Origin of the sequence: Tractidigestivibacter montrealensis (genome assembly GCF_024741235.1) — a bacterium.
GTDB classification, from domain to species: domain Bacteria; phylum Actinomycetota; class Coriobacteriia; order Coriobacteriales; family Atopobiaceae; genus Tractidigestivibacter; species Tractidigestivibacter montrealensis.
Genome location: NZ_JANSKA010000002.1, coordinates 57,672 through 173,014, shown reverse-complemented (window position 1 = coordinate 173,014; position 115,343 = coordinate 57,672). Strand labels below are relative to the sequence as shown.

The window sequence follows — 115,343 nt, the reverse complement described above, 5'->3', positions numbered from 1 at the left end:
GTTTGGCGACGTGGGCAAGGCCATCTGCGTGTTCCTGCTGGTGATCCAGGTTGCGGGCTCCGGCGGCACCTTCCCGGTGGAGATGCTGCCCAAGGCATTCCAGACCTTCTACCCCACGCTCCCCTTTGTGCACGGGATTGCCGCCCTGCACGAGTGCATCGGTGGGTTCTATGGCTTCACCTGGGCAATCGAGATGTCGATCCTGGGCATCTACGTGGTGCTCTCTCTTATCCTGGGACTGCTGCTGCGCAAGCCGGTCGTGCGTCTCAACAACTGGATCAACGAGAAGCTCGAGTCCACAAAGATCATGTAGGCAACGGCCGCGGCCGCGTGGCACGCGACGGACGGCTGCGTCTATACTGGGACGCTGAATGCACGGCAGCAAGAGACTAACGAGAGGCACCACCTTGGCAGAAGACAGACACGTGCGCGTGCGCTTTGCGCCCTCCCCCACCGGCAAGCTCCACGTGGGCGGCGCTCGCACCGCAATCTACAACTGGGCATTTGCCCGCGCGAACCACGGCACCTTCATCCTGCGCATCGATGACACTGACCCAACCCGCTCGACCGAGGAGAACACTCAGATCATCCTGCGCGCCATGCGCTGGCTGGGACTCGACTGGGACGAGGGCCCCGAGGTGGGCGGCGACTACGGCCCCTACCGCCAGACCGACCGCATGCAGCTCTACCGCGACGCCGCACAGCGCCTGTGGGACGAGGGCAAGGCGTATCCGTGCTTCTGCACGCCCGAGAAGCTCGCGGCCGACAAGGCCGCCGCAGAGGCGCGCCACGACCCCTTCCAGGGCTACCAGCGCACCTGCCGCGACCTTGACCCCGCCGAGGCCAAGCGCCGCATCGACGCGGGCGAGCCCTACACCCTGCGCATCAAGGTCCCTCTCGACCGCGGCGACGTGGTAGTGCACGACGCGGTCCACGGTGACGTGACCTTCAACGCCCGCGAGCTGGACGACTTCATCATCTTCCGCTCCGATGGCACCCCCACCTACAACTTTGCCACCGTGGTGGACGACGCCATGATGGGCATCACGCACGTCATCCGTGGCGACGACCACCTCTCCAACACGCCGCGCCAGATCATGGTCTACGAGGCCCTGGGTGCACCCGTGCCCACCTTCGCGCACATCTCGATGATTCTGGGGCCAGACGGCAAGAAGCTCTCCAAGCGCCACGGCGCGACCTCGGTCGAGGAGTACCGCGACGCCGGCTACCTCTCCGACGCTTTCGTGAACTACCTGGCGCTTCTCGGCTGGTCGCTCGACGGCGAGACCACCATCGTGCCGCGCGACGTGCTGGCACGCGAGTTCTCGCTCGACCACGTCTCGAAGAACCCCTCGACGTTTGACCCCAAGAAGCTCGATGCCATCAACCAGGCCTACTACCTGGCCATGAGCGACCACGAGTTCTCCGAGCGCGTGCTTGTGCCGGAGCTTCGCGCCGCGGGTCTCGAGGCTGCCGAGGGCGACCTGGCGCACGATGACGCCTGGTACGACCTGCTCTCCTCCATCTTGAAGCCCCGCACCGTGGTGGCGCCAGACGTGGTAGAGAAGGCTCGCTTCCTCTACCAGGGCAACGAGGTCGAGCTGGACGAGAAGTCCGTCGAGAAGAACCTGGCCAAGGCCGGCGCTCGCGGCTTTGTGACCGCTGCGACCGAGGCGCTCGAGGCGCTTGACAGTGCCGCGTGGCACGCCGACGCCATCAACGCCGCGCTCGAGGCACTGCCGGAGAAGCTTGGTGCCTCCAAGCGCAAGTTCTTTGGGGCCGTACGCGTAGCCGCCTGTGGCAACCAGGTCTCGCCTCCGCTAGGCGAGTCGCTCGAGCTTCTCGGGCGTGACTGCACGCTCGCGCGACTCAGGCGCGCGGAGGGTATCGCAGCAGAGTAGGACCGGTGCGCCCGGAGCGGTCACTCGCCCCGGGCGCGCTCTTATCGGCGCCGCTGCCGGCGGCAATGCGTGGACAAGAATGGGTTCGAGGCGAGAGGAGCGACGATGGTCACGATGTCAGCGTTCGAGGTGCTTGGCCCCATCATGGTGGGTCCGTCCTCCTCACACACCGCAGGCGCGCTGAGAATTGCACTGGTAGCGCGCTCGCTTGCGCCCGCACCCATCTGCCACGTGGACTTTGTCCTGTACAACTCGTTCTCGCGCACGCACCTGGGCCACGGGACAGACCGCGCGCTTGTCGCTGGCATTCTGGGGCTTGGACCGGCAGACATCCGCGTGAGGCGCTCCTTCGAGCTGGCTCGGGAGGCCGGCCTCGGCTTTACCATCACCGAAGGGGGCCGTGACGAGGGGCTTCACCCCAACACTGTCGAGATTCGCATGGAGTGCGAGGGCGGGTCTTCCATCTCGGTCACCGGCGAGTCGCTTGGCGGCGGGCGCGTACGCGTAAGCAGCATCGATGGCGTTCGCGTGAGCATCGCCGGCGACATGCCCACCATCTTCGTTGAGCACCGCGACCTGCCCGGCGTGCTTGCGGCGCTCACGCGGACGCTCTCGACGGCCAACGTGAACATAGCCACCATGAGCACCTTCCGGGAGGAGCGCGGCGGCAAGGCGTACACGGTCTTCGAGGTAGATGAGCCCGTGGGGGCACGCCTCCTCGAGCTTCTCGGCGCAACCGACCATGTTGAGTTTGCTACGCAGGTAAACGTTCCCGGCGCGGCCGGCGCAAGCGCACCCGTGGAGTCAGGTCTTTCGTTTGCAAGCGGGTCGCAGCTGCTTGCCGCCTGCGGCGCACGACAGCTCTCGATTGGCGAGCTCATGCGCGCACGCGAGGCGGAGCTTGCTGGTGACTCGACCGGTCCCCACTCCCCCGACGCCGCCATGGCCCGCGTGCTCGAGGTCATGCGCAGCGAGACGACCGAGGCCATCGCGCGGCCCAAGGCATCGCTGGGCGGGCTCCTCGGCGGGCAGGCAGCAAGTGTTGCTGCCTGCGCAGGCGGGGACGGACTTGCTGGGGCACTTTTGGGAACCGCGCTCACGCGAGCGACGGCGTTTGCCATGGCAACGCTCGAGCGCTCGGCCACGATGGGCGTCATTGTGGCCGCTCCCACGGCCGGAAGCGCGGGCGTGGTGCCCGGAGCGCTTCTCGCCTGCGCAGAGGCCACGGGCGCGGAGGATGCCGCCATCAGGCGCGCGCTGTGGAACGCCGCCGCCGTGGGGGCGCTTGTCTCGACCAACGCGACGGTCGCGGGCGCCGAGGGCGGCTGCCAGGCCGAGGTTGGCACAGCTTCTGCCATGGCCGCAAGCGCCTTGGTGGAGATTCTCGGCGGCACGCCCGCGCAGTGCCTGGATGCTGCGTCGCTTGCGATTGCGAACACGCTGGGGCTGGTCTGTGACCCCGTGGGCGGCATGGTGGAGTTCCCCTGCCAGGCGAGAAACGCGATGGGCGTGGCGTGCGCGATGAGCTCGGCACAGCTGGCGCTCTCGGGCGTGGGATGCCCCATTCCGTTTGACGAGGTCGTGGATGCGATGGCATCAGTTGGGGCAGCGCTTCCGCCAACGCTGCGCGAGACAGCAGAGGGCGGGCTTGCTGCCACACCCACGGCGCGTGGAGGATGCGGCGCCTGCGGCGCATGCGCATAGGGGCCAGAGCCGACGTGGGGCACTTGGGTGCTGTGACGGCACCAGAGACTGTGCGCCGGGGAGGGCATTTCTTCATAGAGCGCGCCGAGAGACAGGCCTTGGGACCCCAAGCAAAGATTCATTGGGCGCCAAGTGTACGAGCCCTGTTCCTTTTGACACGAAAACAGGCCACCGGCATAGCCGATGACCTGCGGTTTCTTGGTAGCCCGTAGCAGATTCGAACTGCTGATCTCCGCCTTGAGAGGGCGGCGTCCTAGGCCGCTAGACGAACGGGCCATATTCAGTTGTGAGGACAGTGGCTGGGATGGAGAGAATCGAACTCCCGTTGACGGAACCAGAATCCGCTGTCCTACCGCTAGACGACATCCCAATTAATGTCTGTCCTGTCTCAACGCGAGAAGATACTTTACGGCATACCCAACGTCTTTGCAAGCCTCAATTTGAACTTTTTTCTCGTCTCGCAAGATTAATGCGCACAACCAGCCCTTACCTGCAAAAATGTCTGCGCTAGCGCTTCTCATATAGCCAAGCGAGAAGGGCTTCCCGGCTGTTCTCGACACGTCCGTAGATCACATCGTCAAGGAGCGCCGAGAGTGCCTGGCCCACCTCGGGCCCAGGGGCAACGCCCAGCGCGCGCATCACGTCTCCCCCGCCAACCGCCAGGTCGCGCACACGAAACGCCGTCCCGCGCGAAAGTTCCCCAGAGAGGGCTCGTTCAAACACGTCCAGTTCAACCGCACGCTGAGCACAGGGCCACGCCTTTGCGATGGCATCGGCGCGCTGCAGGTCGAGCAGCTGGTAGGCAAGCGCAGGCGCCTCGCCGGGCCGCGCCTGGTCAAGCCGCCGCAGGAGCCTACGCACGCCAGCCGGAGAAGCCGAGAGATGTCGGTCGTGATACCTAACGAGAGCTGCCGCTCGGTCAGCAACCTCGTGCGGTAGAGCAAGCCCGAGGAGCGCATCCTTGCAGAGGATTGCGCCCGCGCGCTGGTGATCGCGAAAGTGCCCACGGCCATTCTCGTCGACGGACGCGCACATGGGCTTGCCCGCATCGTGGAGAAGCGCCGCCCACCTGAGCGCCTGCATGGGGGCGCCGCCGGAAAACGCCTCGACGCCGGCGCACACGCGAGCGGTGTGCTCCAGTAGATCGTAGGCGTGGTAGGGACTACGCTGGTCCATGCCCCGCATGGGAATGAGCGCGGGCACGGCTCGGGCAAGCACGTCGAACTCGTTATTCAGCGCCCACGAGACGTGCCCGGAGGCAACGATGCCGTCCATCTCCTGACCCACGCGCTCGCGCGCAATTCCGTCAAGCTCTGGGGCACACGCCACAAGCGCTGCCTGCGTGCGTGGCTCGACCTCAAACCCCAGACGACAGGCAAAGCGCACAGCACGAAGAACGCGCAGCGCGTCCTCCTCAAAACGCCGGTACGGATCCCCCACCGCGCGCACCACCCCGCGCGAAAGGTCTTCTCGCCCGCCAAAGAGGTCGAGAAGCCCGCGATCCGGGTGGTAGGCCATGGCATTCACCGTAAAGTCGCGCCGCGCAAGGTCTTCTCGCACGTCCCGGACAAAGCGCACCTCGTCGGGGTGGCGGCGATCCGAGTAGGTGCCCTCGACGCGATAGGTTGTCACCTCGACGGGCTGTCCGTCTATCACGGCGGTCACGGTGCCGTGGGCAGTGCCCGTCTCGTGCACCTCGATGCCTGCAGCGCGAAGCACGCGCTCGGTCTCCTGCCAGGGTGCGGAGGTCGTCACGTCTACGTCATGCATCGGCGCGCCGAGAAGCGCGTCGCGCACCCAGCCGCCAACGACCCACGTCTCGAAGCCAGCGTCCTCGAGTGCGCGCAGGACACGCAGGCCATAGTCCGGCACGGGGTATGCGGGTACGACTCGCACGGTCCGCATGCGCATCCTCCCTGCTCTGGGCGTTGGGTTTCTTTCTCGCCGAGTATAGCGCGTCGGCGAAATGGCCGTTTGCCGTTTGGCCAAAGAACCTCACACGTGTTGTTTCTTGTTTTATCAATGGCAAGAAAATCCCAGTTGTACACCAGAAATAATAAAATAAGAAACAACACGTGTGAGGTTATGGAGCAGAGCGACGCACGCACGCCCACCCTCTATGCCTTCTCGAGCAGCCGGGCAACCGTGAGCATTGCCTGGTCGAGCTCCCTGCGTTCCGTATCGCTTAGATGCGAATACAACTCGCGCGCCCGCTTGGAGCCTTCCGCGATGTGCCGACCGACATACGCGTGGCCGGCATCGGTCAACACAACAACGTGGCCTCGCGCGTCAGCGTCATCCACGCTCCTCGCGACATAGCCCATCTGCTCCAGCCGTGAGGTCATTTTCGAAACGTGCTGCTTAGAGGTGCGCAGCTCGTTTACCAGCTCATACTGGTGCATAGTGCCGCGCATGTACAGCAGTTCCAGCAGCTCCACCTGCGCCTGACCGAGCTCCCCACGATACGTATCTCGGTACGGCGCCACAATCTTACCCTCGAAGGCAACGCGCATGCGGTACGTAGGCGAGAGGCCGGCGTTCGCCACGCCGGCCTCACCAGGTTCACTCTTAGGCATCTACCAGGTCCTCGATCCGGCCGAGCGGAACTGAGCCACAGTGGGGGCGTGCGAGTTCAAGCCACCATCCACATTGATAACCTGTCCGGTAACGTAGCCACTCTCGTCGGAGGCAAAGTACGTGCACGCATGCGCGATGTCCGCGGGGCTTCCGTAGCGATTGACCTCGATGTTGCTCAGGAAGACGTCCTTGAGCTGCTGCGGAACGTGCGCCTCGTTCTGCGGGGTCACGATAAGCCCCGGTCGAACGCAGTTGCAGCGAATGTTCTCCTTGCCATACTGCAGGGCCACGGAGGAGGTGAGCATGTCCACGCCCGCCTTGCTGCAGGCATAGGCAGTGGAGCCCAGGTCACCCGAGATGGACGCCATGGACCCAATGTTCACAATCGAGCCGCCGCCCGCGGCGCGCATGTACGGCAGGACCGCCTTGATCGCATAGAAAGTGCCACGGACGCCGGAGGCAAACATCGCGTCCCAGTCCTCAAGCGAAATCTCGTCCACGCGACCATCCTTGAGGCCGACGCCGGCGGCGTTGTTCACGAGAACGTCGATGCTGCCATGGTCTCGCGCCGTGTCCGTCAGGTACGCACGCGTGATATGCTTCGATGCGGAATATGTTGCGCAAACCATGAAACATCAGGAGGAAAGATGGACGACCTGACCAGCATCACCGCTGACGACCTCGCTGCCTCGCACGAGAACTTTTCGTCCGAGCGCGTGAACGCCGTCGCAAAGAACGCCGTCACCGCCAGCGGCATCCGCGCCGCCGCGCGCCGCCCCGAGGGCGTCGCCACAAACGCGCTGGGGTTCGATATCGAGGTCACGCAGGGCGAGAGGTGCAACCAGGAGCGCTCCGGCCGTTGCTGGATGTTCGCAAGCCTCAACACCATGCGCTACCGCGTCATCAAGAAGTACAACCTCAAGACCTTCGAGCTCTCGCAGGCCTATCCCCTTTTCTGGGACAAGCTCGAGAAGAGCAACTGGTTCCTCGAGAACATCCTCGACACACTTGACGAGCCTCTCGACGGCCGCCTGGTGTCGTTCCTGCTCACCGACCCCATCGGCGACGGCGGGCAGTGGGATATGTTCCGCAGCCTCGTGAAGAAGTACGGCGTGGTGCCCAAGGAGGCCATGCCCGAGACCGCCTGCTCGAGAAACACCAGCGACATGGACCGCTACCTCACGCGCTACCTGCGCGGTGCTGCCAAGCGCCTGCGCCAGAGCCACGAGGCCGGCGTCGAGATGGCCGACCTGCGCTCCATGAAGAAGGAGATGATGGACGAGGTCTACCACCTGCTGGCCGTCTGTCTGGGAGAGCCGCCCGCAAGCTTCCCCGTGCGCCTGCGCGACAAGGACGACAAGCTCGTGCTCACCGGCACCTTCACGCCCAAGGAGTTCTTCTCGACCGCAGTTGACATGGACGTGGACGCCTATGTGTCGCTCATCAGCGCGCCCACGGCCGACAAGCCCTTTGGCCACACCTACACCGTGAGCAGGCTGGGCAACGTCTTCGAGGACCACGGCGTGCGTTACCTCAACCTCCCGCCCACAGAGCTCAAGCGCGTGGCGATCGCGCAGCTCAGGGACAACCTGCCCGTGTGGTTTGGCTGCGACGTTATCCAGAGCTACCTGCGCGACGAGGGCATCATGGACACCGCGGCGCTCGACGTGGACGCACTCTTTGGCTTCCCCGTGGAGGGCAACATGGACAAGGCCGAGCGCCTGGACTACGGCGAGAGCCTCATGACCCACGCCATGGTGCTCGAGGGCGTGCGCCTGGACGAGAAGGGCGAGCCCACGCTTTGGAAGGTGGAGAACTCCTGGGGCAAGGACCACGGGCGCGACGGCTTTGACACGCTGTCCGACGCATGGTTTGACGAGTACGTCTACCAGGTCGTTGTTGACAAGAAGTACCTCACCGAGGAGGAGCGCCATACCTACGAGACCGAGGAGCCCACTGTGCTTGCGCCATGGGACCCCATGGGCTCGTTGGCGTAACAACAAGAATGAATGAGACAAAGGGACTGTCCCTTTGTCTCATCGGGAAGGAACCACATGGGAAGTATTGATACGAGTTGGGCGCGCGAGCAGGGGGCGGCCTTTGGGGCCGAGCGCGCCAACCGCGTTGCGAGAAACGCCGTGACCTCCATGAACGTGATGGCCGCCGCGCGCGACTACACACGCATGCGGACCTACCACGACACCTACGGCGTCTCCATCAAGCGCACCGGCGAGGTCACCAACCAGCGCCAGAGCGGCCGCTGCTGGATGTTCTCGGCCTTCAACGTAGCTCGCGCTGCCACGATGAACCTGCTCGACGTGGACTCCTTTGAGTTCTCGCAGGCATTTGGCATGTTCTACGACAAGCTCGAGAAGGCCAACGCCATGCTCGACCACGTGATTGCGCTGGTCGACCGCCCTGACAACGACCGAGAGCTTGACCACGTGCTCGAGTGGGGCATGAGCGACGGCGGCTACTACTTCGAGGCCATGGACCTCATTGCCAAGTGGGGCCTTGTCCCCAAGGACGTGATGCCCGAGACGGCCTGCACCAAGAGCTCCGCCGAGATGGACGCCCAGCTCGATCGACTGCTGCGCCGTGCCGCCGCGGACATTCGCCGTGCTCATCGCGCGGGCGCCAGCGCCGACGAGCTTGCTGCCAAGAAGGACGCCTGCATGGCCGACGTCTACCGCATGCTCTCCGTGTGCCTGGGCGAGCCGCCCGCGACCTTTGACCTTGAGGTCAAGGTTGGCAAGAAGGCCAAGGTAGACGCCTCAAAGCTCACGCCAATCCTCCCCAAGGACGACCCCGAGAAGGAAGCCGCCGCAGACGCCAAGGATGCCGAGAAGGACACCCGTATGCTGCTTCGCGACGCCGGCATCACCCCGCGCGAGTTCGCCGAGCGCTATGTTCCCTTCGACCCCAATGACTATGTGCAGCTGGTCTGCATGCCAGGTGGCTCTCGCCCCTGGAAGACGGCGTGGCACGTCCTGCTCGAGGAGCCCATGGTTGGCGGCACCCCCAACCGCTTCCTCAACATGTCGCAGGAAGTGCTGGAGCAGGCCGCCATCGCCAGTCTCAAGGCGGGCGTGCCCGTGGGCATGGACGCCGACGTCATGCAGGAGTTCCCGCGCCACATCGAGGACTTCCCCGGCGTACTGGCAACCGACGGCCTCGACCTCGAGGGCCTCTTTGGCGTTGGCCTCAAGATGAGCCGCGAGGACATGCTCGACGTGCGCGAGACCTCCCTCACCCACGCCATGACCTTCCAGGGCGTGGAGCTGGACGACGCGGGCAAGCCCGTTGCCTGGCGCGTCGAGAACAGCTGGGGCAAGGACTCCTGCAAGGACGGCTACCTCTACATGAGCGCCGACTGGTTCCGCACCTATGGCGGCGCCGTGACGGTCATGCGCAAGTTCGTCCCCGCAGACGTCCTCGAGCTGTGGGACAAGACGGAGGCAGTCGACGTCGAGCCATGGGACGGCGTTGCGGCCGGTCTCGGCGTGAGGTCGTAGGGCTGCGAGGTTTCTCGCACGCAATGCGGACAGTGCGGACCATTGGAGGAGATATGGCTACATCACAGGACACCCCCGTTCGAAACATCGTCTTTGACATGGGCGGCGTGCTTCTCGACTTCAATGGTCCGCTGTTCTCGCACGTCTTCACTGCCAACGAGGAGGACGCCGCGGCACTCAACGCGGCGCTCTTCGCGAGCCCCGCGTGGCCGCTGCTCGACGCAGGTGCCATAAGCGAGGACACCATCGAGCGCATGGCCCAGGCAAGGCTTCCCCAGCGGCTCTGGCCCAACCTGCACGAGTGCATGGTGCACTGGCACGAGCACCAACCCGTCTTCGTGGAGACAAACGCCGTTGTCGAGCGGCTGCACGCCGCGGGGTATGGCTGCTACGTGCTCTCCAACGCGGGCACGCGCTTTTGGAGACAGAAAGACCGCATTCCCTCCTTCCCTCATATGGACGGCTGGGTAGTCTCGGCGTTCGAGCGCATCATGAAACCAGATCCAGCAATCTACCTGGTGCTCTGCGAGCGCTATGGCCTTGATCCAGCAAGTTGCCTCTTTGTGGACGACAACGCGGACAACGTGGCGGGTGCCAGGGTCGCCGGCATGCAGGCACACCAGTTCACAAGCGCACAGGAGCTAGAGGGCTACCTCGACGGGCTTGGCCTTAGGTTCTGAGCCAATTTCGCAGCCTGCCACACCCAATCGATTCAACTGCGCCCCTCGGCCGCATGGCCAAGGGGCGCTTCTGTGCATACTAGAACTCGGCGAAGCCCGGCTCTCCCACGTGGCAGATGTCATCGCCGTTGGCAAAGTCGGTCACCGCGGCGACAAAGGCCTCCTCGTCCCCCGTATGGAAAGCGCAGGTAAGCTGCACGTCCTCGGCAAATACGGAGTCTCGCACGCGTCCGCCGGCATCTGCCACCATGCGCGTGAGACGATCGTAGGCTGAGTATGGAATCTGCACCACTACGCGCGTCACCAGCGTCATCTCGACGATGACGCCTGTCGCATGGGCCTCCTCAACCGCCGCCTGCGTGGCCGCCGTATAGGCTCGAACAAGGCCGCCAGGCCCAAGGAGCGTCCCACCAAAGTAGCGGGTCACCACACAGCACACATCCCTAAGGCCGGCACCGTGGAGCACCTCGAGAGTAGGCATGCCTGCCGTGCGACTTGGCTCGCCATCGTCCGAGCAGCGCTCCCGACCGTCCGCAAGAACCCAAGCCGGCACGTTGTGTCGGGCGTCATGATGGCGCGAGCGCACCTTCTCGATGAAGGCGTTTGCCTCGGCCTCGCTCGACACATGCACAAGCTGCGCGATAAAGCGGCTGCGACGGTCCTCGAACTCGCCCGTGACCTCGGCGCCATTCGTAAGAGTGAGATAGCCGGACCGTAACGTCTCCCCCACCGTTATGCCCTACCTTCCAGGCTAAAGAGGGGCTCCCCTGCGCGAACCCGCACGCCCGCGGCCACGGCAGGCATAGCCTTGCCAGATGCGTTCATCACAGAGACCATCACCATATCATCATGCCCGGCGGCACGAATCTTCTCGACGTCAAACGTGATGAGTGGCGCACCAGCCTCAACGTGGTCACCCTTCTCGACCAGCACGTTAAAGCCATCACCGCGCATCTCGACGGTGTCGACACCAATGTGGATGAGCACCTCCATGCCGTCGCCAGAGGTGAGCCCCAGGGCGTGCCCGGTATCCACGGCAGACGTGACTGTGCCCGCGACCGGCGCATATATGACGTTTCCGGAGGGCTTGACGGCCATACCCGGACCCAGCATCCCCTGTGCGAAGACTGGATCAGACACTTGGGAGAGCGGCGTTGCAACGCCATCAACCGGAGCGAGAACACCGCCAGGCTCCGCAGAGGCGGAAATGGCACGGGGTACCTCCGTCGCCGTGCGCCTCCCGCGCGAGAGCCTGTCAAAGATCCCCATGCAAACGACCTCCCCCCGGGCGCTGCGCCCCTCGTGCATACATACCTTGTGCAGGATACCCCGTCATTGTAATTGCGCTGCACGACGACAGGCGCCATCGTGCTAGAATCTCCCCTGCGAAGTGGGTCAGACGATCGCGGGGCCGGCGGCTTGCCGCAGGCCATGAGGAAAGTCCGGGCTCCACAGGGCAGGAAGCTGGCTAACGGCCAGGCGGGGTGACCCGACGGAAAGCGCCGCAGAAAAGAAGACTCCCGCTGCCCGCCTCGGCGGGTGAGAGAAAAGCTGAAACGGTGGTGTAAGAGACCACCAGCGTCGTGGCAACACGGCGGCTTGGCAAGCCCCTTCCGGAGCAAACGCAAATAGGAGCGCTATGGTGTGGCCCGCACCGCGCTCGGGTTGCGCGCTAGAGGGCGCCGGCAACGGCGTTCGTAGATAAATGATCGTCCACGACAGAACCCGGCTCATAGGCCCACTTCGCACTATTTGCTCAGGATGAGCAACCGGCAGCCCTTCGATGCATCCAAGCAAGTCTATTGACAGGCACTTCCCGAATCTCAAGGATTGCCTAGCCTCCGGAGTGAGGCACTGCGCAAAAATCGACTTTGACGGCCCAAATTCGGGACTTCGCTTAGTATCACCCCGTGAGTGCCATTTTTCTACCTGCTGTTCCTCAAAAAGTTAGTACATTCGTACTCGATGGTTCGCCGGAAATGGGCCGTCAATGTCGATTTTCATGCAGAGGGCCCCTCTTCCAGCACCCGAACGGCTGGCATCAAAAGAGCTGAAACTGCGGGTTTGTAAGCATGCAATATAGTGCCTCTTGAGCTAACAGCTGCTTTTTATTAAATGTTTTATGTCTAATCCCAAAATTGTTCTCAACGAGCCACCAAAAGTCTTGGTACAGCCCGAACGTCTTTATCTGCCCCCACGTCGCAGAAACCACTTTTATCCCCGCTGCTTCGATTACGTTCCGACGCGTGCTCGTATGATCGAGGCGATATCTGCCTGTATGGAAGTCGTAGCTGTCGTATTCGATGTCTCCCTTCACCGACGCATAGTACAGGTCACCAAACAGCTCATCAGTCGCCATCAGATTCTGCAGCCTTTCCGGTACAACAATTCGCTGGTTCGCAGCCACTTGAGGCATCGTCCTCCCGCCCAGCATTGGAGGGAGCGAGCTCGTTAGCGCAAGCAGGGTTTCTATTGGTGATGCCGTGTTTGGAACAACATATCGCAGAGCACGGCGTGCCTTGTTGAGCCCATATGCCCCAGGCATGAGATCCAGGAATGCCGATAAGTTCTCTGGAGTAGCAAGGGGATCTCGAGGCCCAGTGTAGCCCCTCCCCTCATCCGAGATAGAGAATCCCCCACAGAGATAGCACCCAATGACGGCAAGCTCCTGAATGCCCCGGCTCTGAGCCATCAATAGATAGGTGAGCTCGGGAGACGCCACCCTAACCGTACCCGCCAACGATTGAAAGGAACCCCTGGGCAATACGGACGAGAGTTGATGCTCCCGCACCCCAGGATTTGACCTTCGCCCACCCTTGCCTGGCAGGAGCAGGTGGAGCGGACGTTCTTCAGAACATCCAAACGGCAGTGGGCTCGAGATGATCTCGCCTTTATTTGCCGTCGCATGAGCGAGGCTCGTATCGGGCGAACAATCGGGGAGACACTCGTCTCCCCTTTTTGTAAGCCAATATCGCAATGCCGACTCATGTCCCAAGTACAGCCCCATGCCAGCCCCTTTCCTCGGTTGTCGGAGAGGGTAGCAGGACGTGCTTGCACTTCTCTGCCATTCTTCGGATCACTCACAGGCAGACAGCTGTCACAGATTTAAGAAAAGCCAGTTAGATAGGGGCATTGATTCATGGCAGTGACGACGAAACCGTGAAGTCGAAGCGGAACGTAATTCAAGGCTGCACGTCGCTATGACATCATCTTAGAACACTTGTGCTAGTCATGGGGGTGATGTAGACTGTCATGGAACATTCGTTCTGTTATCGAGTCATCCGGGAGGTGCCATGGACAAGCTCACCAAGCTGGGGATTCTCGCCGAGGCGGCGCGCTTTGACGCTGCGTGCACCTCGTCCGGCGTCACGCGCGGACCGCGCGAGGGCATGGTGGGCGATGTCTGCGCAAGCGGGCTCTGCCATTCCTTCTCGGCAGACGGGCGCTGCATCACGCTGCTCAAGGTGCTCATGTCAAACGCCTGCAGCTATGACTGCGCATATTGCGTCAACCGTCGCGGAGCCAGCTGTCCCAGGGCAACGTTCGAGCCGCGGGAGCTGGCCGAGCTCACGGTGGACTTCTACAAGCGCAACTACATCGAGGGCTTGTTCCTCTCGTCAGCCGTTCTGGGAAACCCGCATAACACCACAGAGCGCATGATTGCCTGCCTTAAGGCGCTGCGCGGGGAGTTTCGCTTTAACGGCTACGTGCACGCAAAGGTGATTCCCGGCACTTCTCCGGAGCTTGTGGACCGCCTGGGGCGCCTTGCAGACAGGCTCTCCGTGAACCTGGAGCTTCCCAGCAGGGCGTCTCTCGCCTCGCTCTGCCCGGACAAGGATGCCCGTTCCGTCATGGCCCCCATGGCGCAGATTGCCACCACACGCCACGCGGAGGAGCAGGCGCTCCTAGACTCCCCCGCCGGCAAGAAGGCGCTGGCGAGAAGTCGCAGGGGAAAGAGCAGCCACGTATCCGAGGGAATGCAGGTCACCTCGGTTGGGGCGCGCTATACGCTTGGACGGCCCACGAGCGCTGTTCCCAACGCGCTGCGCAAGTTTGTGCCGGCAGGTCAGTCCACGCAGATCATTGTGGGTGCCACCCCCGAGGACGACAACCACATCCTGCAGCTCTCGAAGTCGCTGTACGACCACTACGGGCTCAAGCGCATCTTCTTCTCGGCATACATGCCCATGGTCGAGGACAGTCGCCTGCCAGATCGCGAGACGCCCGTGCCCTTGCGCCGCGAGCACCGCCTTTACCAGGCAGACTGGCTCATGCGCTACTACGCCTTCACGCCAGACGAGCTGGCAACGCCCAGCCGCCCCTGGCTCGACCTCGATGTGGACCCAAAGCTTGCCTGGGCGCTCGCGCACATGGACGCATTTCCCGTCGAGGTCATGGACGCATCGCTCGAGACGCTGCTGCGCGTTCCCGGCATTGGGCCAGTTGGGGCAAGGCGCATCCTCGCAGCCAGGCGAACCAGACGCCTCTGTGTGGATGACCTGCAGGGGCTTGGCGTTGCATTCAAGCGGGCGCGCTATTTCGTGACGTGCGGCGGCAAGCGAGACCTTGCTGCGCCGCTCGATCCGGAACTCATAAGGCAGAGGGTGGTGAGCGATGCCGCGGGGAGCAAGTACAACGCAACCAGACGCCAGGCAGAGGGGCAGCTTAGCTTGTTCTAGCACGCGCGAGGCCGCTGCGGCAGGCAGTGCCGTCGAGCAAGCGAAGACAGAGGTGTTCTCCGCACTCGCAGGCGGCGAGGCCGTTGCCGTGTGCTGCGAGCGCACCACGGAATCTGTGCTTGCGGCCGTGGGCGTAACATACCTCGCACACGCCGAGCCACATCGCGTGCGGCTGGTTGCCACGGATGAAGCTCAGGTACGCCTAGGCGAGAAGATCGTGACGCTTGAAGACGAGGATGATGACTCCGTTGTGGCACTAGCCAAGCGGGTGTTCTCAGGCTTCGAGAAGCGCTGCGGTACCACCTGCGCACGGCGCGTCGTTCTCGCCTGTGCGTCTGACGAGAGCGACATGCCCGAGGTGGTCCATCGCTACCTGCGTTTGGGCTTCTCGGAGGGAAAGCGTCTCTACGAGGACGTTGCGGCACCAGAGGCGCTGGCGTTTGCCAAGCTGGTGCAGCGTGTCTCCTCGGAGTGCGAGCACACACGCCAGTTTGTGCGTTTTGCTCGCCTCCCCGATGGGACCTTTGTCTCGGTCTTCGAGCCCAACGAGAACACGCTACCGCTGGTGGGCACGCACTTTGCGCGTCGGATGCGGGAGGACCGCTTTGTGGTGGTTGATCCTGGGCACCTGGTTGCCATCTTCCACGAGCCAGGCGATGCCGCCTGCGCCGTCGTGGGTCTCGATGAGGACACCGCCGCCACGCTTGTCGCGCGCGTGGACGAGACAGACGAGAGAGAACGGCTTGTCCAGGCGCTGTGGCAGCGATTCTATCGCGCTATGGAGCTGCCGGGGAGAGGAGCCGCCAGCCGCGGGTATGACCTGCGTGCCTCCTGGATGCCCAAGCGATTCTGGCGCGGACTGCCGGAGCTAGGTGGTTGGTTGTGAGATTAATGCTGTCAGAGCATGGTCACGGTTGCACAGACCAATTTCGCACTCATTGCTTGTAAAGAAAACGGATATCGAAGTCTTTCTTATGCCACCTACAGATCGAACGCCAGGAGGAGACTACTTGCGACCTTGTAGGTCGTGTGACTGTAATCAGCCGTCAGGGCATCAGCCTAATCTTTGCATCGGGCAACCCAACGGCGAGCATAGCTACCACAGCGGGTCTTCATCGACGCTAGTTGCGAAGTTTCCCTGATGGCCATCTTTAGATTCTAGGCATCTGGCTTTGGCATTTCTCTAACCTCGTCGAGACTGTAGGTCTCAAGCCGCCCAGCGCGAAAGTCCTCTACCTGCTTGAGAATCCCATACTCGTACTCAAGCTGGTCTATAGAGTCCGACAGGGCAGCAGTCATGTAGTAAGACGTGGTCCTTCCCGTCTCCTTCGCTAGGCGGTCATACCTCTTCGCAAGGTCATCTGGAAGCCTTAACGTGATTGGTATTGTCATGTCTCACCTCTAGGATAGAAGTTGCATGTAGGGCATACTGGCGCATTGTATGGAACCAAGGCTGCTGCCGTCATGCTCCTGTTCTGATTACCAGTCAGATTGGCACTGCTCCAAAACCACGGGTAGTTACTGGTTCTGGTAATCGGCGTTTGATTACCAGTCAGATTGGCACTGCTCCAAAACGAGAAGGCGTCGGCGGCGGACTCGTCCACGGTTTGATTACCAGTCAGATTGGCACTGCTCCAAAACGACATAGGACACCACGAAGGCCCGAATGAATGACGGCTAGCCGGTACGAACCCCGGACGTGGAGAGGCTAGAGCAGCAAGTACCTACCGAGAAGGCCACGCAGCAGCGCGGGTTTCTCGGTAGGCACACGCCTACCAGCGAGAGAAAGGAGGGTCCATTGCACGTCTCAAGCGTGACATACCGACTGCAAGGCAAGGCGAGAGACGGAACGCGAACAAGCGTGTCAATCACGCTACGCCCGCCAAAGCCAAGCACGGGGCAATCGCCTGAAAAAGCGCCCAGGCCGAGGCAACGACCCAAGCGCTAGGCGATGCCGGACGGGACGGCCAGCAACCAGCAATGCCGCCCCGTCCGGCGTGTCACGCACATTGTACCAGATAGAAGTCATGAGAGGAGAACGCAATGAAGGAGACTGCCTACACCATCGACGGCCAGGAAATCGCATTCATGGCCCCAAGCATCAAGAAGGATTTCTACTTCCCCGAGGACGCGAGGACCACCGAGAAGTGGAACGCGGTGCAGAGCCACGTAGACGAGTGCAGCAAGTCGGTGGAGTACTTCAAGGCCGAGAACCTGAAGCCCTGCAACTGCAGGGCGGCGCGGCTGCTCGACGCGCTGCAGGACTCCCGCTACGAGCTGTACACCGTGGCTGGCAAGGACTTCGTAGACGTCGAACGCAAGTACGAGTTTGATTACCAGTCAGATTGGCACTGCGAGTCAAAATACGGCTTTGCCAAAAATGTCTACCGTTAGGTGGACGCCCCGTAGGGGGCAGCTTGACTTCGCCAAGAGCCTCCTATTGGAGGCTCTATTGTTTTCAGATACTCATTGTGACCCTGACCCTCCTCCCTCGATACCGTCTATCCTGCAAACGGTCTTCGACCAAAGTTGACAGGTCTGAATATTAATACGTGGCATACGACGCTATATCGCGACCATTGTTGATGTCTGCATCCACTAGACGTGTCTATCCGAGCATTGAGCCGCTACACATTCGTCACCCGAATGTGTGGCGACCTGTACGGGATACAGATTCGGATGCGAATGTGTAGCGCCAAACCATCGAATGTGTTGCGGCGACCATCGAATGTGTTGCGGCGACCCTCAAGCTTGTTGCGAGCTGCCGCCGGCGCGGGCGAGAAGAACGCGCGCCGAGAAAGACGCCGCCACGCGCCCCACAAAAAAGAGGAGGCCCCTGCGCTGGGGCCTCCTCATCGCATCAAAGCTGTTTCTCGCGCCGTTAGTCCAGGTCGCCGAAGTCCGTCTGGAACGAGGTGTTGCCCGCGGCGATAGAGCCAGCGGAAGCACCGGGCACGGCAGGCGCGCTCACGGCAGGACGGGCGGCAGGGGTCGCCGCAGGCGCCGCACCAGAGCCGTTGGGAGCCGTTGAGAGCGGCTGCTGCGGGAACACGGAGTCCGCGTCGTCCATAAAGTGCTGCAGGAGCTTCTTGTACTCGTTGCGGAAGTCCTCGCGGGACTGCTTGAGACGGTCAATCTCGTCCAGCTCGTTCTGCTTCTCGGCAAGTGCCTGGCGAATGACCTCGCGAGCCTTCTGGTCGGCCTCGTTGCGGATGCGCTCCGCGTTGTCGCGAGCGTCGGCAACAAGCTTGTCGGCGCTCTGCTGAGCAACGATAAGCACGCGAGAGATCTGGCTCTCGGACGCGGCAAGGTCGTCCTGCACCGCGGGGGTGGGGGCGACCGTCGTAACCTCCATGCGCTCGGGGGCGGCGTTGAGCTGCTCCTCGAGGCTGGCAACCTGCGCCTGGGAGGCAGAGAGCTGCTGCTCGGCGGTGTTCAGGCGACCCTTGAGGTCCGCGATCTTCTGCAGCATCGCGTCAACCTCGCTGGAAATCTGCTCGAGGAAGGCGTCGACCTCCTCGGGGTCATAGCCGTGCTTCGAGGGAGAGAAGGTCTGCTGCTCGATATCTGCTGGTGTGATTGCCATCTTTGTCCCTTTCACTTCGACTCGTCGCCCCGGGCAGCGCCCGCCAAGCGGCAATGACGTTACAAAAGTATAGCCAGAAGCAGGCGCTCTATGGCCTCAAGAGCGAATATCGCCACAATGGGCGAAAAGTCTATACCGCCGAGCGGCGGAATGAAGCGCCTGAAGATGTTAAGCCACGGCTCCACGAGCATACCGATTGCACCGCGGAAGTCCTCGATCACGCCAGAGCCGCGCGGAATCCACGAGAGGACGCACCAGATGATGATCAGGATGTTGTAGATGCGGAAGAGCTGGGCAATTACGTTGGCTATCGTGTAGTTCAAGTGGTCCTCGCTGTCAGTCGTCGGTAGTCTTGTCGCCTGCCGCCTCCGAGAGCTCGCGGGTACGACGCAATGCCGCGTCGACCCCCGCACAGGCAACCTCAAACATACCCGACTCCATCGCCCGCAAACCCGCGGCCGTCGTGCCGCCGGGAGACGTCACTTTCTCCATATACGCACGAGGATGCTCGCCCGACGCCAGGAGCTGCTCCGCCACGCCGCGCATGGTGGAGAGCACGAGCTCGCGACAGGCCACAGCGGGAAGGCCGCGCTCCACGCCGGCACGGGTGAGGTCGTCAACGAGCAGGGCCACGTACGCGGGCCCACAGCCAACCACGGCGCCTTCGGCGTCAAGCTGGTCCTCTCGCAGCACCACGGCGCTTCCCAGGGCCGAGAAGATCGCCAATGAGAGGTCCAGGTCCTCCTTGGTGGCACGGGAGCCCGGGCAGACGGCAGTCGCGCCAGAGAGTACCTGCACGGGCAGGTTGGGCATGGCGCGCACCACGTGGGAGTGCTCAAGCGCTCGCTCAAGCGATGCCACCGAGACACCCGCCGCAATTGAGATCACAAGGCGGCCTGCAAGGCCCTCCGTATGCTCCGCGAGGACCCCAGGCAGCACCTGCGGCTTCACCGCCAGCACAACCGCATCAGGATCCTGGGCGAGAAGCTCATCGTTGCTGGTGAAGGTCTTGATGCCAAGCTCTGCAAGGGGCGCAAGTTTGCCCGCGGAGGGGTTGGCGACAAGAACGTGCGCCGGCGCCGCGGCACCAGAGGCCACGAGCCCGCGCGCGATGGCGGCACCCATGGAGCCTGCGCCAATGACGCCTATGACCTGCTCGATCTTCTCGGCCATGGCGCTTACGCCTCGAGGTCGCCGTCGGCGACAAGCTTGTCGATGTCGCCCTGGGTAAGCTCGATGCCCGCCGGCAGCACCGCAAAGACGCGGTCGCCCAGCGCCTCGACCGAGCCGGCAACGCCGTAGCTCAGGCCGTAGCAGAAGTCGAGGATGCGCTTGGCGGTCTCGATATTGGTGCCCTTGAAGATGAGAATGACGGGCTGGTTGGTGCGCACGCGCCTCACCACGGACTGGACGTCGTCGTACGAGACGGGACGCAGCACGTAGGGAGGAAGCTGACCGGAGGTCACGCGCGCGGAGGAGCCGCCGCGGTTTATCTCCGTGGTAGCAGCAGGGCTGCTTGGCGCGGAAGGCTCATAGGTGGGCCTATAGGTGGGCTCGGGCGGCTCGACGTAGCTGGGGCGCAGACGCGTGTCGCGCTGGTCGGCATAGCCGGCTGCGGGGTTCTGCGTCACCGGGCGGCCAGAGCGCGTGTAGACCGAGACGCTCTCTGCCTCGGGACGCGAGGTGTTGCCCAGAAGCTTGGTCGCGCTGCCCGTGGGGCGGCGGTCGCCGTAGCCGCGCTCGCGGTCGCGCTCGCGCTGCTCGTCGTCGCCGTCGTAGTAGTCGTCCTCGTAGTCGTCGTAGTCGTCGTCCCTACGGAAACGATCCCTGATGTTGTCGAGGAAGCCCATGATTCCCCCATCCATTTTGCGAGGTCCAACACCCCGCACCATTGCCAGATTAACCCAGAACGTACCTGGGGTCGAACACTGTTCTGCCAAGTCGAACGATCGTGGAGCCCTCCTCGACCGCAATCGGGAAGTCATCGCTCATGCCGCAGGAAAGGACCGGCAGCTCAAGCCCGCTGCGACGGGCAAGCTCGTCACGCAGTTCGCGTAGGCCGGAGAAGGTCCTTCTCGCCGCGTCCATGTCGTGCGCCGGCGCCATGGTCATGAGGCCGTGCACGCGCAGGGCGGGAAGCGCCAGGATGACGTCGAGCGCCGCGCGGACCTCGTCGGGCGAGAAGCCTGACTTGGACTCCTCCCCCGAGACGTTCACCTCGAGAAGTGCGTCGCTCGTCACGTTGTGGCCCACGCCGCGCTTGGAGATGGCCTCGGCCAGGTGGAGCGACGACACCGAGTGGATGAGCGTCACATTGCCCACGACCTCGCGCACCTTGTTGGTTTGCAGGTGGCCGATCATGTCAAAGCGGGCGCCATCCATCTGGGGGTACGCGGCAATTCCCTTGAGCTTGCGGACCAGTTCCCGGGGACGGTTCTCGCCAAAGGCTCGATATCCCACCTTCCAGGCAAGGTTGACCTGCGGCACGTCGACGGTCTTTGAGACGGCGAGAAGCTCCACCTCCGCCGGGTCACGCCCAGCGCGGGCGGCAGCCTCCGCGATGCGCTGGAGGATCTCCTCCCTGCGCTCGGCGAGAAACGCCGCATAGCCCTCGTCTTCTGTCTCATCCATCTAGACCAGCTCCCATTACCTTGATGAAACCCCACGCCCCACGCAGGCGCTTCCGCGCTACTCGCCCCACATCACGGCAAGGGCGCCGTGCCGTCCGCAGGACCCGTGCTCGGCGCGGTACGAGAAGAACCTCTCGGTGGCCGAGGCGGTCGAGACGTCGCAGCAGGCGATGGAGCTCCTTGGCACCCCGGCATCCACCAGCGCCGCCGTGACGGCAGCCCCCAGGTCGAGGTTGCGCTCACCCCAGATTACGCCAGGCCCAAACTCCGCCGAGAAGCGCGCGGCGAGCTCGGGAGAGACCTCATAGTCCTCGCGCCCGATGTGCGGGCCCACGTAGGCACGAACTTGCGAGACGGGCGAGCCGGTCTTCTCCGCAAGGGCATGTGCCGCCTTGGCGCTTATCCGCGCGATGGTTCCCCGCCAGCCGGAGTGCGCCACGGCAAAGCCGCCAGGGGCCACGAGAATCACGGGCACGCAGTCCGCAAAGCAGAGCAGCACGGGCACGTTGGTGGCGGTGCAGACAATCGCATCCGCGCCGGATGCGGCGTCAGCCTGTGCAGCATGGACAGCATCCGCGTCCGAGGAGCGCACGGTGACGATCCTGTCGCCGTGCACCTGGTGCGGGCTCACGAGCATGTCCGCGCAGCACTCCGCTCCCAGGGCGCAAAGCGCGCGGCGGCGGTTCTCGGCCACGTGGGACGGGTCGTCTCCGCAGGCACTCCCCAGGTTGAGCGAGGAGCAGCCTCCCGTAGAGACACCCCCCGTGCGCTCCGTGAACGCAAGCGCGACCCCCTGGGGGACGGAAGCATCTCCCAGAAGGGTCACGCCGTGCGACTGGTACCTTGTGAGCGTGGGCTCGGACATGGCGCTAGATGCGGCTACGCTTCAGGAAGTCGGGGATGTCGAACTCCTTGTTGTCACCGCTCGCAGCGGGGGCCGCAGGACGGCTCGCGGGAGCCGGCGCCGCAGTGTAGGGGCGCTGCTTGGACTTTGACGCCTGGGACTGCGGACGCGCCACCGGCATGGTGGGCAGCGTGGGCTGGATGTTGGCGTCATTGAAACCGGTGGCAATGACGGTGACGCGCACCTGGTCGCCCAGGGACTCGTCGACGACGGTACCAAAGATGATGTTGGCCTCGGGGTCGACATTCTTGGCAACGAGGTCGGCGGCGTCGTTGATCTCCTGGATGCCAAGGTCCTTGTTGCCGGCAATGGAGAGCAGCACGCGCGTGGCGCCATCGGTGGACGTCTCAAGCAGCGGGCTGGAGATGGCCTCGGCAGCGGCGTCGGTTGCGCGGGAGTCGCCAGAAGCGGTGCCAATGCCCATCATGGCCGTGCCTGCGCCCTTCATGATGGTGCAGACGTCTGCGAAGTCGAGGTTGATGAGGCCAGGGACGGTGATGAGGTCCGTGATGCCCTGGGTGCCCTGGCACAGCACGTCATCGGCCATGCGGAAGGCCTCGAGCATGGTGGTCTTCTTCTCGGAGAGGTCGAGCAGACGGTCGTTGGGAATCACGATGAGCGTGTCAACGTTCTCGGAGAGGTTCTTGATGCCCTCGGCGGCGGAGTTGTAGCGCTTGCGGCCCTCGAACGAGAAGGGCTTGGTTACGACGCCCACGGTAAGGGCGCCAACGTCGTTCTTGGCGATGTCGGCAACGATAGGTGCCGCACCGGTACCGGTGCCACCACCCTCGCCTGCGGTGATGAAGACCATGTCGGAGCCGGCGAGCGCCTGCTTGATCTCGTCCCTGCTCTCCTCGGCAGCCTCCTGGCCAACCTCGGGGTTGGCGCCAGCGCCCAGGCCCTTGGTGATGTCGGTGCCAATGTGGACCTTGATGTCCGCGTCAGAGATGGCGAGCGCCTGCGCGTCGGTGTTGATGGCGACAAACTCGACGCCGCGGATGCCCTCCTCGATCATGCGGTTCACGGCGTTGGTGCCGCCGCCGCCCACGCCAACAACCTTAATCACGGCGAGATAGTTGCTGGGGACCTCAGTGTCCTTCATCGTTTCCTCCTCGTTGGCGGCGGCCCTGTGCCAGCGCCCTTGCTGGTGCGTTCGTGCTTCGCTCATGTGACGTTTTTCGTCCAGCCCCTGAAAAGCGCTGGTAGAAACCCTAAACCTCAGGTTAAGCCAGATGCTCCCCACGAAGCGACGTATATTTGCACATTGGGTGTGCCCTCGTCAAACACTTTGTGCAAACGGTGAAAACCGCAGGTAAACGGTACCACTTTGTGGGCCAGAAACCCTCCAGTAAAGCTTGAGACTAAGGCTATTTGCCTAGTTCGAGCTCTTTGTCGACGTTCCGGTAGAGGTTGTGGTACCGGTGGTGGAGGTGCCGCTTGAAGACGTTGAGCCAGTGGTCGACGTACCCGAGGGCGACGTGGTGCCACTCGTCGAAGAGCCCGTCGACGCCGTAGTGTCACTCGTCGTGGTGCTCGTGGTCGTCGAGTCCGTCGTCGTGGAGCCACCGGTGGCGCCCGTTCCCGCTGTCACGTTGGTTGAGTCAATCCTTCTGTATGAGGGGCTCGAGGGTACGCGCACGTTGATGTAGGTGAGCTCGTCTGGGTACTCGGCAAGCAGGCTCTTCACGACCTCCTCCTTGGACGAGATGTCCGTAGGCGAACCCAGGGAGACCTCGACCCCGCTCGAAAGGACACACGAGATGCTTGCCTCGCTCGGCGCCGTGAAACTCACGATCTGGGATGCAAAGTCGGACGAGAAGCCGTCCAGATAGCTACGAACCGCGGCAATCACTTCATCGGTGGCCTTGGAGCCTGCCACCGGATCGACGGTCGCGGGGACCCCTGTGATGAGGATGGCGCCCACGGACGTGGCCTTCTCAAGGGCTACATCATCTGCGGACTGCTCGTCCGAGACGTCGAGGTTCACAGGCTCGAGCCAGACCTCCCCCTCGCCCAGGTACCACGCGACGCTTCTCGAGCTCATCACCACGACGGCCTCGACCGTGCGCTCGGTAACAGAGATCTTGAGCTTATCGGGAAACTCGCGCTCCACGCTCACCGACTCCACCCAGGGGTTCTTCATGAGGTTTTGGGTGATGGCGTTGGTATCAACGTTGAGAAGAGTCGTGCCCTCCTCGACCTTGGCGAGCTTCTGGATGTCATCGGCACTCACATGGTCGCTAGCCACGGCGTCGATGGAGGTGATCTGGAAGGTCGAGGTATTGCTCAGCACGAGAAACGCCACGCCGAGAACCGCAGCGACGATGGCCACAGCCACCACGACGCGCATCACGATGCCCATGGCGTCTGCGGTGCGTACCTGCCGGGCACGCGCCTCTCTGGCCTCCCTGCCGCTCTGGGGACGGGATGCTCGCTGTGGGTGCAGCACCGACGGGCGTGCCTGCGCTGTCCTTGGGGCCGCTGCGGGCCTGGGCGTGCGAGACGCGCGCGGCATCCTCGGCGCGGAAGGCTGCCGGGAGGAGCGGGACGCACGGGTACGCGGTGCGGAGGTAGGGCGAGAAGGCCGCGTGGAGCGCGATGAGCGCCCCTGCGTCGACCTCTGCGTCGCCTTGCGCGAGGTTGGCCTTCTTCTGTCGTTTGACGCCATGCCGTGCTCTCCCTATGCCCCAAACCCGAGCAGCTTGACCTCGGGCTGGAGGTCGATCTCATACTTGTCGCGAACGGCGTCGTGGACATGGCGCATGACCTCGACCACGTCGTGGGCGTGCGCGCCACCGTCGTTAACGATGAAGTTGGCGTGGACGTCAGAGACCACGGCCCCACCCACGCGGTAGCCCTTGAGGCCGCAGGCCTCGATCATGACAGCCGCAGAGCGCGAGCCGGGATTCCTGAAGACCGAGCCGCAGCAGGGCCTTCCCATGGGCTGGGACTGGCTGCGACGGCGCAGCCGCTCCTCCACATCGCGCGCGATGGCGTCGTGGTCTCCCGGCTGGAGGCAGAAGGTTGCCTCAAGGATGATCTCGGTGGTGGGCAGCGAGGTCACGCGGTAGCCCCACTCGACCTCGGAGGCCGCATGGCGCACCAGCCCCTTGCCCGGCCGCAGGCTCACCACGTCCTCGATGACGGCGCCAACCCACTCATGCCGGGTCCCCGCGTCCATGGAGACGGCACCGCCAACGGTGCCGGGGATGCCCGCGCAGAACTCGAGGCCGGTGAGCGAACGCTTCATGGACTCGGAGACGAGCTTGGAGAGCTGTAGCGCGGCGCCAGCCGTCACGCGCCCGTCATCGGCAAAGCTCATGCGCGAGAACTCGCGGCCGAGCGTGATGACGCAGCCGTCGTAGCCGGTGTCAGCGGCGAGGATGTTGGAGCCCTTGCCCATGACCACCCAGGGCACGCGCTCCTCGCGCAGGACCTCGACGGTCTTGAGCAGGGCCTCGTAGGTGTTCGCGCACACGAAGAGCGCGGCTGGGCCGCCAATGCGGTACGTCGTGCGGTGCGAGAGCCGCTCGCCGCGGATTACGTCCGCGTCGATGGCTCCCGACAGGCTCATGTATGCGTTGAAGACGCTCACGCCTACCGCTCGTCTCTCTTCTCGTCACGCTCGTGCATGGCGGCGATGAACGCGGGGCCAATCTGGGTGACGTCGCCCGCGCCCTGCGTGATGAGCAGGTCGCCCGGGCGGCAGGTGTCGCAGAGGTTCTGGATGAGCTCGTGGCGGTTGGGGATGTAGGCCACGTCGGCCACCGTGCCCGCGGCTTCGACCTGGGACGAGACGGTCTTGCCGGAGATGCCAGGGATGGGCATCTCGCCCGCTGAAAAGACGTCCATCACGCGCAGGACGTCCACCTTGTCGAAGGCGTGCGCAAAGAGCGGTTCAAGAGCCTTGGTGCGGCTGTAGCGGTGCGGCTGGAACACACAGACAATGCGGTCAAAGCCAAGCTGCGAGGCAGCGTCCAGCGTGGCGGCAATCTCGGTGGGATGGTGGCCGTAGTCGTCCACCACGGTGACGCCGTCAATGTCGCCAACGTGGGTAAAGCGCCTGCGCGCTCCCTTGAACTCCGAGAGCTTCTCGGCGGCCTGGGAGACGTCTGCCCCCAGAACGTCTGCCACGGCGATAGCGGCCGTCGCGTTCGCCATGTTGTGGCGGCCGGGGTTCGACTTGATGGTCACGTCGACAGAGGCGCCGGAGGGAGTCTTCACCGAGAAGCGCATGGCCAGGCGGTGCGGTGCCAGGCCCTCCTCGGGCGTGCAGACGTAGTCGTTGCCCTTATCAAAGCCATAAGTCACCACATGACGACCGGTCGAGCGGGCAAGCTCCACGTAGTGGGGGTTGTCACCGTTAACCACAACGGTACCCTTCTCACCCACCAGGCCCATGAAGGTGCAGAAGGTCTTCTCGATGTTCTCGAGCGTGCCGTAGTGGTCGAGGTGGTCGGCCTCGATGTTGGTGACCACCACCACGTCGGGGTTGAGGTAGAGGAAGGAGCCGTCGGACTCGTCCGCCTCGCACACAAAGTAGCCGCCCTCGCCGTTCCTGCCGTTGGTGTCGTAGCCCTCGACCACGCCGCCAATGAGGAACGAGGGGTCCCAGCCCAGGCGGTCGAGCATCGTCGCGATCATGGACGACGTGGTGGTCTTGCCGTGCGTACCGGCAACGGCCACGGTAATGGCGTTGTTGGAGAGGTACGACAGCATCTTGGCACGGGGCCAGATGGGAATGCCCAGCTCGCGGGCATGAACGACCTCGGGGTTGGTCTCGGGGATGGCGCTCGAGGTGACAACGACCTCGGGCGAGACGCGGTCGATGGTCGCAGCGTCGTGGCCAATGGTCACGTCGATGCCCGCATCCTCGAGCTCGCGCACGTAGTGGGAGCTCTTGAGGTCAGAACCGGTGACCTTGCAGCCGCGCTTGTTGAGCACGAGGGCGATGCCGCTCATGCCCGCACCGCCAATACCCACAAAGTGCGCGCTCGCGATGCTCTTGCCCTTCTCGGCGGCATCTGCGCCGGGCTTCTCCACGATGTCTGCCATGGCTACCCCTTCCAAAGGTGCGCGGCGAGAAGACCCGCCGCGGAAACTGGTTCGCCTAACCCATTTACTCTAGCCGATGGACGACCCGTCGCGGCCCACGACGGCAAGCCACCACGGACTCCGCAGGCGCGTCTATCGCCCTGCGGCGCGCTCCACGACGTCTGCCAACTTGGCTGCCGCCTGGTCCTGGCCCAGGCCGCGCGCGCTCGCGCGCATGCGCTCGCGCCTCTCGCCATTGTTCACCAGGTCGAGAAGATCGCGGGCAAACTCGTCACCATCGATGGTGTCATCGGCAAAGAGATCCGCTGCGCCAGCGTCCACCAGGTAGTGCGCGTTGGTGGTCTGGTGGTCGCCCGTTGCAAGCGGGTAGGGCACGAGCACGCTCGGCACGGCAAGCGCGGCGATCTCGGCGATGGAGGAGGCACCGGCGCGCGAGACCACGAGGTCTGCCGCCGCGAGAGCCTCTCCCATGTTGGAGATGTAGGGTACGACCTGCCAGCGCTCGCGCTCGCCATCCGCAAGGTGGAGCGAGGACACAACGTCGTCGTAGAGCTCCTTGCCCGTGGAGTGCACCACGTAGAGCCCGGGATTGGCAAGCAGGCGCTCCTTGAGGCGCACGATTGCCTCGTTCACGTGGCTCGCGCCAAGGCTGCCGCCAAAGACCAGAAGCATCGTGGCGTCCTCGGGGATGGAGAACGCCGCGCGGCCGGCCTCGCGAGAGGCACCAAGGACGCTCCGGCGCACGGGGTTGCCCGTGAGCACAATGGCGTCATCGCCGTGGACGTGACTCTCGAAGGCGGCACGCGCCTGGGGCAGCGACACGCACACGTAGCGCGCGTGGGGCGCAAGCGTCTTGTTGGCAAGGCCGGGCACCGAGTTCTGCTCGTGGAGCACGTAGGGGATGTGCTGCTTGCGGCAGCGATCCATGAGGGCAAGCTCGACGTAGGCACCAAACCCCACGGCGACGTCCGGCGCGCCCTTCTCGGCAAAGACCTCGCCCACGCGCGAGGAGGCCTTGCCCTCGCGCACAAGGGCCGAGACGAGCGTCCAAGGGCGAGAGCGGTCGAAGCCGGTCACGTGGATGGGCTCCAGCTCGAAGCCCGCCTGCGGGACGAGCGTGCCCTCGAGCTTGGCGCTCTGGCCAAAGAAGCGCACGTGATGGCCGTGGGACGAGAGCTCCTCGGCCAGCGCGAGCGCCGGGTTGATGTGACCCGCAGTACCTCCGGCGGCGATTGCCACCTCAAGACTAGTTCCTGCCACGCCTGCCATCCCCTCTTCCGGACCCACGCCCGCGGAGCCTCTCCGCGGCGCTGGGGCCAAGGTCTATCCGTCCGCCTTCGTACCTGCCCTGCCTGGCGCTCCGGCCGTTTGAGCCGCCCCGTTGCCGTTGCTGCGGCCGTCCCTGCCCGCCGCCGTCGACCATGCGCAGGCCAGAGCCGGAGCCCCCACGCTCGCCACGCTGCCGCGAGGAGCGCGGCGTGGGACTGCCCACAAGCGAGATGCCCGGGCCGGCTGCGGGCGCGGCGCCCCGTGTCCCATCGTCGCCATCCGCAAACTGCCAGGACTGGCGGCTGCGGTCGTGGACGGTCTCGGGCAGCGTCGAGCGCTTGGACACCGAGACGATCATGCCCACGAGCATGAGGCAGCTCATGATCGTGGAGCCGCCATACGACACAAACGGGACGGGCTTTCCCGAGAGCGGGATGAGTCCCAGCACGCCGCAGACGTTCACGAGCAGCTGGATGATGATGAGCGAGGTGCAGCCGGCGGCGATGAGCCTGCCGCACATGTCCGGCGCATAGCGCGCGATGCGGAAGCCCGCCCAGGCAAGGACGCCAAAGGCGGCGAGAAGGCCGAGCGTACCCACAAGGCCAAGCTCCTCGCCCACCACGGCAAAGATGAAGTCGTTGTAGGCCATGGGCAGGTAGGAGTACTTCTGCTTGCTCATGCCAATGCCCACGCCAAAGAGCCCGCCCGATCCAAAGGCATAGAAGCCCTGGATGAGCTGGTAGCCGGAACCCGTTGGGTCACTCCAGGGGTTGAGGACGGCAACAATGCGGGCACGCGAGTAGTCATCCTTGAGCGAGATCGCGAGCACCCCCACGATGCCGACTCCAAGCACAAGCAGAATCCAGCGACGATCCATGCCGGCGAGGTAGCCCATCACGATGAGCGTGGCGCCAATGATGAGCGTGGAGCCCTTGTCGGGCTGCAGCAGGATGAGCGCGAGCGGCACGCCCACAAACACCGCAAGGTTCTTCACGAACTCCGTGAGGCCCATGACCTGCTCGTCGTAGTAGCGCTCGGCGAGGTCGGCCGCCACGAGGATGATCGTGATCTTGGCGAACTCGGACGGCTGGAGCGTGAAGGGCCCAATGGCGATCCAGCGCGTGGCGCCATAGGCGTCCGCGCCCGCTATGGGCAGAAAGATGGCCAGCAGCAGGAGGATGGTCAAGATCCAGATGATCCTGACCAGCGTCTTTCCCCAGAGGTGATAGTCGCTCTTGGCAATGAACACGGCAAGGCCCGTGCCAAGCGCAGCAAAGATGAGCTGGCGCTTGAGGTAGTAGGCGGGGTCGTTGCCCAGAGCCTCGGACGCGAGCGACGTGATGGACGAGGCCGAGTAGACCATGAGGAAGCCAAAGCAGGTGAGGATTACCACCGCAGCAATGAGGATGAGCCGCGGCTTCATGAACCTCTCGGGCACGCCAAGGATGGTCTTCTCGACCGAGGAGCGCCCGGCACCCCTCCCCTGGCCGCCACGCCTGGTGGAGGTGCGAGACCGTCCTGCGGCAGAGCTTCGGTATGTGGACGCCTGGGCCACTAGCACAGCCTCCCCGCGGCCACGCGCTCGGCAGCAAGGTGCTTGAAGAGCTCGCCGCGCTCCTCCATGTTGTGGAACTCGTCGAAGGACGAGCACGCGGGCGAGAGAAGCACCACATCGCCGGCCTGGGCGCGCCCGCAGGCGGCCGAGAAGGCCTCGCGCAAGTGCGGCTCTCGCACGACCTCAAGCCCAGAGCCCGAGGCGGCGACCTCGTCCTCCAGCGCGCGGGCAATTCTCTCTCCGGCGGCGCCGTAGCACACGGCAACGCGGCAGCGAGCGGCAACCGCGTGCGCCAGTGAGGTAAGGTCGGTGCCCTTGTCGTGGCCGCCCAGAAGCACCACGATGTTCCCCGGCCTGAAGGCCGTGAGGGCCTTCTCGACCGAGTCCGTGTTGGTAGCCTTGGAGTCGTTCACAAAGCGCACGCCGGAAACCTCGCCGCAGGGCTCGATGCGGTGCTCGAGCGGCGAGAAGGCGAGAAGCCCGCGGCACACGTCCTTATCGGCAACACCCAGCTCGAGCGCCACGGCCGAGGCCACGAGGGCGTTCTCCTCGTTGTGCTCGCCCTTGATGAGAAGGTCGTCGGTGGGGACAAGGACGTGCTCGGCGCCGTCGAGGCGCACCACGAGGCGGCCGTCGCGCACGAAGGCGGCGCACGGCGTACCGGGGTCCTGGCGCACGTCCACGCGGCACACGCGCAAGCCCCGCGCGTCGAGGCGGCCAATCACGGCGCGGCACCAGTCGTCGCCGTCAGAGACCACGGCAAGGTCCCCCGCCTGGAGGTTGGCAAAGATCTTCTCCTTTGCCTGGGCATACGCCTCCATGCTGCCGTGCCACTCCACGTGGTCCGGCGTGACGTTCATGAGGCAGGCGACGTGCGGGTGCAGAAGGCGCGTGGTTGCCAGCTGGAAGCTCGAGAGCTCGGCTACGAACCACGATCCGGGCTGGCGCTCAGCAAGGCGGCTCGTGATGATGGTGCCGATGTTGCCCACGGCCTCGGCGACGCGTCCGCCCTCGCGCAGGAGCGCCGTGGTGAGCGTGGTCGTGGTGGTCTTCCCGTTGGTGCCGGTGATGCCCACCCAGTTGGCGGGGCTCTCGCGCCAGGCAAACTCCGGCTCGCCAATGATCTCCGCCGAATGCGCGGCCGCCGCCTGGAAGAAGACGGACCCCACGGGGATGCCCGGTGAGGCTATGGTCAGGTCAAAGGTGCCCTCGACCTCCTCGGTGCCCAGGACACAGCGAACGCCCAGGCCCTCAAGCTCATGCGTAACCTCGCCCTCGTGCGAGGAGGCGCCACCAAAGAGCGTGATGGAGGAGACCCTCTCGCCAAGCCCCACCAGGTAGCGGCAGACGGCCTCGCCCGTGTGCCCTATGCCAAGAACGGCGACGTTGCCAAGACGCGCCGAGGAGTTGCTGTCCTGCATGAGATGCCCCCTAGCCAAGCTGGAAGTACAGCGCAAAACCAAGGACCGCGAAGGCGGCCGAGACAATCCAGAAGCGGATGACGACCTTCGTCTCACTCCAGCCCTTCTTCTCGAAGTGGTGGTGGAGAGGAGCCATGAGGAAGACGCGCTTGCCCGTGGTCTTGAAGCTCACAACCTGGATGATCACCGAGAGCGCCTCGACGATGAAGAGCCCGCCCATGACAAGCGAGCAGATCTCGGTCTTGGTGAGCACGGCAAGCGCGGCGAAGGCGCCACCCAGGGCCAGTGAGCCCGTGTCGCCCATGAAAATCGAGGCGGGGTAGCAGTTGTACCAGAGGAAGCCCACGCAGGCACCCACGATGGTGGCAGCAAACACCGAGAGGCCAAGCTGATCCTCGTTGTAGGCGACCATGGCCATCACGACCATGACCACCAGCACCGTGCCTCCGGCGAGGCCGTCCAGGCCGTCGGTGAGGTTGACGGCGTTAGAGAGGCCGGCCAAAAGCAGGAAGACGAAGATCATGTAGAGCCAGGGCACGCGCACGCCGCCGATGGTGGTGGAGAGCACACCCAGGTCAAGCGTTGCGCCACCGGGGAACTCGATGGTGGGAGCGATTCCGCAGTAGTTCACCGCAACCAGGCAGAAGATCACGCAGACTATGGTGAGCCCCACCATCTTCTGCGAGGGTGTGAGGCCCAGTGAGCGCTTGTGCGCCACGGACTCGATGTCGTCGAGAAGGCCCAGCGCACCCGTCGCGAGCATGGCGAAGAGCGCAAGGAAGAGCATGGGCGACCAAGGCGCCATGAGAAGCGTGGTCACCACCACGCCGAGAAGGATCACGATGCCGCCCATGGTGGGCGTACCCTGCTTCACGAGGTGTCGCTTGGGACCGTCGGCCCTCACCTGCTGGCCAAGCCCCTCGTGGCGCATGAGCTTGATGAAAAAGGGCATCACCACAGCGGTGATGACGGCGGCAACGCCTGCCGCAAGAAGCACCTGATAGCTAGGGTATGCGGGATTTCCCACAATGAACATCAGCGAAGCACTCCCCTCGCGAACGCATCCAGACCGCAAGAACGAGACGCCTTGACCAGCACGAGGTCGCCCCGCGAGAAGACGGGGGCGAGCGTCTCCACGGCAGCGTCAACCGTGGGGAAGAGCTGCAGGCGATCCTCGGAGGCGCCCATAGTGCGCGCCGCCTCGGCCATCTCGCCAGCAAGGTCCCCGCCAACGAACACAAGCATATCAAGACCCTTGGCCGCGGCATAGGCGCCCACGTAGCCATGGAGACGGCGCTCCTCGCTGCCAAGCTCGCCCATCTCGCCCAGCACTGCCACGCGCATGCCTGTGGCATCCATCTCGGAGAGGACGTCGAGGGCGGCAGCCATGGAGGCGGGGCTCGCGTTGTAGGAGTCATCGATCACGCGCACGCCGCGCGGGGACTCCGAGACTGCAAGGCGCATGCTCGCGGCAGGCATCGCGGCCATGGCGTCTGCGGCAACGTCGCGGTCAAGGCCCAAGGCCTCAACCACGGCCATGGCGAGAAGGAAGTCGGGCACCACCTGGCGGCCGGGAACCGAGGGCGTGACCCGCCTGGACCAGCCGTCCCTGCAGGTGACGGTGAACGACGCATCACCCGTGCCGGTGAGCTCGACGTTGGTGGCGCGCACGTCGTCGCCCTCGCGCTCGCCCACGTAGGCAACGGCAATGCCCGCGGGGCGTGCGAAGCTCTCGGCAATGAAGGGCGTGTAGTCGTTGGCGCTCGTAAGCACCAGCAGCGGCTCCACGCCGCCTGAAGCCACCATGCCCGAGACCACCTCGGCCTTGGCGCGGGCGATGTTCTCGCGAGAGCCGAGAAGCCCAATGTGGCTCGTCCCCACGTTGGTGATCACGGCAAGCGTGGGCGCGCAGCAGGCAGCCATGCGACGGATCTCGTTGGGATGGTTCATGCCCATCTCGCAGACGAGGACCTCGGCGTCGTCGGGCGCCGAGAGCACCGTGAGCGGCAAGCCGATGAGGTTGTTGAGGTTGCCCTGGGTAGCGTGGACGCGCCGCGCGCTCGCGATGCCCGCGCGAAGGAGGTCCTTGGTCGTGGTCTTGCCCACCGAGCCAGTGACGCCCACCACGAGCCAGTTGGGGTGACGGGCGCGCCACTCGTGGGCAAGGCGGAGCAGGAACTCCTCGGCGTCGTCGTCCTGGGGGCGCACGACGGCGCAGCCGCGCTCGTGCGCAAGGGCGAGCAGTGCCGCATCTGGCTCGCGCGTCACCACGACGCAGGACGCGCCCGCCTCGACGGCGGCAGGCGCAAAGTCGTTGCCGTCGACCTTCTCGCCGAGGAACGCCACAAAGACGGAGCCCGCGCCAACCTTGCGAGAGTCGATCTCGACCGTACCTTCGACGCGCGCAGAGGGCGCGCCCTCAAGCAACTGCGACCCCGTGGCGAGCACGAGGTCTGCGATGTCCATGGAAAGCATAGGTTCCCCCTGACCTAGTTGGATGTCGACGCGGTGGTCGTGGAGGCATCCGGAGAGATGCCGAGGTCCGTGACAGCCGCCTCCATTATCTGCTTGAAGGTGGGCGCCGCCGAGGAGAGAGCCAGATGCGGCGTTCCGTTGAGGCCAACGTAGACCAGGACGTCGGGGTCGTCGGCGTTGGCAAAGCCGCAGAGCGATGCCACGTACTTGCCCGCCTGGTAGCCGCCGGACTCGCTTGCCTGCTCGCCCGTGCCCGTCTTGCCCGCGATGGTATAACCGTCGACCTGGCCGCGCTTGCCGGTGCCGTCAGTCATGACCGAGGTCATCATGTCGGTGAGCTCGTCGGCAGTGGTCTTGGAGATAACCTGCTCGCCCGTGGGCCAGCTGACCTCCTCACCGCCATGCGAGACAAGGAAGTGGGGCGTGGTGGGGATGCCGTCGTTTGCAACAACGCCAAACGCGCGCACGATCTGCACCATGGGCACGGCAAGGGCCTGGCCAAACGCCATGGCGCCAAGCGTTGCTCCCGTGTAGTTCTCGTAGCTGGTCACGATGCCCGTCGCCTCGCCCGGGTAGTCGATGCCCGTGGTGTGGCCGATACCAAACTTGTCCACGCCCTCGGCAAAGCGCTGCGCGCCAATGACCTCCTGGGCGAGAAGCGACACGCCTACGTTCGAGGAGCGCACGAGCATGGTGCGCACCGTCATGTCCTCGGATCCGCTGCGCGGCTCGTCGTCGGTCACCCAGTCGTCGCCGGCGAGAATCTGCACGGGGACGCTGTAGACGCTATCGGCGTTGAAGAGGCCATCCTCGACGCCAATGGCAACGGTCAGGATCTTGAACATCGAACCCGGCTCGTACGACGCGGTCACAGGTTTGAGCGTTAGGGCGGCGGAGCTGGTGTTGGCAAGGTCGGAGAGCTTGGCCAAGGGGGTCGAGCATGCCGCGTATATCTCGCCAGTCTTTGGGTTGGTCACCATGACCGAGCCGGAGTCGGAGTCGTAGTCCTCGACGGCCTGGGAGATGACCTCCTCGGCCTTCTCCTGGATGTCGATGTCAATGGAGAGGACCAGGTCCTCACCGTTCTTTGCCTCGGTAATCTGCGAGGTGCCGCCGGCAATGGGCGTGCCCGTGAGGCCGGTCTCAACGATCATCTGGCCATCGGTGCCCGAGAGGACGTCGTTGTAGTAGTACTCAAGGCCGGTCAGGCCGTCGCCATCGGAGCCCACCACGCCCAGCACCTGGCTTGCCACGTCACCATAGGGGTAGACGCGCTTGGTGTCGTCGAGGTAGTAGACGCCCTTGAGCTTGGCGTCCGAGAGCTGCTGCTTGATGGTGTTTGCGACGTCGGTGTCCACCTGGCGCTGCACGTAGGCGAAGGTTGAGTCGGTCGTAAGCGCGCCGGTGTAGTCGCTTGCGGAGCCGCCCAGGTTTGCCACAAGAATCCTTGCCACGCCCGAGGGGTCGGTGACCTCCTTGGGGTTGCAGTAGATGGTCTTGCAGTCCACGCTCATGGCAAGAACATTGCCATTGCGGTCGTAGATGGTGCCGCGCTTGGCATGGAGCGTAATCACGTTTGTGCGGTGCTGCTCGGCCTCCTCCGAGAGGTTCGAGGCGTCAATCACCTGGAGCCACACGAGGCGCCCCACCACAACGGCAAAGACAATCATGAGGACAAGGAAGATCGTGCGGGTGCCGTTGTCGAAGCCACCAGGACCCGACCCGCCCGGCCTTGACGCGCGGGCACGGTAACGGGCACGAGAGGCCTCGTCATACGAGGCCTCCGGCATTCCACGCCGCCCTTGGCGGCTCTGTCTCATGCTCTCTCTCACGAGGGAGTAGTCTACGCCTCGGGCGAGGCCGTATCGGTGTTCGTCACGGACTGCGCAGCATCCCCATCCGCCGAGGAGGCGGAGGCGCTGGCAGACGTGGCGTCAGTCGACGCGGTGGCCGCGGAGTCGCTGGCAGACGAGAGGTCAACCACCTCTCGGTTGGTGGAGAGGGTCATGCCGTAGTTCTGCGTGGCAATGCGGCTGATGCGGCTGGACGAGGAGAGCACGGACTTCTCGACCTGAAGGTCCTCGTTGAGCGTCTGCGCCTCCTTGATCTGGGAACGCAGGGCCGAGTTGGCCTGGAGCGTCGAGACGGTTGCCGTGGAGAGCGCCACGCGGCAGGCGCCAAGTGCGAGAAACACGAGGGCGCAGACGACGACCGTGCGGACGCGGTGGAGGAACTGGGGGCTCACGCCTGCGCGGGCGCGGGCGTCGAGTCCGCCACCAGTGACGACCGAGAACGACGGGCGCTGCTCGACGCGTTCGTCGCGGCGCTCGCGGCTCCTCTCGGCTACGTCCATCCTGACGGCCTCTGACCCCTGATACCTCATTGCTGTCCCTTGTCTCCCGGCTATGCCGGACGTTGTGCGTACTAGTGCGTTGGTGCTTCGTTGGTAGTGCGTTTAAGCTGCGTTTGTGGTGCGTGCTGCTTCGTTTGTGGTGCTATGCAGACGACCTTGCGGTCGGGTGCGACTAGTTCGCGCTCTCGTGCGTGACGTCGAGCTTGACGGCCACGCGCATGAGCGCGCTTCTCGACCGTGGGTTTGAGGAGACCTCCTCCTCGCCCGCGACGAGCGGCTTTCTGGTCTTGACGTCGACTATCGGCACGTGGCCGCATACGCACACCGGAAGGTCCGGCGGGCAGATGCAACCCTGCGAGAGCTCGGAGAAGACGTGCTTCACGATGCGGTCCTCGAGCGAGTGGTAGGAGATGACGCAGATCCTGCCACCGGTGTTTGCCCATCGAACGGCAGCGCGAAGGCCTTGGTCGAGGGCATCGAGCTCGTGGTTCACCTCGATGCGCAGGGCCTGGAAGGTCTTGCGTGCGGGATGACCACCGTGACGGCGGGCCGCGGCGGGTATCGCTCGCTTAATCACGTCGACAAGCTGGAAGGTCGTCTCGATGGGCGCCTTCCCGCGCGTCTCCACGATGGCGCGGGCGATGCGTGCCGCGTACTTCTCGTCGCCATACACGCGAAGGATTCGGGTGAGGTCGGCTTCGTTGTAGGTGTTTATGACCTCTTGTGCGGTTGGGGTGTCTTTCCCCGAATCCATGCGCATGTCTAGGGGAGCGTCCTCGTTGTACGAGAAGCCCCGTTCCGGAATGTCGAGCTGAGGGGAAGAGACCCCCAGGTCGAAGAGGAAGCAATCCACACCGGGGACCCTGGCGCCAACAAGCAGCTGGTCAAGGTCGCCGAAGTTGCCCTTGAGCGGAAGGAACTCCGCCTGGGGCGCCTCCCGCGAGAAGCGCTCGGTCGCCGCCTTCAAGGCCATGTCGTCTTGGTCGATGCCAATGGAGAGGCCGTCCGGGGCGATCCTTTGCGCAAGCGCGATGGAGTGTCCGGCCCCGCCGAGGGTGCAGTCGCAAACGACCTCTCCCGGCTTGGGGTCGAGCTCGGCGAGGACCTCGTCGAGCATCACAGGTACATGCCGATATTCGGATGTCAAGGCGCTCACCCTCCCCTTGCCTACTCGCCAAAGAGAAGAGACTCGAGACGGTCCACCGCGTCGTCGGAGGCGAACTTCTCGTTCCAACGATCGGCGTTCCAGATCTCGAAGTGGTCGCCCGCGCCGACGATCATGAGGTCGCCGTCGAGGCCCAGGCGCTGGCGCTGACCGCGGGTCGTCTCGTCGATCTTGCCAAGGGCAACGCGTCCGGCGGAGTCAATCTCCACCGTGGTGGCCATGGCGTTAAGACGAAGCAGGGTCTCTGCGTCGTTGCGGCTCCTGGGATCGAGGTTCAGGCTGTTGACCCATGCCTCGAACGCCTCGGGGGTGTAGCCGTAGAGTGCATCCTTGCGCGGGATGAGCTGCACGAGCTCGCCAAACTGCTTGCGCAGGATGGCGGGAAGGGTGACACGGGACTTGGAGTCGAGGCTGCGCTGGTACTGACCAGTCAGCATGTCGCCCTCCTCTCGTTGCCGCTCGCGCCCACGTTTGAACGTGAACAAACTATAGACCAAATCCGACACCTAGCCACACCTAAAAACACTTTGCGACACACAAGGGTGAATTTTTGGGCTAGACGGTTCGAGGGGGCTTTCGGAGGAGGGCGCAAGGGGGCTGCAATGGCCCCAGATGTTGTGGTTGGCTGCCGCACGAACACAACTCTGTCGGCGAGAGGAACGAACACCGGGAAACGAATTGTGTCGGTGGGGTGAAGGTGGCGGTGGGGCAAAGTGTGGGGGTGGGTGTGGGGCGATGGGCCCCGCGGCCGTGGTCCGGCGGGTCCATGGCGGCAAGCACCTCTCGGCCTTCGTCTCAGTTCTTTATCGGTTTCTGAGGTTCGCCTCCGCATTACCGCAGGTAATTATCGGCGCTGTTCTCAGATACCGATAAAGAGCGCCAAGGAGCCAAGCCTCTCCCCCGGGTGGCCGGGGCGCTCTCGTCGCTCGGGCAGCCGGGCCCCACGCGGCACCGTATTGCCGGGAAGCTCCCCATTATTGAACGATTTTCTTGGCGAGAAAATCATCTGCCCAGTTGGTGGCAATGACTCTGCGAAAAAACGCGCAATAATATCTGCCCAAGGTCATTGCACCTAGAAACCTGTGACTTTGTAGAAGCCCGCAGAGAGCATCATCGAGAACATCCGCAGGTAGATGAGTTGTTTTCCTCTCGCCAAATGCTACTAAGTCGCAGGTTTGCCGGGAGACCCCACCGAGGACGGATGTGGCGAGAGGTCCGGCAGCGAGAAGCCCGGCGCCCCACCGCTCGAGGCGCCCTACCGCCTGGGGTGGCCCGCCCTACTCGCGCACGTGAGCGCGGGGATGCGCCGCCAAGTACACGCCGCGCACGTGCGTGCGGTCGACGTGCGTGTAGAGCTGGGTGGTCGAGATGTCGGCGTGGCCCAGGAGCTCCTGGACAACGCGCAGGTCGGCGCCACCTTCAAGCAGGTGCGTCGCAAAGCTGTGTCGCAGCGTGTGCGGATGCAGCCCCTGCACCCCCACCATGCGGCCCGCGCGCTCCACGATCGCGTGCACGGACTGCCGAGAGATGCGCCCGCCACGCTGGTTGAGAAAGACCGCCTGGGTGGGCGTGCGCCCCACGAGCCCCGGGCGCCACTGCGTGAGGTACTCCCCCATCACGCGCGCAGCCGAGCCCATGATGGGCACCACGCGCTCCTTTGACCCCTTGCCAAAGACGCGCACGACCTCCTCGTCCAGCCGCACGTCACGCAGGTCGAGCCCGCAGAGCTCGGAGACGCGCAGGCCGCATCCGTAGAGCGTCTCCAGGATGGTGCGGTCGCGCTGGCCTGCCGCCGTCTTGGGGAACGGCTGGTCGAGAAGGGCCTCGGCCTGCTCCACGCTCAGGACGTCGGGCAGGCGCGCTGGCTTGGCGGGCAGCGGCAGGTCGGCCGTGGGAAAGTTCTCGCATATCTCGTCCGCCACCATGAAGCGGTGGAAGCCCTTGATGGCAGACACCGCGCGCTCGACAGAAGCGGGCGCAAGCCCCACATCCACCAGAGCCGCGACATGCGCCTCTATCGCCTGGCGCGTCACGGCGTCGGGGCTGGTGATGCCCTCTCCCTCTAGCGCCGAGAGGTAACGAGAAAGGTCGCGGCCATAGGCCGCGACCGTATTGGGTGATGCGTTCCTCTCGATGGAGAGGTAGTTGAGGTACTCGCGCAGTGCGCGCGAGAGGTCCATCGTGGCCATGAGCCGGCAGGGCGACAGCCGCTACCTGGGGTTCACGTCGTGACGGTCGACGCCCTCGTGGTGAGCGATGGCCGCGCGGACAAACTCGCGGAACAGCGGCGCCGGCTTGGTGGGACGGCTCTTGAACTCGGGGTGGGCCTGGGACGCAACAAACCAGGGGTGCATGGACTCGGGAAGCTCGATCATCTCAACCAGGCGGTTGTCAGGCGAGAGACCCGAGATGACCATGCCCGCATCGGTGAGCTGCTTGCGGTAGGCGTTGTTGACCTCGTAGCGGTGGCGGTGACGCTCGTAGATGAGCTCCTCGCCGTAGGCCTCGGATGCGAGCGTGCCGGGAACGACCTTGCAGGGGTAGGCGCCCAGACGCATGGTGCCGCCCTTCTCGGTAACGTCCTCTTGGTCGGGCATGAGGTCGATCACGGGATAGGTGCACTCGGGCTCAAACTCGCTGGACATGGCGCCGGGAAGCCCTGCCACGTTGCGAGCAAACTCGCACACCGCCATCTGCAGGCCCAGGCACACACCCAGGTACGGCACCTTGTTCACGCGAGCGCGGTTCGCCGAGAGGATCTTGCCCTCGGTGCCGCGCAGACCAAAGCCGCCGGGGACGAGAATGCCGTCGTAGCCGGCGAGCTCCTCGTCCACGTTCTCCTCGGTGAGCTCCTCTCCGTCGACGAGCTTGATCTCGACGTGGCGGTCGTAGTAGACGCCGGAGTGGTGCAGGGCCTCGATGACAGAAAGGTAGGCATCGGGCAGCTGGGTGTACTTGCCAACCACGGCGATGCGGGTCTTCTCGGGCAGGGAGTTGGCCACGTGCATGGCGTCGGTGAAGTCGTTCCAGTCGCTCATGTTGCGCTCGCGCGGCTCGAGGCCCAGCTTCTGGCAGACCTTCTCGTCAAAGCCCTGCTTGGCGAGGTGCATGGGCACGTCGTAGATGGAGGGGCAGTCGGAGTTCCCGAAGACGCAATCCTCGTCCACGTCGCAGAAGTGCGCGATCTTGGCACGGATGGAGGTGTCGACCTCGTGGTCCGAGCGGCACACGATGAAGTCGGGCTGGATGCCCATGGAACGCAGCTCCTTGACGGAGTGCTGCGTGGGCTTGGTCTTGACCTCGTGCGCAGCGGCGATGTAGGGAACCAGGCTCACGTGGATGACCAGGGTGTTGCCGGCGCCCTTCTCCTTGCGGAACTGACGCATGGCCTCGACGAAGGGCTGACCCTCGATGTCGCCGATGGTGCCACCGAGCTCGGTGATCACAACGTCTGCCTGGGTCTGCTCCTCGATGCGCAGGAAGCGAGACTTAATCTCGTTGGTGACGTGGGGAATCACCTGCACGGTGCCGCCGAGGAAGTCTCCTGCACGCTCGCGCTGAATGAGCGACTGGTAGATGAGGCCAGTGGTGAAGTTGGACTCGCGGGTGAGGTTCTCATCGATGAAACGCTCGTAGTGGCCGAGGTCAAGGTCGGTCTCCTTGCCGTCCTCGGTCACAAAGACCTCACCGTGCTGGAAGGGGCTCATGGTGCCAGGGTCAACGTTGAGGTACGGGTCGGCCTTCTGCATCATGACCTTGTAGCCGCGGGCCTTGAGCAAGCGTCCGAGAGATGCCGCCGTGATGCCCTTGCCGAGGGAGGATACGACGCCGCCGGTCACGAAGATGTGCTTTGTCATGTGGGTTTGCCTTCCCGTAGTGAAGCTGCTGTTTCTACGGGTCTTTATTCTAGCGCGAGAACGTCGTGGACGTGACGCCGCTCACCGACTGCACACGGTTGTTCAAGTGGTTTTCGGAATTGCAGACCACATGGGCGACAGACACCCGGTCGCCGCTACGGCGCGCATGACTCCTGACGCCTCCCCGTGGGGTTGCGGGGTTCCTCGGGTGATCCGCGGGAGTCCCGTGCTCAAAATTTGCGGTTGACGGCCCATTTTGGGCGAATCGTCGAGTACGAAGACGCTAACTTTTTGCGGAGCCGCAGGTAGGGAAATGGCACCAACGAGGTGATACTAAGCGGGATCCCGAATTTGTACCGTCAATCGCGTTTTTTGTGCAGGGCACCTTCGTCGAATGGGAAGAGGGACCCTTAGTACGCCCAAACAGCTGCCGGGCCTCGGATGCGTGCATCCGGGGCCCGGTGGAAAGTCGAATTTCGCTGGGAGCGAACATCCTAGAGATACTTGCGCCAGTCATCCTCGTCTTTGGCATCCTCCGCCTCGGAGGCACGCTGGGACACGCGCTTCGCCGCAAGCTCGGCGCGGCTCTGGTACGGCGCGTCGTTCTTCTCGGGGAATGTGGCAAGCGCGTGCTGGAAGACCTCGAGGTTCTCGTCGGCGCGTCCGCGCGGCACGGGAAACGTGACCTTGGAGGCCACATGCGTGCCAGAGGCAAGCTCGGCACGGAAGAGCTCCGCCACGGTTGGCGCGTCCCACCCAAAGGCGCCACAGCCAAATGCCCCCAGCACCAGCTTTTCGTAGCCAAGCTGGTCAGCGATGGCCATCACGAAGGCAATGCGCTCGCGCATGGCCGTGAGCAGGGCGTCGTCCGCAACGTGGTAGTTAGCCCGGGCGCGCACGGCATTGGGCGCCGCGCACACGATGACATCAGAGTACGAGTGGTACTTGTCGCGCTCGAAGCGCACGGCAGGCACGACAAGGGCACGGTTGCGATAGAGCTCGCAGTTGATGTTGCGGCGGCGGTTCTCACCATACCAATCGCGCTTCTGCGATAGCACGTTATAGAGGAACGACTCCGAGCAGAGCGCCTCCTCCTGTGCCCATGCGCCGCGCTCGTAGCCACCGCCGGGGTTCACAAACGAGGCAAAGTCGAGCATCGCCATGTCGCAGCGGCTCGCGATGCCACGACCGAGCCGCAGGACCGCCGAGGTGCTGTCCTCCTCGACAACCTCGACCTGGGGTACCACGCCCTCACGGGCAGGCGCGGCGGGCATGCCGCTTACCTCGCGCGTCCCGGCAAGCGACGCCGCGATCTCTGCCGAGAAAAGCTGGCCCATCTGGGCGATGTGCCTTGTGGCAAGCTGCGCACGACTTGGTCCGCGCCGTTCGCCACCCGCGTTCCTGCCGTTGCGCTGATGCTGACGTTCCCTATCTTGTGCCATCGGAATCCCCTCCGTAGCCGTTACCTGCGTGTTCTAGCATCTCGCGTGCATGGGCAAGCGACGCTTCGCCCGTATCGCCCGAGAGCATGCGAGCGACCTCGGCGACACGTGCATCTCCTGTGACCTCGTCGATCTTTGTCTCGGGCGCCTCACCCTCGGCAAGCGTCACCTTATGCACCAGGTAGTGCCGATCAGCCATGACGGCGACCTGCGCCAGGTGCGTGACCACAATGACCTGGTGCGTGCGGGAAAGGTCGCGCAGCACCTGCGCGAGCGCCACTGCCGTGGCTCCGCCCACGCCGGCATCCACCTCGTCAAAGACAAGCGTGTCGCAGCCGTCGGCGTCTCCCAGGGCAACCTTGCAGGCGAGCATCACGCGGCTCACCTCGCCGCCCGAGGCGATGCGCCTGAGCGGGCGCGCAGTGAGGCCGGCGACTGGCCGGTAGAGAAACTCCACGCGGCTTGGTCCCATGCTCCCCCATTGGTCGCGCGGCAAGCGTGTCTGCGAGACCGCAAGCGACGCCGAGCCCATCTCGAGGCGTGACATCTGTGCGCTGACCTCGGCCGAGAGGCGCGGAGCGCCCTTCTCGCGCACGTCATCCAGCGTGTCGGCGGCATGGGCGAGCTTCTTCTCGGCGGCATCGAGAGCCTTCATGGCGCGCTTCTCGGCCTCGTCTCCGCCCTCGCTCGCGGCCACCACGGCAGCGGCCTGCTCACGGCGGGCAAAGACGTCCTCCATGCGCGGGCCAAAACTGCGGCGCAGGCCCTCGAGGCGAGAGAGGCGCTGCTGCATCTGCTCGAGCGACTCAGGGTCCCACTCCACGCCGTCCGCGTAGTCGCGCAGGCTCGACGCCACGTCCTCGATGTCGATGAGCGAGGACTCGAGAGCATCTGCCCAGCTACCAAGCTTGGAATCGTAATTCGATGCATCTCTCAGCGCGCGAACTGCCGACGAGAGCGCATCCGAGGCGCCGTCGTCGCCCGCAACCAGGTTGTGCGCACCGGACGCAGCAGCCACGAGCGCCTCGGCGTGCTCGGCGCGCGGGAGTGCCTCCTCGAGCTCCTCGTACTCGCCCTCCTTGGGGGCGACCTCGTCGATCTTCCTGAGCGTGAACTCGGCTTCCTCGAGCTTCTCGGCACCGGTACGCGAGAGCTCGCGCACGCGATCGAGCTCGTCTGCTGCCGCGTGCGCCGCGGCGAGCGCGGCCTGATAGGCGTCAAGGGCCTCCGCGGCCTCCTCGCCAAGCCACGCGTCGAGAATCTCCACATGCGAGGAAACCGAGAGCAGCCGCTGGTGCTCATGCTGCCCGCAGAGGTCGACCGTCCGGCCAACGCCGGACGCCAGCTCGCGCACGGAACCCATACGACCGTCAATCTCCACGCGGCCACGACCGTCGGCCGAGACGCGCCGGCGCACCACGCAGCCGTCGGGGTCTCCCCCGCGCTCGAAGAAGCGGCCCTCGACCTCGAGGGAGTCCGCTCCCTCGCGCACCGAGCCGGCATCAGCGCGCTCCCCCACCAAGAGCTTGATTGCCGAGAGAAGCGCCGTCTTGCCGGCACCCGTCTCGCCCGTAAGCACCGTGAGGCCGCCAGAGGGCTGGATGGTGGCATCCCGAATGAGCGCGACGTCACGCGCGTGCAGCTCGTCGAGCATCAGCGACCAGCCCTGCCGTAGAAGACGCGCGAGACCGAGTTGTAGAAGCTCTGCGCGCTGTGGTCGAGAAGGAGGATGTCTCCCGGGCCACGGCGCACCGTGGCGTGCACGGGCACGCCCTCCTGGCACTTGCGTACGTTCTGGCCGTCGGCAAAGAAGTGGCGGGCTACCGGACGCTCGGGGCTCATCTCGATCTCCACGACGTCCGTGGGAGCCGTGAGGAAGGCGCGCGCCATGATGGTGTGCGGTGCGATGGGCACGCAGACCATGCCCGAGAACTCTGGCGTCACAATGGGGCCGCCCGCGGCAAGCGCGTAGCCCGTCGAGCCAGTTGCCGTGGAGACAACAAAGCCGTCGCCCCGCAGCGTGTCGATGTGGTTGTCCGAGACCGAGACCTCGAACTGAACCATGTCACCCTGGCCGCCGCGCGAGACGGAAAAGTCATTTAGTGCAAAGCTGTTCACCTGGTAGGTGCTGCCATCCTCGCACGCAAAGGTGCTCTCGATGGCAAGCGTTGCCCTGTGCGAGACATGCAGCTTGCCGGCAAGGGCGCTCCTGACGGTCTCGATGAGCTTATCCGGGCCTGCCGTGGTGAGAAACCCAAGGTGACCATAGGAGATGCCCAGCATGGGAATCTGCGAGTAGCCCACTATGCGTGCGGCGCGAAGCAGCGTGCCGTCTCCGCCGAGGGAGACAACAAGCTGGCAGGCGGAGGGGTCCTCGATGTAGTCCGGATAGCGCTTCTTGTCATGCGCCCACACGGCCTCGACGCCCTGGCCAGAAAGCCAATGCTCGAGGGCATGCGCGCCTTCCACGGCATCTGGACGCGCGTAGTTGGGGACGATAAAGACTTTCACGCAAACCTCCAGCCAAACAGGTGTACGGAGTACAACCTAAAGTGTACCCCCACTTGCTAGGCCAGGGCCACCGCTCCCCCGCTAACGACCGCCTTGAGGTCGAGGGCGGCGGGCGCCAAACCGCAGCGGCCGTAGAGGAGGTACTCGACGTTGCCCTTGTGGCCGCGCACCGGGCTCTCGCAGCAGCCCGCAGGTCCAAGGCCGGCGTCCGCAAAGGCCGCCGCGATGCGCTCCAGTGCATGCAGCCGAACCGCCGGGTCGCGGACCACGCCGCCCTCACCAACCTGGTTTCGGGCTGCCTCGAACTGGGGCTTCACCAAGGTGAGAAAAGCCCCATCGGTCGAGAGAAGCGAGAGAACGGCAGACAGCACGGTTGTAACCGAGGTGAAAGAGACGTCGCACACGGCAAGCTGGATGGTGCCCGCGCGCTCCGGCGTGGGAACGTCGACGATGTTCGTGCGCTCGAGGAGGGTCACGCGGGGGTCGCTTCTCAGCGACCAGTCGAACTGCGCGTAGCCCACGTCCACCGAGAGGACCGAGGCGGCACCGTGCTTGAGGAGGCAGTCAGTGAACCCGCCGGTAGAGCATCCCACGTCCAGACACGCTAGGCCGGTGGGATCAACGCCAAAGGCCTGAAGGCCGCGTTCGAGCTTGAGGCCACCGCGGCTCACAAAGGGGATGTGGCCACGCACGTGAAGGGGGATGCCCGGCTCAACCTGCTCGCCCGCACGCTCGAGGCGGCGGTCCTGCGTCGAAACCTCACCCGCCATCACGGCGCGCATCGCGTCCTCGCGGTTGGAGAAGAAGCCCTGCTCGACCAGCTCGTCATCGAGCCTGCGCCGGCGTGTCACGAGGCGTTGCCGCCCTCAGCGGCGTCCTTTGCGTTGGCAGGCGCGTCCTCCTTGGGTGCGGACGCGGTCTCGGGCGCAGCGGCGCCCTTCTCGCCGGGCGTACCGTCATCGGCGAGCATGGCCTTCTCCTCGGGCGAGAAGTCCGTGGCGTCAACGAGCTCGACGGCCTTCGAGCCCAGTGCAATGGCCTCGTCGAAGAGGTCGAGCGAACGCTCGAGCGAGACGTCGCGGTCGCGCACGGCGCCCACGATGTCGTCAAGCCGTCGCGTGATCTGGTCGAAGCTCTGGTACTGGGAAACGTCGGGCTTGGCCATGGCTACTCCGCGGTGTCGTCCGCAACGGGGGCAACGTCCGCAGCGTCCACAGAGTCAGGTCCCTCGGCGGCGGGGGCCGCGTCCGTCTCGGCTTCCGGCGCGTCTGCCTGCGGCTTTGCGGCCGCATGGAGCACCTGGCGGGCCTTCTCGTACACGTCGACCCCTGCGTTCACGTCGGCGGCGATGCTGCCCAGCACACCGTTGATGAAACGCGGGGACTCGTCGGTGCCAAAGGCCTTGGCAAGCTCCACGGCCTCATCGATAGCCACGGCCACCGTGATGTCGTCCTCCTCGACCATCTCGTAGAGGGCAAGGCGCAGGATGTTGCGGTCCACGATGGGCATGCGAGAGAGGCTCCAGCTAGCAGAGCTGGCACGAATGACGGCGTCGATGGCATAGCGGCGCGAGTCAACCCCCAGGGCAAGCTCCTGACCGTACGGATCGAGCGGACCATCGCTTATCGCGTAGTCTCCAGAGAGCACCTCCTCCACCGTGCGATTGTTGACATCGGCCTGGAAGAGGAGCTGTAGGGCTTGGGCGCGAGCAAGGGTGCGCCCTCCAAAGCGACCGGACACGTTACTCCTTGGGGAAGACGAGGCTGTCAATGCAGACGTCCACGGCGGTCACGCCGACGCCCACCTGCTCGGTGATGGCGTTCGCGACCTCGCTGCGAACATCGGCCGCAAGCTTGGTGAACGGATAGCCGTAGAAGACGGCAAGATGCACGCAAAGGCGCAGGCCGCCATCCTCGACGGAGGACTCGACCGCGGACTCGGGCGCAACAGAGTTGCTAGTGAAGACATTGATGAGGCTCGAGGTGATGTCGTTGCCACCCACGGAGGCAACGCCCTCGACGCGCTTGGCGGCGAGAGAGACGACGGTGGAGATGACTCGCTTGGAAATGCCGATGCCAGAAACGTAAAGCTCGCTTTCGGCCATAGGTGGCCCTCCTTGTGCTCGGTTCGTTGCCGCCACGCGACGGACGTGCTTGTCCGCCGCAGACCCCAAACACTGCCAGTATAGACGTTGCCGGCCCTTGGGACGCAGACGCCCGCGCGGCAGTGGCCACGCGGGCGCGTGTGCGGTTACGATGGCGCCGGCAGCGCCTGCGCTAGATGCTAGACGCGCGCGACGAACTTGCCGTCGCGGGTGTCGACCTTGATCTTCTCGCCCTGGTTGAGGTACATGGGGACCTGAATGGTTGCGCCGGTCTCGATGACGGCAGGCTTGGTGCCGCCCTGGACGGTGTCGCCCTTGAAGCCGGGATCGGTCTGGGTGATCTCGACCTCGATGAAGGTGGGCGGCTGCACCGCATAGAGAACGTCGTTGGCATACTGGAGAAGGCAGATGTCATTCTCCTTGAGGAACTTGTCGTTGTCGCCGATGAGCGCCCTGTCGACAGGAATCTGCTCATAGGTCTCGGTGTCCATGAACCAGAAGGAGGTACCGTCATCGTAGAGGTACTGCATCTCGCGGGTGCGCATGTCAACGCTCTCGAACTTGGCGGACTGCTGGAAGTTCTCCTCGTTCACGCGGCCAGTGCGGATGTCGCGGTACTTGGTGCGAACGTAGGTGTTGCCCTTGCCCGGCTTGACGTGCTGAGCCTCGAGAATGACGCAGTCCTTGCCCTTAATGTTGACGCCAAGGCCTGCCTTGAGATCGGTGATGGAAAGTGTAGCCACGAAAAGGTCTCCTTCTCCCTTGCCCGGGCACACCGGGCATTTTCGTACGGCGGTACAGTATAGACGCCTTGAGACGGTGGTGCGACCCGCTCAAGGCGTCTTCCAAAAACGTGCAAAAAGGAAGACGAGAAGGACGCCGGGACGGGCGGTCGGCATGCACCCGACGAACCGGGGACAATGCCGCGCACTCCCGCCAGTTAGGAATTTTCCGAACGTTTAGCCCCACTTAAACGGCGAAATCACGCGGCCTAAAGATTGCCGTCTCCCCAGCGCAGCGCCATGCCCAACGCGACTACCCTCCGGCGTTCACGTCGACGAGACGATCGCGTCCCACGTGTGCCGCAATCGTCCGCAGGACACCGAGGGAATCAGCCGCAATCATCACTACGCGCTCCCCCGTCACAGTCTCGACGGTAAGGCTGCGCACGTGCTCACGCACGATGTCGCAGCGCACTTCGTCGACGTCTTCCCACCTCACCTGGTTTCTGCCGCGTGCGGGGTCCTCTGGGACAAAGTCGATGCCCGTCTCGCCCAGATCCCACGTCCCGGGCCTGGGAAGCGGCCCCTGCAGCAGGTTGCCACGGGTCGTGAGCTCTGTCTGCGCGTTAAGCGCACGAGAGGTGCGAGGCGCGACCATGCTAGTGCCCCAGTCGACCGACGGTGTTGTTCCACAGGCCCTTGGCACCGGCGCCAACCACCTGGAAGAACGAGGGTGAGCGCAGGAGACGCTCGGCGGGAACGTGCTCGCGGATGGCACGCAGACACGCCTTGTTGTCGCCGGTCGAGAAGGTAAAGTGACGGCCGTCCTTCACGAAGATGGCAAAGCGGGGAATCGTCTTCTTCGCAATAACCGACGCCGAGACGTAATCGACCTCGTCCCAGGGAATCTGGATGTAGTCCTCGACGTTCTTCTCGTTGTAGTACTCGAAGGCCACGTCGCCCAGCATCACGTTTCCGCCGGAAGTGAGCCCGTCGAGGTTAGTCGCACGGTCCGTGTAGTCGACCTTCGTGTTCTGAGACTGCGCCATGTGGTGGCACCCTCCTCGATTCCGTACTACAGGCAACGGCGATAACAGCCGCCGCAACCCTCCCCCAACAAAATAACGGGGCCGCACCCCACCAGCGTAGCAGGGTGCGGCCCACAGTATGCGCCATTCTCGTCGACGCGACGTCCGGATGCCCGGAGCAGAAGCCTAGAGCAGGCCGATGAGGCGGCCGACGATGCCCACGCCAAAGAGGGCGAGGATGATGACGATCGGCGAGACGTTCTTCTTCAGCAGCTTGCACACGAACAGCGTGAGGGCCACGGCTGCGAGGCCGGGAATCAGGGAGTCGAGGTTCTGCTGGAGGGTGGTGACCTTCATCTGGTCAAGGCCGTTCGCACCGAGCGAGGCGTACTGCGTGAGCGCGCTCTTGATGCCCTCGGCATCGCCGGTGATGGTCGACCAGTCAATATAGGCACCAGCCTGCTGCTGAATCGTGGAGACAACCGGCTTGAAGCTGATGGTGACCCAGCGCTCGACCAGAGCACCAATGACGAACATACCAAGGATGGAAGCGCCCTCGGTGATCTTGCCAAGCTTGCCGCCCGAGAGGTCCTTCGAGATGTCGGCACCGGCCCTGTAGCCAGCCTCCTGGGTGTACCAGAGGAATGCAAGGCGGATGACGTTCCAGAGCACGAAGAACAGGATGGGGCCAAGCGGAGAGCCGCCCAGTGCCAGGGAGGCACCAAGAGCACCCAGCAGCGGGCGCACCGTATACCAGAAGACAGGGTCGCCGACGCCGGCGAGAGGACCCATCATACCAACCTTGACGCCCTGGATGGTGACGTCGTCGATGGGCTCGCCGTTGGCGCGGCCCTCCTCGAGGGCGAGGGTGACGCCGATGACGGGGGCGGAGACGTACGGGTGCGTGTTGTAGAACTCGAGGTGACGCTTCAGGGCCGCGATCTGGTCGTCCCTGTTGGGATAGAGCTTCTTGATCGCAGGGATCATGGCGTAGCACCAGCCGCCGTTCTGCATACGCTCGTAGTTCCACGAGCCCTGCAGATACTGGTGACGGTTGAAGACCGCAAGGCGATCCTGCTTGGTAAGGTGGATGCCCTTCTCCTGAATCTCTTCTGCCATTGCTAATCACACTCCCTTGCTAGCCTAGTAGTTGTCGATGATGTCGCCCAGCGGGTCGCCGGAGCCCACGGCACCGGAGCCGCCGTTCTGCTTGGCGTACTCCTTGAGGCCAAGGTAGATGAAGGCCAGGGAGAGACCAATAACGCCAAGGGCGATAAGGGTGAGCTGGGAAATGGCAGCGAGAACGAAGCCGAGCGCGAAGAAGGGCCAGACCTCCTTGGTAGCCATCATGTTGATGACCATGGCGTAGCCCACGCAGCAGACCATGCCGCCGCCAACTGCCATGCCGCCAGAGAGCCAAGTGGGCATAGCGTTGAGGGCCGCGGTCACGGCGTCGCCGGGGATGAAGCAGAGGGCTGCGGCCGGGATGGCGATACGGGCACCCTGCATGCAAATTGCGACGATCTGCCAACGCTCGATGCCGGCCATGTCGTCATTCTCGGCGCACTTGTCCATGCCGTGGACCATAGCCGTTGCGATGGTGCGGCAGACCATGGTGAGGAAGAGGCCAGCGACGGACAGAGGCACGGCGACGGCGATGGAGGTGGTCATGGCCTCGGTGGGGTCGGAGCCGCCGTTGATGGCGATAACCATCAGGATGGCGGAGGCGACGGAGGCGAGAGCCGCATCAGGAGCGACGGCAGCGCCGATGTTGGCCCAACCAAGGGCAATCATCTGAAGCGAGCCGCCCAGGAGGATTCCCTCCGTGGGGTGACCGGTCACAAGACCAATAAGCGTGCATGCGACCAGAGGCTGGTGGAATTCCCACTCGTCGAGGATGCCCTCCATGCCTGCCAGGAAGGCAACAATAATTACGAGCAAGACTGATATTGGTGACATAACCCCTCCTTATCCCTACTTGTTGGCTGCCTGCGCGGCAAGCTCGTCCTTAGCCTTCTTAATGACGGCGTCGTAGGACTCCGCCTTGTCGGCCGGGACCTTGCGGATGTCGAACTCGACGCCCTTGGACTTGATCTTCTCGAAGGTGTCAACGTCGTCCTGGTCCATGGCGAGGGCGTTGGTCACAACGACCTTGCCCACGGAGTGAGCCATCGAGCCAAGGTTGAGCTTCTTGACGGGCACGCCGCCCTCGATAGCTCGGAGGGCATCCTGCGGGGTCTCGAAGAGGAGCATGGCATGCGTGTTGCCAAAGCGGGGGTCCTTCGCGATCTCGCAGATCTTCTTGATGGGAACCACGTGCACGTGGACTCCCGGAGGAGCCGCCTGGATAATCATGGTCTTGCGGAGCTGGTCCGAGGCAACGCCGTCGGAGCAGACAATGATGCGGTCGGGGTTGGCCGCCTTGGTCCAGGTGGTTGCAACCTGGCCGTGGAGCAGACGGGTGTCGATGCGCGCGAACACGATCTTGATGTGCCCGTCGCCGATGACCGTTCCCTCCGGAATGGCGCCTGCGGGCGCCGCAGCAGCAGCCGCTGCGGCGGCTGCGGGAGCAGCCTCCTTGGGCTCGAGCTCCTCGGGCTTGATGCGAATGCCGTTCTTTGCCTCGGTGAAGACATCCTTGGCGATGGCAGCCGCGGTTTCCTCACTCATGCGATCGCCATAGGCCTGGATGAGCATGGGCAGGTTGAGACCCGTCACCATGACCCAGTCCTCGTGGCCCTCGCTCGCAAGCAGGCCGTTGACCTGGTTGAATGGAGTGGCGCCCCAAAGGTCGACGAAAAAGAGCACGTGCTCCTGCTCATCGAACGATGCGACGGCATCCTTCAGCTTCGCCTTGAGGTCATCGGGACCCATGTCAGGGGTCAGGGTCACAGCTGCGACATCCTTCTGCGGCCCAAAGATCATCTGGCCGGATTCCATGATCCCCTCGGCGAACTTGCCGTGGCTGGCTAGAACGATACTGACCATTCTTCCTCCTTACGCATATCTCGTACCGCCAACAGATAACGCGTCAAATGTGAAGAGGCGTTCATGCTTTCTTCTCCCATCCTTCATGCCTCGTTCACACCGGCTCCACATTATAGGACTTAGAAGGCTTTCGTATGTGAGAAATATCGTTGTTTGGAAAAATTGACTTGGTCGAGCAACTCCGTGTGTCATGCCACTTACCAGCCAGAATACTAAGACCTGAAGGCAAAAGTCGTTCATACAAGTTGGTGAACGGTATCCGTCACTTGGTCTCTTGAAAGGAAACTAACGAGAATCCCAAGGTCAGCGTAGAAATATCTCCTAACGCCGTTCACCGATTTGCGTGCCGCGAACGGAGAATGGTGAGAAACGCAAGCGATGCGAAAGGCTATTACCCGGACATCATTTTGGCGCCAGGGAGGCATATGGCGTTCCCTGTTTGCATAAAAATCGCCCTTCCGGCGACTATTTGTCTCCGGAAGGGCGCCTGAGTTGCAAATGGCGACAAAAACGGCCCTCCGGCGACAGCACGCCACCGCCGGAGGGCCAAATGGTGCAGGCGAGCGCGAATGCTCCCCTGCTAGCAGGGGATGCACACCAGCTCGTGCGGCGTCTGGGTAAAGACCTCGTAGCCGTTCTTGGTCACAATGCCAAAGTCCTCCACGCGCACGCCAAACTGCCCGGGCAGGTACGTTCCCGGCTCCACGGTAATCACCGAGCCGGCGGGGATGGGCTTGTCGTTCCTCATGTTGAACATGGGCTGCTCGTGAATCTCCAGGCCCACGCCGTGGCCAAGGCCGTGCACGAAGCAGTACTCGGGGAAGCCAGCCTCGCAGATGACCTTATGCGCAAGCTCGTGAATCTCGCGACCAATGACGCCCGCATGGATGGCGGCCTCGCAGGCCTCGTTCGCCGCACGCGTGGCCTCGTAGACCTTGCGCTGGAGGTCGCTGGGCTCGCCCACGCAGACGGTGCGCGTCATGTCGGAGTGGTAGTCGTGGTAGCCGGCGCCGTAGTCCATTACGATCATGTCACCGCGCTGGATTACGCGCTCGCCGGGCTGTGCGTGGGGGTTTGCGCCGTTGGGGCCGGACGCGATGATCGAGTCGAAGGAGAGCGAGTCGGCACCGTTGGAGAGCATCCAGCCCTCAAGCTCGGCGCGCACCTGCTGCTCGGTGAGGCCGGGCTTGATGTAGCCGCAGATGTGCTCGAACGCCGCGTCGGTGATCGACTGCGCGTGGCGCATGAGCTCGACCTCCTCGGCGTCCTTCACGATGCGCAGGTTGGCGATGTCGCCATGGAGGCGCGGCGTGAGGACAGCAACGGACACCTTGGCGCACTCCTCGCCCAGCGCATCAAAGAAGGCCAGGTCGCAGGTGTCCTCGACAGCAACCACGCGCGAGCGCGTCTCGCGGATGCGCTGTGCCGCCCACCAGGCGGGGGTCACGATGTCCATGTCGAGCTTCCAGGGGGTGTCTGCCCCAAGGCAGCTCTGGAAGGTGCCAAAGTAGCGAGAGTCGGTGTGGAGCCAAAGCCCGTCGGCGGTCACAAAGGCGGTATGGGCCACCTCGTCGTCAAAGGTGCGCTCGGCACCGGTAAGCCAGCGCAGGTCGGGGTTGTTGCGAAGGATCACCGCGTCGTAGCCCCTCTCGGCCATGAGCGCGCGGAACCTCTCGACGCGTGCGGCGCAGGCGTGTGCATCTGCCATGTTTCTCTCTTCTCCCTTGCAGTGCGGACGGTAGTGACGGGTTACGCCGCCCATAGACTGGCGACGCATGTGGAACCGATCTAACGCGAGGAGCACCACGCGGCGGTGTGCTCGGCAAGCTGGTCATCCTCGATGGCAGCGAGACGCACGCGACCGAGCGAGCGTGGGAGCTCCAGCATGAACTTGTTCGAACGGCGGAAGCGCTCGGCCTTGAGCGCGGAAGCCATGGCCGTGGGGTCGACCGCGCACTCCACGTAGCCCAGGCCCAGGCGGTCGAGAAGCTCGTCCTGCGTGAGCATGTCGTCGACCGAGAGACCACCCTGCGCCACAGAAAGGCGCGCCGAGAAGCGCATGGCCTCGGCAAGCAGGGTCGAGGAGGGCACGCCCTCCCCCACCAGGGGACGAAGCGCACGCACGAACGTGGTGCCGTAGCCAATGGACTGGCGCACGGCAACCGAAGTAGACGAGATGACCTTGCCGCGGCTCTTCATGCAATCGACCATCTGGTCGCAGATGGCGGCGCGGCCGAGCGCCGCGATATCGTTGGCGCGGTCGAAGAGCCGGCCAAAGGACTTGTCGGAGTCTGCCATGGCGCTGGTCACAAAGAGCGCGCGGGCGAGAAGGGCCGCCTCGTCGGTGCGCGTGACATCAACAACGTCGAGGTCGCAGTAGACATAGCGCGCGCTCCCGTCCTGCGTGACCATCTGGTCTGCCCCGGGAAGGTCGAGCGCGAGCGGGGTCACGCCGGCAAGAAGCGCGGTGGTGGGGTCGAGGGGAACCTGCGCGAGCGTCAGACCGCCGCACCAGGTTCGGCAGGCAAACGACGCGGTGGAGAGCGACCGCACGCCGCCCACGGCAACAGCCACGTCATCGCCGGTCACGCCAGTCTTCGCAAGCCCCTCGTACACGGCCTCGAGGGCCGCAGTCGAAGATGCCTCGGAGCCGGACGGAAGGCCGAGCTGGTGAACGCGGAAGCCAACGTCCACAAGGTCACGGCGTATTGCCTCGACGACGTCTGCGGGCGCCTCGGGAACGGAGGCAAGCACGGCTGCGCGTGGCTTTCCCACGTAGGCACGCAGGTCGTTGCCCATGGTGCCCACAAGATCGTCACCAACGCGGGCGTCGAGGGAGTTGCCGCGGAGGTTGACCCACTGGCGCTTCGCACGGATGCGCAGTGGAGCGTCATCCTCGGGCTCGGCCGTTGCGGATTCGGCCTTGGCCACGACCTCGGTCTCGGCCGCGAGCTCCTCTGCGTCCTTCTCGGCGCCAGCCGCCTGCCCGGCCTGGGTGTTCTCGCTCACAAAAGCCCCCTCTCCCAGAGCAACTGGCCAGACTCGCTGGCCACCTGCTCGAAGGTCCTGTTTCGAATGTCGATGGTGATGTCGGCCGTCTGCTGGTAGAGCGGGCGGCGATGCCGAAAGAGCGCACGCGCATGCGAGACGTCGCCCAGGTCTGGGCGACGCTCCGGGCAGCGCATCTGACGCAGCGAATCCGAGAGGTCGCCGTCGAGGTAGACAACCACGCCCATGCGATGCATGAGCTCGCAGTTCTCGGGCCTCTCGACCACTCCCCCACCACAGCTCACGAGCAGCGACTTGCGAGACGCAAGGCCCTCCAGGACCTTGGTCTCCTCGTCACGAAAGCCCTCCTCGCCGCGGGAGGCAAACACGTCGCACACGCTCATGCCCAGAGCGCGCTCGACCAGCTGGTCTGTATCTACGTAGGGCCGGCAGAAGAGCTTGCCCAGGTTGCGTGCGAGGGTGGACTTTCCTGCGCCAAGAAACCCCACGAAAAAGATGTGGTCGCAGCCCTCGTGGATGACGTAACCCTCGCCCAAAACTCGCTCTTCCTTGCTCCCGTGCATATCCGACGGGCTAGATTCTATCACCCGTCGCTGCGGCCAGTCGGACCGCTGGCCTCGCCCTCAAACTCGACACCGCGCAGCACGAGCGCCTCCCCCAGCCGGAATACCTGCGTGTACCAGAGGTCGCGGCGCGACTGCGGCCGCACCAGGACGGTACGCGCGCCCGCAAGGTTGCCAGCCAAGATGTCGGTGAAGACCTGGTCGCCCACAATGACCGTCTGCTCGGGACCCACGCCCATGCGTGCCATGGCAACCCATGCCGAGAAGGGCGCAGGCTTCATTGCGTGATCCACCACGGGGCACCCCAGCTCGCACGCTGAGGCGGCGACCTCCGTCGAGTGGAAGTTGTTCGAGAGCAGGCACGAGGCTATGCCCGCGCCACGCAGGCGATCGAGCCACGCCTTCACGGCTGGGGGCGCCACGTGAGTGTCCCTGGGAATGCAGGTGTTGTCACGGTCGAGAAGGACCAGGCGCACCCCGGCCGCCACCAACGCATCGACGTCGATGAGGTCGACCGAGGAAACGTAGCGTGTGGCGCGGAAGGGCGAGAAGGACCCAAGCGGCATGGCACTCACGCCCCGGAGTTCTGGGCTATGACCTGCTGGTGCTGCTCGTAGGTCTCAGAGAAGGCGTGCACCGAGCTCGTGATGTAGAAGTAGTAGTAACCGGTGTCCTGCGGGTTGGCGGCCGCAGTGAGCGAGGCCAGGCCGGGGTTGCAGATGGGCGTGGGCGTGAGCCCCATGTTGGTGTAGGTGTTGTAGGGGTCGTCCTGCGTGAGGTCGTCCGCGGTGACCTCTCGGCCAAGCGTGTATGCAAGTGTCGCGTCACTCTGGAGCGGCATGCTGGTTGCAATGCGGTTGTAGAACACCGACGAGATGAGCGAGCGGTCGTCATCCGTCAGGGCCTCCTTCTCGATGATGGAGGCCATGGTGAGGATGTCGTAGTTGGTGAACGACACGCCATAGCGCGACTGGAGCGTCTGGCGCGCGGCGTCGAGACCGAGGGTGGAAACCTCGGCCTGGTACTGGCTGAGCATCGCGCGGATGATCGAGTCTGCAGTGACGGTCTGACCCGCAAAGTCATAGGTCTTGGGGAAGAGGAAGCCCTCAAGCGAGTCGTTTGCCGCCTCGGAGAGGAAGGGGTAGTCCGCCACGTAGTTGGATGCCTTGGCCTGGGCGATAAAGTCACTGGAAGAGATGCCAAACTTCTCCTCCACAAGCGAGGCCACCTGCGCCACCGTGTAGCCTTCGGGCACCTGCAGGGTAGAAGCCGTGGAGTTGGGGCCTGCCACGAGCTGGTCGATCACGTTGGTTGTGGTCGAGCCCGTGAGCAGCGAGTACGTACCGCTCTTGAGCTTCTGCTCGGCGTTTTGCTTCTGAACCTCCTGGACAAAGCCCGAGGTATCAGAGATGACGCCCGCCTGCTGGAGGATAGAGGCGATGCTCGCGGTGCTCGAGCCATCGGGGATGGTGACCTCGACCTCCTGTCCGGCAGCAACCTGCGGCTCGTTGGAGCTGGAGCCCTGGGTGAGCCGGGGAAGGACGAGCACGAAGAACAGCGCGACAAACACAGCGACGCCAGCGAGAACGGCCACAACCACGGCGATGCCCTTGGGGCCATTACCGCGGCCGCCGCTGGAGCCCCGTCGCTGGGGGCTCTGGTTCCGGGCGCGCCTAGTCGCCGCGGCGGTACGCGCAGAGAGATGGCTCGTCGTGCCCCCAATGGCACCGGTAGACCCCGGCGTAGGAGAGCCCATGCGATGCCCAGCCGCAGGACCGGCATGGCGCGCCGAGGCCAAGTGCGACGAAGCACCCGCATGACCCGTGGGACGTCCCTGAACCGAGGCGGCCTGCGCCTGGGTGCGCGGGGCACCGTCCGTTCCCTGCTGAGTCGCATCGGGCGTGCGGAAGTGTGCCGCGCGACGATGGGGCCTCTCGTTGTTCTGGTTGTTCGTGGGCATGTCGTTTGCCTCTCAGACCGTGAGTCACGCCTGCCGTGCATCAAGCCAGGCCTGCAGGAAGAGCGATGCGGCAACCATGTCTACCTTGCCGCGCATGGACTTCTCGGAGAGCCCCTGCTCGCGCAGGATGCGCTTGGCTTCCACCGAGGAGAGCCTCTCGTCCTCAAACTCGAGGGGAAGGCCCGTGGCCGCGGCAATGCGCTCGGCCACCGCGCGGACGCGCTCGGCCTGAGGGCCCTCCTCCCCCGCCATGGTAAGTGGGCGTCCGCAGACGAGGACCTCGGGCTCCCAGTCCTCAAGCACCCTGCGGAAGCTGCACGCGACCGAGGAGACCTCGGCCGCCGGAAGTACGCACACCGGCGTGGCGATGCGGCCCTGCGGGTCGCTCACCGCCACGCCGACGCGTGTCTCGCCAATATCGAGCGCGAGGGCCCGCACCTATGCCCCCAGGGCAGCCTTGGCCGCATCCAGGGCAGCGGTGATGCCCGAGGCGTCAGAGCCGCCTGCCTGTGCCATGTTGGGCCTGCCGCCGCCGCGGCCGCCAACGAAGCCGGCAATCTGCTTGATGATGTCGCCAGCCGAGAAGCCCGCAGCCACCGCGGACTCGGTGCCGGCGGCGAGAAGCGCCACCTTGCCATCAGACGTGGTGGAGGCCACGACGCAGGCGACGGGCTCGCCCTTGGCGCCGTCGCGGATGGAGTCCCAGACGGAGCGCAGGTCCTTGCCCGAGATGCCGTTGAGCTTGGTGAAGACGCAGCGGTATGCGCCCAGGTCCTTGGCGTTGCGCAGCTCGGCAGCCACGACGTCGCCCGAGGCAGATCCCTTGGCCACGCCAATGTTGCGCTTGGCCTCACGAAGCTCGTCGCGCATCTGGGAGACGCGCTCGGGGAGGTCGGCGGGGCGGCACTTGAGCGTTGCCGCCGCCTGGTCCATGAGGGCGAGCCTCTCGTCCACGTACTCGATGGCGCCCATCGAGGTCACGGCCTCGATGCGACGGGCGTTGGAGCCCACGGAGCTCTCGGAGACGATCTTGAAGAGGCCCAGGTCCGCGGTGTTGCGGGCGTGGGTGCCGCCGCAGAGCTCGCGGGAGAAGGGCTTGTCGGAGCTGCCCGTGGAGACCACGCGCACGCGCTCGCCGTACTTCTCGCCAAAGAGCGCCACGGCACCCGATGCCTTTGCCTCGTCGATGCCCATGACCTCGGTCACGATGGGCTCGGCCGCGAAGATCTCGGCGTTGACCATGCCCTCGACACGGTCGAGCTCGTCCTTTGTCATGGCCTCGAAGTGCGTGAAGTCAAAGCGCAGGCGATCTGGGGCAACGAGCGAGCCCGCCTGGCTCACGTGGTCACCGAGGACCTTCTTGAGGGCGGCGTCAAGCAGGTGCGTCGCGGTGTGGTTGCGACGGATGAGCTCGCGGCGCCCGTGATCGACCACAGCGGTCACGCGGTCGCCAACAGAGATGGCGCCATCGGTGACCTCGGCCACGTGGCCCACGAGGCCGCCCTCGTGGTGCAGTGTGTTGGTGACGCGTGCGGGGCCCACGATGCCGGTGTCGCCCACCTGGCCGCCCATCTCGCCGTAGAACGGCGTGCGGTCAAGCACAAGCTCAACCTGGTCGCCCGTCGCTGCCTCCTTGACGGACTCGCCGTCGCGCACAATGGCCACCACCTCGCAGCCAGAGAGCTCGTCGTGGTCATAGCCGTCGAACTCGGTCGCGGGGAGGCTGTCGGAGAGAGCAACCCAGACGTTGTTGGCCTTGCCCCAGGCGTCGCGGTTGGCCGTGGCGCGGGCACGCTCGCGCTGGGCCTCCATGGCGGCGTCGAAGGCGTCCATGTCGACAGAGTGGCCAGCGGCACCGGCAATCTCACGGGTGAGGTCGATGGGGAAGCCGTAGGTGTCGTGCAGGGTGAAGGCGACGTCGCCCGAGAGGGGCTCGCCCTCGCCCAGGCGCGAGAGCTCAGCCTTGAGCTGCTCCTCGCCGTTGTCGAGGGTTGCGCCAAAGCGCTCCTCCTCGGCGTTGATGATGCCGTCGATCAGTGCCTGCTGCTCGACGAGCTCAGGGTAGGTGTCACCAAGAAGGCGCGTGACCTCGTGGGCGTAGGTGGTGAGGAACTGGCCCTTGATGCCCATGAGGCGACCGTGGTAGACGGCACGGCGAAGCAGGCGGCGCAGCACGTAGCCGCGGCCCTCGTTGGAGGGCAGGATGCCGTCGCCGATCATGAACGTGACGGCACGGGAGTGATCGGCCACGATGCGCAGGCTCTTGTCGGTAGTGGCAGAGTCGTGGTAGCGCACGCCCGCGAGGCCCTCGCCCACGCCGATGAGGGTGCGCAGGATGTCGCCCTCGTAGTTGGAGCCCTCGTGTTGCATGATGGCCGCGATGCGCTCGAGCCCCATGCCAGTGTCGATGTTGCGGTGAGGCAGCTCCGGCATGGAGCCGTCCTCCTGGCGATCGTACTGCGTGAAGACGAGGTTCCAGAACTCGAGGTAGCGGTCACCGTCATCGCCGGGCTTCTCGCCCTCGAACTCGGGACCCTGGTCAAAGTAGATCTCGGAGCAGGGACCGCAAGGACCGGTGGGGCCGGCGGCCCAGAAGTTGTCCTCCTCGCCCAGGCGCGAGATGTGGTCGTAGGGAACACCCTGCTCGTGCCAAAGCTCGATGGCCTCCTCGTCGTCCTTGAAGACGGTCATATAGAGGCGGTCCTTGGGCAGGCCCAGGTGCTCGGGAGAGGTAATGAACTCATAGGCCCACTCGATGGCGTTGGCCTTGGTGTAGCCGCCAAACGAGAAGTTGCCGAGCATCTCGAAGAACGAGAGGTGGCGAGCGTCGCCGATGTTGTCGATGTCGTTGGTACGCAGGCACTTCTGGCAGGAGCAGGCGCCAATCTCCTTCATGGTCTTGGTGCCCTGGTAGTACTCCTTGAACTGGTTCATGCCGGCGTTGGCAAGAAGCAGCGACGGGTCATCCGGCACGAGCGAGGAGGACGGGTAGAGCTTGCAGCCCTTGCCCTCGAAGAACTTGAGGAAGTCCTCACGAATCTCTGCCGTGGTCATGGTCTTGTAGTCAGACGCGCTCATGTCTCTCCTCGTCTGTGGACGACGCCGAAGCCTTGGCCGCCGGGCTAGTGTCGTCGCCGTCCTGCTTGTTGGTTGCAACGTTCCTATTTTTACTCATATCGGCCGTGTACACAGCGTTTTCATCGTCATTACTTGCGGTATTTGTGGCCTTGCGCGCACGAGACCACACAGAGGAGGTCACAAGGCGCGTGCTCTCGAAGAACTTCTCGTCATCCAGGGCGTCATAGACGGCCTCCGCATTGCCCTGGGCGTCTTGGTGCGGTGTGCTCTGGAAGAGCGCGCCGTCCTCGGAGACCAATTGGCGCTTGGTGCGCGTCTCGAAGTAGTAGACAAAGACGCCGCGGATGGCCGCCGTGAGCGGAATGGCGAGGACCATGCCCACGATCCCGCCCAGGCAGTTGCCAATAACGATGCCCACAATGGAGAGGACGGGATGGATCTTGACGGCGGAGCGCATGATGAGCGGCGAAATGACGTTATCCGTCACGTTGGCCGCAACCACCATCACCACGAGCGACCAGAGCGCGAGCCAGGGGCTCTCGAAGAGGGCGAGCAGCGTGGCGAGCGCCGCCGAGACAAAGGGGCCAATCACAGGCACAAAGTGCATGAAGAACGTGATGATGGCAATGAGGCCCGCGTAGGGGTGGCCGAGAAGCGCCAGTCCCAGCCACACGGCAATGCCATTGATGAACGAGCAGATGAGCTGCCCGCGCATGTAGCCGCCCATGGAGCGGCTCATGACGGCGAGGAGCAGCGTAATGTCGTCCTTCCGAGTAGGACCGGCAATCGTGGCAAGCTCGCGCACAATCACGGGATAGTCCTTGGCAAACCAGTACGCAAGGATGAGCGCCAGGAAGAAGTTTACGAGGTTGTCAACGGTGTCGAAGAGCCCCGAGACGGCGCCGTTCGAGAGCTGGCGCACGGTGTCTGAGGCCATGGAGCTGCCGGCAGACGAGACGGTCTGGACAACAGAGTTGACCATGTTCTGCAGCTGCTCGTTATCAGAGGTGCCGTAGCTCTCCCAGAAGCTGGAGAGGGCGTCCTGCACGCTGCGCACGTAGGTGGGCACCTGGCGAAGCACCTCGACAGACTGCTGCACAAAGGTGCCACCGAGAACCACGATGACGGCGGCGAGCACCGCAAGCACCACAAGTAGCGAGACAAGCGCGGCAAGCGCACGGGGAACGCGGCGGTCCTCGAGCGCGTTGGTGATGGGGCTGCAGATGAAGCCGATGATGATACCCATGAGCAGCAGCTCGACGGCAGCACCAATCATCGAGAGGCCCCGCACCGCAAGGACGAAGACCGCAATGGCGCCCACGATTGCCCAGGCGACCACCAGGCGCCTGCGCCAGATGACGTACTTCTCGTCAGCGTCCTTGTTCCCCACCGGCAACTCCCCTCGTTGAAAAGCACCTCATTGTAGCAAGGCGGGGGCATTGGCCGTTGGCGGCAGGGGACGTGCGGCAGTTGCGCCTCCCGCACACAAAGGCGGCGCCGGAGTCGCAGCCCCGGCGCCGCCTGTGGCGCTACTTGCTCATGAGACCCTCTGGGTCGATCTTGTCCTGCACGCGGCGTAGCGTGCGGCGCAGGAGTCGAGAGACCTGCACCTGAGAGATGCCCAGGCGCTCGGCGATCTCGACCTGCGTCATGCCCTCGAAGAAGCGCATGCGGATGACGTCCTTCTCGCGCGGCGAGAAGTCCCTGATGGCGTCCTCGAGAACGATGCGGTCGTCCGAGGCGGCAAGGTTCTCGTCCTCGGTGGCGTAGTGGTCGATGACCGAGGGAGCGTCATCGTCATCCGAGGAGCCGCCGCCCTCGAGCGGCACGGAGCTGTACGCGCTTGAGGACTCCATGGCCTCGAGGACGTCGTCGACGCTCGCGCCCACGCGCTTGGCGATCTCCTCGACGGAGGGGCTGCGCGAAAGCTCGTTGGTGAGCTCGTCGTTTGCCTGGTTGACCTTGGCCGAGAGTTCCTGCAGACGCCTGGGCACGCGGACCGACCAGCCCTTGTCGCGGAAGTGACGCTTGATCTCTCCCAGGATGGTGGGTGTGGCATACGTGGTGAACTCAAGGCCTCGCGACGGGTCGAAGCGATCGATGGCCTTGATGAGGCCAATCGTGCCCACCTGAATGAGGTCGTCCAGGGGTTCTCCCCTGTTCTTGAACTTGGAAGCGAGGAAGCGAACCAGGTTGAGGTGGCTCACGATGAGTTGGTCGCGGACCTCGGGGTCTCCCGTAGCCTTGTACTGGCGGAAGAGCTCGCGCGTGCGGTCCTTGTCCCAGGCCGCCTTGCCCTTTGGCGTACGGTGGAGCGAGCGGTGGCGGGCCCTCTCGGCACGCGCCTCAGAGGCCTCGCGCGCAGTGCGCTCCTCCTCGGTCTCTTGGGTTGCGACGTTTGGTGTGTTCGCGGTCTCCTGCGCGTTCGTGGTGCTAGCGCTAGGCATTCTGCACGTCCATTCGCTTGGAGAGGTGCAGCGTACGGCCATCCTCCGAGATGCTAAAGTCGTCGCATACGGCGCCGAGAAGCACCTCAACGAGGTCGATAGGCTGGGGCTCGCCGGAGGGGTCAGTGGCCTCGTCGGGGTCCTCGTCACCCAGGGAGAAGTCTGCGGTCATGCCATCTGGCGCAAGGCCAAAGACGATGTCGCAGGTGGTGGGCCTCGTCGCACAGGCGTAGACAAAGCCCTCCTCGGCGGCCATGCGTACGTCCTCGACGTCATCCACGCTCATGTCGCAGCAGACGGCGAGGTTGGAGGCGGTCATGCGGACCGCCCGGGCGAAGCGCGCCTCCGCGGGCACGCTGAGCTTGACGATACTGGTGCTAGGCATTGTTCTCCTCGTCATCTGCCGCGGTCTCTGGGGTGGAGACGGGCGCGGCGTGCTTGGGCTTGTGGGGCTGCTTCTCCGCAGCGGAATCAGATTCCGCGGAGGGCGCAGGGTCTGTGGCGGGCGCGGGCTTCTCAGCCTCAACCGGCGCATAGGTCACGTACGCGGTGGTGCGCTGCTGTGCGGATGCAGGGTTCCCCTCGCCCTTCTCGCCGTCCTTGCCTGCGGCATCCTCCAGACGAGCCTGGGGCGCCTCGCCCTTGCCAACGAGCTTGGAGACTGCGCCGGCAACGGCACCAGCAGCACCGGCAACGCCCTTGCTCACGGTGTCCGTCACGACAGAGGCCGTGCCCGTGACCGTAGAGACGTCGCCCAAAATGTTGTTGAGGCTGTCGAGGCTCTGGGTGGCGCCGTCGATGGTCTCGCCGGCCTTGATGAGAAGCGGGTTGACCTGCTTCATGGCGGGGTCGAGGTCGTCAACCATGCCGTCGACCTTGGCGATGATGGGCTGCACCTGCGCGATGGTCTCGTTTGCCGAGGTAGTGACCTCGTCTACAGAGGCGCGCGCCTTGCGGATGGTGAGCGCGAGCTCGACCACGGCCCAGATGGCCACGATGACAAGCACGACGAGGGCGATGTCCAGAGGACTCATCTTGTGTCCCTTCTCTTGCGACGTCCCTCGGGAAAGCCTGGGGCACGACGCACCACACGTACGCCGACATTCTACCCGTTTGGATGAGCTTGGTCGCATGCCAGACACCTGTTGGGCGCCAAAGGCTCTGGGGGTTGGACAAGCTGGGGAGGAGAGGGACTGGGCACCGTTGCCGGAGTGGCGCCGGGAGGCGGGCTGCCGTCACCCGCGCTGCAATGCCGCGCGATTTCGCCGTTTGGGAATTTTCCGAACGGTTAGGGCGCGCCAACCGTTCGGGATCCGCGGCATCCCCGCGATGCCGCGGGATTTCACCATTTACGTGGCCCTAAACGTTTGGATTTTTCCTAACTGGCGAAATGGCGCGGCATGGACGAGAAGAACGAGGCCTCCCGCCAACGCCGCTCCTCGCACGGCCTATGCTCGCGCGCCCTCGAACTGCATGCGGTAGTACCGCGCGTAGGTGCCGCCGCGGGCGAGAAGCTCCTCGTGCGTACCGCGCTCAACAACGCGCCCGGCGTCAATCGTCGCAATCTCGTCGGCGTCCTTGATGGTCGAGAGGCGGTGCGCAATCACGATGGTCGTGCGCCCGCGCGAAAGCTCGGCGAGAGACTCCTGCACCGCGTGCTCGGACTCGTTGTCCAGGGCCGATGTGGCCTCGTCCAGGATAAGGATCTTCGGGTCCTTGAGAAAGACTCGCGCGATGGCGATGCGCTGCTTCTGCCCGCCCGAGAGACGGGTACCCCTCTCCCCCACCTGGGTCTCGTAGCCGTCGGGCAGCGTCTCGATGAACTCGGCGATGTTGGCCTTCTCGGCAGCCTGCTCTATCTGTGCCATGGTCGCGCGCGGGTTGCCGTAGGCAATGTTCTCGGCGATGGTCCCGTCAAAGAGGTAGACCTCCTGCTGGACAATGCCAATGGCCTCGCGCAGGCTTCGCTGGGTGACCGAGCGCACGTCCTGCCCGTCGATGATGATGGAGCCGGAGTCCACGTCGTAGAAGCGCGGGAGAAGCGCGCAGGTGGTGGACTTGCCGCCTCCGGACGCACCCACCAGAGCAATAGTCTCGCCGGGGCGAATATCCAGGTTAAGGCCACGGATGACCTCGGGGTTCTCGCCAGGGCCCTCGCCGTCCCCGCTGTCGTACGCAAAGTGGACGTCGTGGTAGGAGATGGCGCCCTTGGTCACCTTGAGCGCCGGCGCGCCGGGGGCGTCCTCAATCTCGGGCTGGGAGTCGACCATCTCCTTGAAGCGACGGAAGCCGGCGATGGCCTTCTGGAAGGTCTCGGTAAAGTTGAGGATGTTCTCGATAGGCGTGGTAAAGAGCGAGATGTAGAGGGCGTAGGTGGCGAGATCCGTAGCCTCCATCTGCCCCTGGGCAATGAGCCAGCCGCCCATGACCACGATGAGCGTGTAGAGGGTGCCCATGAGCGCGGCAATGCCTGCCTGGTAGCGGCCCATGGCGCGATACATGCGCACCTTGGAGTCGAGGTATGCCTCGTTGCTCTCGCGGAACTTCTCGCGCTCAACGTCCTCGGCGGCAAAGCTCTTGACCACACGGACGCCGGCAAGGCTGTCCTCCAGGCGCGAGTTCACGTTGGAGATGCGCACGCGGTTCTCGCGGAAGACGGCCTTCATCTGGAGGTTTGCCCTCAGGTTGTAGATGACGAGAACGGCAAGAACAACGCCCAGACAGACGGTGAGCGGCACGTTGATAAACGACAGGATCACAAACGAGCCCACGACCTCGATGAAGCCGATGAGCAAGAACTCGGGTCCGTGGTGGGCCGCCTCGGAGATGTCGAAGAGGTCGCTCACCAGGCGGCTCATGAGGTCGCCGGACTTGTTTCGGTCAAAGAACGAGAGGCTCATACGCTCGTAGGCGTCGAAGAGGTCCTCGCGCATGCGGCTCTCCATGCGCGCGCCCATAACGTGGCCCCAGTAGGCCACAAAGTAGCGGCACCCAAAGCGCACGGCGTACATGACGACAAAGCCCACAAGAAGGTAGACGAGGGCGGACGTGATGGCATCCGAGCCCTGGCGGAAGAGGCCACCCGTGAGCGTGCGGAGGATCTGGGGGAAAGCGAGGTCGATGCCGGCGACGACGATGGCGCAGATGATGTCTGCGATAAAGAGGTGCATCTGACCTGCGTAGTAGCCGAGAAAACTAGCGAAGAGTCCGCGGCGGCGCTGTGCCGTGGGCTTGGGTGAAACGGTACTCATGAGTGATCCCTACGTGTGACGCGAATGTTGTCCGCGCGACATCATAGCGGATAGGCGGGGCGATGACGGAGCCGAGGGGCACATCTCGACAGCGGAGGCGGAGGAAACCCTCGCTCCGGCGTCGTTTTGGCGCCGAGGGGGCCGTTTCGTACGCGATTGCTTCGATAACGTGGCTTCAGGAGTCGTTTTCTCGCCCGAGCACGCATTTTCGCAGCTACGTCATGCCGAGAAACACGAACCGGGGCCGGCGCTGTGCTGGCCCCGGTCGCTGGGACGCGCTGGGATATAGGAGGAAGAATGACGCGTCCCTACGATGAGACAAAGGGACTGTCCCTTTGTCTCATAAGGGGACCTGCTCGACCGCCGGGAGAGTGCGGTCGAGCAGGGAGGGTGGAACTAAGCCTCGGGCTTGGTCAGAGGATCGACGTAGTACTTCTTCGTACGATCGTCCGAGATCTTGCCGGAGTAGTTGAGGCCAAAGGCAAAGTCATAAGTGTTGCCGTCGGCGTCGGTGTAGCACTCCATATCGCGGGGCACGTCCTCAAGCTGCTTCTCAACCTCGACCATGTCCTTTGGCATCTGCATGGGGAGAAGCCCAGAAGGCTCATCCTGGCCGGCGACAACACGGCATGCAGCCTCGGTAGAGCCGGACATAGAGACGAGAATGGCGTCAACCTCAGACTCGAACTCGTAGACGCACATGGGCTGGGTGATGTCGAGAATCACGATGCAAGGCTTGCCAGCCTCTTTGGCAAGCGCTGCCGCCTCAAGAATCTGATCGAGCTGGTTCTCGTTGGTCATGAGAGAGGTGCGGCCGAAGTAGCTACGGTTCTCAATCTCCACGCCCTTGGCGCTCTCGTGCTCTGCCCACTTGGAGCCGTCGGAAGGATCGCCAGCAATCGAGGTCTGACGCACGTACTCGGAGTCTGCAGTATAGGGACGATACTGCAGGGAGAGCGGGATGAAGTTCCCGTCCTGGTCGCAGCCGCGACGTGCAGAGGCGTTCGTGGGAGCCTTGGCGCACACGAGCACGTAATCAACGTCGGCAATATCAGCGGCGGTAAGACGCGTGAGATCCTCGGAGGCAGGCGTGGCATCGCCGGTCTTCTCGTCCGCCGGACCCGTCAAGGTGTCCGCAAGAGTGTCGGTGACAACATCGAAGTACTTCTCGAGTGTGCCCTGGACAAGCGGAAGTTCGCACGTTGCGGAAGCGGTAGTCCACTTGAGCTTACCCATGCCAGAAGCGGTGGTTGCGGCAGGCGTATAGCGCATCGGGACGTAGACCTTCGGCTTGTCGGAACCCTCTGCCTTCTTGATAACGCCACCGTGGTTCTTGAGCATTACGATACCCTTTACCTGGGCGTCAAGAGCCTTGGCAGCAATCTCTTCGTCGGTCTTATCGATGGTAGTACGAGCGGTGTCCGGGTCGACGTATGCATTCTCGAACATTCCGGTGTAGAAATAGCCGAGCAGGACACGCTTGGCTGATGCGCGGAAGTTCTTCTCCGCCTCCTCCTCGCCGAGCTGCCCCTTCATATCCTCATAGGCAGACATAAGCAAGGTGGGATCGTTGCAGCCACCCATCTGGTCTACGCCAACCTCGACGGCCTTGGAGGCACGCTTGGCGGGAGTCCACACAGAGGTGTCCTCAAGGCCCCAGCAGGTCCAGTTGCCATCGCCGTCGGGATCGTTGAGAACTGCCCAGTCGGTGCAAGCGGCTCCCTCGAAACCATACTCGCCGCGGAGAAGGTCGGTGACTTTGTGAGTGGAGAAGCCAGAGCCAACCAGCTCGCCGTACTCGTTATCCTCGTCGAACGCGACGGTATAGGACGTCATTACGTTGCCAGCGCTGCCAGTCTTGCCTTCGAGCTTGAAGGCGCCGTCCACGAAGGGGATCATGAGCGCATTAAAGTTGTTGCCAGGGTAAACGGCGAACTTGCCCTGATCGCTGTGGCCCTCGCGGCCACCCTCGCCCGCGCCCTCGGCAGGCCAGTGCTTGACCATTGCGACAACGGAGTCGTCTCCCCAGCCCTGGTCCTCTCCGTTCTCGTCGACCGTCGACTGGACACCGTCGATGAAGCTGCGAACCATGTCGCGAGAAAGGGCAGGGTCCTCACCGAAGGTTCCGTTGAAGCGAGCCCAGCGCGGGTCGGAGGCAATGTCAGTCTGGGGAGCGAGGAAGTTGGCGATACCCATCTTGCGGAGGTCCGCTGCCTGCCCGGCACCCGCTTCCTTTGCAACCTCTGGGTCAAACGTTGCCGCAAGCGCAAGGTTGCCCGGCCAGTCATAACAGTTCTTGCCCTGACGCGGGTCAGACGAGAACAGTGCCGGAATCTTGTTGTCGGAAGCCTCGACATATGCCTGGACCGCATTGGCAAGATTCGCCTGCTTGAATGCGGGATAACCAGAAGCAGCGTTGAGGATGCAGCGAACTCCACCGTCAAGGAATGTCTTACGCTCATCGTTGACGAGGTCGTCGTCATCAATCTGGCGCTGGTGGGCCGAGAAGCACATGAGGCCGGCAATCTGCTCGATACTGATTCGCCCAGCAAGATCCTCGGCACGCTCCTCGGCGGAAAGGCGCCAGTCCTCGTAGGGAACCAGCTCGCCGGTGCCCTCGAAGTCCTTGAACGCGTAGCCGTCCTTCTCGATGAGCTTGAGGCCGGAATCTGGCGAGTAGGACAGCTGCTTGCCGTCGCCGTTATCGACGATGGTGTATCCGTAGTCGGTTGCCGTCTCGGTGTAGCCGTTGCCCTTCTTGTTCGCAGCGTCGTCCGTGCTCGTCGCGGTTCCACCGGACGAGCACCCAGCAAGCCCTGCGAGCGCCGCCGCGGCAGCCGACCCAGCAAGGAAGTTCCTGCGCGTCAGGTTGTTTCCCATTCTTTCTCCTCTTGTCGTGCGGTCCCCCTCCCACAGGGGGCCGCAGCCTTCCCTCCGCACGGCCATGTGGCCGTGGCGATTCCCGCGTAGCGTTAGGGCCTACGGGCGGGGCGCTCCCAACGCCCACCCGCGTGGCCCGTCATGAGACAAAGGGACTGTCCCTTTGTCTCATTAGCCGTAGAAGTCGAAGTTGATGGTGTCGAAGTCGGCGATGTCGAAGTCGGCAGCGTTGCCCTCAAGCGTGTTCTTGTCGACGACCTTGAGCGTAATGTCCTTGGACGAGAGGTGCAGCGTGATCTCGTCCTCGGTGCCCTCCCAGGTGCCCGTGTCGGTGAGGAGGTCGGCGTGCGCCTCGAGAGGCTTGACCTCGCAGGTGCCGTCATCGTTCAGGTTCACGTCGAGCATCTGCTCGCTGCCGCCGGCGGTGCCGTAGACGGTCTGGCCGGTAATCTCGACGGAGCCGCGCCACTGGCCCGCATAGGCCTTGTTGGCGTCAAAGTCGGAGCTGGAGCTGTCGCTCGACGAGCTGGAGGTCGTGCTCGTGCTGCTCGTGGTCGTGGAGGACGACGCGCTGGTAGACGAGCTCGACGAGCCACCGCAGGCCGCGAGCGGCATGCAGAGCGTTGCGGCAAGCAGACCCGCAACCAGTACCTGCTTCTTCATGCTAGGTTCCTTCCCCTCTGGCCGGGACCATCCCGGCCATCCCGCGCATCGGTATTCGGTGCGCCTTGCTCGAGAGTCATTACAAATCGATGAAGCCTCGAATGAGGGGAACCGTACTAACCTGTCGAATTTCTGGCGTGTCCTGCATCCTGAAACGGCAGACGGAAGGGCCAAGCGGTGGTGCGAGAGGCGGCGAGCGGTATTTCTCGGCGCCTACGCCTTGCCGGGAGCGTCGTTTTTGGTGGGATCGGCGCCGTTCGCGGCAGCGTCCGCGCCGGCAGCACCTGCGGTGCCCTTCTCGCCGTCATCCACCGGCTTGGGTTGAAGCCCTGCCCGGTCGCGCCCCGTGGCCTCAATGCGCCAGGCCTCCCAACCGCGGGGGCTGGGGTGATAGAACGCACCGCGCTCGAGGCCCTGGGGCAGGTAGCGCTGCTCCACCCAGCCAGCGGGATAGTTGTGGGGGTAGAGGTAGGGACCGTACTCGTCGGAGCCGGGACGATGCCTGTCGCGCAGGTAGCTGGGCACCTCTCGGCGCGGTCCCTCGCGGACCTCCTTCAGCGCAGCGTCAATCCCCGCCTCGGCGGCGTTGGACTTTGGCGCAAGCGCCATATACTCCACGGCCTGCGCGAGGTTGATGCGGCACTCCGGAAGGCCGATGACCTCGGTTGCCTTGAATGCCGCCTCGGCAACGAGAAGCGCCTGCGGATCCGCATTGCCAATGTCCTCCGAGGCCAGGATGAAGATGCGCCGCGCGATGAACTTGGGGTCCTCCCCCGCGTCGAGCATGCGCGCCAGCCAGTAGAGCGCCGCGTCTGGGTCGCTTCCACGCATGGACTTGATGAAAGCGGAGATGATGTCGTAGTGCATGTCGCCGGACTTGTCGTAGGACAGACCGTGGCGTGGGTTGGCCTCAAGCACGTGGGCTCGCGTGATGCGCACGGGCGCCTCGGGCGTGGCGGTGCCTGCCGGAGCTGCCATCTGGCTTGCCAGCTCGAGCGAGGTGAGAGACGCCCGGCCGTCGCCGCCGGCAAGGGTGACAATCTCCTCGAGCGCGTCGTCATCGAGGGTGAAGGCGCCCTTGAGGCCATACTCCGAGGTGACTGCGCGGCGCACGATGGTGCGGATGGAGTTATCATCGAGCGGCTCGAGTTCCACCACGCGCGAGCGCGAGAGCAGTGCGGAGTTCACCTCGAAGTAGGGGTTCTCGGTCGTGGCACCCACCAGGACCACGGTCCGGTCCTCCACAGCGTGCAGTAGCGCGTCCTGCTGCGAGCGGTTGAAGCGGTGTATCTCGTCCACAAAGAGGATTGTGCGACGGCCCAGGGAGAGCAGGCGGCTTTCGGCGGCCTCTATCTCGCGCCGGAGGTCCTTCACAGTGCCCGTGACGGCCGAGACCTCGACAAACTCCGCGTGCGTCGAGTTAGCGATGATGCGCGCCAGCGTGGTCTTTCCCGTACCGGCCGGGCCGTAGAGAATCACCGAGGAGAGCGTGTCGTGCTCGATTGCCGTGCGAAGCCAGCTGCCGGGGCCAACGGCCTCGGTCTGGCCAACGTACTCCTCGAGGGTCTGCGGACGCATGCGCGCGGCGAGGGGAGCGTTCATCGTGCGCTTGTAGCGCTCTATGTTGGTGAAGAGGTTGTCCATGCAAGCGATTGTAGCCCAGGGGCGTGGGCGGGGCTCTTCTCTCGTGCATCGCAACTGAGAAATGACCGCCGAGACGCAACGCATTCGGGTGCGAATGTGTTGCGACGGGACTAACCTTCTTTCTCACCTAGCTCTTCTCGTGCTGGCTGTTTCGCTCCGCACGTTCGTTTTTTCTGTATTGGCCACCCAAACAGGCTGAGTCGACTCTGGTCGGCTAAGGTATCCCCCGGAACGTAGCGCAGGGGAGGAAACATGACAATCGCAGCCACAAGGCCGCTCATCGGCATCACGTCTAGGCCCCGGGAGGACCCCGAGAACCCAAACTGGACCATGACGGATGACCACTATGCTGCTTCGGTGGCAGATGCGGGAGGCATCCCGGTGGCCCTCCCCTACACCATCCCCTTTGGCTTTGACGCAACCAGCCTGGTCTCCGACATTGTGCGTCGCTTGGACGGCATCCTCTTCACAGGCGGTGGCGACATTGCCAGCGACTCCTTTGGCGGCCATGCCTACGCACCGGAGAGCCACTCCTCAATCTCGCTCACCTGCCCTGCGCGCGACGCCTTTGAGTGGACGCTCATGCGCGCATGCTGGGACGCCGACGTGCCAGTGCTGGGAATCTGCCGCGGCATGCAGGTCATGAACGTGACCCTAGGCGGCACGCTTGTGCGCGACATCAGCGACTACCCCACCAAGACCATCGTCCACAGCAGGCTCGACCAGCCGGACACCCCCGTTCACCACGTGCGCATTGCCGAGACGAGCCGCCTGTCAAAGATCCTGGGGTTCACTTCTGGCGAGGTGAACTCGCTGCACCACGAGGCCATCTGCAAGCAGGCGCCCCAGGGGCACGTTGTGGCGTGGGCCGAGGACGGCACCCCGGAGGGTCTGGAGTTTAGCGAGAAGACCTTCTTCCTGGGCGTGCAATGGCATCCCGAGAAGCTCCGCACGCAGCCGCAGCTCTTCAGCGCCTTCATCGACGCCGCGCGCGAGCATGGCGCGGCCAAGCGCGCGGCAGAGGAGCCTTCACTGTAGTGAAGGATTTGCCCTCTCCGCAGGCGATTTCTTCTCTGTAGTGAAGAAATTGACCCCCATCCCCCACGCCTACGGGCGCACGCACCTGAAGTAACCGCGGCGCGGAAAGAGCTCGCGCGCCTTGGGGAAGAGCTCCGAGCAGGTGGCCATGAAGTAGTCGTCCGTCATCGACGAGATGAAGTCCACCACCGCAAGGTCCGGGCCTGATTCCCAGTCATACGTGCGACCGTAGGGCGCGAGGTGGCGACCAAGCGGCTCGATGTGGTGACGGAAGATCGCGGAAGTCTCGTCGCCCGAGCGAAGAGCCTCGAGCTCGTGATCGTAGAGCAGCGAGAAGAGCTCCGAGACTCCGCGTGAAAAGTCCCCGTTGACCTCCGAGGCACCGTAGATCTTCTCGTAGTTCTCGCGCTTTGCCCGACGCATCTCGGCAAAGCCCTCCTCGCTCATCTCGATGCGTGGCTTGTCCAGGCTGTTCTCGACCACGTCCGCAACGAAGGCACCAAGCGCCCAGGCGTTGTACGCCCCTCCAAGACCGTCATCAAAGCTTTTCTCGGTGCAGAGGCCGGCACGAATGGCGTCCTGGCGGTCCTTGCCCACGTAGGCGATGATATCCGAGACGCGAACCACGCAGCCCTCGAGCGTCATGGGGCGCAGGCGTGCGATGGCGGGACCGCCCTTCTCCCAGCACTCCTCCACCCCACGGTCGAACTCGTCGAAGCCGGCAAGGGAACTAGTCTCGAAGACCTGCTGCTCGAACTCTCCGTTGTGGCAGATCACGCCATCAAGGGTCTGAAGCGCAAGGTTCCTGCCGTAGGTAACGTCGAGCACACGAACGCTCTGCACGTTGTGTGCAAAGAAACGGCCGGTACGAGCATGGTAGACGTTGTTGAGAAAGCGCTCGCCAGCATGACCAAAGGGCGTGTGGCCAATGTCGTGCCCCAGCGCAATTGCCTCGATGAGGTCGAGGTTGAGGCCGAGCGCGGCGCCAATGTCTCTGGCCACGCGCGCGACGAGCTGCACGTGCAGGCCGCGACGCGCAAGGTCGTCGTCTGCACGGAAGGAGAAGACCTGGGTCTTTCCGGCAAGACGGTTGTATGCAGACATGTGCATGATCTTCTCGGCGTCGCGCACAAAGGCCGGGCGAAGAACGCTTTCCTGATCACGCTCGGTCTTGTCACGACGAAGTGCGGCTGCATTTGGCGTGGCAAACGGCGAGAGGGTCCCACTTGTGCGGCGGATTGCAACGGCCCGCTGGGCCTGGGGCGAGAGCTGCCCCGTGAGGTGGGGTGCAAGCTTGTTGGTGACTTCCATGGCTGCCTCCTGCGAGTTATGTATCGAGGCAGATTCTAGCAAGGGCGCACGACAGTAATTAGGGCGGCGAAAAGGACGTCGGGCAGCCTGGAGGTCAAACGCTGCTCCTAGAAAGCTGCGACTTAATAGCAGTCTGCAGAGGGCCCATGTCAGAAAAGCCGCAGGCAGACGGCCCGCGGCTTATTGGAGGACTGCTATTAAGGCGCAGTTTTCTGCCTGCAGCGATAGCGCCGGCAGAGAATGAGACAAAGGTGAGACAAAGGGACTGTCCCTTTGTCTCATTCGACGACGAGGCAACCCATGTTGAGGCGGTGTGTCCACTCACCAATGACGTTGTCCATGCCACAGCGGGTAAAGACGCCGCCGAACTTCCCGTTGAAGAGGAAGAGCCCCTCCATGTTGCTCATCGCGGGAGCCTCGAGCGGGTCCTCGCCAGGCTTGAGCATGCCCCCGCGCAAGGTGGGCGTACGGTACTGCGGCGCGTATGCCTGTACCACCCCACCGTTCTTCGCGCAGGTGGCAAGTGTGCTCTCCCACTCCTCCTGCGTCTTACAGTCAAGGCCGGCCACCACGCCCACCGCGTTGTAGCCGCCTGCAGGCTTCGCGATCCAGCGGTCCTTGTCGGCATAGGGCGAGAGGTCCGAATTCTCGTCAAGCAGCACGGTCTGAGGGACGTGCGCATCGATGAACGCACGCTCCTCGGGCGTAAGGATGCCATCCACCGCATCAGAGTGCATGATCGCGAAGACGGTCTTCGTAGCGCAGGGCCAGGTCCTGTAACCGCCAATGACGCACGCCAGGCCGCGGCGCGCGGCCTCTGCCAGGGCGTCGGCGCCGGCGCAGGGCTTCTCGGCAATCTCGGACGTGACGGCGCGACGATACACGCAGGAGACGGGGCCACCGGGCGCCATGAGAAGGTCGGTGCCCGCCACGTGCTCGATGCGCAGGTCGCGAATGTCGCAGTACTGGGCGTAGAAGCCCTTGTCGGAAAGGCGCCAGAGGAAGTCCTCGAGCTCGTCTTTCGAGGCGCTCTCGGTGTAGTCGACAATGCACAGCGACGGGTGGCCCACGTTGCTGTCAAAACGGTCGGCATTTGCCCAGCTCACATATGTGTCGCGAATGGCGTCGATAGCCTCGCCCACCACGTCGTACGTCGTGATGTTGGGGTGCTTCTCGGCGAACTTGCGGTAGGTCTGGGTGGCCTGGATGGCACGGGTGACCTCGACGGTCGAGGTCATGCCCGCCGAGCCGTCTGTGTTGAGCTCACAGAACTGATAGTCGCCCGTCTCCTCGTTGAAGAAGACGTCCACGCGCGCGATGGGGATCATCTGCTCGTAGCCTGTTGGAATGAGCGTGAGCTCCTCAAGCTCAGGCGAGAAGCGGAAGAGCTTGCGAAACTCGGGGTTGCGCAGGTACTCGGCCGTGATCTTGTCCATGATGCGGCCCATGGTCTCGGCGGCGTCGCGCAGAATCTCAATCTGGGCGACATCGAAGATCTTGGGCGTCATTGCCCAGGAGACGGGTCCGCCGTGGTAGAGCGCGTGGGTGGTGAGTAGGTAACGGTCACCAGCCCCCCTGCTCTCAACATCACCGGCAAGCTCGCGCGCCGTCGAGAGGAACTCGTCCTCGAGCTCGCGTCCATGAAGGCAAGTCATATGGGTCACTTCCTGGTTACCGCAGTCGCAACGCGACAATTCGGCAAACGTCACCAATCTGTCTGTAAGTTGCTGCCCGATTGTAGACGCTTGAAAACAGCATCATTGATTCTGCACACTGTGTGAAGAGCCTGTGCGCAGGTACCAGGCAGACATGCGTGCCCATTTATGCCCCTCGAGAAGTGCTTCTCCCCACTACGGCCTGCTCATGAAGTGCATGCCCTTCTCCGGGTACACCGTGAGGCCGAGCTTCTCCTGAAGCGCAATAGACGCCTGGTTGTCGGGCCACACCTCACCCCAGGGCACAAGGCCGCGATCGAGCTGCTCGTTGATCTTTGCAGACTCAAGCGCGGTTGCCCAGCCGCGGCGGCGCTGCTCGGGGAAGACCTCCAACATGCCGATGGCTCCCTCGGGGTGCTCGCCAATGAAGGCGCAGAGACGTCCCGCCTCAAAGCCGCCTAGCACAAGCCCGCGTGCGAGAATGTCCTCCAGCTCGCCGGGAGCCAGGTACTCGGGGTGCGAGTAGTGCGAGGCAACAAGCTCGGCGTACGCCGGTGTGAGCGTGCGAATGTCAAGCGAGGGATCCACGTCGAGACTCTCTTGCTTCTCGTAGATGACCATGTTGCAGGGGGCGTCCTCGGTAAGGCCCAAGTCGCGACGCACGTCATGCACGGGTGCGGATCCAAGGACGCACACCAGGTCACGCGAGGCAAAGACGTCAAGCGCCTCGCGCAGGACCTTCCGGGAGGTTCCCCACACGAAGGTTCCGTGACGCGGCACCTCCAGCACACACACGCCCTTCTTTGCGACAAGGACCTCGCCAATCCCGCGGCGCGCGCACTCGAGGATGGGAAACGCCTCGCGCGGGCCGTCCGTGAGAAGCTCGATTGCCCGTGCGCGGCGGGTCTCTGCGGGCTCGGCCAGTGCGTGCATGATGTAGGCCAGGCGTTCCGCGATGGTCGCGGAGCCGTCGGCGTTGGGGTGCTCGTAGCCGTCCGCCATGAGGACGGGGCTTGCCTGCAGGAGACGCGAGCCCTCGACCAGGTGCATGCCGGGGTTTGCCGCCACCGCGGTGCGGATGAGGTCTGGCACGGCGGCAAAGCAGCTGTTCCGGTGCGTGGGGTGCGTCTCGTCCAGATGCCAGAGAGGCGTGAGCGTCCAGGTAGACGCCTCGGGCCACGCCTCGGCAACCTCGAAGAGGCTCGTACGGATGTCACGCGAGATGCGCATCTCCTGGCAGGGCTCGTAGCGGTAGTTCTCGCCCAGCTCCACCACCACGGCCGCGGGAGAAGCCTCGTCCGCCAGGCCAACGGTCGAGCCCGGCAGGAAGACCTGGCCGCCAATGCCCTGGTTGAGCACGTCCATGTCTAGCTGCGTGGCGAGAAGCGCCGGCCAATTGCGCGCCGGGTCGCCAGCGACAAAGCCCTGGGCGATGGAGTCGCCAATCACCAGCAGCTGGTCACGGGCGGCAACCGGCTCGATCACGTTCCCATCACCCACCACGTGACGCAGATCGCAACTCGTAAGACAGGGAAGCCACACGCGCACGTGGTGATGGCGGCCCATGCCGGGAAGACGTTGGAGGTTGCTCTCGGGCGCCTCGTTGGGGTCGTCGAGCGCAAACTCCACGCGCGTCACGCCGTCGTCGTTCTCCTCGGGGAGCACGCAGGGAAGGTGGCGGCCGTCGACGTCGCACGAAAAGCCGTCGAGGGGGCCATCCGGCGCAAAGGCGCACTCTGCGGCCTCGTCGAGCACCTCGCGCGAACCTCGCGGGAACGGTTCCACGCGCGCCTCGAGCACGACTGAGGAGGAGTCCGTCTCAAACTCCACGGTGATGCCTGCCGTGCAGGCTGCCATGGTGCGGTAGAGGCCAGGATGCCAGGCACGGCAGCTCCCTATGGCCTTGAGCTGGCTCTTTGCAAAGCGCCAGGGATGGGTCCAGCCGTGTCCCAAAGGCTCAGCCCACACGGCGCCGTGGAGCAGCCCCTCTGCGGGAACGCTCACGAGCACGCCGGCCATGTCCTTCTCGTCCATGAGTTCACTGACGCTCATCGCACGTCGCCCCTCTGCGATTCAGCCACGTTGTGTGCGCTGCGATTGTTGTTTGTGGGCATCTATTGTGGCAGAAACGTTGGCGTCGTGGGCGCCGGGCGATCGTACTTCAAGCGAGCTGCGGCAACTGACCCTCCGGCGTCCCCGAAGAGCGGCCTGCACTACTCGCCGTCCGCCGCGCGGCGAAGCGGCTCGTAGGCGGCAACAAGGTCATCGAGGCGCATCCGGGCGTTCGCCGGGCTCGTCGAGGGAAGCCCCGTGCACGGAACGCCGCAGACAGGCTCAATGAGCCTCTGGTAGAGCCGCGTGGCGGTGCCTCCGGTGCAGAACACGTGCGTGATGGGAGCTGCCGAGAGAATCCTACCCACGTCATTGGGAACGGGGTCGCGAATGGAGGCATCGCTCGCCCCCGCAATAGTACATCTTTGAAGCACGTCCCAGAGGGCAACGTGGTGGCGCAGGCACAGGTCGCGACGGGCGTCGTTCGTCCCGGGAACGCCCTCTTCCCACAGCGCCGCCATCACGCGCCAGAAGCGGTTCTGTGGGTTGCCGTAGTAGAAGCGCACCTCGCGCGACTTGGGGCTGGGTATGGTCCCCAGCACGAGCACGCGGCTATTCTCATCAAATATTGGATCAAGTGGATGAATGACAAGCTGGCCCGCATGGTTATGGGCATCTTTTCCTGTGTTACTCGCCATCGCGAACGGGCTCCGCAAACTCCTCGCCATCATCTAGGCGCACCATCGTGACCTGGCCAAAGCCCGCGCCGCCTGCGGCACCGGAATCGATGTCCCAGCGGTCGGCCACGCCGCCCGTTGCGTCACACGCCCCCACGCGCACCATCTGCGCAATGTCATCATCGTTTCTCACCGGGCGGTCGATTTCGTCAGTCATGGACGCCAGGTAGGGCGTGGGCGTATGGCCGGCAACGACAATGGGGCCCTCTCCCCTCTCGTTAAGCAGCCCCGTGGAAACCGACCAGAACTCGTCGCGAATCCACAGCAGGTCGTCGGGGGTCTGCTCGCCGAGAAGCGCATCAAGCGCGGAATCACTCCACACGCCATCCGCAGGTAGCGGGCCGCCGGGGCGAATGCCGGCGTGGGCAAGGATGTAGTAACGACCCGCCGCCTCGACGTGCGCCGAGAGCGGGAGGCTGCGCACCCAATCGATAAGCTCGCTCGCCTCGTCATCCGAGGCGCCCTCGAGCCCGGTAAGCGTTGACATGCCACCGTTGATGGCCCAATTTGCCTGGGAAACAGCGTCGTCCTTGTGGTCGAGCCCGTCGAGCATGAGATCCTCGTGGTTGCCCTTGAGCACGCGCACGTTTGGGAGCGAGCGCGTTACGCGCATGACGCCAACGGGGTCTGGCCCGCGGTCGATCATGTCTCCCAGACAGAACACGACGTCATCTGCGCCCGGGGAGACACGCTCAAGCACGCGCTCGAGCGTCGCGCGATGCCCGTGGACATCAGAGAAGACGTATGTCGACATGGCGGCACCCCCCGTCGTTGGCTATGAACACTAGCTTAGACCTGCGGCTGGTTTAACGCAAAGCATGCCGTGAGCGTAGCTTATTACGCTCCCGGCGAAGCGCCCAAGGACGCGGGCCGCCGATCTCGACCACGCGCGGGATGCGCGGGGCATCCCCGCTCGCCCGGTCGAGCTCGCGCAGGACCTCCTGTATGGTGGGCTCCAGGCGCTCCTTCTTGAGCATGCACTCCCACACCACGATGACGGTCCAGCCGTCCTGTACCAGCAGCGCATTGTCCCGAGAGTCGCGAGCCCGGTTGCGTTCGAACTTTGCCTTCCAGAACTCCACGTTTGTCTTTGGCAGCGGCAGGGCGCAGTGGGGGCAACGGTGCCAGAAGCAGCCATTCACAAAGATGGCAACGCGTCTGCCCGGAAAGCAGATGTCGGGCTTTCCGGGCGCCTTCTTCCAGTGAAGGCGATACCCGGTGTAGCCCGCCTCGCGCAGCCGCGCCCGCACCAGCAGCTCGGGTTTGGTGTTCTTGCTCTTGTTCGCCTGCATCACATGGCGCGTTGCCTCGCTTGTCAAGACGCGGTGGCACCACCTATGCGAGCGGGGCGTCCGAGGGAGCAGGCGCCCCCTCAAAGTTGAGATTGCCCGTGAGCGCACACGCGGCGTCGTCATCGAAGCCACGCGAGAGCACGGCAGCCGCCACCACTGGCGCGCGATCAAGGGCGCGCTTATACAGGTCACCAAACGAATCCCTGCTCACAGCACCCGTCTCAGGGTTTGTCCACGCACGGCGCTCGGTGTTGTCAAACTCCGATGCCGCAGACGCCCGCACGCGATGCGAGAGTGCGCAATAGGTGGAATAGGGGGCGCCGGTTATTGCGCGCTCGAGGGAGGCAACAGCGTTGCGATGCGGGTCGCGCGTGGCGTACAGCAGGCGCATGATGGTGCGGTAGCAGCCCACCGAAACCGAGAAGGTAGTGGGATCGATGGGCCTGTCGTACGTCCAGAGCGCCGCGTAGAAGTAGATCTTGTCGATGGTGGCAAGCACCTCGCGCGAAGCGCGCAGCGTATTTGCAAACGGGCGGTACTCCGCGATGGTCTTTGCGGTCTTGCGGTAGAGAACCGCCTCGTCGAGGTCGCGCTCGACCTCCATGTGGACCTTGCCGTCATATTCCGGACCCAGCCCGGGAACGCCCGCGCGCGTGAGGTCATAGGCCCAGGCGTTCACAAAGGGGTGGATCGTCGAGTCAAGCAGCCAATGGCACGAGAAGCCCGCCAGGTACGCCGCGCCCACGTCCTTCTCGCGCTTGGGAAGGCGGTCGCCGGCCTCGCGCATGGCGGCTAGGAGCCGAGCGGGGCGCTGATCGTGCATCAGGTTTCCTACCTTGGCCCACTTGGCCATGAGCGGGTAAATCGTGATGTAGAAGAGCGGGTCCGGACCTTGGCTGCCCAGCAGGAAGGCATCGCGCTCGTCGAGGGTCGTCAGGGGCAGTTCTGCCTTCGCGCGATCGGCAACGTCGCGAGCAAAGAAGTCGTGCGTGAGAATGGCTGGCATGGTGGCCCCTTTCCGGTTCTGCAGGCGTGCGGCCGCACAAGGCGCAAAACACACCCGTTTCGCCATTATGCCCCATCCGGGAGACGCCAGACGAGCAGTGCAACAACCAAATGGCGCAACGCACGCTGCCGGTTGTGCGTCCGCGGCCCCCAGGCGGCCGCACGGCGCCGCGTGGGGGGCCAAGCCGAACAAGCCATTACATAATCCTGACAGAAGCCGTGAGTTTCGACGGCATCCAAACGATAAAGTTTTGAAGCGTATGGGCGTGAGACGAGAAGCCAAACAGAGAGGAACACGATGTCTTTCAAGATGACAAAGGCCGAGAGAAGCTGGGTCATGTACGACGTGGGCAACTCTGCGCTGGTACTTCTCGCCACGAGCGTCATTCCCATCTACTTCAAGTCACTGGCAGACGGCCCCGCGCTTGTTGCCTGGAGCTATGCGGAGACCGTGGCCTCGCTGCTCATCGCCCTGCTCATGCCCATCCTGGGCTCCGTCGCCGACCAGCAGGGCATGAAGAAGAAGTTCATCATTGGGTCTGTGGGGACGGGCGCCGTGGCCTGCGTGGCCATGGGCTTCCCCACCGGCGCAATGGCGTTTCTCGTGATTTACGTGATTTCCTCTGTGGCGCTCAACACGTCGTTCGTGTTCTATGACGCACTGCTCGTCGACGCCACGACGGACGACCGCATGGACGACGTCTCAAGCCAGGGCTATGCGTGGGGCTACATTGGCAGCTGCGTGCCGTTTCTCGCCTGTCTGGCGTTTGTGTTGGTGAGGCCATTTGGCATGAGCTTGCAGACGGCCATGCAGGTCTCCTTTGTTATCACGGCGGGCTGGTGGGTGGCGTTTACGGTGCCCATGCTCAAGAACGTCGAGCAGACCCACTACAAGCCGCGCGAGGCGCACGCCCTGGCCAACGCAGTGCGTGGCATTGGCGCCACGGCAAAGCGCATCTGGCGCGACCCGTCCATCAGGAACTACATCATCGCGTACTTCTTCTACATCGACGGCGTGCACACCATCATCAAGCTTTCCACCTCGTACGGCGCGGACCTTGGCATTGATGGCACGCAGCTGGTGCTGGCTCTGCTCGTCACGCAGTTTGTGGCATTCCCATCGGCCATTGCATACGGCCGCCTGGGACACAAGTTTGGCACGCGCAATATGATTCTGGTGGGTATTGCCGGCTACACCTTCATCACGCTGTTTGCTGCGTTCTTCCTGCGCACGGCGGTCGAGTTCTGGATCCTGGCCATCATGGTCGGCCTCTTCCAGGGCGGTCTGCAGGCGCTCTCGAGATCCGAGTTTGGCAAGCTCTGCCCCAAGGACCACGCCAACGAGTACTTTGGGTTCTTCGACATCTTTGGCAAGTACGCAGCAATTCTCGGCACCTTCATCGTAGGCACCATGACGGCCGCCACCGGCAACAGCTCGCTGGGCGTGCTCTCGATTGTGGTGCTGTTCATCATCGGCTTTGTGGTGATGCTGCGCGTCCCCGAGCGCACCACAGCGGCAACGGAGGAGTAGCGCTTCTCCGCACACGGCGCACGGGGCTGGTACGCGGCGCGACGTCGCGGCGCAGAGAAGCAAGCGCGACCGTACCAGCACCCCTACGCCAGCAGCGCCGCGAGCTTGTCGACAACCTCGTCAACCTGCTCCTCGGAGATAACCAACGGAGGCAGGAAGCGCAGGATCGAGTCGCCAATGTGGTTGAGGACGAGACCCACCTCAAGGCCCTTGTCGACCAGCTCCGTCGCCACCGGCACGTCCAGCTGCGCGCCAAGCATAAGACCATGCCCGCGCACCTCAGTCACGTGCGGCAAGGCCTCAAGCCGCTGGCGCAGGTGCGCGCCACAGGCAATGACGTGCTCTCCCACCCTCTGCGAGACCAGCGCCTCGACCGTCGCGCGCCCCGCGGCGGCGGCAAGCGCGTTCCCGCCAAAGGTTGAGCCGTGGTCACCCGGCTGCATGAGGTCGGCCACCTCTGCCTTCGCCGCGACGGCGCCCATGGGGAAACCGTCCGCGATGCCCTTGGCCAGGCTCACCACATCCGGTTCGATGCCAGCCAGCTGGTAGCTGAACGGCGCCCCACAGCGGAAGAACCCGGTCTGAACCTCGTCGATCACGAGAAGCACACCGCGCTTCTTACACTCTGCCGAAACAGACCGCAGGTAGTCATAGGAAGCCGGCCACACGCCACCCTCCCCCTGCACGCACTCGAGCATCACCGCGCACACGGGGCCGCAGCTCGCCGGTGGGTTGTCCAGCGCTGCCACCAGCGCATCCACATCGTTCAGCGGCACGGCGGCAAAGCCGGCGGGCATGGGGAGAAATGCTTTGTGGAACACGTCCTGACCGGTCGCGGCCAACGTTGCCAGCGTGCGGCCGTGGAAGCTCTTCTGCGCCGTGAGAATGCCGGTCGCGCCGCCAAGCTTCTTCTCGCCCCAGCGCCTTGCCACCTTGATGGCACCTTCGTTTGCCTCGGCGCCGGAGTTGGCAAAGAACGTCTTCCACGTGGAGCCCGTGGAGCCAACCACGTGGCCCTCCTCGTCGCATACAGACGAGAGAAGTCCGGAGAGGTCGCGCGCAAGCTCGCCGCGGTTCTCGACGTAGTAGTAGTTGCCCACCTGCCAGACCTTTTCGGCTTGCTCCCGAAGGGCGGCCGCCACCACAGGGTTGCAGTGGCCCATGCTCACCGAGCCAATGCCGCCCAGACAGTCGATGTATGCCTTGCCGGTTGAGTCGGTGAGCGTGGCGCCTGAGCCCGAGACAAACTCAACGGGAAGGCGGCCGTAGGTGTGCATCACGTAGGCATCGTCAAGGGCCTTGGCGCTCTCATAGCTGGTGTCTGCCATGTTGTTCTCCTTGTTCTGAATGAGACAAAGGGACTGTCCCTTTGTCTCATGCTTGGGTGAAGAGGGTGCCCACGCCTGCGTCGGTGAAAATCTCGAGCAGCAGCGAGTGGGGGGACTTGCCGTTGAGGATGACCACCTCGGACACGCCGCGGTCCATGGCCTCCACGATCGAGCGAACCTTGGGCACCATGCCGCCCGCAAGCTCGCCGGATGCGAGGATGCTCTTGGTCTCGGCCTTGGTGAGCGAGCGGATAAGGCTTCCCTCGTCGTTGACGTCGGCAAAGAGGCCATCGACGTCCGTGAGGTATATGAGCTTGTCGGCGTGGAGCGCCTCGGCAACCGCGCTCGCCGCCTCGTCGGCATTCACGTTGAAGAAGCCGTCCGGACCGCACGCGACGCTCGCAATCACGGGAATGTAGTCGTCATCAAGAATTGTCTCGATGAGCTCGGGGCTCACCTCGCGGATGTGGCCCACGCGGCCAAGCTCCGGCGAGACGGGCACCGCCTTGAGCGTCTTTCCATCCGCGCCCGAGATGCCCACCGCATTGTGGCCGTACTCGTTCAACGCCCAGACCAGCTGCTGGTTGACCTTGCCGATAAGGACCTCCTGCACGGCCTCCATGGTATCGTCGTCGGTGACGCGCAGTCCGTTCTTGAATTGCACGGGCATGTTGAGGCGCGTAAGCATGGCGCTTATCGCCTTGCCGCCACCGTGCACGAGCACCACACGCATGCCCATGAGCTTGAGAAGCTCGATGTCTCCCAGCACCTGCACCATGAGCTTGGGGTCCTCCATGGCGGATCCGCCATACTTCACTACGACGGTCTTCCCGCGCATCTTGTTAATCCACGGGAGTGCCTCGGTGAGCACCTCTGCCTTCCTCTGCGCGAGCTCGAGCTCGCCTTCCTCGCGACCTTGCATGCGTGCCTCCTGCCTTAGGGTTGTCTGGTCGTGGGGCCGCACCGTGCGCGGCCGGGCACAGGGCGCCCTAGGTGCGGTACTCCCCGTTGATCTTGACGTAGTCGTGCGTGAGGTCGCAGGTCCACACGCGCGAGTGGGCCTCCCCCGCACCCAGCGAGATGGCAATGTCTATCTCGGGCTGCTCGAAGCGGCGAAGCATGTCTTCCTCGTCCATGGGGACGGGAAGCCCCGCGCGCAGCACGGGCACGCCCATGAAGTCGATGTCCACGTCCTCCTGTGAGAACGGAACCCCGCACTTGCCGGCAGCCGCGGCGACGCGGCCCCAGTTTGCGTCGTGGCCAAAGATAGCGGTCTTGACCAGCGGCGAGTTTGCGATGGCAAAGGCAACCTTCTCGGCGTCCGCCTGCGTGGCGGCCCCCAGCACGTCCACCGTGACGAGCTTGGTAGACCCTTCGCCATCTGCGGCAATCTGGCGCGCAAGGTTGGTGCAGACGCCCTTGATGGCCGCGGCCACGGCCGGGAAGGCGGGCGACGCCTCGTCGATGTCCTCTCCTCCGGCGGCGCCCGTGGCAAAGAGGATGCACGTGTCGTTGGTGGAGGTGTCGGAGTCCACGGTCACCTTGTTGAAGGTCTGACGCACGGCCGAGAGAAGCGCGGCGTGTGCGGCCTCTGGCGTGAGCGGGGCGTCGGTCGAGAGCACGCAGAGCATGGTTGCCATGTTGGGCTGGATCATGCCAGAGCCCTTCACGAACCCGCCCACATGCACCGTGACGGAACTGCCGTCCGCCTGAGGCGCAGGGCCTGCGAAGGCAGCCTCCTTGGAGTGAGTGTCCGTGGTCATAACGGCACAGGCAGCATCGTGGGCGGCCGCGGGAGTTGCCGCAAGCGCGTCCACAATCGCGGGCACACCCGTCACGTACGGCTCAAAGGGCAGCTGCACGCCAATGACGCCCGTCGAGGCAACCAGCACATCCCGCTCGTCGCAGTTAAGCGCCTGGGCGACAAGGGCGCAGGCCTTCTCGGCGCACCGCAGGCCAGGCTCGCCTGTAGCTGCGTTTGCGTTGCCGGAGTTGAGCACCACGGCGCGCGCATGGCCAGAGGCGGCACGCGCACGGCTCACCTGTACCGGCGCGGCGCAGAAGCGGTTCTGCGTGAACGTTGCCGCACAGACGCTGGTCTTGTCGGCTACGACGAGCGCCATGTCCTTGCGCTGGGGATTCTTGCGAAAGCCAGCGGAAATGCCAGCGGCGCGCATTCCGACAGCGGCGCAGACACCACCCTCGCAGGGGGAAAAGCCAAACGACTGAGGTGCGTCGTCCTGTGTGGGTATGACTAGGGGCTTGCAGCTTCTCATGGTTGGTCTTTCTGGACGGGGACGCGCCGCATGCGCGCCCAAGACGGACGGTGCGGGTAGCCCTTGCGCCAGTCGGCGAACTCGGCTATGGACTTAGATGAGCGGGGCGGTGACTCCGATACCCTGGGTCTCTGGGAGGCCAAGAACCAGGTTCGCACATTGCATGGCCTGGGCTGCGGCCCCCTTGCCGAGGTTGTCAATCGCGCAGGACGCGATGATGACCCTACGTCGTCGGTCATCAAGGGCAACCCCAACCTGGGCGCGGGCGGTTGCCGCAACCGAGGAGGTCTGCGGCATGTGGCCAGCAGGAAGCGTGGAGACAAGCGCCTCGTCGGCATAGCGGCGCTCGTAGGCGTCCTGCACATCGTTTGCAGTGATGCCATCGGCTGCCGTCATGTACACCGTGGCGAGAAGGCCGCGGGTGAGCGGAGCCAGGTGCGGCGTGAAGACAACGTTCATCTCGCGGCCGGCAACCTGCGTGAGCGTCTGCTCTATCTCGGGCGTGTGGCGGTGGTGGGCAACGCCATACGCCTCTACGGACTCGTTGGCGTGGCAGTAGTGCGTGCGCGCGTTGGCGGAGCGGCCCGCGCCAGAGACGCCCGAGATGGCGTCGGAAATCACGAGGTCACCCGTGGCAAGGCCGGCCTCGAGCGCCGGGATGGCAGCGAGGGCCGTTGCCGTGGGATAGCAGCCCGGCACGGCGACAAGGACCGCCTCGCCCTTCTCGTGGCGCTCCCCCAGCACAAGAAGCCCGCTGCGGTTGAGCTCGGGCAGGCCGTAGACCGTCTGGCCGAGAAGCTCGGGGCTTGTGTGCGGGGTGCCGTACCACTGCTCGTAGACGGCCGCATCATGCAGGCGGTAGTCCGCAGAGAGGTCGATGACAGTGACGCCCAGCGAAAGCAGCTGGGGCGTGATGGCAAGCGAGGCAGTGTGGGGCACGGCGAGGAAGGCAACGTCTGCGTTCTGGGCGATGGCTTCTGGCTCGGGAAGCGAGAGCACCAGGTCACAGGCGCCCTCGAAGGCAGGGTACACGTCGGCAAGCCTGGTACCCGCGGCCTTGCGGTCCGTGGCCATCGTGAGCTCCAGGGCGGGATGCCCCAGAACGATGCGGCAGACCTCGACTCCAGCGAATCCGGTTGCCCCCACGACGCAGGTCCTTATACGCTCCATTCCCTCAATCACCCCAGAACAATGCATAAAATGCATACCATATGCAAGATTGCTTTTGTTTATTGGGTGCAGGATAGCACAGGGCATGGGTCATGTGCCATAGGCGACAATCTGTTTTTCTCCCTGACACAATCGGGAATACGCCCGAAACCCCAAGCAGGGCCCCGGGCGACGAGTTCCCACTATCTGCGAAACCTCCTACTTGCGTCCGCGGATACCGCGACCAATCGACTTCAGTACCTCGCGACGGGCGCTGCCAATGGGCGCGATGGGGTCAATCACCTGGCGAAGCGGGCTCTTCTCGCTCACCGCGCGCTCGTGGCCTGCAATGTTGCCAGGGGTACCACCACCGTTCGCCTGGGCCTGGCGCTTGCTAAGCCCCACAAGGATGGCCTCGTAGAAGGGCGTCTCGCGCGCGTGGCTCCAGAAGTGCTCAGAGAGGTCGATCCACCCGTGGGTCCAGGGCTTTGCCGCGCCGGCAAAGTGCACAATCTTGGGGTTGCGGCGCGACGCGAGGTACGCGTCGTACACTGCGGCGGGAGCGTTGGGATAGAGCTTGGTCGCCCTATGGAAGATGTCATTCGTAACGTTCCACGAGGCATCGAGGTAGGTGACCCTCCCCTCGCACTCGGAGTTCAGGATGTCCTGATCGTTGTAGATGAAGTCAGTGCGCTGGGACACCTTGAGCCACTCCGGCACCGTGTGGAGAGCACGCATGGCCTTGGTGTTGAGGACCAGCACGCCCGCCTGGAAGTAGTCGTAGGGGTCCTTCAACTTGAGGACACCGCGGGTGTAGCGAAGGCGGTCGCCATCGGGGAGGTTGAGGTTGGCGAGGTAGTCCACGTCACGCGTGGCGGCAACAAGGTTGTCCCCAAGCTCGGTGTCGAAGAGCTCTGCTACGTCTCCCTCTACGACGAGGTCGGAATCGAGGTAGAGCACCTTGTTGTAGGCCGAGAGGACATCCTGCACGAGGAAGCGGTAGTAGGTCTCGATCGAGATGTGCTCGTTGTTGGTGTCGAGGTCATAGCCCTTGACCATGCGCCACACGTCAAAGAAGGTAATGCGGGCGTTGGCATGACGCCCCAGGTGGGCACGCATGGTTGCCTGGTGGTCCCCAGAGATGTTGCTCGTGAGCACCACCACATCGTAGAAGCGCCTGGGGTCACCGTTCTTGAGCATGGAGTCGATGGCCACCGTAAGCACAGGCGCATAGGCGTCATCGGAGGCAAAGACCACAGGGACGACCTTTGGCGCCTCGGCAGGCTCGCGGTCAAGGAAGAGCGGGGTGAAGGTGGGCGCGGGCTCGGGGTTCTCGAAGTGGACGCACTGCAGCTGCTTGGTCTTCCAGCCCGCACCATCGCCGGTGCGCATGGCGTGCAGGTACCACACGTTGAAGAGGCGCTCGGCCAGGTGTCCCGGCGTGCGCACCGCCTCGCGGCTGTAGGTGGACATGTCCGTCTCGCGCACGAACTCCTCCAGCACGGGGAAGAGGAAGTCGCAGTAGGACGAGAAGATCTCCCTGCGCATGATGTACATGTTGCAGAAGCACGAGCGGTCACCCGAGAGAAACGCCTCGAAGTCCTGCGCGTAGTCCGGGAAGAGCCGGCGTACGATCGCCACGCAGCGGGCGAGGTCCTCGGCGTGCAGCGCCGGTGCGGCGGCATAGTGCTCGCGCGGCGTGGAGAAGTCACCGGGGAAGTCCTTCAGGCGCTTGAAGCCAGTGGTGATGAGGTCATAGCCCTCGACGCAGGAGCGGATGGTAGCGTCGTCCAGGCCGTAACGCCTGATGGCATCATCGTCGATGAAGTCATCCATGACCTCGCCGTAGGGGTTCTCCTCATAGACGTTTGAGGAGAAGTTGAAGTAGCGGCGGTAGTGGCAGAAGCCAATGTAGGGAGAGGTGGTGTTCTTCCATGCCCAGTACTGCGTGGTGAGCTCGCAGTACATGGGGTTCTTGTCCGAGATATTCTCGCCCTCGTCGTCGTGGAGCGCCCAGCAGAAGCGATTGTTCCTGTTGCCAGGGCCAACCTGGATGGGCTGGAGCATGTCGCTCTTGGGCACCACGACGTCCTTGTGCGTTGTCACGAGGATGCGGATGTCCAGCGAGTCAAAGCCGGCAACGTGCTTGATCTGCTCAAGCTGGGCAAGGTGCGTCTTTGCCCTCGAACGCATGAAGCGGACACGGGAGAAGTCTGCAGGGTCGGTAGCTTTTGGGTCGACGGTGGCGTCAACACGCTCGGCTATGGGCACGAGCTGGTTGAGAGAATCGTCCGCCGGCGGGAGCTCGCAGGCGCTCACAAAGTGATAGGCGCGATCGCGCACAAAGCGCCAGAGCTCGCGTGCGGCAGCCGCGGGGCCAAACTCGTCCGCAAGATGGGCTGCTGCCTGGTCCCACTCGGACATGGACACGCGGTCAAGTAGGTCGTTGGCGAGAAGCTCAAGCATTTTGTGGCGCATGCCGATGAGAGACGTGGCGAGCTCGGGTCGCGACTCGCGTACGGCGTAGTCTGCCGTTGCGTCGATGCAGGCGCCAAACTGCCGGCAGAAGTCGCCAAAGCGCGCGGCAGAGATGCCGCTTGCGCCCGTGACGCCCACGCCGTAGTGGTAGATGTAGCCCTTGCACTGCTCAAGCCCCACAGAGCGACGCGCCATGTCAGAGACAACAAAGACCTCATAGCCGTCCTCCGCGCGCTCGAGGCGCTCGCTGGTCATGGCAGAAAACGCGCGCTTCAGGAGGTCCGTCCTGTAGAGGCGCTGCGTGGCGCGCCAGTCGACAAGCTGGCCATGCGACTCGTCGAAGATGTCGAGCAGGATATCCGCGCCCTCGGCCACGCCGCTAGGACGGTTGACAAAGGCCGCAAACGAGCGGGCGGCATCGTCCGTGACGCCGTTCTCGCCCACCACAGTGATGCCAACGTGGAAAACGTCGGCGTCAGTGGCGTTGGTAGCATGGTCAAGTTCTGAGAGGAACTCGGGTGCCAGCTCGTCATCGCCGTCGAGAAGGAATGACCACTCCCCCGTCGCTGCCTCGACGCCCGTCTTACGCGCGAGGTGGAGACCGCGGTTCTCGCTGTGATGAATCACACGGAAGCGGGAATCCGCCTTTGCAAAGGAGTCGGCGATGGCCCCCGAGGCATCCGTGGAGCAGTCATCCACGACGATTGCCTCCCAGTCCTCGAGCTGCTGGGCCTTGAGGCTCTCAAGGCAGCGCTCGAGGTAGGCGGCCACGTTGTAGGCCGGAACGATCGCGGAGATTCTGGGCATTGTCCCTCCAAAGGACTACATACCTGCAGGAATGTTCTTGAGCCATGATACCAGCCTAATCCACGCTCTTCAGACTCTCCACCATGTCAACGGCGTCGAGGTGGCGCCGCATAGCGAGCATCACAAGCAGCGTGAATCCCATCGTGAGGGCAAACGCAAAGCCGTAGCTCGCCGCGTGGATGGTGCGCCCAAACATCACGTAGTCGACCTCGGCAGTGGTAACCACAAAGTTCTCGAGCCACGTCCCCAGAAGCAGGCCCACCGCGTCACCAATGGCAGCGGTGATGGCTATCTCGCGGAAGATATAGGCGTGCACCTCTCGGCGCGTGAAGCCAAGCACGCGCAGGCTTGCAATCTCGCGCACGCGCTCGGACACGTTGATGTTCGTGAGGTTGTAGAGCACGATGAAGGCAAGTGCCGCAGCCGAGACCACCAGCACGATGACAACCGCATCCACCACCGAGAGCATTGACCGGTAGAGCTCAATCGTCTCGGAGGAGAAGGCCACGGTCGATACGGCGCCCTCGTTGTGGAGCGCCTCGGAAAGCGCGGTGCGGCCGTCCGCGTCAAGTGTGGTTGCCACCAGGACGGTCGAGAAGGACGGCTCGCTCGCGTCCACCTTGGCCCAGGCGTTGCGTCCCACGTAGACGTAGTTCCCCACGTAGTTCTCGCAGATGCCAGTCACTGTGAGAGCGTGTCCCTCACCAGTGGCGTTGCCCACCTCGTCCACGTCACGGAGCACCACGGAGTCGCCAACGCTAATGCCCAGGCGGGTTGCGAGCTTCTCGGTAATGACAAGGGAGTCTCCGTCAAAGGGAATCTCTTCGTGCGCGGTGCGGCTCCGCAGCGTCACTGCGCCCTCAAAGGTCGACGCGTTCTGGGGCACAACCACGCTCACACGCAGCGTGTCTGTGGCGTCGCCGCTGGCGGCCGCGTGCATGGTGACCTCCTGCACGCGGTCCTCGCGCGTCACCTGGCCAGTCGAGGCAAGGATATCCTCCACGGCAGTCATGTCCTCATCGGTCGCGCCGTCCTTGATACCCACGGTGGTGTCGTAGTGAACGATGGGCCCGTACTGGCAGTCGATAATGTCCCAGATGGCGTCGTGGAGGCCAAAGCCCACCAGAAGCAGCGCCGTGCAGCCCGCCACCCCTGCCACCGTCATGGCAAGGCGGCGCTTGTAGCGGAACATGTTGCGGCAAGTGACCTTCCACGAGAACGAGAGCCTGTTCCAGAGCGGACGGATGCGTTCGAGAAGAATTCGCTTTCCCGGCTTGGGCGCCAGCGGAAGCATGAGCTGGGCGGGCGTCTCGCGCAGGCTCGAGACCACGGCACCCCAGGTGGCAACAAGCGTCACGCCAACGCCAACGCCACCTGACACAAGCGCCACCCGGGGATCAACGGGAAGGGGCCACGCCATGGCGGGCACGGCGTAGATGACGCCGTAGGAGGCCATGATGATGGCTGGGAGCGCCTGCGAAAGCACGGCGATGCCCAGAATCGCACCACCCACGCTGGCGATGGCTGCATAGGCAAGGTAGCGCGAGGCAATCCGGCCCTTGGAGTAGCCCAGGGCCTTGAGCGTGCCGATAAGGACGCGGTCATCCTCGACCATGCGGGTCATGGTGGTAAGTGCGACAAGCGCGGCCACGAGAAAGAAGAAGACCGGGAAGACGTTTGCGATGCCGTCCATGCGGCACGTGTCTTGCATGTAGGTCTCGACGCCCTCGTCCTGCGTGCGGTCGAGCAGGTAGACCTCGGGCTTCTCGAGAGAATCCACCTGGGTCTGGGCATCGTCGATCTTTGCCTGTGCGTCATCGAGCTGCGATTGGGCGCTTGCCTCCTGCTCCTGGTAGCTGGCAAGGCCGTCCTCGTAGCTTGCCCTGGCGTCCGTCAGCTGGCCCTCGGCCTGGGCGAGCTGGGCCTCGCTCTGGTCGAGCGTTGCCTGGGCGTCCGCAAGCTCGGCCTCAGCGCTCGCGCGCTGCTGTTCGAGCTGGGCCTTGGCGGCGTCAAGCTGGGCCTGGGCGTCCGCAAGCTGCGACTGTGCGGAGGAGAGCTGGTCCACCCCCGCAAGTGCCTGGTTCACTTGGTCGAGCGAAGCCTGCGCCGCGGCAAGCTGCCCGCGCAGGGTTTGGAGCGTTACCGGGTCTGCAGCGTCACCCAGCGCCTCCAAGGAAGAAATCTGCTGTTCGAGGGCATCGACTCCGGCGCTGGCCTGCTCCTTCTGGGCAGAAAGTGCGGAGGCCGCCTCGTCGAGCGAAGACGCGCCGGTTTGCGCGAGCAGGGCGGACGTGCTCGCCCCGAGTTCCTGGCACCGCTGGTCAAGCGTTGCCTGGTTGGCGTCGATCTGATCCTGCGCTGCCTGCAGCTGCGAGGCGGCCTCGGCGCGCTTCTGCTCGAGCTGTGCCCTGCCATCCTCGAGCTGCGCCCTGCCGGAGGCAACCTCATCCTCGCCCGAGGCTATCTGCTGTGCCGCGTCATCCAGCTGCGACTTTGCATCCGCCAGCTGCGACTCTGCGTCCGCGCGCTCCTGGTCGAGCTGGGCCTGCGCGTCGTCCACCTTGGCCTGGGCATCCTGGCGCAGGTCATCGAGACGTGCCTGGGCCAGCTCGTCCAGGCGCGCGGAGAGGGCCTCCTTCGTGGGCGAGAGGGCTTTCTCGTAAGACGAGCTTCCGCCAACGGCTGCGCCTGCACCGTTGACGCTCAGGTAGAGCATGGTCCACGGGTAGTCGTCCGAGAAGGCAGAGGGCAGGACATAGGCTACCTGCTTGATTGATCCGTCACCAAGCGTCGTAGTGCCAAAGGTGCCCGTGTAGGGGTAGCTCGGCGAGCTCATGAGCCCCACCACCGTGAAGGCGCGCACCAAGAGCGTGCCGTCGAGGTCATCCGCGCCGTAGAGGACCTCGACCGTGTCGCCCACCTCAAGGCCGGGCGTGGCGGCATCACCATCGAGCAGGCACTCGTCGGAAGACTGTGGCCAGCGCCCCGCCGTAAGACGCACGCGGTTGAGGTAGGAATCGTCCGAGGACTCGACCGCTTCGTCAGACGTGCTTGTCGCCGCTTGCGCCGCGTCAACGTCGAGCGACGCGATGCGCACGGCCATCTGCTCGTTGCCAACGCGCGCCATCACGTCGGTGGAACTCGATGGCATAACCGCCGTGACGCCCTCGGTAGACGAGACGCGCTCCACGTCCTTCTCAGAGAAGCCCTTCGTGGAAACCAGCCGCAGGTCATACAGGTTACAGCCGTCAAACCAGCGATCTGCGGCGAGGCGCATGTCTCGCCCGGACATCTGCAGGCCGGCCAAGAATCCGCAGCCCAGGGCCACGATGCCCGTAATGGCGAGGAAGCGTCCCATCGAGCCGCGGATGCTCCTCCACACGCTCCTTGTGAACGGCGAGGCTGCCACCCCTACCACTCGACCTCTGCCGCATCGAGCGGGTGCTCGTTTGTCTCGATGCGCTCGGCACGGCCCTCCCGCACGTGAATCACACGGTCGGCTATCTGGGTGAAGGCCGAGTTATGGGTCACAATTGCCACGGTGCGGCCGCGCTCGCGGCAGGTGCGCTGGAGAAGTCCCAGGATCTGCTTGCCCGTCACGTAGTCCAGGGCACCCGTGGGCTCGTCGCAGAGCAGAAGCTTGGGGTTCTTGGCAAGCGCACGAGCAATGGCAACGCGCTGCTGCTCACCGCCGGAGAGCTGCGCCGGAAACATGTCCTTGCGCTCGGCGAGGCCAACCTCGTCAAGCACCTCGGCTGCCGGGAGCGGGTTCGTGCAGATCTGGCTTGCGAGCTCGACGTTCTCGAGTGCGGTAAGGTTCTGTACCAAGTTGTAGAACTGGAACACAAAGCCAATGTCGTGGCGACGGTAGAGCGTGAGGTCGTGCTCCGAGAGCCCCGAGACCTCGCGGCCCGCGAGCCGGATGGACCCCGAGGTGCAGGAGTCCATACCGCCAAGCATGTTGAGGACAGTGGTCTTGCCGGCGCCGGACGGCCCCACAATCACGCAGAGCTCGCCTTCCTCGATGTCGAAGGACATGCCAGCGACCGCATGAACTTCGACGCTACCCATGTGGTAGGTCTTACAGACGTCCCTGAACTCAACAAATGCCATGTAACACGCCCAATCCCAGCGGTACCCAGCCATCAGTCCTTGTCCACATTATGCCCGGGACCGCGCTGGATGGCGGGTGGCGCCGGGTGAAGCCACGGCCTTGGCCCGTGGGCGGTACCCTCCTCCTGCTGGCGTTCGCGCTCGGCGAGCACGGCGCGGTATCCCTTGAGCGGATCAAACGGCGAGAAGATCTTTGCCCGCTCCGAGAGGGGCATGGGCTGGCGCGCGTGTGGCGTGGCGCATCCGCCCGCACCGCTACTCTCCACTTCGATGGCCCCCAATCTGCAGGTTGCGCTCGCGCGTGGTTGCCTCGGGGAGAAGGTCAACGCCTTTGAGCAGCGAGTTCTTGCCAAACTTGCGCTTCACGGCACTTATGGCCTCCTGCCGACGCCGCTCCCGGGCGTCTGCCTCGGGCGTGGCGAAGAGGCTGTCCTGGACGCCGGAAGCGTCCTCGGGAAGCACCCCCGTAGCGGTGAGGCCAAGGCGGTGCACCGGGCGTGAACGGTCAACGGAGGAATCGAAGATGCGCGTGGTTGCGGCCATGATCTGCTCGCGCGAGCTGGTGGGCACAAGGAGGCGCTCGGTGCCGCCGGCGGAGGCAACGGCTCGGTACCAGGCGCGGGGGTCCGAGCGATCACGGATGCCCGCGCGCTCCTCGGCCGAAAGGTCGTATCCCACGTACAAGTTCACGCCGCTGGCAACGAGCCGCTGGTCAACGAGGTCGAGAGCGAGGGAGTCTGCCATCTCGCGGGCGATGATGCGCGCACCGGCAAAGTCGCGGTTGCAGCCCAGAACCTGCGCCGTCGAGACGGAATGGGAGCCGGAGCGGTAGGCCTTGATGTCTGCCATGGTCACGGGCTCCACACCCCATGCGTGGTCAATGAGAATCTCCGCGTCAACGCCAAACTCTCGGTAGAGGGGCTCGGCCGGGTAAGTGGCAACCTGGCCCATGGTGTGTATGCCCATAGCCGCAAGTCGCTCGGCGATGCCTGGCCCCACGCGCCAGAAGTCCGTGATGGGGCGGTGGTTCCACAGCGTAGTCCTATAGGTCTCCTCATCCAGCTCGCCAAAGAAGTCCCTGCTGTGCTTGGCAGTGATGTCGAGCGCAATCTTTGCCAGGTAGAGGTTGGTGCCCAGCCCGCAGGTGGCGGGGATGCTGGTAGTCTTGACCACGTCCTCGCGAATGCGCTCACCAAGCTCGCGCGCCGTGCAGCCGTAGAGGTCGAGATAGCCCGTGATGTCCATGAAGGCCTCGTCTATCGAGTAGACGTGAATGTCTTCAGGGGCAATCCAGCGCAGGTAGACCGCATAGACGTCGCACGAGCGCTCCATGTAGAGCGCCATTCTCGGCGGCACCATCACATAGTCGATGGTCTGGGGGATCTCAAAGACGCGGCAGCGGTTGCGCACGCCCAGCGCCTTCATGGCAGGCGAGACCGCAAGGCAGATGGTCTTCTCAGTGCGCGTGGGGTCGGCCACCACAAGGCGCGTCGCGAGCGGGTCAAGGCCACGCTCCACGCACTCCACGCTTGCGTAGAAGCTCTTGAGGTCTATGCAGAGGTACTGGCGCTCTTGCACGCGCGCCGCGGGGGCTTCTGCCACGCTAGTGCTCGAGCACGATGCGGGGCTTGAGGTCCTCGACAGCGGCATCCCCCAGGAACCAGCGGACGATCTCGAGGCCAAACGGGATGGCGGTTGCCATGCCCTTGCTGGTGATCACGTTGCTGTCCACCACGGCAGGCTCCTCCGAGAGGATGGCGCCGTTCTCCACCAGCACGTGCTGGAAGTTGGGGTTCGAGGTTGCGGGGCGGTTGGTGAGAATGCCCAGCTCAGCCAGGATCGAGGGAGCGGCGCAGATGGCAGCAACGCCCTTGCCCGCCTGGTCGAAGGCCTTGACGGCAGCGGTGAGGGGCTCGCACGCCTTGAGGTTGAGCGTTCCCGGCATGCCACCAGGCAGCACGAGCATGTCGTAGTCATCGAAGGAGAAGCCCTCGTCCGCAATAGAGCGGTCGCAGGTGATGGTGACCTGGTGCGAGGAGGTCACGGTGCGCTCCGGCGTGATGGACACGGTATCGGTGGGAATACCCGCGCGGAAGAGCAGGTCAACCACCGTGAGACCCTCGATCTCCTCGAGGCCATTGGCTACAAACACCGCGACGCGCTTGTCGGTCGACTGCCTGAACATTCCGTACTCCTCTCATGAGACAAAGGGACAGTCCCTTTGTCTCATCATAAGAAGGGCGGCGCGCAAATGCGGCCGCCCTCGAAATCAACAGCTGCGCAGACGAGGAAACCCCGCCCCGTTGGCTTAGTCCTGATCGTCAATGCCCTTGTTGATGGCGTCGGCAATGACCTTGGGGTCATCGGAGCCACGCACGAGGCTCTTGAAGTCATCCTTCATGAGCAGGACGGCGGTCTTGGACAGCAGCTTGATGTGCGTGGTGCCAGCCTCGCCGGCGGGGACCAGCAGCGAGATGGCAATGTCGACAGGCTTCTCGTCGAAGGAAGGCCAATCGAGGGCGTGGTCGTTCTTGAAGACGATGACGGCTGCCTTCTTGATGGCGGCGTCCTTTGCGTGCGGCACGGCAAAGCCGTCGGTCATGCCCGTCTCGCCCATGTCCTCGCGGGCGATAAAGGCCTTGTAGACGGCATCGGCGTCATCGGTGATGCCAAGCTCGACTGCCTTCTGGGAGATGAAGCGCAGCACCTCGTCGCGGCTCTCGGCGTGCTGGTTAACAAAGACGTCGTTGGAAGTTACGAAATCGCTCACTGGGTGCTCCTTTGGACGTAGGAAACATGGGTCACCGTGCCCTGGCACGGTGACCTCTTTACATAATAGTAGCAGGGAAGCCCGTCGCGCCCAAGAATTGAGGTCGGATACGCCGCGCCTAAGTAACGGGAAGACCTTTGCCCAGCGCCATAAGCGAGAATACCCTGGCCGCTGCGAGGTGATAGTTCCTCTCGGCATGAGCCAGGGCATCTGCCACGTCGCCACAGTCGATAACCGTTGGCACAAGCGCGTCTACGCCCAGGTCCATGAGGTCAAGGGCACCGGGGTCCATACCACCCACTATGGCTATGCAGGGCACGCCCAACCGCTTGCAGCGCGACGCCACGCCCGAGACCACCTTGCCGTGAGCCGACTGCGCATCGGCGTGTCCCTCGCCCGTGATACAGAGATCTGCGCCGAGAAGTGCCCGGTCAAGCCCCACAACATCAAGAACCCAGTCGATTCCTGGAACCGACGTGGCGCCGAGGAAGAGGCGTATCGCCGCACCAAGGCCACCGGCTGCGCCGTCGCCAGGCTGGTCCGCGGCGCGCCCCAGAGTCCGCTCGAGGACTCGGGCGTAGGAGGCCATGCCCCGCTCGAGCTCCTCGACCTGCTCGGGAGTCGCCCCCTTCTGCGGTGAGAACACACGAGTTGCCCCGCGTGGGCCAAGGAGCGGGTTGTCAACGTCGCAGAGCAACCGGAAGCTTGCCCGCGAGACGAGGGGGTCAAGCCCTGAGATGTCAATTCTGGCCACGCGGCCGAGGTCTGCGCCGGTACCTTGGAGTTCTCCACCCGCGCCGTCGAGGAACCGCACGCCCAGCGCGCGCATGGCTCCCATGCCACCGTCGTTTGTTGCGCTGCCGCCAATGGCGAGCGTTACCTCGGCGGCACCGTTGCGCAGCGCGTGGAGCACGAGCTGCCCCGTGCCGTACGTGCTCGTGAGCATGGGGTTTCTCTCCGCGTGCGTGAGAAGCGGCAGTCCCGAGGCAGCGGCCATCTCGATGATGGCACGGTTCCCGGGGAGCATGCCGTAGATTGTCTCGACCGGTCTGCCAAGGGGGTCCTCGACAGTCGCGTCGATGCGAGATCCTCCGAGAGAGGCAACCACGGCATCGACGGTCCCCTCTCCTCCGTCTGCCACGGCAAGCCTGGTGCAGGACACGCCGGGAAGCAGGCGCGTTGCCTCCTCCTCGAGGATGTCAGCCGCGCGAGCAGAGCTGATGGTGCCCTTAAGCGAATCGGATGCGAAGACAAATCTCATGTGCGCTCCCCCTCTGTTACCTCTCTCGTCGCTACACGCCAGGCACTTGACACTGTCAAAGAGAGAGCCCTTCCGCAATAGCACGCCGGACCCTCACTATCATCTTCCCCATATTGGTTACAAGAAGCGGGCCGCCCAAGGAACAGAGGCGGCCCGCGTCACATACCGTTTGTCTACCGTGCGTTTTTGAGAATGTTCACGATATCCTCGACGTGTAGCTTCATGAAGTTGCCAGCATGATCGCCACCACGCGCCTCGACGGCACCCTCGGCCATCTCCTGAATTTGCTCGTCCGTGGGATTAACCCCCAGCTCATGCAGATTTGTGGGCATCCCGATGGAATGGCACCACTGATCCCAAGCCTCAATACCACGCAGGCCAGTCGCCATGGGATCGTGGAAGTCGTTCTGAACGCCCCACACGTTGACGGCAAACTGGGCAAAGCGCTCGGGATCAACATGGATAACGTACTTAGCCCAGCTAGACCAAATTGCCGTGAGTCCGGCACCATGGGCAACGTCAAACATTGCGCCAATCTCGTGCTCGATAGCATGGCAAGCAAAGTCGCCCACCCTGCCAAGCCCCGTAAGTCCATCATGAGACTTGGCGCCTGCCAGCAGCAGATTTGCACGTGCTGTATAGCTCGTGGGATGGGCAAGGGCCTCGGGAACCATGGTCTTGACGGTGCGGAGAAGACCCTCTGCAATCTCGTCGGTGAGCTCTACGTCACGCTCGGTCGTGAAGTATCGCTCCATGGTGTGCATCATGATGTCAGCTCCAGGCGCAGCCGTCTGGTAGGCAGGCAGCGAATAGGTAAGCTCAGGGTTCATGATGGCAAAGAGAGGACGCGCGCACTCATGGTTGTAGGAGCGCTTGAGAGTCTTGGGACCCATTGTGTCAATATCGATGACTGCCGAGTTCGACGTCTCGGAACCGGTACCCGCCAAGGTCGAGATGGCGCCAATCTTTGCAATCTTGTCCGTCGAGACCTTACCAAGGAATAGGTCTTCCAGGTCAAAGTCATTCGCAAGGCCATAGGCGATTGCCTTGGAGGAGTCAATAGCAGACCCACCTCCAATGGCAAGGATAAAATCGACGTCCTCTTGCTTGCAGAGTTCGACACCCTTCTTGACCAAGGAAAGACGCGGGTTGGGCACAACACCGTCAAGGTCTACGTATGTAATGCCCGCATCCTTAAGCCCCTTGTGCACACGGTCGAGAAGGCCGGTGGTGCGAACGTAGTCCCCACCCCAATGGATGAGTGCCTTATGTCCGCCAAACTCCTTGATGAGCCTACCGGCTTCATTCTCAGTTCCCTTGCCAAACAGAATCTTTGTGGGGACGAGATACTCAAAGTTGACCATTATCGGTTCTCCTTTCGTGCTTCAGCGTTTGCATCTAGTCCTTTGTGAAGTACATCGAGATGCCCTGTCCGCCTCCGATGCACATTGAGACCATCGCATCACGCTTTTCGGTGCGGGCGAGCTCGTAGGCGCACTTAATGACGAGGATGGCACCAGTAGCTCCAATGGGGTGCCCCAGAGAAATCCCGCCACCGTAGATGTTGAGCTTCTCGGAGTCAAGACCAAGGTCACGGCTCACGGCAACCGACTGAGAAGCGAATGCCTCGTTAAGCTCAAACATATCAATTGCTTGCGCATCAATTCCAAGCTGGTTACAAAGCTGGACCGTGGAGAAGTAGGGGCTGTAGCCCATGAGGGTAGCATCATAGCCCGCAACGGCCCAGCCACGGATGGTCAGCATGGGAGCACATCCAAGCTCCTCCGCCTTCGAGCGCTTCATCATAACCACGGCGGCAGCTGCGTCGTTCAAGCTTGAGGAGTTGCCTGCGGTTACAGTACCCGTGCCATCTGTCACAAAGCAGGGCTTGAGCTTGGCAAGGCTTTCGACCGTCACACCCTCACGCGGGCCCTCGTCGGTGTCGAAAACCGTCACGGCACCATGGCGACCCTTGATCTCAACGGGAACGATTTCAGTCTTGAACACACCGGAAGCAACTGCAGCACACGCACGCTGCTGAGAGCGAGCGGCGAAAGCATCCTGCTCCTCACGGCTTACGCCAAACTTCTTAGCAACGTTCTCGGCAGTAATTCCATTGTGGTTTCCGTCAAGCGGCCAAACGAGGGCGTCGATGACGCCATCCTCGAACTGCTTGTGGCCCATGCGCGCACCCCATCGCGCCGACGGCACATAGTATGGAAGTGTAGAGAGGGACTCCGCGCCGCCTGCCACAACCACGTCGCGGAAGCCCGTCTGAATCTCCTGAAGACCGTCAGCAATTGCCTGAACAGACGAGCCGCACTGGCGGTTCACGGAATACGCGGTGCACTCGTTGGGCATCCCGGCCTTAAGGGAAATCGCGCGAGCAAGAAAACCATTGGGACCCCAACCACCAACGTTGCCAATGATAACCTCGCCCACCTTGCTCGGGTCAACACCGGAGCGCTTGACCGCCTCTTTGACCGCAATGGCCCCCAGGTCAATGGTGGGGACGGTCTTAAGACTTCCACCAAACTTGCCGATAGCCGTACGTGCGCCCGCAACAATCACGACGTCATCGGGGTTCTTTTCAAACTGCCTATTGCTCATTGGTCTTTCCCTTCGTAGTGCCTGTCTTGAACATGGAGGAGCTACGCCAGCGACTGCACTTCTCTACTCGTAGTCATAGAAGCCATGGCCGGTCTTGCGACCAAGCTTGCCGGCGTCCAGAAGCTCCTTGAAAACGGGAGCAGGACGGTACAAATCATCGTGGTCATAGCCTTCGTAGAGATTCATGAGTGAGGCGTACACCACGTCGATGCCCGAGAAATCCATGAGCTCGCAGGGACCCATCGGGTGGTTGCATGCCAGCTTCATTGCAGTGTCAACGTCCTTGGGAGAAACGCCCTCGGAGACGAGCCAGGCACCCATGTTCTCGTACGGGTTGATGATTCGGTTGACAATGAATCCAGGTGTGTTGGGAGCGTCCACGGTCGTCTTGCCGATGGCCTCAGCAAACTCCTTGGCCTTCTCGTACGTCTCCACAGAGGTCTCCTCGCCACGAACCAGTTCGACGAGCTTCATAACGGGTGCGGGATAGAAGAAGTGCATCCCCATAACCGATGCTGGGCGCTTGGTCGCCGAGGCAATTTGGTCGATGTCGATGCCGGATGTGTTGGTCAGAAGAACTGCATCCGCATCGGCAACCTCGTCTACCTTCTCGAAGGTCGACCGCTTGAAGTCGAGTCGCTCGGGAACGGCCTCGATTACATACTTGGCGCCGACAAGCTCACCGTAGTCTGTCGAGTACGTAAGGTTACCAAGGATGGTGTCACATTCCCCTTGGGTAATCTTGCCCTTTGTAACCTTCTTCTGTACAAGCTTGTTGACAAGCGCCTTTGCCTTATCGAGCGGCTCCTGGGCAATGTCGATGTTCACGACCTGGAAGCCAGCAGTCGCGCACGCCTGGGCAATACCAGCACCCATGAGCCCGGACCCAATAACAGCAACCTTTATAGTATCCATCTCTGAATCCTTTCCGTGAGTATCTAAAGCTTGATAGCGATAGTCCAACGGCCTACTTTTTGCCGAAACTCTCCAGGAGCCCACAGGGCCCGTCCTGAACGAAGAGGCTTGGACTCATAGTCTTGAGATCATCTGCGACGATGGGATCGAAATCCATCATGTCTAGAACCTGCGTCTTGAGGTCGATGCCAGGGGCAATCTCGACGAGCTTGACCCCCTCTTGCACCAGTTCAAAAACAGCGCGCTCGGTTACGACGACCACTCGCTGGGCGCTCTTGCGAGCTCGTGGGCCATTGAAGGAGATCTGCCGCACGTGGCTGACCATCTTCCTCACGGCACCCTCTTTGAGGATGTGCAGTTCGTTGCCATTAAAGGAATACTCGGCGCCCTTGGCCGTGAACGTTCCAAGGTAGACAACGCACTTCGCATTCTGGGTGATGTCGACAAAGCCCCCTGCGCCGGTGCACCTCTCGCCCATCTTGGTTGAGTTGACGTTTCCCTCTCCGTCAAGCTCTCCCAGCCCCATGTACGTGACGTCAACACCAGCCCCGTCGTAGTAATCGAACTGCTCGGGATGGCTCACCATGGCATAGAGATTCTGGCCTATGCCAAAATCGATGCCGCCGAGTTGCACACCGCCATAGATGCCGCTCTCGACAGTAATCATGACCTTGTCGGAAAGGCCCTCCTCAGCACAGACCCGTCCCACCATGTCGTTGGGGATGCCTGTGCCGAGGTTGACGACGCAGCCGGGATACAGCTCCTGGCACCCTCGCCGTGCAATGAACTTACGCACGTTGAACGGAGCGGGATCAATCGCGGCCATCGGTCGCCTGAGCTTTCCCACATACGAGGGGTCGAAGTAGATTGAGGAAGTCATGCGATGGTCTTCCTCGGGATTGGGGCAAACCACCACCTTGTCAATAAACACGCCAGGAACCGTCACGTCCTTGGGGTTGAGCGTGCCGGTTTGGGCAACGTCGCGTACTTGGGCTATGACCTGCCCGCCATAGCGCTTGGTTGCGAGAACCGCGTTGAAGACCTCCAGCTTCATGGCTTCGTCCGTGGTGGTCATGTTGCCCATCTCGTCGCAGGTGGTACCGCGGATAAGAAGGGTGTCGATGGGCACCTCGTTGTACATCATGTATTCTTCGCCATGGTAGGTGACGACTTCAACGATGTCTGGCTCGCCTTGGGTTCGCTCGTTCATCTTGCCGCCCTCGATACGCGGATCGATGAAGGTGCCCAGACCAACCTTGCTCATCTTTCCTGGCAGTCCGCATGCCATGGCTCGGTAAAGCTGGGCAATCTGCCCCTGTGGGAGGCAGTACGCAACTACCTTGTTGCTCGCAATCATGTCCATCCACTTGGGCTGGAGACCCCAGTGCGAGCCGATGATGCGCGTCACGAGTCCCTCGTGCGCCAAGTGCTGAATACCACGGGCCCTATCAGACTGGCCGCACGAGTGCAGAAGGGTGAGGTCGCGCGGATGTCCAGTCTCGATAAACCGCTTCTCAATCGCCTTAAGGTTGGACTCAGAGGCGGAGACGAGCGTCATCCCAATTGTGCAAATGGTTGTCCCATCTTCGATTGATGCTGCCACCTCCTCAGGAGCGACAAAACTTGCCCGAAGGTCCCTGTTAGCCATGAATCAAGCCTTTCTCGGTGTTTTCTCCAAAAGCGACTGGCGAACTAGCTCAAGCGCAGCGCGCCTATCAGGCTTTTCGCCTCTCGTCTGAGGTATTTCATCCGCAAACGCAACGTGGACAGGAATCTTGAAGTGAGCAAGCCTCCCCTTGAGCGCCAGCTTGACCTCGTCCTCTGTGACGTGCGACCCCGTCTGTCTTACGCACAGGGCAACGGGAACTTCTCCGTAGAGGTCATCGGGCATCCCGCAAGCACAGGCCCCATTGATTCCCGGAACCTCGCAGAGCACCTCCTCGAGGGCAGAGCACCACACCTTCTCGCCACCGCGGTTGATCATGTCCTTCTTGCGGTCGACTATCCAAATCATGCCCTCACTGTTTGCGTAACCCATGTCTCCCGTAAGGAGCCATCCGCCGGGGAGCAGGTCGCTTGACTCATGGTGAAAGTAGCCCTCGGTAACGCACACACCGCGCAGGGCAAGCTCGCCCACCTCTCCAACGGGAACCTCATAGTGATCTTCATCGAGAAGAACGGCGTCAACTCCGGGAATCGGCTTTCCCGTAGCACCAGCATAGATTGAGGTTGCAGAGTCCCAAGGAAAGAGGAGCGCTGGCGAGCTTGTCTCGGTCATGCCATAGACTACCTGGAACGTAGCCGTAGGCATCCACTCGTGGAAGGCACGCATCTTTGACACCGGCTCATAGCTCGATCCGGAGAGCATGGCGCGCACACTTGGGAGGGAGGGGAAGTCCGACCTCAGAGGCAGAAGCTCGGCAAAGCTCGTCGGGGATCCGTGGAGGTAGGTTATCCCCTCGTCACGGATGCACTCGAGCACCCTCCTAGCATCGAACCTGCGATGGAGGAACACGGTTCCCCCAACGTAGATGAACTGTGCCAAGAGAGCAATCAGACCCGTAACGTGATAGATGGGGATGGGGACAAGGCAGGAATCTGCCGGAGTCGTTCCCATGAGCCTCTGGTAAATCATGGTAGCAAATACGAGGTTGTAGTTCCTAAGAACCACCCCCTTCGCTGCTGAGGTTGTTCCGCTCGTAAACATCATGATTGCTGGATCCGATGGACTTCCAGAGCCGTTGGCGGCAGGATAGGAATAGCCGCAGACCCCATCGAAACCATAGCCATGCTCAACATCACGGGACCAGATACACTTTTCTGGGTCAACGGGGAGACTCGCCGCCCAACCCTCGAACTCCTCGCCAGCAATCATGGCGCTTGGTTTGGCGATGTCCAGGAGCGAAGCCACCTCGCGCACACGATACTTGGTGGGTATCGGCACACAAACAGCACCGAGCTTCGATATGGCATATAAGGCAACCACAAACTCGAGGTCTGCGTGCATGAGAAGAGCGATGAGCGAACTGTGCCCAAGGCCCTTCTCGGAAGCAAGGTAAGCAGCAAAATCATCCGTCAGGGAGAGGAGACGCTCGTAAGTCGTTGGACGTCCCCAGTCATCAACAACTGCTGTAGCTTGGGGATTAGAGGAAGCTGATTGCACGAGCTGATGGTAAAGACTAGGTGCCATGTCATCGAAGGCGTACATCGTTCTGCCTGATACGGAATGTGTCGACATTCCTCGCTGAAGCGTCATGCTCCAGCAATCCTTCCCGGATATCATCTTTGACCACCTCCAAGATACATTGGTGTTCCTGCAATCCACTTCCAAAGACCTGCGAGCATAGACGGGGCTAGTCCGTTGCCTCAAGCGTCTCAGTACCGAATTGGTAGCGGTTGGACGATTTAAACAACCTCATGTAGTGCCTGAGCCAATCGGAAGCCTTGCTCTCAACGGCACGAGAGAGAAGCATGTAGTCGGGCCTCTCCTCGGTGGCAAGCTCTTCGCGCAAGCCGCGAACGTATGCGGCAGAATAGTCAGTCCAAAGGTTTACCTTGTTTATGCCGCCATCGACGGCCTTCTTGAAGTTCTCGTCTCCCGAGCCAGATCCACCATGCAAAACCAACGGATAGTTTCCAACCGCATGCTTGAGCTCCTTCAGGCGCTCAAAGTCTAGTTTGGGAACAAAGTCTTTAGGGTAGTTGCCATGTGCGGTCCCAATGGCAACGGCCAGGGCATCGCACCCGGTCCTCTCGATGAATTCGACGGCCATGTTCACATTTGTGTACATGTCCGCACTGCGGCCGTCACCAGCCGCGGCCTGTCCGACGTGCCCAAGCTCCGCCTCGACACTCACTCCATGGGCGTGGGCGAGAGAGACTATCTGAGACACGCGGCGAACGTTCTCCTCAAACGGAAGGCTTGAGGAGTCAACCATGACTGACGTATAGCCAGCCTTAATGCACCGGCAAATGTCCTCGAACTCGATTCCATGATCAAGTTGAAGGGCAACGGGCACGTCGAGGGGTTCTGCAGCAGCGCGCACCATTGCAGCAGCAACCTCTGGGGCAATGTGCATGTTCATCTGCCTCGGCGAAATGTCGATAAGGACGGCAGAGTGCTCCTCCTGCGCTGCCATGAGAGCGGCCCTTACGGTATTGAAGTCCGGGCAGTTGGGAGCTGGAACAGCATAGCTGTTAGTGCTCGCATGCTTGAGCATTTCGCTAACTGAGACGTACATGGAATAATCCTTCCGATGTTTGAGCCAGCCTGTCTCTCCGGCTGTACATCAGCGAATGTGGGAATGCCCTGAAAGAATGGAGGCGCCCGCAGGCGCCTCCATAACATCGCTCTTGGTTAACCCAACAGCTTGTCGAGGACACCGTTCTGTCCCATCTCCTGCTCTTCTGCAACAGGCTTGCGAAGGAGGAAATACAGGACACCAGTAACCATTGCGCCGATGAACCAGAACAGAACGAACTGAAGCGGGTTACTCATAAGGGCAATTACGAACACACCACCGTGAGGGGAGGGGGACTCGAGGCCGGCCATGCCCGCCAGGCCACCGGAAATCGCACCGCCAATCATGCAGGGAACGAGGCAGCGCCAGGTGTCCTGCACCAGGAACGGAATGACATACTCCTGGATGTAGCAGCATGCGAGGACAATGCCGGAAATGGTGGTATCGCGCTCCTGCTGGGTAAACTTCTTCTTGCCCGTGAAGCGATCGATAATCTGCGCGATGCAAATGCCAAGCGGGTTCTGCATGCCGCCACACATCTTGCAGGCGGTAGGACCATAAATGCCGTCAGCATTGAGGCCGTTGGTCACGAGGGCAACTGCCTTAGAGATGGGGCCGCCCTGGTCAATCGACATGCCAGCGCCAATAGCAGCGCCAAAGACAAAGCCGCCAACGCCCTGCAGGTTGGTGAGAGCAGAGGTGATAATCCCCATAAGCCAGCTAATGGGCACACCAATCACATACCACATAAGCAGAGACGTCGCCGCAGTCGCCACAACGGGAATGATCAGAATTGGGAAAATCGACTGAAGCGAATCGGGCACGTTCTTAGAGAGCCCTTTCAGCCATATGACAAGATACCCAGCGATGATGCCGCCGAGAACTGCACCAAGGAAGCCGGCCTTAATGGTGTTGGAAATGACGCCGACGGCAAAACCTGGAGCAAGACCGGGCTTATCAGCCATCGCATATGCAATGTAGGCGCCGATGATGGGAACGCAAACATTAAAGATGGCGCTACCGATGGCATACACGACCATTGCCGGCGTGTACTCGGTGTAGGCAAGGCCCGCCATCTCATTACCAACGTTATATCCCCCCATTGCCTTCGCGATGCCCCAGAGCACACCGCCGCCAACGATAAAGGGAATCATATAAGAGATGCCAGTCAACACTGCGTCCCACACAAACGCACCTTGAGACTGCTTCTTGGCACCCTTGCGCTGAATCTCGGCCATCTAGCCAATCGCCTCCAATAGCTCCGCCACGACTTCCGCGGCCTTGTCCTTTGTCATGACTTCCTTGGTCTTGCAGCTAAGCGTGGGAACCGGATCAAAGCGCTCCTTGCCCTTGATCTTGACGTCTGCGGCGACGATTGCACCGTCCGCACGAGCAATGTCCTCGTCAGTAATGACATGCTCGGCACCAGTTGCCCCTTGGGTCTCAATCTTTGCCTCACAGCCAGCCTCCTCCAGAGCCGCGCGAAGAGAGTCTGCTGCCATGAAGGTATGCGCAATGCCAATCTGACAAGCGGTGACGCCCACGATGTACTTCTTCTTTGCCATCTGTCTTTCCTCCTCTCCCGTAACACTCGTGCTTGAACATCCCTCATGCGCTTGCGTTTGTGCCGACCATTAATGGATGGCCTCGCATGGCTGAATCATATTTCCTTCACAGTATTTGAGGGCTGAAATCCCCTATTTGGTATTGCTTACATGTTTTCACCATTGTTTGTTCTTATTTTTGTTCTGATTTTTAAATTCTAACGTGATTATTGTAGGATTTGTTCATATTTTCTTCATATTTATGGCTATCTAACGCCTTCTTGATGGGCAACGCACTTAGAATGCAGACACATGGAGTTCAGAATCCTCGGAAGGAGATAGTGGTGAGGGTCGAGAAACAAGTTTCTGACACGAGCTTCGCGGTGAACAACGATGTCGTCATCCATCTGCTGCTGATATTCATGGGTGTATGTATTCTGATCGCAGCATTCCTCGCGGCAACGCAAGATTTGCCCTTCGCGCCTAACCCGATTCTCATGAGGTACACCACGGGCTATCTGGGCATACCGTTTGCAATTCTCTTCATCGCATACAACGTCCACAGAATCGTGAATCGACACAATGCCATCCTCATTGATGAAAACGGCGTGACCGACCACACGACATCGTTCTCTGCGGGATTCATCGCTTGGGATGACATCAAGGAGGTCTACCTTCTCCGCCTTCACGACGATGACTACATGTGCGTGGTCCCTGCCGATTTCGACACCTGGTATGCAACGCTCAACAAGCGTCAACAGCGCCTCGCCAAGGCGAACATGGACGCGGGCTTTGCGCCCATTCGAATCCAGTTCAAGAAGGTAACCGAGAAGGTCAAGTCAAAAGAGGGCGTTGCCTTTTGCAAGAAGATTCAGCCTAAAAAGGTCTCACGTGTCAGAAAGCCAAAATACTAATGCAGGAAGCTCTTCTTAAGGTTCTATCGTTTGCCATCGTTATCTGCATAGGCATCGTCTTCTCCAAACTTGGTTCTCTCGGTGACGGTGCGGGACGGCTCATTTCCAAGGTCGTGTTCAACCTCACTCTGCCCTGCGCCATCGTAAGTGCCTTTGGATCTGCCGAGTTTCACGCAGAGCTACTTGGGCTAGTGGCTCTTGGTCTAGCAGTAACCGTCCTCCAGTTCTTCCTGTCCCTTTTTATCTATCGGTCCTTGGACAAGAAGGAGCTCACGTATCAGCTCTCAAACGTCACTGGTTACAACATTGGGTGTTTCGCGCTCGCGTTTATCCAAGAGTTCTTTCCTCCGTCGGCAGTTATTGCAGCATGCCTCTTTGATGCGGGAAACGCACTCATGGGAACCGGGGGGACCCTTGCGCTGATAAAGTCCTTGGTTCTTGGTGAAGAACACCAGGACAAGTGCAAAGTCTTCGCAAAGACACTATTCTCTTCTGCCGCCTTTGACGCTTATGTGATACTCATCATCCTAGGAATACTTGGTATCAAGATTCCAGGCGAAATCATTCAGCTCATCTCGCCTATGGCAAATGCGAACGCCTTTCTCTCTATGTTTATGATTGGCCTCATGTTCAAGCCATGCGCTGATTCCACCGGACGACGAGAGCTCAATAGACTCCTCACCTGGCGCTATGCATGTGCCGTGCTACTATCATTTTCAGTCTTTCCGCTCCTGCCCATAGGCGATGAGGTTCGCGCTGTCCTTACGATTTTGGCGTGGGCACCCATCCCTTCCACCGGGCCGGTGTATACGCTTTGGTGCGGCGGGAACGAGGGATTGGCAAGCATGGCGAACGCAATCAGCGTTCTAGTTGGTATCGTAGCGGTCACGATTATCATTACTTCGACGGGGGTCCTCGATTGAACATTCTCTGCTTTGGTGAACCCCTCATTAGACTTGCAACCACAGGCTATGAGCGTCTTGAGGACGCCCACAATCTCGAGGTCACCTACGGTGGCGGTGAGACAGTCGTTGCGGCATCTTTGGCGTCCCAGGGAGAAAACGTTGCCTTTGCTTCAAAGGTTTCAGCAAACAGACTGGGCACCAATTCCCTCATGATGCTCGCGCGCTGTGGAGTCGACACCTCGCGCGTACTCAGATCAAACGAGCGCATGGGGCTCTACTACTCCGAACGCGGCCGCTCAATAAGACCTTCTATTGTCACATACGACCGCAGTGGCACAGCCATGGCCATGGCATCCCACACCGATTTCGATTGGGACCGCATGCTCAATGGCGTCGATCTGTTCTTCTTCTCCGGTGTAACTCCGGCCATCTCGGAGGAGATGTACATGGCATGTAAGGAGGGCCTCTACGCATGCCGCGGCCGTGGGATACACGTCGTGTGTGACCTCAACTACCGCAGTACGATGCTGGAGCCAAGCGTTGCCCTAGAGCGCATGCACCAGCTGCTGCTCAACATTGACGAACTTATTGCCTCGGAAGACGATATCCTCTCGATAACGAGCGCAAGCATCTCAAGGGGCGAGACCTTTGACTACTGCCACACCAAGCTCAAAGGACTGTTCCTTGATTATCCACTCCGTGAGGCATGTTTCGTCGTTAGGCAGAGCGACCGCTATGACTTTGGCAGCTTCCGAGGCGCACTGCTCACCCGCGACGGAGAGTATCTCTCCAAGACCCAGAGGGCTGCAATAACGGACCTCTCGAGTAGCGGAAGCATCTTTGCTGCGAGCATGGTTCACGCACAGTGCTGCAAGTGGGATCCACAGTTCTGCATCGATTACGCAACCATGGCAAGCGCCTACAAGGCAACCGTCGCAGGAGACCTTTGCTTTGCCACCGAGACCGAGCTGGCCAGCCTCCTGGCAGATACCGCCCAGCCCTCAATTCGACAGTAGTCCTACCGATACAAATCGGTCCCCACTGCCCCGTGGTCCTACTCGCTCCTGAGCGCCTCAACCGGATCTTCGCGCGACGCCTTTGCCGCCGGGATGAGCCCCGCAATAAACGTGAGCGCCACGGAAATCGCAATGAGAGCCACGGCCGCCTGAGGCGGGAGCTGTGCGAGGTTCGCCACGTCGAAGTTGCTCTCGATAATCGCGTTTGCAGGGATGAGAAGCGCCAACGTGATGAGTATGCCCATGGCACCGGCAACGAACCCCTCAATCACGGTCTCGGCATTGAACACCTCGGAGATGTTGTGCTTGCTCGCGCCAATCGAGCGCAGGATGCCAATCTCCTTCTTGCGCTCCAGCACCGAGATGTAGGTGATGATACCAATCATGATTGACGAGACCACCAGCGAGATGGACACAAACGCAACCAGCATGGCGGTCACCATGTTGAGGATGTCCGAGACCGAGCTCATCATTGCCCCGACCATGTCCGACCAGCTCACGACCTTGCTGTCCTCCCCAGCTTCCCGCTGCATGTCGTTGTAGCCGTTGAGAATAGATATGACATTGTCCTTGGCGGTGAAGTCCGTAGGATAGATGTCAATCTCCGAGGGCTTGTCCAGATCGGCGTATCCCAGCTTGGTGAGGTTGCCCTCGTAGGTAGCGCTCCCCGAACCCAAAAGCGAGCTCATGATTCCCTTGAGGTCATCTTCGGTGAGATTAAACTGGAACGCATCCGCAAGCTTGGACTCATCCACCTTCATCGCGCCCGCCATGTTGCCCATGAAGTTCTGGATGGATGCGGTGAGTGCCGTCTTGAGCCCAGCCTCAATCTGCGTCGTCGCCTGGGTCATTATCTGCGTCATGGCGGACTGCACGTACTGGCTTACTGCGCTTGTAATGGCAGTGGTAAGAGCGCCCGCGACCTTCTGCTGGTAGAGCGCAAGGACCTTGTTCACGACGTCCTCCCCCACGCCCTCGGGCGTGGTCGCCTCAGAGCCCGTAAGCTTTCCAACGGCAGCGGTCAGCTGCTGCTTGAGGTCATCGGTGTCGATGGCGTCCTCCACTGCGGCCCGGATCTTCTCGCTCACCGCGTCTGACGCAATGTAGTCCGCGACGCTCCCGTCCGGGTTCTCTTTCTGCCAGGCTGCCCAGCCCTGCGCCACCTGCGTGAGAGCCTGCGCCAGCCGCTCCTGCCCCCCATCCTTGAACTTCACGCTCACTCCCGAGAGCGCCTCGCGAACCTGTTCCTCCGTGAGGTCGGGGAAGAGCTGCTTGAGGTCGTCAGCCGAAAGCTGCGGGATGGCGGCGGTGTCGAGTTGGAGTTCCGAGGGGTCCATCTGGGGCACGGTGATGGACGAGAGGTCCATCGACGACAGGTCGAGGCCGGAGAGGTCCAGATTCGACGCGCTCGAGGCAAGCGCAGCGCTATCAAACGAGAAGGCCGACTGGAACTTGGTCCCGTCAACGGTCACAAAGGACGAGAAGTCCAGCTTGCTCGTGTTGCCCGCCGCCTCGTCCTCGAAGGTCTCTCCGGTAAAGACGTCCACGTCGGGGTTGGCAATCTGGCCCTGGACGATCTGGGACCCCTTGGCCGCCTCGATGACCTGCTGCGTGAGCGCCTTGGTGTAGTAGATGCCCGAGGAGAGCGTGTGTGCGCGGTCCCCCTTCTTGGGCTGCACCACGCCCACGATGTGGAGCTTGGTGCCGTTCTCGACAAGAGACTTCATGTACTCATCGTCGTCGGAGCGATCTGACCACACCCCAAGGCTGTCCTCGTACGTATACATGTCGCTCGCATTCACAAGCGAGAACGTTGGCGCCATAAGCTGGTCGTAGGTGTAGGTGGCAGAGGTGTCATCGGCGTCGACAGCCTCCCCCGAAACGTACTCGCTCACCATCTTCTCGAGGTCGCCGTAGTCGCGCAAGCCCATGTCGTAGGCGAGAAGGTCGAGCAGCTTCCCCTTGGAATCGAGCACCAGAACCAGCTCGTCCGCCGCCTCCGGCCAGTGGCCGACCTTCACGTCGTACTGACCCTCGAAGAGCGATGGAGTGTCGGGCAGCTCGGAGAACACGTTGGTCGACATGCCCATCGGGGACGCACCGGCAGAGTTCATTCCCAGTGACGAGAAAGACGACTCCGGGTTTACCTGGACGGGGCCATTCGACGTATCAGCCAGGAAAATCTGCGGCGTGACATTGTACTTGTACTCGATGGCCGAGACCTGGTCGCGAATGCCCCCGCCATTCTCGTCGAGGTATGTCTTGAGCGAAGCGGTGTCGTTTGAGCCCACGCTCTGGGCCATGTTGGAGACCATGGGCGTGGTGGCCACCGTACCGTCCTCGCTCAAGTCGGCATTGTCTCTGCTCGACAAGCCGTCGCCCTCCGCGCTAGCAGTAGAGAGCATCGATGACATGTCCACGCTCTGCTCGGAAATCTGGACCGGATAGGCCGAGAGGGTCTCCTCCTCGACGTTGTTGATGTAGTTGTTGACCCCATTGGCGAGCGAGAGAATCGCGGCAATGCCGATGATGCCAATCGATCCAGCAAAGGCCGTCATTATCGTGCGGCCCTTCTTGGTCATGAGGTTGTTGAACGAGAGGCCCATGGCCGTGAGGAACGACATCGAGGTCTTGCGTGTGGGCTTGGCGGGACGGCGCTCCTCCTCCAGGCCGGGCTCGAAGGGATCTGAGTCGCTCGTGATGTGGCCGTCGCGCAGCTCGACGATGCGCGTGGCGTACTGGCGGGCAAGCTCGGGGTTGTGCGTGACCATCACCACCAGGCGGTCGCGCGAGACCTCCTTGAGGAGGTCCATCACCTGCACGGACGTCACCGAGTCAAGGGCGCCCGTGGGCTCGTCGGCAAGAAGAATCTCGGGATCGTTGATAAGGGCGCGCGCTATGGCCACACGCTGCATCTGCCCGCCCGAGAGCTGGGCCGGCCGCTTATCCACGTGGTCCGCCAGGCCCACGTCGGCAAGCGCCTTGAGGGCGCGTTTGCGCCGTTCCGCGCGAGAGACGCCAGAGAGCGTGAGTGCCAGCTCCACGTTGGCGAGGATGGTCTGGTGAGGGATGAGGTTGTAGCTCTGGAACACGAAGCCAATTCGATTGTTGCGGTAGGCGTCCCAGTCACGGTCGCGGAAGCGCTTCGTGGAGATGCCGTCCACCAGAAGGTCGCCGGAGTCAAAGTGGTCGAGGCCGCCCACCACGTTGAGCATTGTCGTCTTGCCCGAGCCAGAGGGGCCGAGAACCGCCACAAACTCGGAATCGCGGAAGGCCACGCTGATGTGGTCGAGCGCCACCTGCGTAAAGTTCCCGGTAACGTACTTCTTTGAGATGTCCCTGAGCTCGAGCATGCGGTTCCTGTCGGTTGACGTCATTCTGGCTCATCCCAGCTTACCCAAGGCGGCCTTCAGGAAACGCTCCAAGGACTTGGTCTACGAAAGCGATACCAAACTTGAGGGCCGGCTGCGCGGCATGTTTCCCAAGCGGGCTTGCGGAGTTTAGCTCCTTTTCTTAAACACCCTCTACGTTTCCGCAGGTCGCTGGCAACCGTTTTAAGAAAGGGAGCTAAACTGCGCCTCCCGGTACCGCCGGAAGCCATCGGCGGCCACGCTCCTAGCGCCCGCAGCAACCGTCGACGCTGCACCGCCGGCGGCACGACCCTCTCGCCCGCTGCGCCCTTGGGTAGAATTGAGCGTGCAACTTACGCGCCGCTCGGCGGCGAGACGGAGAGGAACGCCATGGCAGACGCCAACGAGGAAAAGATCAAGCAGGAGATGGACGAGGTGCTGCACGGCCGCTCGAAGGCGGCGCAGGGCCCGGCCGGCTTTAAGCAGAATGAGTACACCAAGATCCACCACGTGATTGGGGTCATCTCCGGCAAGGGTGGCGTGGGCAAGTCGTTTGTCTGCGGCAGCCTTGCCGTTGAGCTGGCACGCTCCGGCGCACGCGTGGGAATCCTGGACGCGGATATTACCGGCCCCTCCATCCCCAAGATGCTGGGCCTTGCCGGCGAGCGCGCCACCGCAGTGAACGACATCCTGGTGCCCGCCACCACCAAGGGCGGCATCGAGGTCATGAGCGCCAACCTCGTCCTCGAGAATGAGACCGACCCCATCGTGTGGCGCGGTCCTGTGATTGCGGGTGCCCTGCGCCAGTTCTTCGAGGAGTGCGCTTGGGGCGCGCTTGACTACCTGCTCGTCGACATGCCCCCGGGAACGGGCGACGTGCCCCTCACCGTGTTCCAGTCCCTGCCCATCGAAGGCGTGGTGGTTGTCTCATCGCCGCAGGACCTCGTGCAGATGGTCGTGGGCAAGGCGTTCAACATGGCATCCATGATGAGCGTGCCCGTGCTTGGCCTTGTCGAGAACATGGCCTATGTCACCTGCCCCCATTGCGGCGAGAAGATCTGGCCGTACGGGCCGAGCCACCTTGCGCAGACGGCAGACGAGTACGGCATCGACGCTCTTGGCGAGCTTCCCATCGACCCCGCGCTTGCGGCTGCCTGCGACCACGGCACCCTTGAGGACGAGCTGCCGCAGGGCTTTTTGCCCAAGGCCGTGGAGGCTGTGGTCTCCATCTGCGAGTTCGATGACGCAAAGGCGTCATCGGGGGCTGCGGAGTAGCGTATGCCCTCTCGGCCGAGAAACACATCGCACGCGGGCCGCGGGCCGTCACGCCTGGCGCGGGAGCGAGAGCTAGCCGCGCAGGCACGTACGGTCCAGGTTCCTTCCCAGGTAGACGTAGCCGTTGTGGGGGGCGGGGCGTCGGGCCTCGCCG

The 115,343-nt window shown here is 63.1% G+C and carries 100 protein-coding genes, 2 tRNA genes and 1 other RNA gene (2 of these 103 cut by a window edge); 17 read left to right on the top strand and 86 right to left on the bottom strand.

The window, feature by feature from the left end; translation table 11 throughout:
- The 3 genes from NVS32_RS03920 to sdaAA form a co-directional block, all read left to right on the top strand.
- Positions 1-313: the final stretch of a YhgE/Pip domain-containing protein gene (locus NVS32_RS03920; RefSeq protein ID WP_032110804.1), read on the top strand. The gene continues 1,868 nt to the left of window position 1, outside the view; only the last 313 of its 2,181 coding nucleotides appear in the window; its start codon lies off the left edge, out of view; the stop codon is at positions 311-313.
- A gap of 94 nt (positions 314-407) precedes the next feature.
- Positions 408-1,901 (top strand): glutamate--tRNA ligase, encoded by a 1,494-nt coding sequence (gltX, locus tag NVS32_RS03915; RefSeq protein ID WP_032110805.1) that lies wholly within the window; start codon positions 408-410, stop codon positions 1,899-1,901.
- Positions 1,902-2,006: 105 nt separating this feature from the next.
- On the top strand, positions 2,007-3,605 hold the full coding sequence (sdaAA, locus tag NVS32_RS03910) for an L-serine ammonia-lyase, iron-sulfur-dependent, subunit alpha (RefSeq protein WP_258498770.1): 1,599 nt from the start codon (positions 2,007-2,009) through the stop codon (positions 3,603-3,605).
- A gap of 199 nt (positions 3,606-3,804) precedes the next feature.
- On the opposite strand, the gene NVS32_RS03905 is transcribed toward sdaAA, so the two are convergent.
- From NVS32_RS03905 to NVS32_RS03885, 5 genes are all read right to left on the bottom strand, one after another.
- A tRNA-Glu gene (locus NVS32_RS03905) sits at positions 3,805-3,881 on the bottom strand.
- 20 nt (positions 3,882-3,901) lie between these two features.
- Positions 3,902-3,975, bottom strand: a tRNA-Gln gene (locus NVS32_RS03900).
- Positions 3,976-4,112: 137 nt separating this feature from the next.
- A complete protein-coding gene (locus tag NVS32_RS03895) occupies positions 4,113-5,510 on the bottom strand; it encodes a CCA tRNA nucleotidyltransferase (RefSeq protein ID WP_258498769.1) in 1,398 nt (465 codons plus the stop codon).
- Positions 5,511-5,722: 212 nt separating this feature from the next.
- Complete coding sequence (locus tag NVS32_RS03890) at positions 5,723-6,181, bottom strand: MarR family winged helix-turn-helix transcriptional regulator (protein ID WP_258498768.1); 459 nt, start codon at positions 6,179-6,181, stop codon at positions 5,723-5,725.
- A complete protein-coding gene (locus NVS32_RS03885) occupies positions 6,182-6,811 on the bottom strand; it encodes an SDR family NAD(P)-dependent oxidoreductase (RefSeq protein ID WP_258498767.1) in 630 nt (209 codons plus the stop codon).
- 18 nt (positions 6,812-6,829) lie between these two features.
- Here NVS32_RS03885 and NVS32_RS03880 point away from each other — a divergent pair, with 18 nt between their 5' ends.
- From NVS32_RS03880 to NVS32_RS03870, 3 genes are read left to right on the top strand one after another with little or no spacing between them, the layout of a single operon-like run.
- A complete protein-coding gene (locus tag NVS32_RS03880; RefSeq protein WP_258498765.1) occupies positions 6,830-8,179 on the top strand; it encodes a C1 family peptidase in 1,350 nt (449 codons plus the stop codon).
- Between the two features lie 57 nt (positions 8,180-8,236).
- Entirely contained in the window at positions 8,237-9,697 is a 1,461-nt protein-coding gene (locus tag NVS32_RS03875) for a C1 family peptidase (RefSeq protein WP_258498764.1), read from the top strand.
- A 53-nt stretch (positions 9,698-9,750) separates the two neighbouring features.
- Positions 9,751-10,377, top strand: a complete 627-nt coding sequence (locus NVS32_RS03870) for an HAD family hydrolase (RefSeq protein WP_258498763.1) — start codon at positions 9,751-9,753, stop codon at positions 10,375-10,377.
- 79 nt (positions 10,378-10,456) lie between these two features.
- Here the strand turns inward: NVS32_RS03870 and NVS32_RS03865 are convergent, their stop codons facing one another.
- Positions 10,457-11,107, bottom strand: a complete 651-nt coding sequence (locus NVS32_RS03865; protein ID WP_258498762.1) for an IMPACT family protein — start codon at positions 11,105-11,107, stop codon at positions 10,457-10,459.
- Positions 11,108-11,109: 2 nt separating this feature from the next.
- A complete protein-coding gene (locus NVS32_RS03860; protein WP_258498760.1) occupies positions 11,110-11,646 on the bottom strand; it encodes a PTS sugar transporter subunit IIA in 537 nt (178 codons plus the stop codon).
- Between the two features lie 118 nt (positions 11,647-11,764).
- Here NVS32_RS03860 and rnpB point away from each other — a divergent pair.
- Positions 11,765-12,126, top strand: an RNA gene (gene rnpB, locus NVS32_RS03855) — RNase P RNA component class A.
- Between the two features lie 292 nt (positions 12,127-12,418).
- Here rnpB and NVS32_RS03850 read toward each other — a convergent pair.
- On the bottom strand, positions 12,419-13,117 hold the full coding sequence (locus tag NVS32_RS03850; RefSeq protein ID WP_258498759.1) for a hypothetical protein: 699 nt from the start codon (positions 13,115-13,117) through the stop codon (positions 12,419-12,421).
- Between the two features lie 553 nt (positions 13,118-13,670).
- Here NVS32_RS03850 and NVS32_RS03845 point away from each other — a divergent pair.
- Together NVS32_RS03845 and NVS32_RS03840 are read left to right on the top strand one after the other, a co-directional pair.
- A complete protein-coding gene (locus tag NVS32_RS03845) occupies positions 13,671-15,056 on the top strand; it encodes a putative DNA modification/repair radical SAM protein (protein WP_258498758.1) in 1,386 nt (461 codons plus the stop codon).
- A 52-nt stretch (positions 15,057-15,108) separates the two neighbouring features.
- Complete coding sequence (locus NVS32_RS03840; protein ID WP_258498757.1) at positions 15,109-15,942, top strand: TIGR03915 family putative DNA repair protein; 834 nt, start codon at positions 15,109-15,111, stop codon at positions 15,940-15,942.
- A gap of 272 nt (positions 15,943-16,214) precedes the next feature.
- Here NVS32_RS03840 and relB read toward each other — a convergent pair whose 3' ends face one another.
- Positions 16,215-16,448, bottom strand: coding sequence for a type II toxin-antitoxin system RelB family antitoxin (gene relB, locus NVS32_RS03835; protein WP_258498756.1), 234 nt, complete (start codon positions 16,446-16,448; stop codon positions 16,215-16,217).
- A 651-nt stretch (positions 16,449-17,099) separates the two neighbouring features.
- Here relB and NVS32_RS03830 point away from each other — a divergent pair.
- Positions 17,100-17,450 (top strand): hypothetical protein, encoded by a 351-nt coding sequence (locus NVS32_RS03830; RefSeq protein WP_258498755.1) that lies wholly within the window; start codon positions 17,100-17,102, stop codon positions 17,448-17,450.
- A gap of 487 nt (positions 17,451-17,937) precedes the next feature.
- Here NVS32_RS03830 and NVS32_RS03825 read toward each other — a convergent pair whose 3' ends face one another.
- The 49 genes from NVS32_RS03825 to NVS32_RS03585 form a co-directional block, all read right to left on the bottom strand.
- Positions 17,938-18,642 carry a DivIVA domain-containing protein gene (locus NVS32_RS03825; protein ID WP_258498753.1) on the bottom strand — a complete coding sequence of 235 codons (705 nt, stop codon included), beginning with the start codon at positions 18,640-18,642 and terminating at the stop codon, positions 17,938-17,940.
- Positions 18,643-18,701: 59 nt separating this feature from the next.
- A complete protein-coding gene (locus tag NVS32_RS03820; protein ID WP_059055704.1) occupies positions 18,702-18,965 on the bottom strand; it encodes a YggT family protein in 264 nt (87 codons plus the stop codon).
- 13 nt (positions 18,966-18,978) lie between these two features.
- Positions 18,979-19,815 carry a pyrroline-5-carboxylate reductase gene (gene proC / locus NVS32_RS03815; RefSeq protein ID WP_258498752.1) on the bottom strand — a complete coding sequence of 279 codons (837 nt, stop codon included), beginning with the start codon at positions 19,813-19,815 and terminating at the stop codon, positions 18,979-18,981.
- A 5-nt stretch (positions 19,816-19,820) separates the two neighbouring features.
- Positions 19,821-20,492: a cell division protein SepF gene (locus tag NVS32_RS03810; protein ID WP_258498751.1), complete on the bottom strand. Its 672-nt coding sequence runs from the start codon at positions 20,490-20,492 to the stop codon at positions 19,821-19,823.
- Between the two features lie 49 nt (positions 20,493-20,541).
- The gene (locus NVS32_RS03805; protein ID WP_258498750.1) at positions 20,542-21,273 is read right to left on the bottom strand and encodes a YggS family pyridoxal phosphate-dependent enzyme; all 732 of its coding nucleotides are present in this window, start codon (positions 21,271-21,273) and stop codon (positions 20,542-20,544) included.
- A 57-nt stretch (positions 21,274-21,330) separates the two neighbouring features.
- Positions 21,331-22,137 carry a purine nucleoside phosphorylase YfiH/LACC1 family protein gene (locus tag NVS32_RS03800; RefSeq protein WP_258498749.1) on the bottom strand — a complete coding sequence of 269 codons (807 nt, stop codon included), beginning with the start codon at positions 22,135-22,137 and terminating at the stop codon, positions 21,331-21,333.
- A 4-nt stretch (positions 22,138-22,141) separates the two neighbouring features.
- Entirely contained in the window at positions 22,142-23,278 is a 1,137-nt protein-coding gene (gene ftsZ, locus NVS32_RS03795; RefSeq protein ID WP_032110827.1) for a cell division protein FtsZ, read from the bottom strand.
- Positions 23,279-23,551: 273 nt separating this feature from the next.
- Positions 23,552-24,538: a cell division protein FtsQ/DivIB gene (locus NVS32_RS03790; RefSeq protein ID WP_052009848.1), complete on the bottom strand. Its 987-nt coding sequence runs from the start codon at positions 24,536-24,538 to the stop codon at positions 23,552-23,554.
- A gap of 318 nt (positions 24,539-24,856) precedes the next feature.
- The gene (gene murB / locus NVS32_RS03785) at positions 24,857-25,771 is read right to left on the bottom strand and encodes a UDP-N-acetylmuramate dehydrogenase (protein WP_117651482.1); all 915 of its coding nucleotides are present in this window, start codon (positions 25,769-25,771) and stop codon (positions 24,857-24,859) included.
- A gap of 2 nt (positions 25,772-25,773) precedes the next feature.
- Positions 25,774-27,231, bottom strand: coding sequence for a UDP-N-acetylmuramate--L-alanine ligase (murC, locus tag NVS32_RS03780; RefSeq protein ID WP_042088993.1), 1,458 nt, complete (start codon positions 27,229-27,231; stop codon positions 25,774-25,776).
- A 132-nt stretch (positions 27,232-27,363) separates the two neighbouring features.
- Positions 27,364-28,491: an undecaprenyldiphospho-muramoylpentapeptide beta-N-acetylglucosaminyltransferase gene (gene murG / locus NVS32_RS03775; RefSeq protein ID WP_233516476.1), complete on the bottom strand. Its 1,128-nt coding sequence runs from the start codon at positions 28,489-28,491 to the stop codon at positions 27,364-27,366.
- Positions 28,478-30,055: a putative lipid II flippase FtsW gene (gene ftsW / locus NVS32_RS03770; RefSeq protein WP_233519113.1), complete on the bottom strand. Its 1,578-nt coding sequence runs from the start codon at positions 30,053-30,055 to the stop codon at positions 28,478-28,480. Before ftsW ends, murG begins: the two co-directional genes overlap by 14 nt.
- A complete protein-coding gene (gene murD / locus NVS32_RS03765; RefSeq protein WP_117651483.1) occupies positions 30,055-31,476 on the bottom strand; it encodes a UDP-N-acetylmuramoyl-L-alanine--D-glutamate ligase in 1,422 nt (473 codons plus the stop codon). The genes ftsW and murD overlap by 1 nt, the downstream gene beginning before the upstream one ends.
- 10 nt (positions 31,477-31,486) lie before the next feature.
- Positions 31,487-32,506, bottom strand: a complete 1,020-nt coding sequence (gene mraY, locus NVS32_RS03760; RefSeq protein ID WP_032110894.1) for a phospho-N-acetylmuramoyl-pentapeptide-transferase — start codon at positions 32,504-32,506, stop codon at positions 31,487-31,489.
- Between the two features lie 5 nt (positions 32,507-32,511).
- Positions 32,512-33,951: a UDP-N-acetylmuramoyl-tripeptide--D-alanyl-D-alanine ligase gene (locus tag NVS32_RS03755; RefSeq protein ID WP_117651484.1), complete on the bottom strand. Its 1,440-nt coding sequence runs from the start codon at positions 33,949-33,951 to the stop codon at positions 32,512-32,514.
- A gap of 14 nt (positions 33,952-33,965) precedes the next feature.
- On the bottom strand, positions 33,966-35,771 hold the full coding sequence (locus NVS32_RS03750) for a peptidoglycan D,D-transpeptidase FtsI family protein (RefSeq protein ID WP_258498748.1): 1,806 nt from the start codon (positions 35,769-35,771) through the stop codon (positions 33,966-33,968).
- Between the two features lie 23 nt (positions 35,772-35,794).
- Positions 35,795-36,304 (bottom strand): cell division protein FtsL, encoded by a 510-nt coding sequence (gene ftsL, locus NVS32_RS03745; protein WP_258498747.1) that lies wholly within the window; start codon positions 36,302-36,304, stop codon positions 35,795-35,797.
- Positions 36,305-36,476: 172 nt separating this feature from the next.
- Positions 36,477-37,451, bottom strand: coding sequence for a 16S rRNA (cytosine(1402)-N(4))-methyltransferase RsmH (rsmH, locus tag NVS32_RS03740; protein ID WP_258498746.1), 975 nt, complete (start codon positions 37,449-37,451; stop codon positions 36,477-36,479).
- 20 nt (positions 37,452-37,471) lie between these two features.
- A complete protein-coding gene (locus tag NVS32_RS03735) occupies positions 37,472-37,906 on the bottom strand; it encodes a division/cell wall cluster transcriptional repressor MraZ (protein WP_032110833.1) in 435 nt (144 codons plus the stop codon).
- A gap of 840 nt (positions 37,907-38,746) precedes the next feature.
- Positions 38,747-39,649, bottom strand: coding sequence for a site-specific tyrosine recombinase XerD (gene xerD / locus NVS32_RS03730; protein ID WP_258498904.1), 903 nt, complete (start codon positions 39,647-39,649; stop codon positions 38,747-38,749).
- Between the two features lie 30 nt (positions 39,650-39,679).
- Positions 39,680-41,326 (bottom strand): CTP synthase, encoded by a 1,647-nt coding sequence (pyrG, locus tag NVS32_RS03725; protein ID WP_258498744.1) that lies wholly within the window; start codon positions 41,324-41,326, stop codon positions 39,680-39,682.
- Between the two features lie 494 nt (positions 41,327-41,820).
- Positions 41,821-42,768: a TIGR02452 family protein gene (locus NVS32_RS03720; protein ID WP_258498743.1), complete on the bottom strand. Its 948-nt coding sequence runs from the start codon at positions 42,766-42,768 to the stop codon at positions 41,821-41,823.
- Complete coding sequence (recN, locus tag NVS32_RS03715; protein ID WP_258498741.1) at positions 42,755-44,422, bottom strand: DNA repair protein RecN; 1,668 nt, start codon at positions 44,420-44,422, stop codon at positions 42,755-42,757. Before recN ends, NVS32_RS03720 begins: the two co-directional genes overlap by 14 nt.
- On the bottom strand, positions 44,422-45,279 hold the full coding sequence (locus NVS32_RS03710) for an NAD(+)/NADH kinase (protein WP_258498740.1): 858 nt from the start codon (positions 45,277-45,279) through the stop codon (positions 44,422-44,424). The genes recN and NVS32_RS03710 overlap by 1 nt, the downstream gene beginning before the upstream one ends.
- Before the next feature lie 56 nt (positions 45,280-45,335).
- On the bottom strand, positions 45,336-46,130 hold the full coding sequence (locus tag NVS32_RS03705) for a TlyA family RNA methyltransferase (protein ID WP_258498739.1): 795 nt from the start codon (positions 46,128-46,130) through the stop codon (positions 45,336-45,338).
- Positions 46,127-46,444 (bottom strand): exodeoxyribonuclease VII small subunit, encoded by a 318-nt coding sequence (locus NVS32_RS03700; RefSeq protein WP_258498738.1) that lies wholly within the window; start codon positions 46,442-46,444, stop codon positions 46,127-46,129. The genes NVS32_RS03705 and NVS32_RS03700 overlap by 4 nt, the downstream gene beginning before the upstream one ends.
- A gap of 2 nt (positions 46,445-46,446) precedes the next feature.
- Entirely contained in the window at positions 46,447-47,019 is a 573-nt protein-coding gene (gene nusB / locus NVS32_RS03695) for a transcription antitermination factor NusB (RefSeq protein WP_258498737.1), read from the bottom strand.
- Position 47,020: 1 nt separating this feature from the next.
- Positions 47,021-47,383 carry an Asp23/Gls24 family envelope stress response protein gene (locus tag NVS32_RS03690; protein WP_258498736.1) on the bottom strand — a complete coding sequence of 121 codons (363 nt, stop codon included), beginning with the start codon at positions 47,381-47,383 and terminating at the stop codon, positions 47,021-47,023.
- Positions 47,384-47,562: 179 nt separating this feature from the next.
- Entirely contained in the window at positions 47,563-48,126 is a 564-nt protein-coding gene (gene efp / locus NVS32_RS03685) for an elongation factor P (RefSeq protein WP_032110903.1), read from the bottom strand.
- A gap of 292 nt (positions 48,127-48,418) precedes the next feature.
- Positions 48,419-48,763 (bottom strand): DUF956 family protein, encoded by a 345-nt coding sequence (locus NVS32_RS03680; protein ID WP_258498735.1) that lies wholly within the window; start codon positions 48,761-48,763, stop codon positions 48,419-48,421.
- A gap of 1 nt (position 48,764) precedes the next feature.
- Positions 48,765-49,154, bottom strand: a complete 390-nt coding sequence (locus tag NVS32_RS03675; protein ID WP_032110905.1) for a DUF956 family protein — start codon at positions 49,152-49,154, stop codon at positions 48,765-48,767.
- 165 nt (positions 49,155-49,319) lie between these two features.
- On the bottom strand, positions 49,320-50,252 hold the full coding sequence (locus NVS32_RS03670) for a PTS system mannose/fructose/sorbose family transporter subunit IID (RefSeq protein WP_258498734.1): 933 nt from the start codon (positions 50,250-50,252) through the stop codon (positions 49,320-49,322).
- Between the two features lie 24 nt (positions 50,253-50,276).
- Entirely contained in the window at positions 50,277-51,092 is an 816-nt protein-coding gene (locus NVS32_RS03665; protein ID WP_258498732.1) for a PTS mannose/fructose/sorbose transporter subunit IIC, read from the bottom strand.
- Between the two features lie 15 nt (positions 51,093-51,107).
- Positions 51,108-52,121, bottom strand: coding sequence for a PTS sugar transporter subunit IIB (locus tag NVS32_RS03660; RefSeq protein WP_258498731.1), 1,014 nt, complete (start codon positions 52,119-52,121; stop codon positions 51,108-51,110).
- A gap of 580 nt (positions 52,122-52,701) precedes the next feature.
- Complete coding sequence (locus NVS32_RS03655) at positions 52,702-53,829, bottom strand: M24 family metallopeptidase (RefSeq protein WP_258498730.1); 1,128 nt, start codon at positions 53,827-53,829, stop codon at positions 52,702-52,704.
- Positions 53,830-53,909: 80 nt separating this feature from the next.
- Positions 53,910-55,130 (bottom strand): 3-dehydroquinate synthase, encoded by a 1,221-nt coding sequence (locus tag NVS32_RS03650; RefSeq protein WP_258498729.1) that lies wholly within the window; start codon positions 55,128-55,130, stop codon positions 53,910-53,912.
- On the bottom strand, positions 55,127-55,666 hold the full coding sequence (locus NVS32_RS03645; RefSeq protein ID WP_258498728.1) for a shikimate kinase: 540 nt from the start codon (positions 55,664-55,666) through the stop codon (positions 55,127-55,129). Before NVS32_RS03645 ends, NVS32_RS03650 begins: the two co-directional genes overlap by 4 nt.
- A 47-nt stretch (positions 55,667-55,713) precedes the next feature.
- Positions 55,714-56,259 carry a YqeG family HAD IIIA-type phosphatase gene (locus NVS32_RS03640; RefSeq protein WP_258498727.1) on the bottom strand — a complete coding sequence of 182 codons (546 nt, stop codon included), beginning with the start codon at positions 56,257-56,259 and terminating at the stop codon, positions 55,714-55,716.
- 5 nt (positions 56,260-56,264) lie between these two features.
- On the bottom strand, positions 56,265-57,653 hold the full coding sequence (gene mltG / locus NVS32_RS03635) for an endolytic transglycosylase MltG (RefSeq protein WP_258498726.1): 1,389 nt from the start codon (positions 57,651-57,653) through the stop codon (positions 56,265-56,267).
- Between the two features lie 24 nt (positions 57,654-57,677).
- A complete protein-coding gene (gene ruvX, locus NVS32_RS03630) occupies positions 57,678-58,091 on the bottom strand; it encodes a Holliday junction resolvase RuvX (protein ID WP_258498724.1) in 414 nt (137 codons plus the stop codon).
- Positions 58,092-60,731, bottom strand: a complete 2,640-nt coding sequence (gene alaS / locus NVS32_RS03625; protein ID WP_258498723.1) for an alanine--tRNA ligase — start codon at positions 60,729-60,731, stop codon at positions 58,092-58,094.
- Positions 60,718-62,121, bottom strand: coding sequence for an AI-2E family transporter (locus NVS32_RS03620; RefSeq protein ID WP_258498722.1), 1,404 nt, complete (start codon positions 62,119-62,121; stop codon positions 60,718-60,720). Before NVS32_RS03620 ends, alaS begins: the two co-directional genes overlap by 14 nt.
- 139 nt (positions 62,122-62,260) lie before the next feature.
- Positions 62,261-63,178: a SigB/SigF/SigG family RNA polymerase sigma factor gene (locus NVS32_RS03615; protein WP_258498721.1), complete on the bottom strand. Its 918-nt coding sequence runs from the start codon at positions 63,176-63,178 to the stop codon at positions 62,261-62,263.
- Positions 63,171-63,563: an ATP-binding protein gene (locus NVS32_RS03610; RefSeq protein ID WP_032110911.1), complete on the bottom strand. Its 393-nt coding sequence runs from the start codon at positions 63,561-63,563 to the stop codon at positions 63,171-63,173. The genes NVS32_RS03615 and NVS32_RS03610 overlap by 8 nt, the downstream gene beginning before the upstream one ends.
- Positions 63,556-64,212: a DUF948 domain-containing protein gene (locus tag NVS32_RS03605; RefSeq protein ID WP_258498720.1), complete on the bottom strand. Its 657-nt coding sequence runs from the start codon at positions 64,210-64,212 to the stop codon at positions 63,556-63,558. The genes NVS32_RS03610 and NVS32_RS03605 overlap by 8 nt, the downstream gene beginning before the upstream one ends.
- A gap of 414 nt (positions 64,213-64,626) precedes the next feature.
- Entirely contained in the window at positions 64,627-66,429 is a 1,803-nt protein-coding gene (locus NVS32_RS03600; protein WP_258498719.1) for an ABC transporter ATP-binding protein, read from the bottom strand.
- A gap of 396 nt (positions 66,430-66,825) precedes the next feature.
- On the bottom strand, positions 66,826-69,309 hold the full coding sequence (locus NVS32_RS03595) for a glycoside hydrolase family 3 N-terminal domain-containing protein (RefSeq protein WP_258498718.1): 2,484 nt from the start codon (positions 69,307-69,309) through the stop codon (positions 66,826-66,828).
- 171 nt (positions 69,310-69,480) lie between these two features.
- Complete coding sequence (locus NVS32_RS03590) at positions 69,481-69,972, bottom strand: hypothetical protein (RefSeq protein ID WP_258498717.1); 492 nt, start codon at positions 69,970-69,972, stop codon at positions 69,481-69,483.
- 213 nt (positions 69,973-70,185) lie between these two features.
- Complete coding sequence (locus tag NVS32_RS03585; RefSeq protein ID WP_258498716.1) at positions 70,186-71,616, bottom strand: replication-associated recombination protein A; 1,431 nt, start codon at positions 71,614-71,616, stop codon at positions 70,186-70,188.
- Positions 71,617-71,868: 252 nt separating this feature from the next.
- Here NVS32_RS03585 and NVS32_RS03580 point away from each other — a divergent pair, with 252 nt between their 5' ends.
- A complete protein-coding gene (locus NVS32_RS03580) occupies positions 71,869-72,654 on the top strand; it encodes a gamma-glutamyl-gamma-aminobutyrate hydrolase family protein (protein WP_258498714.1) in 786 nt (261 codons plus the stop codon).
- Positions 72,655-72,723: 69 nt separating this feature from the next.
- Here NVS32_RS03580 and NVS32_RS03575 read toward each other — a convergent pair whose 3' ends face one another.
- From NVS32_RS03575 to NVS32_RS03545, 7 genes are all read right to left on the bottom strand, one after another.
- Positions 72,724-73,965 (bottom strand): deoxyguanosinetriphosphate triphosphohydrolase family protein, encoded by a 1,242-nt coding sequence (locus tag NVS32_RS03575; RefSeq protein ID WP_258498713.1) that lies wholly within the window; start codon positions 73,963-73,965, stop codon positions 72,724-72,726.
- Positions 73,966-74,243: 278 nt separating this feature from the next.
- Complete coding sequence (locus NVS32_RS03570) at positions 74,244-75,620, bottom strand: hypothetical protein (protein ID WP_258498711.1); 1,377 nt, start codon at positions 75,618-75,620, stop codon at positions 74,244-74,246.
- A gap of 195 nt (positions 75,621-75,815) precedes the next feature.
- Positions 75,816-77,672, bottom strand: a complete 1,857-nt coding sequence (locus NVS32_RS03565) for a GNAT family N-acetyltransferase (RefSeq protein WP_258498710.1) — start codon at positions 77,670-77,672, stop codon at positions 75,816-75,818.
- A gap of 161 nt (positions 77,673-77,833) precedes the next feature.
- Positions 77,834-78,370 carry a DNA-deoxyinosine glycosylase gene (locus NVS32_RS03560; RefSeq protein ID WP_258498709.1) on the bottom strand — a complete coding sequence of 179 codons (537 nt, stop codon included), beginning with the start codon at positions 78,368-78,370 and terminating at the stop codon, positions 77,834-77,836.
- On the bottom strand, positions 78,360-79,163 hold the full coding sequence (locus NVS32_RS03555; protein WP_258498708.1) for a metallophosphoesterase family protein: 804 nt from the start codon (positions 79,161-79,163) through the stop codon (positions 78,360-78,362). Before NVS32_RS03555 ends, NVS32_RS03560 begins: the two co-directional genes overlap by 11 nt.
- Before the next feature lie 52 nt (positions 79,164-79,215).
- A complete protein-coding gene (locus NVS32_RS03550) occupies positions 79,216-79,728 on the bottom strand; it encodes a very short patch repair endonuclease (protein WP_258498707.1) in 513 nt (170 codons plus the stop codon).
- Between the two features lie 16 nt (positions 79,729-79,744).
- On the bottom strand, positions 79,745-80,707 hold the full coding sequence (locus tag NVS32_RS03545; RefSeq protein ID WP_258498706.1) for a zinc dependent phospholipase C family protein: 963 nt from the start codon (positions 80,705-80,707) through the stop codon (positions 79,745-79,747).
- Between the two features lie 297 nt (positions 80,708-81,004).
- On the opposite strand from NVS32_RS03545, the gene NVS32_RS03540 reads away from it, so the two are divergent.
- Positions 81,005-82,237 (top strand): MFS transporter, encoded by a 1,233-nt coding sequence (locus NVS32_RS03540; RefSeq protein ID WP_258498705.1) that lies wholly within the window; start codon positions 81,005-81,007, stop codon positions 82,235-82,237.
- A gap of 83 nt (positions 82,238-82,320) precedes the next feature.
- Here NVS32_RS03540 and NVS32_RS03535 read toward each other — a convergent pair whose 3' ends face one another.
- The 20 genes from NVS32_RS03535 to NVS32_RS03440 all read right to left on the bottom strand — a co-directional run bounded on the left by NVS32_RS03535 (position 82,321) and on the right by NVS32_RS03440 (position 107,750).
- Positions 82,321-83,565 carry an acetylornithine/succinylornithine family transaminase gene (locus NVS32_RS03535; protein ID WP_258498704.1) on the bottom strand — a complete coding sequence of 415 codons (1,245 nt, stop codon included), beginning with the start codon at positions 83,563-83,565 and terminating at the stop codon, positions 82,321-82,323.
- 46 nt (positions 83,566-83,611) lie between these two features.
- On the bottom strand, positions 83,612-84,487 hold the full coding sequence (gene argB, locus NVS32_RS03530; RefSeq protein ID WP_258498703.1) for an acetylglutamate kinase: 876 nt from the start codon (positions 84,485-84,487) through the stop codon (positions 83,612-83,614).
- 67 nt (positions 84,488-84,554) lie between these two features.
- Positions 84,555-85,841 (bottom strand): bifunctional glutamate N-acetyltransferase/amino-acid acetyltransferase ArgJ, encoded by a 1,287-nt coding sequence (gene argJ, locus NVS32_RS03525; protein WP_258498702.1) that lies wholly within the window; start codon positions 85,839-85,841, stop codon positions 84,555-84,557.
- 93 nt (positions 85,842-85,934) lie between these two features.
- Positions 85,935-87,011 (bottom strand): N-acetyl-gamma-glutamyl-phosphate reductase, encoded by a 1,077-nt coding sequence (gene argC / locus NVS32_RS03520; protein WP_258498701.1) that lies wholly within the window; start codon positions 87,009-87,011, stop codon positions 85,935-85,937.
- Between the two features lie 198 nt (positions 87,012-87,209).
- Complete coding sequence (locus NVS32_RS03515; RefSeq protein WP_258498699.1) at positions 87,210-90,275, bottom strand: DUF4422 domain-containing protein; 3,066 nt, start codon at positions 90,273-90,275, stop codon at positions 87,210-87,212.
- A 55-nt stretch (positions 90,276-90,330) separates the two neighbouring features.
- Complete coding sequence (locus tag NVS32_RS03510; protein WP_258498697.1) at positions 90,331-93,693, bottom strand: FtsX-like permease family protein; 3,363 nt, start codon at positions 93,691-93,693, stop codon at positions 90,331-90,333.
- Positions 93,687-94,388 carry an ABC transporter ATP-binding protein gene (locus NVS32_RS03505; RefSeq protein WP_032111333.1) on the bottom strand — a complete coding sequence of 234 codons (702 nt, stop codon included), beginning with the start codon at positions 94,386-94,388 and terminating at the stop codon, positions 93,687-93,689. The genes NVS32_RS03510 and NVS32_RS03505 overlap by 7 nt, the downstream gene beginning before the upstream one ends.
- A gap of 32 nt (positions 94,389-94,420) precedes the next feature.
- On the bottom strand, positions 94,421-94,654 hold the full coding sequence (locus NVS32_RS03500; RefSeq protein ID WP_118078373.1) for a hypothetical protein: 234 nt from the start codon (positions 94,652-94,654) through the stop codon (positions 94,421-94,423).
- A complete protein-coding gene (locus NVS32_RS03495) occupies positions 94,644-95,990 on the bottom strand; it encodes a Y-family DNA polymerase (RefSeq protein WP_233519102.1) in 1,347 nt (448 codons plus the stop codon). The genes NVS32_RS03500 and NVS32_RS03495 overlap by 11 nt, the downstream gene beginning before the upstream one ends.
- A gap of 1 nt (position 95,991) precedes the next feature.
- The gene (locus NVS32_RS03490) at positions 95,992-96,573 is read right to left on the bottom strand and encodes a DJ-1 family glyoxalase III (protein WP_117651509.1); all 582 of its coding nucleotides are present in this window, start codon (positions 96,571-96,573) and stop codon (positions 95,992-95,994) included.
- A 123-nt stretch (positions 96,574-96,696) separates the two neighbouring features.
- Entirely contained in the window at positions 96,697-97,158 is a 462-nt protein-coding gene (locus tag NVS32_RS03485) for a PTS sugar transporter subunit IIA (RefSeq protein WP_258498692.1), read from the bottom strand.
- 118 nt (positions 97,159-97,276) lie between these two features.
- Entirely contained in the window at positions 97,277-98,419 is a 1,143-nt protein-coding gene (locus tag NVS32_RS03480; RefSeq protein ID WP_258498691.1) for a glycerate kinase family protein, read from the bottom strand.
- A gap of 173 nt (positions 98,420-98,592) precedes the next feature.
- Positions 98,593-99,783 (bottom strand): iron-containing alcohol dehydrogenase, encoded by a 1,191-nt coding sequence (locus NVS32_RS03475; RefSeq protein WP_258498690.1) that lies wholly within the window; start codon positions 99,781-99,783, stop codon positions 98,593-98,595.
- Positions 99,784-99,817: 34 nt separating this feature from the next.
- Positions 99,818-101,029, bottom strand: a complete 1,212-nt coding sequence (locus tag NVS32_RS03470) for a thiolase family protein (RefSeq protein ID WP_258498689.1) — start codon at positions 101,027-101,029, stop codon at positions 99,818-99,820.
- A gap of 63 nt (positions 101,030-101,092) precedes the next feature.
- Positions 101,093-101,944 (bottom strand): 3-hydroxyacyl-CoA dehydrogenase family protein, encoded by an 852-nt coding sequence (locus NVS32_RS03465; protein WP_258498688.1) that lies wholly within the window; start codon positions 101,942-101,944, stop codon positions 101,093-101,095.
- A 52-nt stretch (positions 101,945-101,996) separates the two neighbouring features.
- Positions 101,997-103,592, bottom strand: coding sequence for an acyl CoA:acetate/3-ketoacid CoA transferase (locus tag NVS32_RS03460; RefSeq protein WP_258498687.1), 1,596 nt, complete (start codon positions 103,590-103,592; stop codon positions 101,997-101,999).
- 3 nt (positions 103,593-103,595) lie between these two features.
- Entirely contained in the window at positions 103,596-105,134 is a 1,539-nt protein-coding gene (locus tag NVS32_RS03455) for a class I adenylate-forming enzyme family protein (RefSeq protein WP_258498686.1), read from the bottom strand.
- A gap of 163 nt (positions 105,135-105,297) precedes the next feature.
- The gene (locus tag NVS32_RS03450) at positions 105,298-106,185 is read right to left on the bottom strand and encodes a class II fructose-bisphosphate aldolase (protein ID WP_258498685.1); all 888 of its coding nucleotides are present in this window, start codon (positions 106,183-106,185) and stop codon (positions 105,298-105,300) included.
- A gap of 116 nt (positions 106,186-106,301) precedes the next feature.
- Positions 106,302-107,423 (bottom strand): PTS fructose transporter subunit IIC, encoded by a 1,122-nt coding sequence (locus NVS32_RS03445; protein WP_258498683.1) that lies wholly within the window; start codon positions 107,421-107,423, stop codon positions 106,302-106,304.
- Entirely contained in the window at positions 107,424-107,750 is a 327-nt protein-coding gene (locus NVS32_RS03440) for a PTS fructose transporter subunit IIB (RefSeq protein WP_091004690.1), read from the bottom strand. It abuts the gene before it with no gap.
- Between the two features lie 320 nt (positions 107,751-108,070).
- Between NVS32_RS03440 and NVS32_RS03435 the strand changes: the two genes are divergently transcribed.
- Genes NVS32_RS03435 through NVS32_RS03425 form a run of 3 tightly spaced genes read left to right on the top strand, consistent with a single transcriptional unit; the run spans position 108,071 to position 110,564 of the window.
- Entirely contained in the window at positions 108,071-108,643 is a 573-nt protein-coding gene (locus tag NVS32_RS03435; RefSeq protein WP_258498682.1) for an STM3941 family protein, read from the top strand.
- Positions 108,643-109,566 carry an AEC family transporter gene (locus NVS32_RS03430; protein WP_258498681.1) on the top strand — a complete coding sequence of 308 codons (924 nt, stop codon included), beginning with the start codon at positions 108,643-108,645 and terminating at the stop codon, positions 109,564-109,566. The genes NVS32_RS03435 and NVS32_RS03430 overlap by 1 nt, the downstream gene beginning before the upstream one ends.
- Positions 109,563-110,564, top strand: coding sequence for a sugar kinase (locus NVS32_RS03425; protein WP_258498680.1), 1,002 nt, complete (start codon positions 109,563-109,565; stop codon positions 110,562-110,564). Before NVS32_RS03430 ends, NVS32_RS03425 begins: the two co-directional genes overlap by 4 nt.
- Before the next feature lie 38 nt (positions 110,565-110,602).
- On the opposite strand, the gene NVS32_RS03420 is transcribed toward NVS32_RS03425, so the two are convergent.
- Entirely contained in the window at positions 110,603-113,941 is a 3,339-nt protein-coding gene (locus NVS32_RS03420) for an ABC transporter ATP-binding protein/permease (protein WP_258498678.1), read from the bottom strand.
- A 363-nt stretch (positions 113,942-114,304) separates the two neighbouring features.
- Here NVS32_RS03420 and NVS32_RS03415 point away from each other — a divergent pair, with 363 nt between their 5' ends.
- Both NVS32_RS03415 and NVS32_RS03410 read left to right on the top strand, forming a co-directional pair.
- Positions 114,305-115,189, top strand: a complete 885-nt coding sequence (locus NVS32_RS03415) for an Mrp/NBP35 family ATP-binding protein (RefSeq protein WP_258498677.1) — start codon at positions 114,305-114,307, stop codon at positions 115,187-115,189.
- Between the two features lie 3 nt (positions 115,190-115,192).
- Positions 115,193-115,343 carry the start of an aminoacetone oxidase family FAD-binding enzyme gene (locus NVS32_RS03410; RefSeq protein ID WP_258498675.1) on the top strand. 1,085 nt of this gene lie beyond the right edge of the window, so the window shows 151 of its 1,236 coding nt (coding positions 1-151); the start codon lies at positions 115,193-115,195; its stop codon lies beyond the right edge, outside the window.

What these genes read in the sequence shown, in the direction of transcription:
- sdaAA (WP_258498770.1), top strand. Translation starts at nt 2,007, where the DNA reads ATGGTCACGATGTCAGCGTTCGAGGTGCTTGGCCCCATCATGGTGGGT.
- NVS32_RS03895 (WP_258498769.1), bottom strand. Translation starts at nt 5,510, where the DNA reads ATGCGGACCGTGCGAGTCGTACCCGCATACCCCGTGCCGGACTATGGC.
- NVS32_RS03890 (WP_258498768.1), bottom strand. Translation starts at nt 6,181, where the DNA reads ATGCCTAAGAGTGAACCTGGTGAGGCCGGCGTGGCGAACGCCGGCCTC.
- NVS32_RS03885 (WP_258498767.1), bottom strand. Translation starts at nt 6,811, where the DNA reads ATGGTTTGCGCAACATATTCCGCATCGAAGCATATCACGCGTGCGTAC.
- NVS32_RS03880 (WP_258498765.1), top strand. Translation starts at nt 6,830, where the DNA reads ATGGACGACCTGACCAGCATCACCGCTGACGACCTCGCTGCCTCGCAC.
- NVS32_RS03875 (WP_258498764.1), top strand. Translation starts at nt 8,237, where the DNA reads ATGGGAAGTATTGATACGAGTTGGGCGCGCGAGCAGGGGGCGGCCTTT.
- NVS32_RS03870 (WP_258498763.1), top strand. Translation starts at nt 9,751, where the DNA reads ATGGCTACATCACAGGACACCCCCGTTCGAAACATCGTCTTTGACATG.
- NVS32_RS03860 (WP_258498760.1), bottom strand. Translation starts at nt 11,646, where the DNA reads ATGGGGATCTTTGACAGGCTCTCGCGCGGGAGGCGCACGGCGACGGAG.
- NVS32_RS03845 (WP_258498758.1), top strand. Translation starts at nt 13,671, where the DNA reads ATGGACAAGCTCACCAAGCTGGGGATTCTCGCCGAGGCGGCGCGCTTT.
- relB (WP_258498756.1), bottom strand. Translation starts at nt 16,448, where the DNA reads ATGACAATACCAATCACGTTAAGGCTTCCAGATGACCTTGCGAAGAGG.
- NVS32_RS03830 (WP_258498755.1), top strand. Translation starts at nt 17,100, where the DNA reads ATGAAGGAGACTGCCTACACCATCGACGGCCAGGAAATCGCATTCATG.
- NVS32_RS03825 (WP_258498753.1), bottom strand. Translation starts at nt 18,642, where the DNA reads ATGGCAATCACACCAGCAGATATCGAGCAGCAGACCTTCTCTCCCTCG.
- proC (WP_258498752.1), bottom strand. Translation starts at nt 19,815, where the DNA reads ATGGCCGAGAAGATCGAGCAGGTCATAGGCGTCATTGGCGCAGGCTCC.
- NVS32_RS03810 (WP_258498751.1), bottom strand. Translation starts at nt 20,492, where the DNA reads ATGGGCTTCCTCGACAACATCAGGGATCGTTTCCGTAGGGACGACGAC.
- NVS32_RS03805 (WP_258498750.1), bottom strand. Translation starts at nt 21,273, where the DNA reads ATGGATGAGACAGAAGACGAGGGCTATGCGGCGTTTCTCGCCGAGCGC.
- NVS32_RS03800 (WP_258498749.1), bottom strand. Translation starts at nt 22,137, where the DNA reads ATGTCCGAGCCCACGCTCACAAGGTACCAGTCGCACGGCGTGACCCTT.
- ftsZ (WP_032110827.1), bottom strand. Translation starts at nt 23,278, where the DNA reads ATGAAGGACACTGAGGTCCCCAGCAACTATCTCGCCGTGATTAAGGTT.
- NVS32_RS03790 (WP_052009848.1), bottom strand. Translation starts at nt 24,538, where the DNA reads ATGGGCATCGTGATGCGCGTCGTGGTGGCTGTGGCCATCGTCGCTGCG.
- murC (WP_042088993.1), bottom strand. Translation starts at nt 27,231, where the DNA reads ATGGCAGACATCGTGGAGAAGCCCGGCGCAGATGCCGCCGAGAAGGGC.
- murD (WP_117651483.1), bottom strand. Translation starts at nt 31,476, where the DNA reads ATGCAGGACAGCAACTCCTCGGCGCGTCTTGGCAACGTCGCCGTTCTT.
- NVS32_RS03755 (WP_117651484.1), bottom strand. Translation starts at nt 33,951, where the DNA reads ATGCTTTCCATGGACATCGCAGACCTCGTGCTCGCCACGGGGTCGCAG.
- NVS32_RS03750 (WP_258498748.1), bottom strand. Translation starts at nt 35,771, where the DNA reads ATGAGACAGAGCCGCCAAGGGCGGCGTGGAATGCCGGAGGCCTCGTAT.
- ftsL (WP_258498747.1), bottom strand. Translation starts at nt 36,304, where the DNA reads ATGGACGTAGCCGAGAGGAGCCGCGAGCGCCGCGACGAACGCGTCGAG.
- NVS32_RS03735 (WP_032110833.1), bottom strand. Translation starts at nt 37,906, where the DNA reads ATGCTGACTGGTCAGTACCAGCGCAGCCTCGACTCCAAGTCCCGTGTC.
- xerD (WP_258498904.1), bottom strand. Translation starts at nt 39,649, where the DNA reads ATGGACCTCTCGCGCGCACTGCGCGAGTACCTCAACTACCTCTCCATC.
- pyrG (WP_258498744.1), bottom strand. Translation starts at nt 41,326, where the DNA reads ATGACAAAGCACATCTTCGTGACCGGCGGCGTCGTATCCTCCCTCGGC.
- NVS32_RS03720 (WP_258498743.1), bottom strand. Translation starts at nt 42,768, where the DNA reads ATGGCACAAGATAGGGAACGTCAGCATCAGCGCAACGGCAGGAACGCG.
- recN (WP_258498741.1), bottom strand. Translation starts at nt 44,422, where the DNA reads ATGCTCGACGAGCTGCACGCGCGTGACGTCGCGCTCATTCGGGATGCC.
- NVS32_RS03700 (WP_258498738.1), bottom strand. Translation starts at nt 46,444, where the DNA reads ATGGCCAAGCCCGACGTTTCCCAGTACCAGAGCTTCGACCAGATCACG.
- NVS32_RS03690 (WP_258498736.1), bottom strand. Translation starts at nt 47,383, where the DNA reads ATGGCCGAAAGCGAGCTTTACGTTTCTGGCATCGGCATTTCCAAGCGA.
- NVS32_RS03680 (WP_258498735.1), bottom strand. Translation starts at nt 48,763, where the DNA reads ATGGTCGCGCCTCGCACCTCTCGTGCGCTTAACGCGCAGACAGAGCTC.
- NVS32_RS03675 (WP_032110905.1), bottom strand. Translation starts at nt 49,154, where the DNA reads ATGGCGCAGTCTCAGAACACGAAGGTCGACTACACGGACCGTGCGACT.
- NVS32_RS03670 (WP_258498734.1), bottom strand. Translation starts at nt 50,252, where the DNA reads ATGGCAGAAGAGATTCAGGAGAAGGGCATCCACCTTACCAAGCAGGAT.
- NVS32_RS03665 (WP_258498732.1), bottom strand. Translation starts at nt 51,092, where the DNA reads ATGTCACCAATATCAGTCTTGCTCGTAATTATTGTTGCCTTCCTGGCA.
- NVS32_RS03660 (WP_258498731.1), bottom strand. Translation starts at nt 52,121, where the DNA reads ATGGTCAGTATCGTTCTAGCCAGCCACGGCAAGTTCGCCGAGGGGATC.
- NVS32_RS03655 (WP_258498730.1), bottom strand. Translation starts at nt 53,829, where the DNA reads ATGGCAGATGCACACGCCTGCGCCGCACGCGTCGAGAGGTTCCGCGCG.
- NVS32_RS03640 (WP_258498727.1), bottom strand. Translation starts at nt 56,259, where the DNA reads ATGCCGCTTGGGTCCTTCTCGCCCTTCCGCGCCACACGCTACGTTTCC.
- mltG (WP_258498726.1), bottom strand. Translation starts at nt 57,653, where the DNA reads ATGCCCACGAACAACCAGAACAACGAGAGGCCCCATCGTCGCGCGGCA.
- alaS (WP_258498723.1), bottom strand. Translation starts at nt 60,731, where the DNA reads ATGAGCGCGTCTGACTACAAGACCATGACCACGGCAGAGATTCGTGAG.
- NVS32_RS03615 (WP_258498721.1), bottom strand. Translation starts at nt 63,178, where the DNA reads ATGCCTAGCGCTAGCACCACGAACGCGCAGGAGACCGCGAACACACCA.
- NVS32_RS03610 (WP_032110911.1), bottom strand. Translation starts at nt 63,563, where the DNA reads ATGCCTAGCACCAGTATCGTCAAGCTCAGCGTGCCCGCGGAGGCGCGC.
- NVS32_RS03605 (WP_258498720.1), bottom strand. Translation starts at nt 64,212, where the DNA reads ATGAGTCCTCTGGACATCGCCCTCGTCGTGCTTGTCATCGTGGCCATC.
- NVS32_RS03600 (WP_258498719.1), bottom strand. Translation starts at nt 66,429, where the DNA reads ATGAGTACCGTTTCACCCAAGCCCACGGCACAGCGCCGCCGCGGACTC.
- NVS32_RS03595 (WP_258498718.1), bottom strand. Translation starts at nt 69,309, where the DNA reads ATGGGAAACAACCTGACGCGCAGGAACTTCCTTGCTGGGTCGGCTGCC.
- NVS32_RS03590 (WP_258498717.1), bottom strand. Translation starts at nt 69,972, where the DNA reads ATGAAGAAGCAGGTACTGGTTGCGGGTCTGCTTGCCGCAACGCTCTGC.
- NVS32_RS03585 (WP_258498716.1), bottom strand. Translation starts at nt 71,616, where the DNA reads ATGGACAACCTCTTCACCAACATAGAGCGCTACAAGCGCACGATGAAC.
- NVS32_RS03580 (WP_258498714.1), top strand. Translation starts at nt 71,869, where the DNA reads ATGACAATCGCAGCCACAAGGCCGCTCATCGGCATCACGTCTAGGCCC.
- NVS32_RS03575 (WP_258498713.1), bottom strand. Translation starts at nt 73,965, where the DNA reads ATGGAAGTCACCAACAAGCTTGCACCCCACCTCACGGGGCAGCTCTCG.
- NVS32_RS03570 (WP_258498711.1), bottom strand. Translation starts at nt 75,620, where the DNA reads ATGACTTGCCTTCATGGACGCGAGCTCGAGGACGAGTTCCTCTCGACG.
- NVS32_RS03565 (WP_258498710.1), bottom strand. Translation starts at nt 77,672, where the DNA reads ATGAGCGTCAGTGAACTCATGGACGAGAAGGACATGGCCGGCGTGCTC.
- NVS32_RS03560 (WP_258498709.1), bottom strand. Translation starts at nt 78,370, where the DNA reads ATGGCGAGTAACACAGGAAAAGATGCCCATAACCATGCGGGCCAGCTT.
- NVS32_RS03555 (WP_258498708.1), bottom strand. Translation starts at nt 79,163, where the DNA reads ATGTCGACATACGTCTTCTCTGATGTCCACGGGCATCGCGCGACGCTC.
- NVS32_RS03545 (WP_258498706.1), bottom strand. Translation starts at nt 80,707, where the DNA reads ATGCCAGCCATTCTCACGCACGACTTCTTTGCTCGCGACGTTGCCGAT.
- NVS32_RS03540 (WP_258498705.1), top strand. Translation starts at nt 81,005, where the DNA reads ATGTCTTTCAAGATGACAAAGGCCGAGAGAAGCTGGGTCATGTACGAC.
- NVS32_RS03535 (WP_258498704.1), bottom strand. Translation starts at nt 83,565, where the DNA reads ATGGCAGACACCAGCTATGAGAGCGCCAAGGCCCTTGACGATGCCTAC.
- argB (WP_258498703.1), bottom strand. Translation starts at nt 84,487, where the DNA reads ATGCAAGGTCGCGAGGAAGGCGAGCTCGAGCTCGCGCAGAGGAAGGCA.
- argJ (WP_258498702.1), bottom strand. Translation starts at nt 85,841, where the DNA reads ATGAGAAGCTGCAAGCCCCTAGTCATACCCACACAGGACGACGCACCT.
- argC (WP_258498701.1), bottom strand. Translation starts at nt 87,011, where the DNA reads ATGGAGCGTATAAGGACCTGCGTCGTGGGGGCAACCGGATTCGCTGGA.
- NVS32_RS03515 (WP_258498699.1), bottom strand. Translation starts at nt 90,275, where the DNA reads ATGCCCAGAATCTCCGCGATCGTTCCGGCCTACAACGTGGCCGCCTAC.
- NVS32_RS03505 (WP_032111333.1), bottom strand. Translation starts at nt 94,388, where the DNA reads ATGGCATTTGTTGAGTTCAGGGACGTCTGTAAGACCTACCACATGGGT.
- NVS32_RS03490 (WP_117651509.1), bottom strand. Translation starts at nt 96,573, where the DNA reads ATGTTCAGGCAGTCGACCGACAAGCGCGTCGCGGTGTTTGTAGCCAAT.
- NVS32_RS03480 (WP_258498691.1), bottom strand. Translation starts at nt 98,419, where the DNA reads ATGAGATTTGTCTTCGCATCCGATTCGCTTAAGGGCACCATCAGCTCT.
- NVS32_RS03475 (WP_258498690.1), bottom strand. Translation starts at nt 99,783, where the DNA reads ATGGTCAACTTTGAGTATCTCGTCCCCACAAAGATTCTGTTTGGCAAG.
- NVS32_RS03470 (WP_258498689.1), bottom strand. Translation starts at nt 101,029, where the DNA reads ATGAGCAATAGGCAGTTTGAAAAGAACCCCGATGACGTCGTGATTGTT.
- NVS32_RS03465 (WP_258498688.1), bottom strand. Translation starts at nt 101,944, where the DNA reads ATGGATACTATAAAGGTTGCTGTTATTGGGTCCGGGCTCATGGGTGCT.
- NVS32_RS03460 (WP_258498687.1), bottom strand. Translation starts at nt 103,592, where the DNA reads ATGGCTAACAGGGACCTTCGGGCAAGTTTTGTCGCTCCTGAGGAGGTG.
- NVS32_RS03455 (WP_258498686.1), bottom strand. Translation starts at nt 105,134, where the DNA reads ATGGCACCTAGTCTTTACCATCAGCTCGTGCAATCAGCTTCCTCTAAT.
- NVS32_RS03450 (WP_258498685.1), bottom strand. Translation starts at nt 106,185, where the DNA reads ATGTACGTCTCAGTTAGCGAAATGCTCAAGCATGCGAGCACTAACAGC.
- NVS32_RS03445 (WP_258498683.1), bottom strand. Translation starts at nt 107,423, where the DNA reads ATGGCCGAGATTCAGCGCAAGGGTGCCAAGAAGCAGTCTCAAGGTGCG.
- NVS32_RS03440 (WP_091004690.1), bottom strand. Translation starts at nt 107,750, where the DNA reads ATGGCAAAGAAGAAGTACATCGTGGGCGTCACCGCTTGTCAGATTGGC.
- NVS32_RS03430 (WP_258498681.1), top strand. Translation starts at nt 108,643, where the DNA reads ATGCAGGAAGCTCTTCTTAAGGTTCTATCGTTTGCCATCGTTATCTGC.
- NVS32_RS03420 (WP_258498678.1), bottom strand. Translation starts at nt 113,941, where the DNA reads ATGACGTCAACCGACAGGAACCGCATGCTCGAGCTCAGGGACATCTCA.
- NVS32_RS03415 (WP_258498677.1), top strand. Translation starts at nt 114,305, where the DNA reads ATGGCAGACGCCAACGAGGAAAAGATCAAGCAGGAGATGGACGAGGTG.